This window comes from Mixta mediterraneensis (genome assembly GCF_030283135.1).
Taxonomy (GTDB): Bacteria; Pseudomonadota; Gammaproteobacteria; order Enterobacterales; family Enterobacteriaceae; genus Pantoea; species Pantoea mediterraneensis.
The window spans coordinates 230,686-346,028 of record NZ_JASUAZ010000001.1; the positions used below are offsets into that span (position 1 = coordinate 230,686).

General features: G+C 51.9%; 106 protein-coding genes and 8 pseudogenes (2 of these 114 only partly in view). 59 read left to right on the top strand and 55 right to left on the bottom strand.

What is annotated here, in order from left to right:
* The 8 genes from fabI to pspF form a co-directional block, all read right to left on the bottom strand.
* Positions 1-521, bottom strand: the 5' portion of a protein-coding gene (gene fabI, locus QRY16_RS01075; RefSeq protein ID WP_289775330.1) for an enoyl-ACP reductase FabI. It extends 268 nt beyond the left edge of the window; only the first 521 of its 789 coding nucleotides appear in the window; its start codon is at positions 519-521; the stop codon falls past the left edge of the window.
* Positions 522-669: 148 nt separating this feature from the next.
* Positions 670-1,467: a putrescine export ABC transporter ATP-binding protein SapF gene (gene sapF, locus QRY16_RS01080; protein WP_193404294.1), complete on the bottom strand. Its 798-nt coding sequence runs from the start codon at positions 1,465-1,467 to the stop codon at positions 670-672.
* A 1-nt stretch (position 1,468) separates the two neighbouring features.
* Positions 1,469-2,464 (bottom strand): putrescine export ABC transporter ATP-binding protein SapD, encoded by a 996-nt coding sequence (gene sapD / locus QRY16_RS01085; protein ID WP_289775331.1) that lies wholly within the window; start codon positions 2,462-2,464, stop codon positions 1,469-1,471.
* Positions 2,464-3,354: a putrescine export ABC transporter permease SapC gene (gene sapC, locus QRY16_RS01090; RefSeq protein ID WP_289775332.1), complete on the bottom strand. Its 891-nt coding sequence runs from the start codon at positions 3,352-3,354 to the stop codon at positions 2,464-2,466. The genes sapD and sapC overlap by 1 nt, the downstream gene beginning before the upstream one ends.
* Positions 3,341-4,306: a putrescine export ABC transporter permease SapB gene (gene sapB / locus QRY16_RS01095; protein WP_289775333.1), complete on the bottom strand. Its 966-nt coding sequence runs from the start codon at positions 4,304-4,306 to the stop codon at positions 3,341-3,343. Before sapB ends, sapC begins: the two co-directional genes overlap by 14 nt.
* The gene (sapA, locus tag QRY16_RS01100) at positions 4,307-5,929 is read right to left on the bottom strand and encodes an ABC transporter substrate-binding protein SapA (RefSeq protein ID WP_289775334.1); all 1,623 of its coding nucleotides are present in this window, start codon (positions 5,927-5,929) and stop codon (positions 4,307-4,309) included. It abuts the gene before it with no gap.
* A gap of 153 nt (positions 5,930-6,082) precedes the next feature.
* Entirely contained in the window at positions 6,083-6,286 is a 204-nt protein-coding gene (locus QRY16_RS01105) for a hypothetical protein (protein WP_289775335.1), read from the bottom strand.
* A 35-nt stretch (positions 6,287-6,321) separates the two neighbouring features.
* Positions 6,322-7,323 carry a phage shock protein operon transcriptional activator gene (pspF, locus tag QRY16_RS01110; RefSeq protein ID WP_193404235.1) on the bottom strand — a complete coding sequence of 334 codons (1,002 nt, stop codon included), beginning with the start codon at positions 7,321-7,323 and terminating at the stop codon, positions 6,322-6,324.
* A 166-nt stretch (positions 7,324-7,489) separates the two neighbouring features.
* Here pspF and pspA point away from each other — a divergent pair, with 166 nt between their 5' ends.
* From pspA to tyrR, 7 genes are all read left to right on the top strand, one after another.
* Positions 7,490-8,155, top strand: a complete 666-nt coding sequence (gene pspA / locus QRY16_RS01115; RefSeq protein WP_289775336.1) for a phage shock protein PspA — start codon at positions 7,490-7,492, stop codon at positions 8,153-8,155.
* A gap of 36 nt (positions 8,156-8,191) precedes the next feature.
* Positions 8,192-8,419, top strand: coding sequence for an envelope stress response membrane protein PspB (pspB, locus tag QRY16_RS01120; RefSeq protein WP_193404233.1), 228 nt, complete (start codon positions 8,192-8,194; stop codon positions 8,417-8,419).
* Complete coding sequence (gene pspC / locus QRY16_RS01125; RefSeq protein WP_193404232.1) at positions 8,416-8,766, top strand: envelope stress response membrane protein PspC; 351 nt, start codon at positions 8,416-8,418, stop codon at positions 8,764-8,766. Before pspB ends, pspC begins: the two co-directional genes overlap by 4 nt.
* Before the next feature lie 56 nt (positions 8,767-8,822).
* On the top strand, positions 8,823-9,068 hold the full coding sequence (pspD, locus tag QRY16_RS01130) for a phage shock protein PspD (protein WP_193404231.1): 246 nt from the start codon (positions 8,823-8,825) through the stop codon (positions 9,066-9,068).
* Positions 9,049-10,446 (top strand): YcjX family GTP-binding protein, encoded by a 1,398-nt coding sequence (locus tag QRY16_RS01135; protein ID WP_289775337.1) that lies wholly within the window; start codon positions 9,049-9,051, stop codon positions 10,444-10,446. The genes pspD and QRY16_RS01135 overlap by 20 nt, the downstream gene beginning before the upstream one ends.
* Positions 10,443-11,492, top strand: a complete 1,050-nt coding sequence (locus QRY16_RS01140; RefSeq protein ID WP_289775338.1) for a YcjF family protein — start codon at positions 10,443-10,445, stop codon at positions 11,490-11,492. Before QRY16_RS01135 ends, QRY16_RS01140 begins: the two co-directional genes overlap by 4 nt.
* Before the next feature lie 162 nt (positions 11,493-11,654).
* Positions 11,655-13,220, top strand: coding sequence for a transcriptional regulator TyrR (gene tyrR, locus QRY16_RS01145; RefSeq protein ID WP_289775339.1), 1,566 nt, complete (start codon positions 11,655-11,657; stop codon positions 13,218-13,220).
* A gap of 65 nt (positions 13,221-13,285) precedes the next feature.
* Here tyrR and tpx read toward each other — a convergent pair whose 3' ends face one another.
* Positions 13,286-13,789 (bottom strand): thiol peroxidase, encoded by a 504-nt coding sequence (gene tpx, locus QRY16_RS01150; RefSeq protein WP_289775340.1) that lies wholly within the window; start codon positions 13,787-13,789, stop codon positions 13,286-13,288.
* Between the two features lie 153 nt (positions 13,790-13,942).
* Here tpx and ycjG point away from each other — a divergent pair, with 153 nt between their 5' ends.
* Positions 13,943-14,926, top strand: a complete 984-nt coding sequence (gene ycjG, locus QRY16_RS01155; RefSeq protein ID WP_193404226.1) for an L-Ala-D/L-Glu epimerase — start codon at positions 13,943-13,945, stop codon at positions 14,924-14,926.
* Here the strand turns inward: ycjG and mpaA are convergent.
* The gene (gene mpaA / locus QRY16_RS01160) at positions 14,904-15,608 is read right to left on the bottom strand and encodes a murein tripeptide amidase MpaA (protein WP_193404225.1); all 705 of its coding nucleotides are present in this window, start codon (positions 15,606-15,608) and stop codon (positions 14,904-14,906) included. The two genes, ycjG and mpaA, sit on opposite strands and share 23 nt — an antisense overlap.
* Before the next feature lie 156 nt (positions 15,609-15,764).
* Between mpaA and QRY16_RS01165 the strand changes: the two genes are divergently transcribed.
* The 3 genes from QRY16_RS01165 to ynaL all read left to right on the top strand — a co-directional run bounded on the left by QRY16_RS01165 (position 15,765) and on the right by ynaL (position 18,924).
* Positions 15,765-17,384 (top strand): peptide ABC transporter substrate-binding protein, encoded by a 1,620-nt coding sequence (locus tag QRY16_RS01165; RefSeq protein WP_289775422.1) that lies wholly within the window; start codon positions 15,765-15,767, stop codon positions 17,382-17,384.
* Positions 17,385-17,499: 115 nt separating this feature from the next.
* Positions 17,500-18,483, top strand: coding sequence for a zinc transporter ZntB (gene zntB, locus QRY16_RS01170; protein ID WP_289775341.1), 984 nt, complete (start codon positions 17,500-17,502; stop codon positions 18,481-18,483).
* Between the two features lie 300 nt (positions 18,484-18,783).
* Complete coding sequence (ynaL, locus tag QRY16_RS01175; protein WP_289775342.1) at positions 18,784-18,924, top strand: proline-rich small protein YnaL; 141 nt, start codon at positions 18,784-18,786, stop codon at positions 18,922-18,924.
* A 49-nt stretch (positions 18,925-18,973) separates the two neighbouring features.
* On the opposite strand, the gene ttcA is transcribed toward ynaL, so the two are convergent.
* From ttcA to QRY16_RS01195, 4 genes are all read right to left on the bottom strand, one after another.
* Positions 18,974-19,909, bottom strand: a complete 936-nt coding sequence (ttcA, locus tag QRY16_RS01180) for a tRNA 2-thiocytidine(32) synthetase TtcA (RefSeq protein ID WP_289775343.1) — start codon at positions 19,907-19,909, stop codon at positions 18,974-18,976.
* 302 nt (positions 19,910-20,211) lie between these two features.
* Positions 20,212-20,352, bottom strand: coding sequence for a hypothetical protein (locus tag QRY16_RS01185; RefSeq protein WP_289775344.1), 141 nt, complete (start codon positions 20,350-20,352; stop codon positions 20,212-20,214).
* A gap of 21 nt (positions 20,353-20,373) precedes the next feature.
* Entirely contained in the window at positions 20,374-20,550 is a 177-nt protein-coding gene (locus tag QRY16_RS01190; protein ID WP_289775345.1) for a con-10 family general stress protein, read from the bottom strand.
* A gap of 221 nt (positions 20,551-20,771) precedes the next feature.
* Entirely contained in the window at positions 20,772-21,428 is a 657-nt protein-coding gene (locus tag QRY16_RS01195; protein WP_289775346.1) for an MgtC/SapB family protein, read from the bottom strand.
* A 183-nt stretch (positions 21,429-21,611) separates the two neighbouring features.
* Between QRY16_RS01195 and QRY16_RS01200 the strand changes: the two genes are divergently transcribed.
* Positions 21,612-21,887 carry a putative hemolysin gene (locus QRY16_RS01200; protein ID WP_289775347.1) on the top strand — a complete coding sequence of 92 codons (276 nt, stop codon included), beginning with the start codon at positions 21,612-21,614 and terminating at the stop codon, positions 21,885-21,887.
* 38 nt (positions 21,888-21,925) lie between these two features.
* On the opposite strand, the gene QRY16_RS01205 is transcribed toward QRY16_RS01200, so the two are convergent.
* Complete coding sequence (locus QRY16_RS01205; protein WP_289775348.1) at positions 21,926-22,918, bottom strand: 2-hydroxyacid dehydrogenase; 993 nt, start codon at positions 22,916-22,918, stop codon at positions 21,926-21,928.
* Between the two features lie 156 nt (positions 22,919-23,074).
* Between QRY16_RS01205 and QRY16_RS01210 the strand changes: the two genes are divergently transcribed.
* Genes QRY16_RS01210 through QRY16_RS01220 form a run of 3 tightly spaced genes read left to right on the top strand, consistent with a single transcriptional unit; the run spans position 23,075 to position 26,213 of the window.
* On the top strand, positions 23,075-25,696 hold the full coding sequence (locus QRY16_RS01210; RefSeq protein WP_289775349.1) for a YdbH family protein: 2,622 nt from the start codon (positions 23,075-23,077) through the stop codon (positions 25,694-25,696).
* The gene (locus QRY16_RS01215) at positions 25,693-25,881 is read left to right on the top strand and encodes a YnbE family lipoprotein (RefSeq protein ID WP_193404216.1); all 189 of its coding nucleotides are present in this window, start codon (positions 25,693-25,695) and stop codon (positions 25,879-25,881) included. Before QRY16_RS01210 ends, QRY16_RS01215 begins: the two co-directional genes overlap by 4 nt.
* 11 nt (positions 25,882-25,892) lie before the next feature.
* Positions 25,893-26,213, top strand: a complete 321-nt coding sequence (locus QRY16_RS01220) for a YdbL family probable chaperone protein (RefSeq protein WP_289775350.1) — start codon at positions 25,893-25,895, stop codon at positions 26,211-26,213.
* A gap of 103 nt (positions 26,214-26,316) precedes the next feature.
* Here the strand turns inward: QRY16_RS01220 and azoR are convergent, their stop codons facing one another.
* Complete coding sequence (gene azoR / locus QRY16_RS01225; RefSeq protein WP_289775351.1) at positions 26,317-26,916, bottom strand: FMN-dependent NADH-azoreductase; 600 nt, start codon at positions 26,914-26,916, stop codon at positions 26,317-26,319.
* Positions 26,917-27,171: 255 nt separating this feature from the next.
* Between azoR and hrpA the strand changes: the two genes are divergently transcribed.
* Positions 27,172-31,071 (top strand): ATP-dependent RNA helicase HrpA, encoded by a 3,900-nt coding sequence (hrpA, locus tag QRY16_RS01230; protein WP_289775352.1) that lies wholly within the window; start codon positions 27,172-27,174, stop codon positions 31,069-31,071.
* Positions 31,072-31,277: 206 nt separating this feature from the next.
* On the opposite strand, the gene QRY16_RS01235 is transcribed toward hrpA, so the two are convergent.
* From QRY16_RS01235 to rstA, 6 genes and pseudogenes are all read right to left on the bottom strand, one after another.
* On the bottom strand, positions 31,278-32,087 hold the full coding sequence (locus QRY16_RS01235; RefSeq protein WP_289775353.1) for a trypsin-like serine peptidase: 810 nt from the start codon (positions 32,085-32,087) through the stop codon (positions 31,278-31,280).
* Between the two features lie 107 nt (positions 32,088-32,194).
* Entirely contained in the window at positions 32,195-32,284 is a 90-nt protein-coding gene (ydgU, locus tag QRY16_RS22310; RefSeq protein WP_476738965.1) for a small membrane protein YdgU, read from the bottom strand.
* Positions 32,285-32,359: 75 nt separating this feature from the next.
* Positions 32,360-32,650, bottom strand: a pseudogene (gene asr / locus QRY16_RS01240) (acid resistance repetitive basic protein Asr); the annotation flags it as partial.
* A 157-nt stretch (positions 32,651-32,807) separates the two neighbouring features.
* Positions 32,808-34,295 carry a carboxypeptidase M32 gene (locus QRY16_RS01245; protein WP_289775354.1) on the bottom strand — a complete coding sequence of 496 codons (1,488 nt, stop codon included), beginning with the start codon at positions 34,293-34,295 and terminating at the stop codon, positions 32,808-32,810.
* Positions 34,296-34,316: 21 nt separating this feature from the next.
* Positions 34,317-35,618: a two-component system sensor histidine kinase RstB gene (gene rstB, locus QRY16_RS01250; RefSeq protein ID WP_289775355.1), complete on the bottom strand. Its 1,302-nt coding sequence runs from the start codon at positions 35,616-35,618 to the stop codon at positions 34,317-34,319.
* On the bottom strand, positions 35,615-36,340 hold the full coding sequence (gene rstA / locus QRY16_RS01255) for a two-component system response regulator RstA (protein WP_193404210.1): 726 nt from the start codon (positions 36,338-36,340) through the stop codon (positions 35,615-35,617). Before rstA ends, rstB begins: the two co-directional genes overlap by 4 nt.
* Positions 36,341-36,519: 179 nt before the next feature.
* On the opposite strand from rstA, the gene QRY16_RS01260 reads away from it, so the two are divergent.
* Positions 36,520-36,933: a hypothetical protein gene (locus tag QRY16_RS01260; RefSeq protein ID WP_289775356.1), complete on the top strand. Its 414-nt coding sequence runs from the start codon at positions 36,520-36,522 to the stop codon at positions 36,931-36,933.
* Here QRY16_RS01260 and QRY16_RS01265 read toward each other — a convergent pair.
* Together QRY16_RS01265 and ydgH are read right to left on the bottom strand one after the other, a co-directional pair.
* Entirely contained in the window at positions 36,930-38,321 is a 1,392-nt protein-coding gene (locus tag QRY16_RS01265) for an amino acid permease (protein WP_289775357.1), read from the bottom strand. The genes QRY16_RS01260 and QRY16_RS01265 overlap by 4 nt on opposite strands.
* A 204-nt stretch (positions 38,322-38,525) precedes the next feature.
* A complete protein-coding gene (ydgH, locus tag QRY16_RS01270; RefSeq protein WP_289775358.1) occupies positions 38,526-39,479 on the bottom strand; it encodes a DUF1471 family protein YdgH in 954 nt (317 codons plus the stop codon).
* A gap of 540 nt (positions 39,480-40,019) precedes the next feature.
* Between ydgH and pntA the strand changes: the two genes are divergently transcribed.
* Positions 40,020-41,549, top strand: a complete 1,530-nt coding sequence (pntA, locus tag QRY16_RS01275; RefSeq protein ID WP_289775359.1) for a Re/Si-specific NAD(P)(+) transhydrogenase subunit alpha — start codon at positions 40,020-40,022, stop codon at positions 41,547-41,549.
* A 3-nt stretch (positions 41,550-41,552) separates the two neighbouring features.
* A complete protein-coding gene (pntB, locus tag QRY16_RS01280) occupies positions 41,553-42,941 on the top strand; it encodes a Re/Si-specific NAD(P)(+) transhydrogenase subunit beta (RefSeq protein WP_193404205.1) in 1,389 nt (462 codons plus the stop codon).
* Positions 42,942-42,999: 58 nt separating this feature from the next.
* Here the strand turns inward: pntB and uspE are convergent, their stop codons facing one another.
* Together uspE and QRY16_RS01290 are read right to left on the bottom strand one after the other, a co-directional pair.
* Positions 43,000-43,956 (bottom strand): universal stress protein UspE, encoded by a 957-nt coding sequence (uspE, locus tag QRY16_RS01285; RefSeq protein WP_289775360.1) that lies wholly within the window; start codon positions 43,954-43,956, stop codon positions 43,000-43,002.
* Between the two features lie 119 nt (positions 43,957-44,075).
* A complete protein-coding gene (locus QRY16_RS01290; RefSeq protein WP_289775423.1) occupies positions 44,076-44,828 on the bottom strand; it encodes a fumarate/nitrate reduction transcriptional regulator Fnr in 753 nt (250 codons plus the stop codon).
* Between the two features lie 309 nt (positions 44,829-45,137).
* On the opposite strand from QRY16_RS01290, the gene smrA reads away from it, so the two are divergent.
* Positions 45,138-45,704: a DNA endonuclease SmrA gene (gene smrA / locus QRY16_RS01295; RefSeq protein ID WP_289775361.1), complete on the top strand. Its 567-nt coding sequence runs from the start codon at positions 45,138-45,140 to the stop codon at positions 45,702-45,704.
* On the opposite strand, the gene QRY16_RS01300 is transcribed toward smrA, so the two are convergent.
* Positions 45,701-46,621 carry a LysR substrate-binding domain-containing protein gene (locus QRY16_RS01300; RefSeq protein WP_289775362.1) on the bottom strand — a complete coding sequence of 307 codons (921 nt, stop codon included), beginning with the start codon at positions 46,619-46,621 and terminating at the stop codon, positions 45,701-45,703. The two genes, smrA and QRY16_RS01300, sit on opposite strands and share 4 nt — an antisense overlap.
* A gap of 327 nt (positions 46,622-46,948) precedes the next feature.
* Between QRY16_RS01300 and QRY16_RS01305 the strand changes: the two genes are divergently transcribed.
* The 4 genes from QRY16_RS01305 to QRY16_RS01320 all read left to right on the top strand — a co-directional run bounded on the left by QRY16_RS01305 (position 46,949) and on the right by QRY16_RS01320 (position 53,300).
* Positions 46,949-48,283: an MFS transporter gene (locus QRY16_RS01305; RefSeq protein WP_289775363.1), complete on the top strand. Its 1,335-nt coding sequence runs from the start codon at positions 46,949-46,951 to the stop codon at positions 48,281-48,283.
* 69 nt (positions 48,284-48,352) lie between these two features.
* Positions 48,353-49,693 carry a 2-oxoadipate dioxygenase/decarboxylase HglS gene (gene hglS, locus QRY16_RS01310; RefSeq protein WP_289775364.1) on the top strand — a complete coding sequence of 447 codons (1,341 nt, stop codon included), beginning with the start codon at positions 48,353-48,355 and terminating at the stop codon, positions 49,691-49,693.
* 224 nt (positions 49,694-49,917) lie between these two features.
* A complete protein-coding gene (locus tag QRY16_RS01315) occupies positions 49,918-51,438 on the top strand; it encodes a carboxylesterase/lipase family protein (RefSeq protein ID WP_289775365.1) in 1,521 nt (506 codons plus the stop codon).
* 194 nt (positions 51,439-51,632) lie between these two features.
* Complete coding sequence (locus QRY16_RS01320) at positions 51,633-53,300, top strand: methyl-accepting chemotaxis protein (RefSeq protein WP_289775366.1); 1,668 nt, start codon at positions 51,633-51,635, stop codon at positions 53,298-53,300.
* Here QRY16_RS01320 and QRY16_RS01325 read toward each other — a convergent pair.
* Positions 53,255-54,139 carry a LysR substrate-binding domain-containing protein gene (locus tag QRY16_RS01325; RefSeq protein WP_193404195.1) on the bottom strand — a complete coding sequence of 295 codons (885 nt, stop codon included), beginning with the start codon at positions 54,137-54,139 and terminating at the stop codon, positions 53,255-53,257. The genes QRY16_RS01320 and QRY16_RS01325 overlap by 46 nt on opposite strands.
* A gap of 126 nt (positions 54,140-54,265) precedes the next feature.
* On the opposite strand from QRY16_RS01325, the gene QRY16_RS01330 reads away from it, so the two are divergent.
* The gene (locus tag QRY16_RS01330; RefSeq protein WP_289775367.1) at positions 54,266-55,432 is read left to right on the top strand and encodes a methionine aminotransferase; all 1,167 of its coding nucleotides are present in this window, start codon (positions 54,266-54,268) and stop codon (positions 55,430-55,432) included.
* Between the two features lie 17 nt (positions 55,433-55,449).
* The gene (locus tag QRY16_RS01335; RefSeq protein WP_289775368.1) at positions 55,450-56,229 is read left to right on the top strand and encodes a transporter substrate-binding domain-containing protein; all 780 of its coding nucleotides are present in this window, start codon (positions 55,450-55,452) and stop codon (positions 56,227-56,229) included.
* 38 nt (positions 56,230-56,267) lie between these two features.
* Here QRY16_RS01335 and pepT read toward each other — a convergent pair whose 3' ends face one another.
* Positions 56,268-57,494: a peptidase T gene (gene pepT, locus QRY16_RS01340; protein ID WP_193404193.1), complete on the bottom strand. Its 1,227-nt coding sequence runs from the start codon at positions 57,492-57,494 to the stop codon at positions 56,268-56,270.
* Positions 57,495-57,612: 118 nt separating this feature from the next.
* On the opposite strand from pepT, the gene QRY16_RS01345 reads away from it, so the two are divergent.
* Both QRY16_RS01345 and QRY16_RS01350 read left to right on the top strand, forming a co-directional pair.
* Positions 57,613-59,205: an ABC transporter substrate-binding protein gene (locus QRY16_RS01345; RefSeq protein WP_289775369.1), complete on the top strand. Its 1,593-nt coding sequence runs from the start codon at positions 57,613-57,615 to the stop codon at positions 59,203-59,205.
* A 64-nt stretch (positions 59,206-59,269) separates the two neighbouring features.
* Positions 59,270-59,921 (top strand): annotated as a pseudogene (locus QRY16_RS01350) (MFS transporter); the annotation flags it as partial.
* Positions 59,922-59,955: 34 nt separating this feature from the next.
* On the opposite strand, the gene aldA reads toward QRY16_RS01350, so the two are convergent.
* Complete coding sequence (gene aldA, locus QRY16_RS01355; protein WP_289775370.1) at positions 59,956-61,392, bottom strand: aldehyde dehydrogenase; 1,437 nt, start codon at positions 61,390-61,392, stop codon at positions 59,956-59,958.
* A 198-nt stretch (positions 61,393-61,590) separates the two neighbouring features.
* Here aldA and QRY16_RS01360 point away from each other — a divergent pair, with 198 nt between their 5' ends.
* The gene (locus QRY16_RS01360; RefSeq protein WP_289775371.1) at positions 61,591-61,857 is read left to right on the top strand and encodes a DksA/TraR family C4-type zinc finger protein; all 267 of its coding nucleotides are present in this window, start codon (positions 61,591-61,593) and stop codon (positions 61,855-61,857) included.
* 8 nt (positions 61,858-61,865) lie between these two features.
* On the opposite strand, the gene QRY16_RS01365 is transcribed toward QRY16_RS01360, so the two are convergent.
* Both QRY16_RS01365 and QRY16_RS01370 read right to left on the bottom strand, forming a co-directional pair.
* Complete coding sequence (locus QRY16_RS01365) at positions 61,866-61,964, bottom strand: YoaK family small membrane protein (protein ID WP_289775372.1); 99 nt, start codon at positions 61,962-61,964, stop codon at positions 61,866-61,868.
* 43 nt (positions 61,965-62,007) lie between these two features.
* Entirely contained in the window at positions 62,008-62,331 is a 324-nt protein-coding gene (locus QRY16_RS01370) for a hypothetical protein (RefSeq protein ID WP_289775373.1), read from the bottom strand.
* Positions 62,332-62,687: 356 nt separating this feature from the next.
* Between QRY16_RS01370 and rhaT the strand changes: the two genes are divergently transcribed.
* A complete protein-coding gene (rhaT, locus tag QRY16_RS01375; RefSeq protein ID WP_289775374.1) occupies positions 62,688-63,722 on the top strand; it encodes an L-rhamnose/proton symporter RhaT in 1,035 nt (344 codons plus the stop codon).
* Positions 63,723-63,759: 37 nt separating this feature from the next.
* Here rhaT and rhaR read toward each other — a convergent pair.
* A pseudogene (gene rhaR, locus QRY16_RS01380) lies at positions 63,760-64,631 on the bottom strand (HTH-type transcriptional activator RhaR).
* Positions 64,632-64,642: 11 nt separating this feature from the next.
* Positions 64,643-65,464 (bottom strand): HTH-type transcriptional activator RhaS, encoded by an 822-nt coding sequence (rhaS, locus tag QRY16_RS01385; RefSeq protein ID WP_289775375.1) that lies wholly within the window; start codon positions 65,462-65,464, stop codon positions 64,643-64,645.
* Between the two features lie 293 nt (positions 65,465-65,757).
* Here rhaS and rhaB point away from each other — a divergent pair, with 293 nt between their 5' ends.
* From rhaB to rhaM, 4 genes and pseudogenes are all read left to right on the top strand, one after another.
* Positions 65,758-67,230, top strand: coding sequence for a rhamnulokinase (gene rhaB, locus QRY16_RS01390; RefSeq protein ID WP_289775376.1), 1,473 nt, complete (start codon positions 65,758-65,760; stop codon positions 67,228-67,230).
* Positions 67,223-68,479, top strand: a pseudogene (locus tag QRY16_RS01395) (L-rhamnose isomerase). The gene rhaB and the pseudogene QRY16_RS01395 overlap by 8 nt, the downstream one beginning before the upstream one ends.
* Positions 68,480-68,488: 9 nt before the next feature.
* Positions 68,489-69,331 (top strand): rhamnulose-1-phosphate aldolase, encoded by an 843-nt coding sequence (gene rhaD, locus QRY16_RS01400; RefSeq protein WP_289775377.1) that lies wholly within the window; start codon positions 68,489-68,491, stop codon positions 69,329-69,331.
* Positions 69,321-69,635, top strand: coding sequence for an L-rhamnose mutarotase (gene rhaM / locus QRY16_RS01405; RefSeq protein ID WP_193404181.1), 315 nt, complete (start codon positions 69,321-69,323; stop codon positions 69,633-69,635). Before rhaD ends, rhaM begins: the two co-directional genes overlap by 11 nt.
* A 120-nt stretch (positions 69,636-69,755) precedes the next feature.
* Here the strand turns inward: rhaM and QRY16_RS01410 are convergent.
* Both QRY16_RS01410 and QRY16_RS01415 read right to left on the bottom strand, forming a co-directional pair.
* Positions 69,756-70,010, bottom strand: a pseudogene (locus QRY16_RS01410) (transposase).
* A 173-nt stretch (positions 70,011-70,183) separates the two neighbouring features.
* On the bottom strand, positions 70,184-70,834 hold the full coding sequence (locus QRY16_RS01415) for a TetR/AcrR family transcriptional regulator (RefSeq protein ID WP_289775378.1): 651 nt from the start codon (positions 70,832-70,834) through the stop codon (positions 70,184-70,186).
* A gap of 294 nt (positions 70,835-71,128) precedes the next feature.
* Here QRY16_RS01415 and bhsA (QRY16_RS01420) point away from each other — a divergent pair, with 294 nt between their 5' ends.
* The gene (gene bhsA / locus QRY16_RS01420) at positions 71,129-71,386 is read left to right on the top strand and encodes a multiple stress resistance protein BhsA (protein WP_193404179.1); all 258 of its coding nucleotides are present in this window, start codon (positions 71,129-71,131) and stop codon (positions 71,384-71,386) included.
* A gap of 25 nt (positions 71,387-71,411) precedes the next feature.
* Positions 71,412-71,669: a multiple stress resistance protein BhsA gene (gene bhsA, locus QRY16_RS01425; RefSeq protein ID WP_289775379.1), complete on the top strand. Its 258-nt coding sequence runs from the start codon at positions 71,412-71,414 to the stop codon at positions 71,667-71,669.
* Between the two features lie 48 nt (positions 71,670-71,717).
* On the opposite strand, the gene QRY16_RS01430 is transcribed toward bhsA (QRY16_RS01425), so the two are convergent.
* The 4 genes from QRY16_RS01430 to QRY16_RS01445 form a co-directional block, all read right to left on the bottom strand.
* The gene (locus QRY16_RS01430) at positions 71,718-72,902 is read right to left on the bottom strand and encodes a sugar transporter (RefSeq protein ID WP_289775380.1); all 1,185 of its coding nucleotides are present in this window, start codon (positions 72,900-72,902) and stop codon (positions 71,718-71,720) included.
* Between the two features lie 174 nt (positions 72,903-73,076).
* Positions 73,077-73,619: a cytochrome b561 gene (gene cybB / locus QRY16_RS01435; protein ID WP_289775381.1), complete on the bottom strand. Its 543-nt coding sequence runs from the start codon at positions 73,617-73,619 to the stop codon at positions 73,077-73,079.
* A gap of 114 nt (positions 73,620-73,733) precedes the next feature.
* Positions 73,734-73,991 (bottom strand): hypothetical protein, encoded by a 258-nt coding sequence (locus QRY16_RS01440; RefSeq protein WP_289775382.1) that lies wholly within the window; start codon positions 73,989-73,991, stop codon positions 73,734-73,736.
* Between the two features lie 166 nt (positions 73,992-74,157).
* Entirely contained in the window at positions 74,158-75,411 is a 1,254-nt protein-coding gene (locus tag QRY16_RS01445; RefSeq protein ID WP_289775383.1) for a multidrug efflux MFS transporter YnfM/SxtP(Kp), read from the bottom strand.
* A gap of 94 nt (positions 75,412-75,505) precedes the next feature.
* Here QRY16_RS01445 and QRY16_RS01450 point away from each other — a divergent pair, with 94 nt between their 5' ends.
* From QRY16_RS01450 to QRY16_RS01465, 4 genes are all read left to right on the top strand, one after another.
* On the top strand, positions 75,506-76,402 hold the full coding sequence (locus tag QRY16_RS01450; RefSeq protein WP_289775384.1) for a LysR family transcriptional regulator: 897 nt from the start codon (positions 75,506-75,508) through the stop codon (positions 76,400-76,402).
* A gap of 126 nt (positions 76,403-76,528) precedes the next feature.
* The gene (mlc, locus tag QRY16_RS01455) at positions 76,529-77,746 is read left to right on the top strand and encodes a sugar metabolism global transcriptional regulator Mlc (RefSeq protein ID WP_289775385.1); all 1,218 of its coding nucleotides are present in this window, start codon (positions 76,529-76,531) and stop codon (positions 77,744-77,746) included.
* Between the two features lie 111 nt (positions 77,747-77,857).
* On the top strand, positions 77,858-78,562 hold the full coding sequence (gene bioD / locus QRY16_RS01460; RefSeq protein WP_289775386.1) for a dethiobiotin synthase: 705 nt from the start codon (positions 77,858-77,860) through the stop codon (positions 78,560-78,562).
* A gap of 176 nt (positions 78,563-78,738) precedes the next feature.
* Positions 78,739-80,112: a nucleobase:cation symporter-2 family protein gene (locus QRY16_RS01465; protein WP_289775387.1), complete on the top strand. Its 1,374-nt coding sequence runs from the start codon at positions 78,739-78,741 to the stop codon at positions 80,110-80,112.
* A 50-nt stretch (positions 80,113-80,162) separates the two neighbouring features.
* Here QRY16_RS01465 and osmV read toward each other — a convergent pair whose 3' ends face one another.
* The 4 genes from osmV to QRY16_RS01485 are packed head-to-tail and all read right to left on the bottom strand — an operon-like array spanning position 80,163 to position 83,600.
* The gene (gene osmV / locus QRY16_RS01470; protein ID WP_193404172.1) at positions 80,163-81,299 is read right to left on the bottom strand and encodes an osmoprotectant ABC transporter ATP-binding protein OsmV; all 1,137 of its coding nucleotides are present in this window, start codon (positions 81,297-81,299) and stop codon (positions 80,163-80,165) included.
* A complete protein-coding gene (osmW, locus tag QRY16_RS01475; protein WP_289775388.1) occupies positions 81,299-81,946 on the bottom strand; it encodes an osmoprotectant ABC transporter permease OsmW in 648 nt (215 codons plus the stop codon). Before osmW ends, osmV begins: the two co-directional genes overlap by 1 nt.
* Positions 81,947-81,955: 9 nt before the next feature.
* Positions 81,956-82,867, bottom strand: coding sequence for a glycine betaine ABC transporter substrate-binding protein (locus QRY16_RS01480; protein WP_419776099.1), 912 nt, complete (start codon positions 82,865-82,867; stop codon positions 81,956-81,958).
* Between the two features lie 16 nt (positions 82,868-82,883).
* On the bottom strand, positions 82,884-83,600 hold the full coding sequence (locus tag QRY16_RS01485) for an ABC transporter permease (RefSeq protein WP_193404169.1): 717 nt from the start codon (positions 83,598-83,600) through the stop codon (positions 82,884-82,886).
* A 390-nt stretch (positions 83,601-83,990) separates the two neighbouring features.
* Between QRY16_RS01485 and QRY16_RS01490 the strand changes: the two genes are divergently transcribed.
* Positions 83,991-85,457 (top strand): MDR family MFS transporter, encoded by a 1,467-nt coding sequence (locus QRY16_RS01490; RefSeq protein WP_289775389.1) that lies wholly within the window; start codon positions 83,991-83,993, stop codon positions 85,455-85,457.
* A 29-nt stretch (positions 85,458-85,486) separates the two neighbouring features.
* Here the strand turns inward: QRY16_RS01490 and QRY16_RS01495 are convergent, their stop codons facing one another.
* Together QRY16_RS01495 and QRY16_RS01500 are read right to left on the bottom strand one after the other, a co-directional pair.
* On the bottom strand, positions 85,487-85,783 hold the full coding sequence (locus QRY16_RS01495) for a DUF1161 domain-containing protein (RefSeq protein ID WP_193404167.1): 297 nt from the start codon (positions 85,781-85,783) through the stop codon (positions 85,487-85,489).
* Positions 85,784-85,834: 51 nt separating this feature from the next.
* On the bottom strand, positions 85,835-86,158 hold the full coding sequence (locus QRY16_RS01500) for a DUF1283 family protein (RefSeq protein WP_193404166.1): 324 nt from the start codon (positions 86,156-86,158) through the stop codon (positions 85,835-85,837).
* Between the two features lie 131 nt (positions 86,159-86,289).
* Between QRY16_RS01500 and QRY16_RS01505 the strand changes: the two genes are divergently transcribed.
* Complete coding sequence (locus tag QRY16_RS01505; RefSeq protein WP_289775425.1) at positions 86,290-86,616, top strand: YnfA family protein; 327 nt, start codon at positions 86,290-86,292, stop codon at positions 86,614-86,616.
* Between the two features lie 33 nt (positions 86,617-86,649).
* On the opposite strand, the gene ydfG is transcribed toward QRY16_RS01505, so the two are convergent.
* A complete protein-coding gene (ydfG, locus tag QRY16_RS01510) occupies positions 86,650-87,396 on the bottom strand; it encodes a bifunctional NADP-dependent 3-hydroxy acid dehydrogenase/3-hydroxypropionate dehydrogenase YdfG (protein WP_289775390.1) in 747 nt (248 codons plus the stop codon).
* A gap of 420 nt (positions 87,397-87,816) precedes the next feature.
* Between ydfG and guaD the strand changes: the two are divergent.
* From guaD to dcp, 5 genes and pseudogenes are all read left to right on the top strand, one after another.
* Positions 87,817-89,146: pseudogene (gene guaD, locus QRY16_RS01515) on the top strand (guanine deaminase).
* The gene (gene xdhA, locus QRY16_RS01520) at positions 89,143-90,585 is read left to right on the top strand and encodes a xanthine dehydrogenase small subunit (protein ID WP_289775391.1); all 1,443 of its coding nucleotides are present in this window, start codon (positions 89,143-89,145) and stop codon (positions 90,583-90,585) included. The pseudogene guaD and the gene xdhA overlap by 4 nt, the downstream one beginning before the upstream one ends.
* Positions 90,575-92,941 carry a xanthine dehydrogenase molybdopterin binding subunit gene (xdhB, locus tag QRY16_RS01525; RefSeq protein WP_289775392.1) on the top strand — a complete coding sequence of 789 codons (2,367 nt, stop codon included), beginning with the start codon at positions 90,575-90,577 and terminating at the stop codon, positions 92,939-92,941. The genes xdhA and xdhB overlap by 11 nt, the downstream gene beginning before the upstream one ends.
* Entirely contained in the window at positions 92,928-93,707 is a 780-nt protein-coding gene (xdhC, locus tag QRY16_RS01530) for a xanthine dehydrogenase accessory protein XdhC (protein ID WP_289775393.1), read from the top strand. Before xdhB ends, xdhC begins: the two co-directional genes overlap by 14 nt.
* 65 nt (positions 93,708-93,772) lie before the next feature.
* Complete coding sequence (gene dcp, locus QRY16_RS01535; RefSeq protein ID WP_289775394.1) at positions 93,773-95,815, top strand: peptidyl-dipeptidase Dcp; 2,043 nt, start codon at positions 93,773-93,775, stop codon at positions 95,813-95,815.
* A 57-nt stretch (positions 95,816-95,872) separates the two neighbouring features.
* On the opposite strand, the gene hpxO is transcribed toward dcp, so the two are convergent.
* Complete coding sequence (gene hpxO, locus QRY16_RS01540) at positions 95,873-97,030, bottom strand: FAD-dependent urate hydroxylase HpxO (protein WP_289775395.1); 1,158 nt, start codon at positions 97,028-97,030, stop codon at positions 95,873-95,875.
* 635 nt (positions 97,031-97,665) lie between these two features.
* On the opposite strand from hpxO, the gene QRY16_RS01545 reads away from it, so the two are divergent.
* From QRY16_RS01545 to ampC, 3 genes are all read left to right on the top strand, one after another.
* Positions 97,666-98,853, top strand: a complete 1,188-nt coding sequence (locus QRY16_RS01545) for a glycosyltransferase family 4 protein (RefSeq protein ID WP_309249236.1) — start codon at positions 97,666-97,668, stop codon at positions 98,851-98,853.
* A 67-nt stretch (positions 98,854-98,920) separates the two neighbouring features.
* A complete protein-coding gene (locus QRY16_RS01550; protein ID WP_289775397.1) occupies positions 98,921-99,172 on the top strand; it encodes a hypothetical protein in 252 nt (83 codons plus the stop codon).
* 28 nt (positions 99,173-99,200) lie between these two features.
* Positions 99,201-100,349, top strand: a complete 1,149-nt coding sequence (gene ampC, locus QRY16_RS01555; RefSeq protein WP_419776100.1) for a class C beta-lactamase — start codon at positions 99,201-99,203, stop codon at positions 100,347-100,349.
* Positions 100,350-100,363: 14 nt separating this feature from the next.
* On the opposite strand, the gene QRY16_RS01560 is transcribed toward ampC, so the two are convergent.
* The 4 genes from QRY16_RS01560 to QRY16_RS01575 all read right to left on the bottom strand — a co-directional run bounded on the left by QRY16_RS01560 (position 100,364) and on the right by QRY16_RS01575 (position 104,619).
* Entirely contained in the window at positions 100,364-102,175 is a 1,812-nt protein-coding gene (locus tag QRY16_RS01560; protein WP_289775399.1) for a glycoside hydrolase family 15 protein, read from the bottom strand.
* Positions 102,176-102,239: 64 nt separating this feature from the next.
* Complete coding sequence (locus tag QRY16_RS01565) at positions 102,240-103,133, bottom strand: SDR family oxidoreductase (protein ID WP_289775400.1); 894 nt, start codon at positions 103,131-103,133, stop codon at positions 102,240-102,242.
* Positions 103,134-103,356: 223 nt separating this feature from the next.
* On the bottom strand, positions 103,357-104,355 hold the full coding sequence (locus tag QRY16_RS01570) for a LacI family DNA-binding transcriptional regulator (RefSeq protein WP_289775401.1): 999 nt from the start codon (positions 104,353-104,355) through the stop codon (positions 103,357-103,359).
* 24 nt (positions 104,356-104,379) lie between these two features.
* Positions 104,380-104,619, bottom strand: a complete 240-nt coding sequence (locus tag QRY16_RS01575; protein ID WP_193404152.1) for a hypothetical protein — start codon at positions 104,617-104,619, stop codon at positions 104,380-104,382.
* Between QRY16_RS01575 and QRY16_RS22165 the strand changes: the two are divergent.
* From QRY16_RS22165 to QRY16_RS01620, 9 genes and pseudogenes are all read left to right on the top strand, one after another.
* Positions 104,607-104,963, top strand: a pseudogene (locus tag QRY16_RS22165) (iron ABC transporter substrate-binding protein); the annotation flags it as partial. The gene QRY16_RS01575 and the pseudogene QRY16_RS22165 overlap by 13 nt on opposite strands.
* A gap of 2 nt (positions 104,964-104,965) precedes the next feature.
* Positions 104,966-105,325, top strand: a pseudogene (locus tag QRY16_RS01585) (ABC transporter permease subunit); the annotation flags it as partial.
* Positions 105,322-106,377 (top strand): ABC transporter ATP-binding protein, encoded by a 1,056-nt coding sequence (locus QRY16_RS01590; protein ID WP_289775403.1) that lies wholly within the window; start codon positions 105,322-105,324, stop codon positions 106,375-106,377. The pseudogene QRY16_RS01585 and the gene QRY16_RS01590, both read left to right, overlap by 4 nt.
* 24 nt (positions 106,378-106,401) lie before the next feature.
* Positions 106,402-107,199, top strand: a complete 798-nt coding sequence (locus QRY16_RS01595; RefSeq protein WP_193404155.1) for an inositol monophosphatase family protein — start codon at positions 106,402-106,404, stop codon at positions 107,197-107,199.
* 379 nt (positions 107,200-107,578) lie between these two features.
* Positions 107,579-108,073 carry a (2Fe-2S)-binding protein gene (locus QRY16_RS01600; RefSeq protein WP_289775404.1) on the top strand — a complete coding sequence of 165 codons (495 nt, stop codon included), beginning with the start codon at positions 107,579-107,581 and terminating at the stop codon, positions 108,071-108,073.
* Complete coding sequence (locus QRY16_RS01605) at positions 108,066-109,058, top strand: FAD binding domain-containing protein (RefSeq protein ID WP_289775405.1); 993 nt, start codon at positions 108,066-108,068, stop codon at positions 109,056-109,058. The genes QRY16_RS01600 and QRY16_RS01605 overlap by 8 nt, the downstream gene beginning before the upstream one ends.
* The gene (locus tag QRY16_RS01610; protein WP_289775406.1) at positions 109,055-111,442 is read left to right on the top strand and encodes a xanthine dehydrogenase family protein molybdopterin-binding subunit; all 2,388 of its coding nucleotides are present in this window, start codon (positions 109,055-109,057) and stop codon (positions 111,440-111,442) included. The genes QRY16_RS01605 and QRY16_RS01610 overlap by 4 nt, the downstream gene beginning before the upstream one ends.
* Positions 111,443-111,510: 68 nt before the next feature.
* Positions 111,511-112,077 (top strand): nucleotidyltransferase family protein, encoded by a 567-nt coding sequence (locus QRY16_RS01615; RefSeq protein WP_193404159.1) that lies wholly within the window; start codon positions 111,511-111,513, stop codon positions 112,075-112,077.
* Complete coding sequence (locus QRY16_RS01620) at positions 112,074-113,042, top strand: XdhC family protein (protein WP_289775407.1); 969 nt, start codon at positions 112,074-112,076, stop codon at positions 113,040-113,042. Before QRY16_RS01615 ends, QRY16_RS01620 begins: the two co-directional genes overlap by 4 nt.
* Positions 113,043-113,121: 79 nt before the next feature.
* On the opposite strand, the gene QRY16_RS01625 is transcribed toward QRY16_RS01620, so the two are convergent.
* The 3 genes in view from QRY16_RS01625 to QRY16_RS01635 are tightly spaced (at most 25 nt apart) and all read right to left on the bottom strand, a layout consistent with a single transcriptional unit that may run on beyond the window.
* Entirely contained in the window at positions 113,122-114,057 is a 936-nt protein-coding gene (locus QRY16_RS01625; RefSeq protein ID WP_193404161.1) for an ABC transporter substrate-binding protein, read from the bottom strand.
* Between the two features lie 25 nt (positions 114,058-114,082).
* Positions 114,083-114,844, bottom strand: coding sequence for an ABC transporter permease (locus tag QRY16_RS01630; protein ID WP_289775408.1), 762 nt, complete (start codon positions 114,842-114,844; stop codon positions 114,083-114,085).
* Positions 114,841-115,343, bottom strand: the 3' portion of a protein-coding gene (locus QRY16_RS01635; protein ID WP_289775409.1) for an ABC transporter ATP-binding protein. The gene runs 238 nt beyond the window's last position; the window shows 503 of its 741 coding nt (coding positions 239-741); its start codon lies beyond the right edge, outside the window — the gene reads right to left on this strand; it ends in the stop codon at positions 114,841-114,843. The genes QRY16_RS01630 and QRY16_RS01635 overlap by 4 nt, the downstream gene beginning before the upstream one ends.

The window sequence follows — 115,343 nt, forward strand, 5'->3', positions numbered from 1 at the left end:
GCCATATAGCGCGCGTTCGCTTCCAGTGACGCTTTCGCCAGGCCCATTACGTTATAGTTAGGGATAGCACGCTCAGCACCCAGATAAGAGAGGGTCAGCAACGCAGCATTTGGGTTCAGCATCTCGCGACACTCTTTCGCCATCGCAACAAAGCTGTAGGCGCTGATATCGTGAGCGATTTTGAACCCTTCGCGGGTTACGGCATTCACATAGTCGCCATCCAGCTGATCGCCTGGTGCGAAGCCAATTGAGTGAACGAAACCGTCAAATTTCGGCCAGGTTTTTGCCAGTTCAGTGAACAGTGATTTGATGCTTTCGTCTTCTGCAACGTCACACGGCAGAACGATGTCGGAACCCAAATCTTTAGCAAACTCTTCCACACGACCTTTCAGTTTGTCGTTTTGGTAAGTGAAAGCCAGTTCTGCGCCCTGCTTGTGCATCGCCTGTGCAATACCGTAGGCGATGGAGAGTTTACTGGCAACGCCAGTAATCAGAATGCGCTTACCGGAAAGAAAACCCATAGCTGTAATCCTTATGGTCATTGTTGTTGGCGGTCGCATTGATTAAAAAGTGAGCGACCGACGTTAATCGACGTGCGGATTCTAGCACGTCTCATGGAGATCGGGTAAATCGACCCGTCAATTCCGCGATATGCGGTAAAAATCAGCGCTAGCGTCGCCAGGCTTCGGCGGTCAGCGCCTCGCCAAAATGGCTGCTGATTAACCGCTTTGTCAGTTCGTGCAGGGGCGAAGCCAGCACGTCAGCGGTACCGCCACGCTCCACCACTTCGCCCTGATGCATGACCAAAACCTGGTCGCTGATGTGCTTCATCATGCCGAGATGCTGGGTAACATAAATATAGGCGATGCCATGTTTTTCCTGCAATTCAAGCATCAGGTTTACCAGCTGCGAACGCATGGTCATATCCAGTGAGGCAAGGGCTTCATCGGCAACGATAATTTTTGGTTGCAGGATCAGTGCGCGGGCCAGGCCCAGGCGCTGCTTTTGCCCTGGCGCCAGCATGTGCGGATAATAACCGGCATGGTCGCGCAGCAAACCCACCTGACGCAGTGTGGCGATAATACGCTTCTCACGCGCCTCAGCATCAAGATCGGTATTGAGCCGCAGCGGAAAATCGAGAATTTGACTCACGCGCTGGCGTGGATTCAGGGAGTTTGATGGGTCCTGAAAGATCATGCGGATGCGCTGGCTACGATAGCCGTAATCACCATACTCAAGCGCATGATCGTCAATCAGAATTTCACCTTCGCCAGGGGGAATCATACCGCTTAACATCTTCGCTAATGTCGATTTCCCCGAACCATTTTCGCCGATAATCGCCAGCGTCTGCTTTTCGCGAAGCGTAAAACTCACCGATTTCACCGCTTCAACATGCTGGCGGCGAAACAGCCCGGTGCGATAGCGAAAGGTCTTGCTAAGGTTACGTACCTCAAGCAGCGTTTCCATGCTATTGCTCCTCCATATTCAACGGGAAATGGCAGGCATAAAGGTGCGATTTACTGCCGGTCAGACGCGGCGTTTCCACACATTTGCGTTGTGCATAGGGGCAGCGCGGTCCAAGCCGACAGCCAATCGGCAAACTTTCCAGTGACGGAATGGCACCGGAAAGGGTGTTTAGGCGGCTTTTATGCGGCAGCGAGCGGCCAAAATCGGGCATCGCACGTATTAGTGCCTGGGTATAAGGATGGTGCGGAATCGACATGAGATCTTCGCTTTGGGCTGTTTCTACCGTTTGCCCGCAATACATTACATTAATGCGATTCGCCCATTGGCTCATGGTGCGCAGGTCATGGCTGATCAACAAAATTGTGGTGTTATTGTTCTGATTGAGCCGACTCAACAGGCGAAAGATTTGCGCCTGAGTGGTGGGTTCCATCGCATTCGTTGGCTCATCGGCAATCAACAGACGTGGCTGATTCGCCAGGGCAATCGCTATCATTACCTTCTGGCATTCGCCCTCGGTCAGCTCATAGGGGAAACTGCGCATGATGTCTTTGTGATCTTTAATGCCAACGCGATGCAACAGCTCGATGGCACGCGCTTTACGCCAGAACCAACAACGTTGATACCAGCGTCCTTTAAAGGTCCAGCGAGGGATCGCCTGCATTAACTGTCGACCAATGCTTTCTGAGGGATCAAGACAAGACTGCGGCTCCTGGAAAATCATCGACACGTTGTGACCGATAATACGACGACGCTCGCGTGCCGACAGGCGTAGCAGATCGATGTCGTCGAAACGCATACGGTCGGCGGTAACGCGCCAGTTATCCTTAGTGACGCCGCAGATAGCTTTTGCCACCAGACTTTTTCCCGACCCGGATTCACCCACAAGACCACGAATTTCACCCGCATTCAGGGTCAGGTTGACGCGATCAACCGCTTTAACCGGACCATCGGCGGTCATAAATTCAATGGTCAGGTTGCGAATATCAAGTAACGGCATTATTCCACTCCCGCTTCGACGGCACGGCGAATACCGTCACCGAGCAGGTTAACAATCAATACGCTGATCATTAGCGCCGCGCCAGGAAGCATCACCGTCCACGGCGCGACGTAGATCAGTTCCAGTGAATCGCCGAGCATCGCGCCCCATTCGGGCGAAGGCAGTTGCGCGCCCAGATCAAGAAAGCCCAGCGCTGCAATATCCAGAATCGCCATGGACAGCGCACGGGTAATTTCGCTAATTAACATCGGCAACACGTTCGGCAAAATCGCATATCGCAAAATATTGCTGCTGGTGGCGCCATCCAGCCGGGCCGCCACGACATACTCTTTCTCCAGCTCATCATGTACCGCGCTATAGATAGCGCGCACCAGACGCGGCATCAGCGCCAGCCATACCGCCAGTAATGCGTGCTCAAGTCGCGGACCGAGAAACGCCACCACAATAATTGCCAGTAGTAATGAAGGGAGCGACAGCAGCGTATCCAGTATGTGATTCATTACTGCTGACCGCACGCCATGCGTCATACCCGCCAGCACGCCAAGCAGCAGTGCGCAGACGGTGGCAAACAGCGTGACGAGAATAGCGGCCCCCACCGTTGGTGCCGCTCCCTTCAGCAGTCGGCTTAATACATCGCGGCCTAAATCATCGGTGCCAAGGAAAAACGAGACATCGCCATAGCGTGACCAGGAGGGAGGCAGCAGCTGATACCCAAGAAACTGTTGATCGATGCCGTAAGGTGCCAACAGGCCGCCGAACAAACACAGGAGCAGCAAAGTAGCAAAGCCGTACAGACCAATCATGGCAGTGGTATCAGCATAAAAATGGTGCCAGCTTTGCCGAAAGGCGCTCGGTAGCCGTTTCTCTGCGTAGATATTATCGGAGGGCATACCACTCCTTATGTTTCAACGGGTTCATAGCCGCACCAATTACATCCGAAATGACGTTAATTAAAATGACCAGACTCCCCGTTACCATCACCCCTGCCGAAATGGCGGCGTAATCCTGCTGGCGAATCGCGTTGATTAGCCAGCGTCCCAAGCCTGGCCAGTTGAACACCATTTCAGTAATCATCGCCAGCGTCAGCATGGTTGAAAACTGTAGACCAAGACGCGGAATAACCGGTGGCAGGGCATTATGCAAAACATGGCGACGGATCACCGTGAAACGCGATAAACCCCGGGTGGCTGCTGCTTTAACATAGTTTTTATCCATAACGTCGCTGGTGCTGTCACGCAGTAGGCGAACCACTTCTGTGGTAGGAACAATCGCCAGCACAGTGACGGGTAAAATCATATGGGTTAACGCGCTAATTAGCATTTCATGCCGCCACGGCGAGGGACTTATCCAGGCGTCAATCAACGCAAAGCCGCTGATATTTTGTACCGGATAGAGCAGGTCGTAGCGGCCCGAAACCGGCAGCCAGCCGAGGGTCAACGAGAATAGCAGGGTAAACAGCAGCGCCAGCCAGAATACTGGCATAGAAAAGCCAATCAGCATAAGAGCACTAATGAGCTTATCCTGCCACTTGTTGCGCATAACCCCGGCACAAATGCCAAGAGGAATGCCAATCAGCAGGGCGCATAAAAACGCCAGGATGCACAGTTCCATAGTTGCGGGAAAGACTTCGCGCAACTGCACGCCAATTTCCTGTCCGTTAGTGCTGGAAACGCCAAAATCGAGCTGGAGCATACCTTTAAACCAAAACCACCATGCATCCAGCAGCGATGCGCCTTCCAGCGGCGCATTCGGCGTGAAATAGCTCAGGCTAAAACTGACCAGCGACAGCAAAAACAGCGTAATCACCAGCAGTAGCAGGCGGCGTAAGATATAAATGATCACTTACGGTTCCTCTCGCTCATCGCGATAAACGCCGGCAAACGAGGCGTTGCCAAACGGGCTTAGTACCAAACCTTTAATGTCGTGACGATAGGCTTGCAACCGCAGCGACGATGCTAACGGCAGCACCGGCAGATCCTGCGCCAGCATCCGTTGGGCGCGAGCATAGTTATCAATACGGCCTGCCAGTTGTTGGGTCAGCAGCGCATTTTGCAGTGTTTCGTCAAATGCGGGAGAGCACCAATGGGCGTAGTTGGTTTGCGAACGAATTGCCGCACAGCTCAGCAGCGGGCGGAAAAAACTGTCGGGATCGTTACTATCGGTGGCCCAACCGGTAAGCGTTAAATCATGATTCATCGACATCAGCTGTGCTTCCTGGAACCGGCCTTCTACCGGCACGATGGTGACCTGTACGCCCACCTGCGCCAAATCGGCCTGTAGCAATTCTGCAGTTTTTAGCGGGCTTGGATTCCATGCTTGTGACGTTGCAGGCACAACCAAACGCAGATGCAAATTTGTCAGGCCGAGCGCTTGCAGTTCATCACGCGATTTTTTCGGATCAAATTCAGTGATGCGTGCATCGTTGTTATAGGCCCATGACGCCCGTGGCAAAATTGACGCCGCGGTTTCTGCAGTGCCGTAATAAATGGATTCCATCAACCGTTCGTTGTTAATCGCTAACGCCAACGCATGGCGTACTTCAGGCCGATCAAGCGGTGGTTTGCGGGTATTAAATGCCAGATAGGCGATGTTCATGCCGGGGCGCAGCGTCATACGTAAACGCGGATCGTCACGCAAGATACTGAGCTGGCTGGCTGCGGGGTAGGCGAGTACATCACATTCACCGGTCAGCAATTTAGATAAGCGCCCGGTGCCGCCTGCGCCAAGATCAATTACCGCCTGTTGCAGGCGTGGGACGCCTTTCCAGTAATGAGGATTACGCACCAGGCGAATATACTGTCCTGCACGATATTCGCTGAGCTGGAACGGCCCCGTACCCACAGGTTGTTGATCTAACGCTTCCTGACGACCTTCGGCGCTGAGCTTATCAGCATACTCCTTCGATAAAATCGGTGCGTAATGGGTAGCCAGATGCCAGAGGAACGAGGCGTCCGGGTTGTTCAGGCGTATCTCAACCGTGTGGTTGTCGATTTTCTTAATACTTTGTACTGAATCGGCAAATTGCAGGCTATCGAAATAGGGATAACTGCCGCCATTGACGTTGTGCCAGGGGTGCTTGCGGTCAAACATACGGGCAAAACTGAACACGACGTCGTCGGCATTGAGCGGCCGTGAAGGTTTAAACCAGTTGGTTTGCTGAAACTGTACGGCGGACTGCAAATGAAAACGGTAGGTTGCGCCGTTATCACGCACTTCCCAGCTGGCCGCCAGATCGGGTTTTAGCCGATAAGTATAAGGGTCAACATCCAGCAAGCGGTCATACAGCTGGGCTGCTAACGTATCGACCGCCACACCACCGCTGGCCATTTGCGGATTAAAAGAATTCAATGTGCCATTAACACAATAGACAAAGCCGCTCTGGTGAATATCACCCGATGGCGCTGCCCACGCAGGCGCACTCAATACACTGAGGCTAAGCAACAGCGAAGGGATTAGTCTGGACATAGAACTCAACGATTTTGAGGCATTAGGCTGAGTGTATCGCAAAGCAGGCTTTGTCCCAAAATCTGTGGTGCGAGTCGAGAGGATTTTAAGCGAAAAGCGGCAAAAATAATCACATCGTTGGTGTGGAGATGAGAAAAATTCTCAACAAGGGCTTTACAGATGATAATAAGAATGATTATTATTACTTTGCGCTTCGACGGTGGCTCTACCGAAGAAGAGCACGACATTGCTCACATTGCTTCCAGTATTATTGCCCGCCTTGTGCGGGCTTTTTTTTGATCTGTTTTGAGCAAGGTGCGGCATTGTCTGTGTCCATTTATCCCGGTTATTACAAATAAGCAGCTGCCATTCGCGCATTTTCCCACCTCCTTAGACAGTGAAAAAGCCCTGCCTTAGCTTGCGTCATCGCGGGCCTGAATGCCGTGTTTTTTCATCATCGCTCTGAGCTGGTGATAGGTCACGCCAAGCAAACCTGCCGCGCGACGCTGATTGTATTTAGCCTGCAACAGGCTCGACTCCACCAGTTCCCGCTCCTGCTGGTTCTGCCACTGACGCAAATCGAACGGTAAGGCGGGCAGGAGGGCAATGTCAGCATTGACCGCTGCTTTTACAGGTTCGACACGCGGTGCGAACGGATTAATGATGATGTTATCCAGCGGCTCTTCGCTGCTGTGATGGCGGTAAACCGAACGCTCCACCACATTTTTTAGTTCACGCACGTTGCCGGGCCAGTCATGTGCCAGCAGCGTTTTCTGCGCCTCGCCGGTAAAGCCTGGGAATAATGGCAGCCCGAGCTCACGGCACATTTGAATCGCAAAATGCTCGGCCATGACCAGAATATCGCTGCGCCGCTCACGCATCGGCGGCAGCTGCACTACATCAAATGCCAGGCGATCAAGCAGGTCGGCGCGGAATTTTCCTTCTGCTGCCATGGCCGGAAGATCTTCATTAGTGGCGCAAACCAGACGCACGTTAACCTGTAATGCGTGATTACCTCCAACGCGTTCCAGCTGGCCATATTCAATCACACGCAACAGTTTTTCCTGGACCAGCATGGGCGCTGCGCCTAATTCATCAAGAAATAGCGTGCCACCATCTGCGCGCTCGAAGCGGCCTAAATGGCGTTTCTGCGCGCCGGTAAATGCACCGGCTTCGTGCCCGAAAAGTTCAGAGTCGAGCAGGTTTTCATTTAACGCCGCGCAGTTCAACGAGATGAACGGACCCTGCCAGCGATCAGAAAGGTAATGCAAACGGCTGGCAATCAACTCTTTACCGGTGCCGCGTTCGCCAATCACCAGGACAGGTTTTTCCAGCGGCGCCAGCTTTGAAACGTGTTCAAGGACTTCCAAAAATTTATTAGATTCGCCCAACAGAGTATCTTTATTGTCTGCCATGATGAATTTCGCCACCTGTTAATCAAATTGACCAGCCAAAAGGTTAGGTTAAGTGTAGTATTTTTTTAAAATACAGCAATATCAGTGGGATAAAAAACTGGCACGTATCTTGAATTAGATTAAACAGCGCAAGACGCAAACATAACTTTTTAAGAGGAACATTATTATGGGTATTTTTTCTCGTTTCGCCGACATCGTGAACGCCAACATCAACTCACTGCTGGAGCGCGCAGAAGATCCGCAGAAACTGGTACGCCTGATGATTCAGGAAATGGAAGATACCTTAGTTGAAGTCCGTTCAACCTCAGCGCGTACGCTGGCAGAAAAAAAACAGCTGAATCGCCGTATCGAGCAGGCCGAAATTCAACAGGCAGGATGGCAGGAAAAAGCCGAACTGGCGCTGCGTAAAGATAAGGAAGGCCTGGCACGCTCAGCGCTGATTGAAAAACAAAAGTTAACCGATCTTATCGCTACCCTGACCCAGGAAGTAAACCAGGTGGAAGAAACGCTGGAGCGAATGAAAGGCGAGATTAGCGAACTGGAGAAAAAACTCAGCGAAACGCGTGCTCGCCAGCAGGCTCTGACGCTGCGTCATCAGGCCGCGTCTTCTTCCCGCGATGTGCGTCGCCAGTTGGACAGCGGCAAAATTGATGAAGCCATGGCGCGTTTTGAATCGTTTGAGCGCCGCATCGATCATATGGAAGCTGAAGCTGAAAGCCACGGTTTTGGTAAGCCAAAAACGCTGGATCAGGAATTCACCGATCTTAAAGCCGATGATGAAATCAGCCAGCAACTGAACGCGCTAAAAGCCAAAATGAACCGCAGCGAATAATTAACGAACTTTGCGAATACTGATTAAGGAGAGTCAATGAGCGCACTTTTTCTTGCCATACCACTCACGATTTTCGTGCTTTTTGTCGCGCCGATCTGGTTATGGCTGCATTACAGCAATAAACGTAATGGTGGAGCCGAACTGTCGCAAAGCGAAATCCAGCGTTTACAGCTGATCACAAAAGACGCTCAGCGCATGCGCGAACGTATTGATGCGCTGGAAGCGATCCTGGATGCGGAGCACCCGGACTGGAGGCAACCATGATAAAGGGGCGTAAACTGTGGCGTAAACCCGACGAAGGGAAATTCATGGGGGTTTGCGCGGGTCTGGCTGAGTACCTCGACATTCCGGTGCGGTTATTGCGCGTGATCGTGGTGTTATCGCTGTTCTTTGGCCTGTTTGGCTTTACCATTATCGCCTATTTTGTGCTGGGTTTTGTGTTGGACATCAAGCCTGCCGGGGCTGAAAGTCATGCACGCCAGCCCAGTGCCAGCGAACTGCTGGACCAGTTAGAAACGGCATTACAGCGCGATGAGCGCAGCGTGCGGGATTTGGAGCGCTACGTTACGTCAGAAACTTTCAGCGTGCGCAGCCGCTTCCGTCAGCTCTAATTCTCCTTTTTCACGGGTCTGAATCAGGCCCGTTTTCTGTCTTTTCGGAGGTGTTGATGTCATTACGCTCAGCTACTTTTCGTCACCGCGCGGCTCCCGCGTTGAAGTCGGCGGCCAAATTCATCATTATCAATGCTGTTACTTATGGTCCCGCTGGGGTTACCGGCTGGGCCGTGAAATCGGTGGCGCGTCGACCTTTACGCCTTTTGCTGGCAGTAGCCCTTGAACCGCTGCTGAAACGCGTGTTGAGTCGGGCGGCATCACGCTTCATCAAGGAGAAAGATGAAAAGACTGCAAACTGAATTAACAGCGTTGATGAATCGCAGCGTTGATCGCCATCTTCGTTTAGCGGTAACCGGCTTAAGCCGCAGCGGAAAAACGGCATTCATTACTTCACTGGTTAATCAACTTCTCACTGTGCACAGCGGCGCCCGATTGCCGTTATTTTCTGTGGTGCGGGAGGAACGTCTGCTGGGCGTAAAGCGCGTTCCTCAGCGTGACATGGGAACCTCACGCTTCACTTATGATCAGGGGCTGGCGCAGCTTTATGGCGTGCCACCGGCCTGGCCAACGCCAACGCGTGGTATCAGTGAAATACAGCTGGCGCTGCGTTACCGCCCCAATGATTCACTGATACGTCATTTCAAAGATACCGCCACGCTTTACCTCGAAATTATTGATTATCCCGGCGAATGGCTGCTCGATTTACCGATGCTGGCGCAGGATTACGTTGCCTGGTCACGGCAGATGAACGGTTTGCTGCAAGGCGATCGCGCTGAATGGGCGACGCCGTGGCGCGAAATGTGCCAACAGCTCGATCCGTTTGCGCCGGCAGATGAAAACCGGCTGGCTGAGATTGCGGCGGCCTGGACCGACTATCTACATCGCTGCAAAAATGAAGGTTTGCACTTCATTCAGCCGGGACGTTTCGTTTTGCCCGGTGAAATGGCAGGTGCACCTGCGTTGCAGTTTTTCCCGTGGCCGACCCACGACGATGCACAGGTAAGCAAACTGACGCAGGCGGAGAAGGGCAGCAATTTTGCTATGTTGCAACAGCGCTTTAATTATTATTGCCAGCACGTGGTGAAGGATTTCTATAAAAATCATTTTTTGGGTTTCGATCGCCAAATCGTTCTTGTCGATTGTTTACAGCCGTTAAATAACGGCCCGCAGGCATTCAGTGATATGCGGCTGGCATTAACACAACTGATGCAGAGTTTTCATTACGGCCAGCGCACCCTGTTTCGTCGGCTATTTTCGCCGGTGATCGATAAATTATTATTTGCTGCGACTAAAGCCGATCACATTACCAGCGATCAGCATGGCAACATGGTGTCATTGCTGCAAAAGCTGGTGCAGGACGCATGGCAAAATGCGGCATTTGAAGGCATCCGTATGGACTGTATTGGCCTGGCGTCAGTGCAGGCAACGCAAAGTGGTCTGGTCGATCATCATGGCGAGACGATCCCGGCGCTGCGCGGCCATCGCTTGCGGGATGGTGAAGCACTGACCGTTTATCCCGGCGAAGTGCCGCCGCGCCTGCCGGGCAACGCCTTTTGGCAGCAGCAGGGGTTTCAGTTTGAACAGTTTCTTCCGCAGCAGTTGGATGTTGATCGCCCGTTACCTCATATTCGTATGGATGCAGCACTGGAATTTTTACTGGGAGATAAATTGCGATGAGCGATCCCTTAAAGCCACGCATTGATTTTGCGCGTCCCCTTGATGGCGAGCGTGAAATACCGCTGCGTCCGGCACAGACATTTGAAGATAATACCCAGACCGCCTTTTTAGCCGTAACAGACGACGATGCGATGCCCGAAGAAGGCGCGGGCGAGCGTGCCGTGGAAGCTGCCCTGAAACCAAAGCGCAGCCTGTGGCGTAAAATGGTCGGCGCAGGATTGGCCCTGTTTGGCGTAAGCGTCATTGCGCAAGGCGTACAATGGACGCATGACGCCTGGATGACGCATAACTGGTTTGCTCTCGGTAGCGGCGTTGCTGGCGGATTAATCGTGGTGGCGGGCGTGGGAGCATTAGCCAGTGAATGGCGTCGCCTGTATCAGTTACGCCAGCGTGCCGAAGAGCGAGATGTTGCACGAGAACTGCTGCATAGTCATGGCATCGGCCAGGGACGCGCTTTTTGTGAAAAGCTGGCACAACAGGCGGAGCTGGATCACGCACATCCGGCCTTGCAGCGCTGGCAGGCGTCGTTACATGAAACGCATAATGACAGTGAGGTTGTGCGTTTATATGCTCAACTGGTGCAGCCGGTTTTAGATCGTCAGGCGCGGCGTGAAATCAGTCGTCATGCCGCAGAATCGACGTTAATGATTGCCGTTAGCCCGCTGGCGCTGGTCGATATGGCTTTTATTGCCTGGCGTAACTTACGCCTGGTCAATCGCATCGCGGCAATTTACGGCATTGAACTGGGATATTTCAGTCGCATCCGGTTATTCCGTCTGGTGCTGCTGAATATGGCGTTTGCCGGAGCGTCAGAACTGGCGCGCGAAGTCGGTATGGACTGGATGTCGCAGGACATTGCTGCAAGGCTGTCGGCGCGTGCTGCACAAGGAATCGGTGCAGGGTTATTAACGGCGCGCCTGGGAATTAAGGCGATGGAGTTATGCCGCCCACTGCCCTGGCTGGAAGAAGATAAACCGCGTTTGGGCGATTTCCGACGCGAACTAATAGGGCAGTTAAAAGAGGTGCTACAAAAAAACGCGAAGTGATGAGTAACCGCGCGCTGTTCTGTCATAGCGCGCCATCTTAGCGATGCGCTCAATTCCTGACCACCTCCCTCTGAACTGTCAACTTTTCCTGACAGACCTCTTTCTGTCACGCGCTAAGTTAGCGTATTATTGCTTAATCTTAACCTGTTTAAGGCCATCGCAATGCGTTTGGAAGTGTTCTGTCAGGACCGTATCGGTTTGACCCGCGAGCTGCTTGACTTGCTGGTTGCGCGTAATATTGATCTTCGCGGTATCGAAATTGCGGCATTAGGCCGTATCTATCTCAATTTCTCGGCGCTGGAATTTGATCAGTTTAGTCATTTAATCGCCGAAATCCGTCGTACACCAGGCGTGACGGATGTGCGCACGGTGACATACATGCCATCTGAGCGTGAACATCGTGCGTTGAGCGCACTGCTGGTAGCGATGCCTGAACCGGTATTTTCGATCGACCTGAAAAGCAAAGTGGAACTGGCAAACCCAGCCGCGCAAAACCTGTTCAATCTTGACGAGCAGAAAATGCGTAATTTCAGCGCCGGGAACCTGATAAATGGGTTCAATTTTATGCGCTGGCTGGAAAGTGAACAGGTCGAAGCGCAGGCGCAGCATGTGGTGATTGAAGGACGTGATTTCCTGATGGAAGCGCGTCCTATTTATCTGACTGCAGAAGAAGGACAAAGCGATCAGCCGGTCGGCGCGATGATCATGCTGAAATCCACTGCGCGCATGGGCCGCCAGCTGCAAAATTTGATTGTTACCGATGAATCAGAATTTAATCACATCGTTGCTGTCGCCCCCAAAATGCGCCAGGTCGTTGATCAGGCACGCAAACTGGCAATGCATGATGCGCCATTGCTGATTATTGGCGATACCGGCACCGGTAAAGATATGCTGGCTCGTGCCTGCCATTTACGTAGCGCGCGCGGCAAAATGCCGTTCCTGGCGCTAAACTGCGCCTCGCTGCCGGATGATGTGGCAGAAAGTGAACTGTTTGGCCACGCGGCGGGGGCTTATCCGAATGCGCTGGAAGGTAAAAAAGGGTTTTTCGAGCAGGCAAACGGCGGCTCGGTGCTGCTGGATGAGATCGGTGAGATGTCGCCAAGTATGCAAACTAAATTGCTGCGTTTCCTTAACGACGGCACTTTCCGCCGCGTTGGGGAAGAGCATGAAGTTCATGTGAATATACGCGTCATTTGCGCGACGCAGAAAAACTTAATTGAACTGGTACAGCGTGGCGAATTCCGTGAAGACCTGTTTTATCGTCTGAATGTGTTAACGCTTAACCTGCCACCGCTGCGCGATCGTCCCCAGGATATTTTGCCGTTGACAGAAATGTTTGTCGCCCGGTTCGCTGATGAACAAGGTATTCCACGTCCGCGCTTATCGCCTCAGCTCAATGCCTTTCTGACGCGTTATAGCTGGCCGGGTAATGTCCGTCAGCTAAAAAATGCGCTCTATCGCGCGCTGGCGCAGCTGGAGGGTTACGAATTACGTCCCCAAGATATTATCCTGCCGGAGCAGGCTTTAGATGTGTCGCTGGATGAGGAAGCGATGGAAGGTACGCTGGATCAAATTACCAGCCGCTTTGAACGTTCAATTTTAACCCGTTTATACCTGTCTTATCCCAGCACACGTAAGCTGGCGAAACGGCTGGGCGTATCACATACCGCGATTGCCAATAAATTGCGCGAATATGGCCTGGGCCAGAAACGCCATGACAGCGAATAAATAGCAGTAAATAAAAAGCGGATACAGGTGATCCGCTTTTTGATCAGCTTAATTTCCAGAAAGGATTACTTCAGTGCTGCCAGCGCTGCGTCGTAATCGGGTTCGTGGGTAATCTCATCTACCAGCTGGCTGTAGATGACGTTGTCATGCTCATCCAGCACCACTACAGCGCGCGCCGTTAAACCCTGCAACGCACCGTCCGCAATTTCCACACCATAATCATGTTTAAACTCTGCGCCACGCAGGGTTGATAACGTAACGACATTGCTCAGGTTATCTGCACCGCAAAAACGCGACTGAGCAAACGGCAGGTCGGCAGAGATGCACAGCACCACCGTATTGCTCAGTTCGCTGGCCAGCTGGTTAAACTTGCGCACGGAAGAAGCGCATACGCCAGTATCGATGCTTGGAAAAATATTCAGAACTTTGCGTTTTCCTGCATACTCAGAGAGCGATACGTTTGCCAGCGTTTTCGCGACTAACGAAAACGGTTTAGCCTGATCCCCTGCTTGTGGAAACTGACCGGCAACCGGTACTGGGTTACCCTGAAAATGAACAGTTTGAGACATACTCGTTCCTTTTAATGGTGAAAAGATCTGACGGGAATTTTGCGTCAGATCATGTATAGCCGTTGTTTATGACATATTTTTTAAGGGTTTACGAGCGCATTTATTGCGGTAAACCACGCGTTAAGTCCTGATAGCGCCCACTAAGGAGAGGTAATGAGAACGGTAAAAACGTATCCCGAAGCCTGGCCATTGCATACGCCGTTTGTCATTGCACGCGGAAGCCGTACTGAGGCTAGGGTTGTCGTTGTCGAAGTGGAAGAGGCGGGTGTCAAAGGAACGGGGGAAGCGACCCCTTACGCACGTTATGGTGAAAGCGAAGCTTTGGTGCTGAAACAAATCGCAACGCTGTTACCGCAATTACAGCAGGGCTTGACGCGTGAAGCCTTGCAGCAGGCGCTGCCTCCCGGCGCGGCGCGTAATGCCATTGATTGCGCGCTATGGGATTTGGCGGTGAATCAACAGCAGCAAACCCTGTGGCAACTTAGCGGCACAGCGATGCCCTCGTCAGTCGTGACCGCGCAAACGGTCAGCATTGATACGCCTGAAGCGATGGCGAGCAGCGCGCTGGCCTTGTGGCAAAACGGCGCCACGCTGCTAAAAATCAAACTGGATAACAGCTATATCACCGAGCGTTTGATGGCGATACGTGCAGCGGTGCCGGAAGCCACCTTAATTGTCGATGCCAATGAATCATGGCAGGCAGAAGGGCTGGCGGCGCGTTGCCAGCTGCTCGCGGATTTACAGGTGACCATGCTGGAGCAGCCGTTAGCGGCTGGCGAAGATGCGGCGCTGGCTAACTTTATCCATCCGTTACCGATTTGCGCGGATGAAAGTTGCCATACGCGTGACAGCCTGCCGTCGCTACGTGGTCGGTATGAGATGGTTAACATTAAGCTGGATAAGGCGGGTGGGCTGACAGAAGCCCTGGCACTGGCTGAGGCTGCGGCAAAAATGGGTTTTGAGGTCATGTTAGGCTGTATGCTTTGCACCTCACGCGCCATTCGTGCGGCGTTGCCGCTGATTCCCCAGGCGCGCTATGCCGATTTAGACGGGCCAACCTGGCTTGCGGTAGATGTCGAACCCGCCATTGAGGTGCAAAGCGGTAAAGTGATTATTACTGCCAGCGCAGCAGATTAATCATCATTTCAAGGTAGGATTCCGTAGCTTCGTCCACGGAAATAGCTGGCATTTCGGCGGTCACGCAGGGCAAGCCAAGATCGTTACACCAGCTACCAAACGAGCCCGGCGTGTCGTAACCGACGCTACTGACACGCGGTAGTGCGGTGTGCTGCGCCAGCCACTCCCCAATTGCAATCTGATGAGGATCGTCAATACAGGCCAGCGGCTCATGCCATGTCACAATCCAGCCTGGTTTGAGCTGATGGATGAGTGCGCACAATGCCTGCGTTTCCGGTTCAGAAGCGGGATGGGTGCCCGTTGATAATTTCACATCGCGATCGTCGGCCAGACTGTTCCAGCGATACACCGTGTTGCCGGGTTGCCAGTTAGCGGCCGGAAAGTTGCGATTAAGGTCAACGCCATTCGCGTTAGCGCGCAACCCGAGCTGGCATCCATCGGGATTTACCGCTAACACCACGTGATGGCGCCGCAGATGATCGGGTAAGGTGCGCAGTGCGGCAGACAGCGTAGCAATTGCTGCGTTTTCGTCGCCGTGGGTGCCCGCCAGAATCAAACCGCTGTCAATATCAGCGAGCGGGGCCGGAAACCATAACAGCGGCGCGCCCAACGCTGAGGTGCCATAACGCTGATAAGGTATAGCCAGTTTTCCACGCAGCGGTCGCGGATGTAATGACAACATATTTATATTCTCTCGAAGGGTTTAGCCTAAAAGTAGCTGAAAAGCCGGGGTGGGAAAATAGCTATTTATCAATCAGCAATTTGCGCTAAAGTGCCCAGGGACAAGCTGCGTTGGCAATGCCCTGATGCAGCGCTTCTTAGGGGTAAAGAGGTGATGATGATAACGACGTTTCGCATGACGCTGGTGGCACTTAGCCTGAGTACCATTGTCTCGCCCGTGCTGGCAGCCAATGTTCCCGCTGGAGCACAACTCGCCGAAAAACAGGAAATTGTTCGCCATATAAAAGACGAACCTGCGTCGCTCGATCCGCTTAAAGCCGTGGGATTACCTGAGATCCAGGTTATTCGCGATCTGTTCGAAGGCCTGACCAATCAAGATGCACACGGTAAAATCGTGCCGGGTGTGGCGCAAAGCTGGAGCAGCAGCGACAACAAAACCTGGATTTTCACCCTGCGTAAGAACGCACGCTGGTCCAATGGTGAGCCGGTTACCGCGCAGGATTTTGTTTACAGCTGGCAACGGCTGGTCGATCCCAAAAACAGTTCTTCTTTTGCCTGGTTTGCTGGCCTGAGCGGCATTGAAAATGCGACAGCGATTACCAAAGGTGAAATGAGCCCCGATAAACTCGGGGTCAGCGCGCTGGATAAGCAGCAACTGAAGGTTACGCTGGATCGACCGGTACCGTGGTTTCCGGGTTTAGTGGCTAACGTAGCGCTGTTTCCGGTGCCGCAAAAAGTGATTGCTAAAGAGGGCGACAGCTGGACATCGCCAGGTAAACTGGTAGGTAACGGCGCCTATCAACTTAGCGATCGCGTAGTAAATGAAAAAATTGTGCTGACGCGCAATCCTGAATACTGGGATAACGCCCATTCTGTGCTGACCCGCGTCACCTTTCTTCCAATTAACGAAGAGTCGAGCGCCACCAAACGTTATCGTTCGAATGACATCGATATTACGGAATCTTTCCCCAAAAACATGTATGCATTGCTGAAAAAGACGTTGCCAGGTCAGGTTTATACGCCGGATCAACTTGGCACCTATTATTACGCCTTCAACACGCAAAAAGGACCCACTGCGGACGTGCGGGTGCGTAAAGCGCTATCGTGGAGTATTGATCGCAACATCATTGCAGAAAAAGTATTAGGAACCGGTGAGAAGCCAGCGTGGCACTTTACGCCCGATGTCACTGCGGGCTTTAAACCGCTGCCATCATTTTTACAGCAGCATAATCAAAAAGAGCTGAACGCGCAGGCCAAAGCGTTGCTGGCTGCTGCGGGTTACGGCCCGGATAAACCGTTGCATCTTAAGCTGCTGTATAACACGTCAGAAAGCCATCAGAAGATTGCCATTGCAGTTGCGTCCATGTGGAAAAAGAATCTGGGTGTTGACGTCACGCTGGAAAACCAGGAGTGGAAAACTTACATCGACAGCCGAAACAGCGGTAATTTCGATGTAATTCGTGCCTCCTGGGTGGGCGACTACAATGAACCGTCAACGTTTCTGAGCCTACTGACGACAGGGAATAGCAGTAATATTGCGCGTTTTAAAAACACCGATTATGACGCCGTGATGGCAAAAGCCAGTACTGAAACCAGCGATCAGGCGCGTAACGTTGATTATAATCGCGCTGAACAGATTCTTGCCGATCAGGCGCCCGTTGCACCCATTTATCAGTACACTAATGGCCGGTTAATCAAGCCTTGGGTGAAAGGGTATCCGATTACCAATCCAGAGGACGTGGCATACAGCCGCGAGTTGTGGATCGAAAAGCATTAATGCTGTCGGCCTGTCGCAGGCCGCAGTTTCACACCTTTCCTCACATTCAGAAGATTGCAACTGCTTACTGCCGCGCTAGACTGTATCGTATTGATTTTGATAATGAGACATCATCGTGGATGTGATTGAAGGTAAAGCGTTACAGATTTCAGATGCCATTATTGCCTGTCAGCTGGACGGCAAGGGCGGCCAGATTGCCATTGAAAATAAAGACGTCATCCATTGCGAAAAACCGTGCTGGCTGCACTTAAATTATACCCATCCTCAAAGTTTAGAATGGCTGCAATCGACACCGCTGTTGCCGGATTCGGTGCGCGATGCGCTGGCGGGGGATAGCATGCGCCCGCGCGTTAACCGCCTGGGTGATGGATTTATGATTGTGTTGCGCAGCGTGAATCACAACAGCGATTCGCGTCCAGACCAGCTGGTGGCGATGCGGCTGTTTATTAACGACAAGCTGATTGTTTCTACCCGCCGTCGTAAAGTCTATGCGGTGGATGAAGTGCTGACTGACTTGCAAAACGGTAATGGACCGGTGGATTGTGGAAGCTGGCTGGTGGAAATTTGCGATGCATTAACCGATCACACCAGCGAATTTATTGAAGAACTGCATGACAAAATTATCGAACTGGAGGATGCGTTACTCGATCAGCGCATTCCGGCACGAGGCGAACTTGGGCTGCTGCGTAAACAATTGATTGTGATGCGACGCTATATGGCGCCTCAGCGCGATGTATATGCACGCCTGGCCAGTGAAAAACTGCCGTGGATGGATGATAGCGAACGTCGCCGCATGCAGGAAATTTCGGATCGTTTAGGGCGCGGCCTGGACGATTTAGACGCGGGCGTGGCGCGTACTGCCGTGCTGGCAGATGAACTGGCGTCAGTGATGGCTGAATCCATGAACCGCCGCACCTATACCATGTCGCTGATGGCGATGATTTTCCTTCCAGCCACCTTTCTTACCGGTTTATTTGGCGTAAACCTGGGCGGCATTCCCGGTGGCACGTGGCGTTACGGTTTTAGCGTGTTTTGCTTGTTACTCGCCGTATTAGCGCTGGGCGTGGCGGGGTACCTGAAACGGCGACGCTGGTTATAGAACACTAAAATTAGCGTTATCAAAAAGTTAAATGTAGATAAAAATTCCAGAAGGGACATTAAAGATGATCAATATCAATAATTCCTGGCGGAACCTGACGCAGAATCACTCCCGCAGGTGAATGCAACGTCAAGCGATGGGCGTTGTGCTCCATATTGTCTTACTTTTCTTTAGAATTAATACGTAACACCTTTTAATTCGAATCAGCCGGCCTTATCCGCCGGCTTTTTTTTACCTGACTGGCTCTGTCGTGCATTCTTTTCTATGCTTAAAGAACCTATGCAAGAGAAGGAGAACGGTATGAATGCGATTACTGCCAGCGAACCGATTCCAACCGATCCAACCCCTATCCCTGAGCCGATTCCACAACCGCAGCCGCAACCCGATCCGCCACCAGACCCAGAATTTCCACCGGTTATGGACCCGCCGCCACACAGATAAAAGAAAAGGGCGCACAGCAAAAACTGTGCGCCCTTAATATTTTCAGACGTTATTTGATCTGCAGTATATCGAGCCGTGCGCTCAGGTCGGGCGCCTCTTCGTCTTCTGTCCGCCAGCCAACCGGGTTTACTGGCAACGTTTCACGGTCAAAAGCCAGATCGCCGCCATCTACCACGTCATCACCATGCTTAATACTTTTGAAATCGAACAAATTGACGTCAGCCATATGGGATGGCACCACGTTTTGCATGGCGCTAAACATGGTTTCGATCCGGCCTGGGTAACGCTTGTCCCAGTCGCGCAGCATATCTGCCACCACCTGACGTTGCAGGTTAGGCTGCGAACCACACAGGTTACAGGGAATAATAGGGAACTGGCGCGCTTCGGAGAAGCGAATGATGTCCTTTTCGCGGCAATAGGCCAGCGGACGGATCACGATGTGTTTGCCATCATCGCTCATCAGTTTCGGTGGCATACCTTTCATTTTGCCGCCATAGAACATATTCAGAAACAGCGTCTGCAAAATATCGTCACGATGGTGGCCCAGAGCAATTTTGCTGCAACCTAACTCGCTGGCGGTGCGATAGAGAATGCCTCGACGCAGGCGTGAGCAAAGCGAGCAGGTGGTTTTGCCTTCAGGGATTTTATCCTTAACGATGGAATAGGTATCTTCTTCGACAATTTTGTATTCAACACCCTGCGCTTCAAGATATTCCGGCAGGATATGGCCTGGAAAACCAGGTTGTTTCTGATCAAGGTTTACCGCCACCAGCGTGAAATTCACTGGTGCACTTTTCTGCAAACTGCGCAAAATTTCCAGCATGGTATAGCTGTCTTTGCCGCCCGACAGGCAAACCATAATGCGATCGCCTTCCTCAATCATATTGAAGTCAGCGATAGCTTCGCCCACATTGCGGCGCAGGCGCTTTTGCAGTTTGTTGAAATTATAGTGATCTTTTTTTGTATCTTTTTGACTTTGTTGCATTTAATTATTGCCTGACATTGGGGTGGACACCAGGAAAGCGCCGCCATTTTGCTTGCGTCCTGGTCACTGACCGTAGCGACTTCAAATAGGGTGAATATGGTACGGATTGCCACGATGAAAGCCAGCATGATTTTAAGTGTCGCTCTGCGAATGTGGAACGCTTCCTGGCGTTAATCTGCCCCTGCTAAAGCGCGCTAGCGTTACGTTGTAACGAAAAAGCGGATTCGCTCTCCTGATGTCTTTTCAGTAAAGGTGCAAAACACTGATGCGTCTGCACAGGGAGCTAAGTCCCGCGAGGCAAGTCAGGAAAAGGCGATAATAGCCAAATGCTCATGCCGCAATAAAATGCGAAAGCCGATTAAATCGGCTATTGCTTTTTCTCTACGATAAAAGAAAACGGTGGGTAAAAGCGTAATCGCCCATCCCTGGCGTGAAAAATCCATTAAGGCGCCTTTCCAGTAGTACTACTTTGCGGTGCGACGGCTTATTTTGCCTCCTTTCCTGCCTGCTTCCCTGGCACGTTCCGGATCATTCTTGAAATTTCCTCCGCTTACTTTGCCGCCGGCGCTGCCAGCTTCGCTGGCACGTTCTGGGTTTTCAGCGAAATTACCCGAACCGCCTCGGTGCTTCTGTTGTGTCATAGATAGGCCTCAACTAAGGGTGTTTTCTTTGAGAAGGACTAGCTAGTCACAGTAATAAGCGTAGCTGGTGGTTTCGATTATGCAAATCGGTGGTTCATTTAACTCAATGATTTAAAATGTATTTTACCCGAGCCGCCAGGTTTGCTGGCGGTGATTACTTCATAAAAGGCGGCACGCTTTTAGCCGTGAAAGGGAACCTCTGCCACCGTCAAACGCACTAATTAAATCATTTCCAGCGACTGCACGCCTTTGATTTCCATGACTTTTTCATAGAGATGAGAACCTTTGGCTTTATGTGACAATGTCACCTGAACGCTCAGTTCACATAAACCGCTTTCCTGATCGCGATTGACCACTGCGATATGCCCATAGCGGATGCCCTCACGTTGCAAAGCCAAAAGCACCAGCGGCACGCTTTTCGCTTTCAGTAACACCATAATGGTATGGTGTCGGCCAATGAGAAAATGGCTGATGCGGCGGAATACTTCTAACACCACCAGCGCGAGTACCGTCCCGTAAATACCGATTTCATACATACCGCTACCAATCACCAGACCAATAGCGGCCGTCACCCACAGTCCAGCCGCCGTGGTTAAGCCTTTAACGATTTGCTTTTGAATGATGATCGTTCCGGCACCCAGAAAGCCCATGCCGCTCACGACCTGAGCGGCAATACGGCTGGGATCAAGGGCAACATGGTGATTATCCAGCATGTCGGCAAAGCCATATTTAGAGACCAGCATGAACATCGTGCTCCCAATGGCCACCAAAATATGGGTGCGTAAGCCCGCCTCCTTGGCACGCATCTGGCGCTCCATCCCAATTAACCCACCTAACACGCCCGCAAGTGCAATACGGATTAGCATATCCGTTAACATGGCTTTTCTCCGAAAGTTATAAACCGTTGTGGGCCTGCTGCCACAAGCACAGGCGCTAAACAGGATAATTCTGCTTGCAAAGCAACAAAGAAAATTTTGTAAAAAGCTGTTTCGCCTCTCGACCCCTTACGCTGCCTGACATATGCTGGCTCTGCCTCTAACCTCAACCCCGGAGTCCGACTGATGAAAGCAGCCACCTTTCTGCTGGCCGGTGCCGCTTTGTTGCTATCCGCCTGTAGCAGCCACGGCGATGTCAATGAACCACCACAACAGGCTACCGCCGCCCATATCCAACCGCACGTTGTTATGTCTTCTTTAGCAGAAAGTAACTGCGCTAATGCTGGCGGTACGTTGGCATTTTCACATCAGTTAGATGGTTCGCGCATTGGCATGTGTCAGCTGGTTAATGGCCGTCGCTGTGATGAACAGGCGCTGATTGGCGGCCGCTGCGCGCGCTAAACCGTGCTGAAGGCCGGATTTTACCGGCCTGCGCGCCTTTACGCTGACACCTGGTTAGGGCAGGTCTCGCCCTTACCGAGCTGCCTGAGATTACTTAGCGTGGTGGCTGAAATAGCCGTTAACGCTTCTGCCGTCAAAAATGCCTGGTGTCCGGTAAACAGGACGTTATGACAGGCCGATAAACGACGGAAAACATCATCCTGAATGACGTCATTTGATTTGTCCTCAAAGAACAAATCGCGCTCGTTTTCATAAACATCCATGCCCAGCGAACCGATTTTTTGCTGTTTCAGTGCGTCAATCGCAGCCTGAGAATCAATTAATCCCCCACGGCTGGTATTCACGATCATCACGCCATCTTTCATCTGGCTGAATGCGCCGGCGTTAAGCAGGTGGTGATTCTCTGGCGTCAAGGGACAATGCAGCGTAATCACATCTGATTCGGCAAACAGAGTATGAAGATCGACATATTCTGCGCCCAGCGCTAAAGCCTGCGGGCTCGGGAAAGGATCAAACGCCAGTAAACGCATGCCAAACCCTTTCAAAATACGCATGGTAGCAACGCCGATTTTACCGGTGCCAATCACGCCAGCGGTTTTGTTATGCATATTAAAACCGGTTAAGCCATCCAGTGAAAAATTAGCATCACGCGTGCGCTGATAGGCACGATGAATACGGCGATTGAGCGTCATCATCAGGCCGATAGTGTGTTCTGCCACCGCTTCCGGCGAGTAGGCCGGTACGCGTACCACGTTGAGATTTAACGCCTTCGCTGCGGCTAAATCGACGTTATTAAACCCAGCACAGCGTAGCGCAATATGCTTCACACCCAGCGCCGCTAACTCTTCCAGAACCGGGCGACTACCGTCATCGTTAACGAAAATACAGACGGCATCGCATCCCACGGCATTTTTAGCGGTCGTTTCCGTCAGCAAAAAGTCGAAAAACACCAGCTCATAGCCATACGCCTGGTTCACCTGCTCAAGATATTTTTGGTCATAGTGTTTGGTGCTGTAAACCGCGATTTTCATCGTCTTGCTCCTGCATACGGGGATGTCCAAAGAATAACGTTTTCTGCCGCACTTTGCTGAATCACCTTCATTGTCTGTTCAGCAAACCTTCACCTTCCGCGCATAACATGCCATCATCTTTGTCAGATTCCTGTAAGGAAAAGGATTATTGTTGTCATGCCACGGATTTTCCGCCGACGACTTGCTGCGATTCTGGCGCTGATTCTGCTGGTGCTGGGCTTATTGCTGACCCTCACGCAATGGCTGCCGCGACTGGTCGGTATCTGGCTGCCACCCGATACGCGTGTTGAGCTGGAAGGCAGCCCCCGCTGGCGCAACGGCGGCCTGTGGTTTCCCCATATTCGTTATCTGGCGGACGATTGTGTCTTAGCTTCAGTGGATGCGGCGTCCCTGGGTTGGCATCCGTCGCGCTGGCAGCTTAACGTCGGTCAGGCTGCGCTGAACACTGACTGCCTGCAAAAGTTACCCGCGAGTGGAGATCAACCCACAGCACCGAAAAGTCTGGCCGAGTGGCAAGCGATGCTGCCTGGCGCCACTATTCATGTCGATAAATTCGTGGTTGCGCCATGGCAAACCTATGCCGGACGACTGGATTTGAAACTGGAAAGCAACCAGCAACAGCTCCATTTTCAGGGCGACATCCTGCAACTTGATGCGGTCTTACAAGGCCAGCAACTGCATATCAACAGCCTGACACTGAAAAATGCGGCGCTTACCGAACCCGTCACGCTAAAGGGGCAGCTTGAATTGCCTGAATTCGCTGACGGGCTACCGGTGAACGGTAAGGTCGAAGGTAAACTGGCGCTCGGCGCGCTGCCTGGGGCGCTTGATGTCACGCTGAACTGGCAGCAGCAGCAAGGTTTATTGAGCGTCGCGATGCAAGGCATCCCGCAGCCGTTGCTGAATTTGCCGTGGCAGGCCAGCGCAGATCAAATCCACATTGAAAAGGGCCAGTATTACTGGCCGCTGGATACCCAGCCGCTGTCAGGTTTTATCAATCTAACGCTGGATAACTGGCGATCCGGGCTGGAAGGGACGCGTATAACAGGCCGCTTCAATCTTCTGACCCAGGGGCGCGGCGGCAAAGGCAACGTAGTTTTGAACATCGGTCCGGGCAAGCTCAGCCTAACGCAAAGTCAGCTGCCGTTTCAGCTCACCGGTGAAAGCAAGCTGGCGGCGATACAGTTGTATGGCACTCTACCTGGAGAGCTCAACGGCCCGGTTCTCGATCCACTCCTCACGCTGAAACCTGGCGCACTGTTGCGTTCGCGTGGTCGTTTATTATCGACCCTGGAAGTGGATGAAGCGCGCTGGCCGCTGGCGGGCGTGCGTCTCTCTTCGCAGGGCATTGACGGGCGTCTGCAAGCGATTCTAAAGGCGCACGATCCCAGCTTTGGCCGCTTCACGCTGCACCTGGATGGTCGGGCGAATAATTTCTGGCCTGACAAAGGAGAATGGAACTGGCATTACTGGGGAACGGGTGAGATGGTGCCGCTTAACGCCCGGTGGGATGTCACGGGAACCGGCGGCTGGCAGGGAACGTTAATTCATCTTGATACCTTATCAACCGGCTTTAACCAGCTGAAATACGCGATGGTACAGGCCAGTAAACCCCGTTTAACGTTAACGGCGCCGGTTAACTGGCAGCGCGATCCGCAACACCCCTCCTTTAACGGCGGTTTTCAGATGAAGTCCGGCCAAACCCAATTCAGCTACGGTGGCTGGCTACCAGATTCTGAGCTGGAATTTGAAGCCAAAGGGCGCGACCCCAGTGATTTCGTCTGGCGTGGACAGCTAAAAGCGGAGGCTATTGGCCCATTGCGCGTCCATGGCCGTTGGGATGGCGAGCGCCTGCGCGGCGAAGCGTGGTGGCCCTCGCAATCACTGACTGTTTTTCAGCCGTTATTAAGCCAGGATCTGAAGATGAAAATTCAGTCCGGCGAACTGCGCGCACAGGTGGCTTTTTCCGCCGCGCCAGGACAAGGTTTTGAAGCAGGCGGTCACTGGACAGTAAAACAGGGCAGCGTCTGGACGCCAGACAGCCAAATCAACGGTGTCGATTTTTCGCTGCCCTTCCGCCTGAAGAACCAACGCTGGCAGCTTGGCGTACGCGGCCCGGTTTCTCTGCGTATTGCCGAGGTGAAAAACCAGTTTGCGCTGCAAAACATTCGGGCCGATTTACAGGGTGCCTGGCCGTGGTCTGAATCACATCCTTTAACCTTGCAGGATGTCAGTCTCGATGTGCTTGGCGGGCAAATCACGTTGCCGTCGTTGCGTATGCCACAACATGAAGCGGCACGCGTTTCGCTGCGTGATATTAGCTTAAGCAAGCTGATTACCGCCATTAAGCCCAGGCAGTTTGCGATGTCCGGCAAGATTAACGGTGAATTACCGCTGTGGCTGAATAATCAGCGCTGGCTGGTTGAAGATGGCTGGATAGCCAATAGCGGGCCGCTGACATTTCGCATGGACAAAGACATGTCCGATGCGATAACCCATAACAATGTGGCGACCGGCGCAGCGCTGGACTGGTTGCGCTACATGGAGATTTCACGTTCATGGGCCACCCTTAATCTGGATACCCTGGGCGCGCTCACCATGAAGGCACAGGTGCAAGGCGTCAGCCGCTTCAGCAATCGTAATCAAACCGTCAATCTCAACTATCGTCATCAGGAAAACCTGTTCCAGCTCTGGCGCAGTTTGCGCTTTGGCGATAATTTGCAATCCTGGGTGGAGCAGAACGCCACCTTGCCAGTGAAGAAGGATCACCATCCATGAGCCTGAGGGCATTACTGATTTTGGCAGCCGGTCTGCCGCTGATCGGCTGCGTACCACGCATAGAAGTCGCCGCGCCAAAAGAGCCAATCACTATCAATATGAATGTGAAAATTGAGCATGAAATTCACATCAAAGTGGATAAAGACGTGGAAGCGTTATTGAAAAACCAGAGCGATCTGTTTTGAGGAGAGACAGCATGAAACGCATGAGCGCGGCGCTGCTTCTGATGTGGATGATTGCCCAGCCCGCATGGGCGTTAACGCTGGATGAAGCGCGTCAGCAAGGTCGTGTGGGCGAGACGCTTTCGGGTTATGTCGCCGCCCGCCAGCAGGACAATGAAACCCAGGCTTTAGTGAAACATATTAACGAAGGACGCCGTACGCAGTATCAGCGGCTGGCGCAGCAGAACGCTCTCACGACTTCAGACGTTGCCAGCATCGCCGGTCAAAAACTGGTAAGCCGTGCAGCCGCAGGCGAATATGTGCGCGGTATTAACGGTCAGTGGCGACAAAAATAGCCGGCTGACTCACAACATTTCACGTTGAGGAAGGCGGTCAAAAATAGAAAGCATAAAAAAGCCGGGTATTAAACCCGGCAACATACAACGGCATCAAAAATGATTAAGCGGCAACGATTTGTTTGATGGCATTTTTAGCATCGTCAGTGGCTTTGGTCGCCACTTCTGGGCCGTAAGCGATGCCTTCAGCAAAGACGAAATTCACATCGCTGATACCAATGAAGCCCAGGAACAGCTTCACATAGGGGGTCAGCAGATCGGATGCGGTGTCTTTGTGAATGCCGCCACGGCTTGACAGGATCACGGCACGTTTACCTTTCACCAGACCTTCTGGACCCGCTTCGGTGTAACGGAAGGTCACGCCAGCGCGAGCAATCAGATCGAAGTAATTTTTCAGCTGCGTTGGAATGTTGAAGTTGTACATTGGCGCAGCAATCACGATCACATCATGCGCTTGCAGCTCAGCAATCAGCGCATCAGACAGTGCCAGCGCTTCTTGCTGACGTGGGCTTAATGGCGCGTCAGAAGGGCGCAGCGCACCCACCAGTTCGCCATCCAACACCGGAATTGGGTTTGCGGCCAGGTCACGAAGGGTCACTTCGTCTCCATTAGCTTTTGCCTGATCAACGTAGTAGTCAGCCAGTTGGCTTGATTGTGAGTAACCGGCAAGGATGCTGGATTTCAGAACTAAAACTTTGCTCATGGTATTTTCCTGTCTGTAACGCGGAAGGCTTCCCGCTCAATGATTTACACTCTACGGTTAACAGCCGTAGGGTGAAAGCGCAATATTTCGAGAGCGATGTTCGAATTTATTGAACAAGCCAAACGGCCGTGCGGTGCCGGCAGGCATTGAAATATGCTATTATGCGCACAATTATTTATTCAATCAGCGGGTTAACCCAGCCTCTGGGGCGCTGTATTTCACAGCGATACCGCCTGAGTAAGGTACGTCATTACTATGTCATCACCGGTTTCTTCTCCACTTGCACCGCTCTGGGCGCGGCTTGATACTTTGATGCTGCGCGATCGTCAGCGCTTGCAACGCTGCCTGCACGGTGCAAAAAAAATTAAAAATCCTGCGGCGCAGCAAGACATTGCAGCAGAGCTCGAACAGGATTTCGCCGCTGCCGAACAGCGAGTGGCGCAGCGTATCGCCGCTACGCCCAAAATCACTTTCCCGGCGAATTTACCGGTTAGTCAAAAGCAGCAGGAGATTGCCGACGCAATTCGCGACCATCAGGTGGTGATAGTGGCGGGCGAAACCGGTTCAGGTAAAACGACCCAGCTGCCGAAAATTTGCTTAACGCTGGGGCGCGGCGTGAAAGGGCTGATAGGCCATACTCAGCCGCGCCGCCTGGCGGCCCGCACGGTGGCGAATCGCATTGCCGATGAACTGGAAACCTCTCTCGGTGGATGCGTTGGTTACAAGGTGCGTTTTAACGATCAGGTCAGCGAAACGACGCAGGTGAAGCTGATGACTGATGGTATTTTGCTGGCAGAAATCCAGCAGGATCGCCTGTTGTTGCAATACGACACGCTTATCATCGATGAAGCGCACGAGCGCAGCCTGAACATTGATTTTCTGCTCGGCTATTTGCGAGAGTTGCTGCCGCGTCGTCCCGATCTGAAAATCATTATTACGTCGGCAACCATCGATCCGCAGCGTTTTTCACGCCATTTTAACAACGCGCCGGTCATTGAAGTTTCAGGTCGCACGTATCCGGTGGAAGTGCGTTATCGTCCGATCGTGGAAGAGGCCGATGACGGCGATCGCGACCAGCTACAAGCCATTTTTGATGCAGTCGATGAGCTTGGTCATGAAAGCCGGGGCGATATTCTGATTTTCATGAGCGGTGAGCGTGAAATTCGTGATACCGCCGACGCGCTGATGAAGCGCGACCTGCCGCATACTGAGATTTTGCCGTTATATGCACGCCTGTCGAATGCGGAACAAAACCGGGTATTTCAGCCACACAGCGGGCGCCGCATTGTGCTGGCAACTAACGTAGCGGAAACCTCGCTTACCGTACCGGGGATCAAATATGTCATCGATCCCGGCACCGCACGTATAAGCCGCTATAGCTTCCGCACCAAAGTGCAACGCTTGCCCATCGAACCGATTTCACAAGCCTCTGCTAATCAGCGAAAAGGGCGTTGTGGGCGCGTATCAGAAGGGATCTGCATTCGCCTCTATTCTGAGGATGATTTTCTCAGCCGCCCGGCGTTTACCGATCCTGAGATCCTGCGTACCAATCTGGCCTCGGTTATTTTGCAAATGACCGCGCTGGGATTGGGCGATATTGCTGCGTTTCCGTTTGTTGAAGCGCCGGACAAACGTAATATCCAGGATGGCGTGCGGCTGCTGGAAGAACTGGGCGCCCTGACGCTGAACGACGAAAACGGACACTACAAACTGACCGGCTCAGGTCGCCAGCTGGCGCAGCTCCCTGTTGATCCAAGGCTGGCTCGCATGGTGCTTGAAGCACAAAAATATGGCTGCGTGCGGGAAGTCATGATTATCACCGCCGGTTTGTCGATTCAGGATCCCCGTGAACGGCCAGCCGAGAAAAAGCAGGCGTCGGATGAGAAACATCGCCGCTTTGCGGATAAAGAGTCAGACTTTCTTGCTTTTGTTAATCTGTGGAATTACCTGAGCGAGCAACAAAAAGCGTTGTCAGGCAATCTGTTCCGTCGCCAGTGCAAGAGTGACTTCCTTAACTATCTGCGCGTGCGCGAGTGGCAGGATATTTATATCCAGCTGCGTCAGGTGGTACGTGAACTCGGCATTCCGGTTAACAGCGAACCCGCTGGATTTCGCGAAATCCATTGCGCTTTGCTCACTGGCTTGCTGTCGCATATCGGTCAAAAAGATGCTGAAAAGCAAGAATTCACTGGGGCACGCAATGCGCGCTTCGCCATTTTTCCGGGCTCAGGGTTATTCAAAAAGCCGCCTAAATGGACGATGGTCGCTGAACTGGTGGAAACCAGCCGGTTATGGGGACGCATCGCCGCCCGCATTGATCCTGAATGGATCGAGCCGCTGGCGCAGCATTTGATTAAGCGCAGCTACAGCGAGCCGCACTGGGAGAAATCGCAAGGTGCGGTGATGGCAAGTGAAAAAGTGACGCTTTATGGTTTGCCGATTGTGGCCGCGCGTAAGGTTAATTACGGCCGCATCGATCCGACATTGAGCCGTGAGCTGTTTATTCGTCATGCGCTGGTGGAAGGCGACTGGCAGACGCGCCACGCCTTTTTCCGCAACAATCAAAAGCTGCGTAGCGAAGTCGAAGATCTGGAACATAAATCACGCCGTCGTGACATCCTGGTTGATGATGAAACGCTATTTGCGTTTTACGATCAGCGTATCGGCAAAGATGTGGTGTCGGCGAAACATTTTGATAGCTGGTGGAAGCAGGCCAGCCGCGATAACGCTGAGTTGCTCAACTTTGATAAGCAGATGCTGATTAAAGAGGGCGCGAATAAAGTCAGCCAGCTTGACTATCCGAATTTCTGGCAGCAGGGCAACCTTAAACTGAAACTGAGTTATCAGTTTGAGCCTGGCGCGGATGCGGATGGCGTAACAGTACATATTCCGCTTCCGCTGTTGAATCAAGTCGAGGATCAGGGCTTTGAGTGGCAGATTCCCGGCGTGCGGCGTGAATTAATTATCGCTCTCATTAAATCGCTGCCGAAGCCATTGCGCCGTAATCTGGTGCCTGCCCCCAATTATGCCGAAGCCTTTTTAGGACGCGTAACTGCCATGGAACTGCCTCTGCTGGAAGCGTTAGCGCGTGAGTTTCGACGCATGACGGGCGTAACCCTGGAGCGCGAAAACTGGCAATGGGATCAGGTGCCCGATCATCTTAAAATGACGTTTCGCGTAGTGGATGAGCACAATCGTAAGTTACAGGAAGGCAAAGATTTGACCGCGCTGAAGGCGCTGCTGAAAGGTAAGGTGCAGGAAACATTGTCAAAAGTGGCTGACGACGGCCTTGAGCAGAGCGATCTACATATCTGGAGTTTTGGCGATCTACCGCGCAGCTATGAGCAGAAACGCGGCAGCTATCAGGTAAAAGCCTGGCCGGCACTGGTTGATGAAAAAGACAGCGTAGCGATTCGCCTGTTCGACAGTGAGCAGGAACAACAAAAGATGATGTGGCGCGGGCAGCGTCGCCTGCTGTTGCTCAATATTCCGTCGCCCGTGAAATATCTCCATGAGAAGCTGCCCAATAAAGCTAAGCTGGGCCTGTACTTCAATCCCTACGGTAAAGTACTGGAGCTGATTGATGACTGCATCGCCTGTGGCATCGACAAGCTGATGGCAGAAGCGGGCGGGCCTGCCTGGCAGCAGGATAATTTCGAGAAGCTGCATGAAAAAGTGCGTGGCGAGCTGAATGAAACGGTGGTCGCCATCGCCAGACAGGTCGAGCAGATCCTGACCGCCGTATTTAATATCAATAAGCGCCTGAAAGGACGCGTAGATATGACGCTGGCGTTGGCGTTATCGGATATTAAGATGCAGATGAACGGATTGGTTTATCGCGGTTTCGTGACCGGCAACGGCTGGAAACGGCTGGCCGATACGTTGCGTTATCTGCACGGTATTGAGCGTCGGCTGGAGAAACTGCCGGTCGATCCCCATAGCGATCGTGCGCGTATGTTGAAAGTCCAGGCGGTTGAGCAGGCTTATCAGGCGTGGCGCAATAAATTGCCACCGCTGCGTCAGGATGATGAAGAAGTCGTGAATATTCGCTGGATGATTGAGGAATTGCGGATCAGCTACTTCGCTCAGCAGCTTGGTACACCCTATCCGATTTCCGATAAACGAATTTTACAGGCGATGGAGCAGGTTGCTTAACGGAGTAAATACGGGAAGGTTCGCTCGCCAGAAAGCCCGCCTGCCTGTGGATCGCTAGCGCCATCAGTAACGCAGGCGCTTTGCGCTTCGGAAACGCCTCGCGGATGAGACGGGTAAACAGACGCCCTGGATGCCAGTGAGATTCAGGCCGTCTTTACGCAATAACTCAGCCTCTCTGACGGAATACTCCAGTCAGGCTTTACGTTTTACTGCGCCAGGGCTTCTAGCTTATCGCGAAACGATGTCACCGCAATTGCCCGGTTATCCGCCAGATAGCGATCCTTCGCCGCTGGCGCTGAACTTTGCACGGCAATTAACTGCCAGCCTTTATCACTGTTCAGCAGCAACGGGGAGCCGCTATCGCCCGGCAGCGTATCGCACTGATGCGACAATACCGCCCGTTGCGCCCAGCCGGTGATCACACAATCGCTGTGCGAATAGAGCGTATCCAGATGATCTTCAGGGTAGCCTGCCTGCGTCACCTTACGGCCTGCCTCTTTTAACGCCGTGGTCAGATCGCTACGCGAACCGGCAAAAAGGGGAATCGGTGTGATGGCGGAAGGGGGGTTACGTAAAATCACCAGGCCATAATCAAGGGGAGCCGCGCTGCTCGGCACGATCCAGCCTTCGCCGTCCGCTTTCAGATGGGTTGCAAGAGAAGGCTCAACGCGTGCATCAATATCGTGGATTTCATAACGCCAGCCTTTATCGCTGGCCATAAAACGCAGCGCCACGGGTTTATCAAAATTGCCCGGAGGCGTTAATAAGCAGTGTCCGGCGGTTAACGCCAGATGGGGCGAAATGAGCGTCGCGGTGCATAAGTTGCCGCTTTCGGTCTCAAGCTGACCGGTGGCATCCCAGGGGGAATCCATAATATCGCCGATCGCTTTGCGGTGATCTTTACCAAAAAACAGCGTCTTGATTTCGTCAGGATTGGGCGCGTCATCGTCATCATCGGCATGCACAACGGTGTTAAAACTGAATAATCCAATAAGTAACAAAATAGCCAGGCGCATAGTTCTCTCAGTGGCGAGAATAAGTAGGGGATGTTGTCATCACGCTTGAGCGATAACTATAGTCGGTGAGCGGTAAAAAAGGGAGTTTTATTGGGATTATCAGCACACTACAACGACCAGATAAAAAAGCAGGCTGCGACTATGCCGCACAGGATCATCACAATCAGAATAATTTCGAAGCGATAGCGATGCACCATTTCAGCTACTCCAGTAAAGAAACACCCGGCAGGACCGGGTGTTTTTAATCGTCGAATCTTCAGGGCTAAGGCTTATTTCTTAGCAGCTGGTTTTACTACTTTCTTGTGGTGAACTTTCTTAGCTGCCTGCGCTTTCTGTGGTGCTGCTTTTTTCACCGCTTTCTTGTGGTGAACTTTTTTAGCTGCCTGTGCTTTCTGAGCGGCCGCTTTTTTGTGTTTCTTGTGCGCGGTTTTGTGTGCGGTTTTTGCTGGCGCAGCGGTGGTCGTTGCAGCAGTAGGAGCAGGTGCAGCGGTAGTTTCAGCCGCGAAAGCAACAGAGGACAGACCCATAGCAGCGGCGATCACCAGCGCAAATAATTTTTTCATTGCAAATTCCTCGGACTATTTTTTCATGAGTAGCCCACTGCGGGGCCGGTGATAAGACTCTATGTAAAGCGAGGAAAGGTTTCCGTGGGTGTTTGGTATCGGCGTGTAACGGATTGTACGAAGCAGGAGAAATGGCGGCTCCTGAGCCGCCAAAAACTTAACTGTTTAAGTAACGCTGCTCAAGATGCTGACGGAAACAGGCGGGGTTCAATGCTTCGCCAGTGGCGTTCAGCAGTAATTGCCCGGTAGAGAAACGGCTGCCATGCTGCCAAATATTTTGTTGTAGCCAGTCAAATACGGGCTGCAATTCGCCATCCTTAATGCATTCGCTCATCTGTGGAATGGCTTTTTTCACCGCCTGGAATAGCTGCGCCGCATACATCGCGCCGAGTGTATACGTTGGAAAATAGCCAAATGCGCCGTCGGTCCAGTGAATATCCTGCATACAGCCGTCACGATAATTGCCGCGCGTATCAATGCCGAGCGACTGCTGCATTTTTTCACCCCACAAGGCTGGAATATCGTCAACTTCAATCTCGCCTTCAATTAGCGCCCGCTCGATCTCGTAACGCAGCACGATGTGCGCGGGATAGCTGAGCTCATCGGCATCGACACGGATATAACCTGGCTTTACCTGCTGAGTCAGACGAACAAAATTGTCAGCCTGCAAGGCGGGCTGATCGCCCATCAGAATTTTTATGTGCGGCAAAAGGTAGTGCAAAAATTCACGGCTGCGTCCTAACTGCATTTCCATAAACAGGCTTTGCGATTCATGAACAGCCGTTGAGCGTGCCAGCGCCACAGGCTGGCCGCGCCACTGCTGGGGTAAATTCTGCTCGTATCGCGCATGTCCGGTTTCATGAATCACGCCCATCATGGCACTAAGAAACTCATTTTCGTTATAACGCGTGGTGATACGCACATCTTCCGGCACGCCGCCGCAGAACGGATGGACGCTGACGTCAAGGCGACCGTGATTAAAGTCGAACCCCAACGCTTTCATAATGTGCAATCCAAGCTCGCGCTGAGTATGAATCGGGAAGGGGCCGCGCGGGTGGATAACCGTCTGTTGCGCCTGTTTTTCTACTACCTGCTGAAGCAGCTCCGGCAGCCAGGTTTTTAACTCACCGAAGGTGCTGTCGAGTTTGGCACTGGTCATGCCGGGTTCGAAAATATCCAGCAACGCGTCATAACGCGAGCTGCCATTCGCCTCCGCACGCAGTTGCGCTTCTTCACGACTTAAACGCACAACTTCTTTCAGATTGACGGAAAATCCTTGCCAGTCGTTAGCCGGACGTTGCTGACGCCAGGCGTGTTCGCAACGTGAACCGGCAATCGATTTGGCTTCAACTAAGGAGGCGGGTAGCAAGGTCGCTTGCTGATAAGCGCGACGCATTTCGTGCAGGTTAGCGCGCTCAACATCGTTCAGTGTTTGCTGTTCAGCCGCCTGAATCAGATCGCCAACACGTTTGTCGGTCAGGATCTCATGTTGCAGTACGCTCATTTCCGCCAGCGCTTCACCGCGTGCACGACTACCGCCCGGTGGCATGGTGGTTTGCATATCGCATCCGGCGATGGCGGTAAGATGGCCGAAACGGGAAAGGCGCTGAAAAGTAGCGCTAAGTTGTTGATACGCTGAGGACACGTCATGCTCCTTGTCAAAGTTTTAACGCAGCGGAATTTCCCGCAAGGGTAGATCAACCGGCCAGCAAAAGCGAACGCTGGCACCGCCGAGCGGGCTACTCTCAATAGTCACATTACCGTTAAGCGCCTGGGCAATGGAATACACAATGGCCAGACCCAGCCCACAGCCACCGGTAGCGCGATCGCGGCTTGGATCCAGGCGGACAAAAGGTTCGAACACCCGCTCACGCTCTTCAGGGGGAATACCCGGCCCGTCATCTTCAACCTGTAGAAAGCCTAATGAACCGTCAAACCATAAGCTGATGCGCAGGCGTTGCTGAGCATAGCGCAGGGCATTGTTTATCAGGTTGTCTAACACGCGCTCCATTAATCGGGTATCGGAAATGCCATGATTTTCACGCTGCGGCAGGTCGAGATCGATTTGGGTTTGTGGATTGATGGTGCGGAAATCGTCCAGACGCTCCCGCAGCCAGTTCGCCAAATCGAGGGATTTTAGGTTTAAATCGACGCGTGGGCGATCGAGTCGGGCATAGGTGAGCAGTTCTTCAATCAGGCTTTCGAGCTGCCCAATATCACGGTTCAACGCGGCTGATTCAGCCTCCGTCAGGTTATCACTCATCTCCAGCCGGTAGCGCAGCCGTACCAGCGGAGTGCGAAGTTCATGAGCGATGCCATCAATCAGCTGCTTTTTACTGGCGACCAGCGTATTGATATTGTCCGCCATCTGGTTAAACGCAATGCCCAAACGAAACAGGCTTGAGGCGCTGTCAAAATGGGTGCGGACATTCAACTCGCCGCGTCCGAAACGCTGGGCTGCCTTTTCTAATCGCTGCATCTCCTTCCAGTGCGGGCGCATCCAGATAAATACCGGCAGCGCCAGCGACATGCCGATAAAAACCAGCAGGGCAATGTCCAGCAGGCGCATCTGGTGCAGATAAAACAGATAAGGAATCGGCCCAACCGATAACACATAATGGCTACGCGAGATGTGTTGTAAGAACGTGTACTGATCGTCAAGCGCGACGATTTCACCGGCGCGCAGGCGCCGCATATCGTTTTCGTCCAGCTGATATTTATTCAGCGGTTCAATGTGCAGATCAAATGACAAGCCGAGATCAAGGCTTTTAATGGTTTTGTTCCAGTTGCGCGGGGGGATTTCACGTAGCTCGCTGCGGATCAAATACAGCGAGCTGGCCATCAAATCATTCATTGATTGTCGCCCGGCACGTTCAGCCGTGAATTTATAAACCAGACCCACCAGCAGCGTCATTACCAGAAAGCAGACAAACAGCAGCAAATAGAACTGAATAAAAAGTTTTCTCATACAGCGCGTGTATCCCACGCCTGTGGAGCAAAAAGATACCCTTTGTTACGAATCGTTTTGATGCGGAACGGTTCGGTCGCGCTGTCGTGCAGCTTTTTGCGCAGGCGCGAAATAGCCACGTCAATACTGCGATCTAACCCATCATAACTTACACCACGTAAGGTCTTGAGCAGCGCATCACGATTAAGGATCTGTCCGGCGTGGCTGGCCAGAAACCATAACAGCTCAAAATCTGCGGTAGAGAGGGCGATTTGCTCATCAAACAGGGTGACCTGACGATTGAGGGCATCAATCGTTAAAGAGCCAAAACGCAGCATTTTATGCGGCGTATTGCTGATGGGGGATTCACCCGTCTGGCCTTGTTGTGACTGGCGCAAATGAAGGCGTAACCGGGCCAGCAACACCGCAGGAGGAGTAGTTTTCAGAATATAATCTTGTGCGCCCATCTCAAGAGACAGAATATGGTTCATATCGCTGTCAAGCGACGTCAGTAACACAATCGGGCCTTGCCAGTTGGCGCGCAAATCACGGCAGATCGTCATGCCGTCTTTACCGGGCAACATAATATCCAGCATCACCAGATCGGGCTGTGCCTGAGCAATGGTTGCCTCAGCGCGATCGCCGCGCGTCTCAACAATCACATCTATATCATGACGCCCCAAATAAGCGGCAATCAGTGAGCCAACTTCAGGCTCATCTTCAACGTAAACGATTTTGTTCATAATGGGCAAAGGCATGTAAGTACGGGCCGCAGCATAACTTTTCCCGCTATTAAGTTCCGCGCTACCGCACGAAATATCCTTATGTTACTGGTATAGAGCCAGCATGATGTGGCATCATTAGCTCTGCGTTTTTTCGCGCAAGCTTCGGAACCGCAACGATAAACATGAGGAGCGTGAGTGTGTCTGATAAAGAGCTGGCTTCAGCCATACACTGTGACCGCATCTGCTTCAATTACACCGATTTCCTTTCCGCATCTTGTAAAAAACGCTGGAGTCTCGTTGATGCCATTTATGGCGTATTACCGATTTTTGGCATGGTAACACGCAAATCTGCGCACAGTTTACAGGCCAGCGATGAGCATCTAAAAGAATTAGCATTACAAATCATTTCAACGCAGGTGAGTGACGAGATTAACATTGCTCGCCTGATCACGCTGGCTGAACAGCAACATATCAGCCGCTTTGATATTCAGCTGCCTTATCCGCTCTCTGGCCAGCAACTGGATGCAATCCAGCAGGAATACCGTAAACCTCTGACGTTGTCACAGCAGGGTGACCTGCTGTGCGTCTCCATTCCCGGCCAGTCTCATTAGGCCATTAATCGCCACGTTGCAGGCAGTGTTGCTGCAATAATTAATCCCATTGCCACGCGTTCAAGTGACGTAAGCGCAATATTGCTACGGCCGCCACGGCGCGCAAATAAAAATAACAGCATACCTGGCGCATAGAGCACCACCGACATTAGCAGGTGCATTGGACCAGACGCATAAAGCAGCCAGATACCATATAGGCTGGCACCGATACCGATGGCTAACGCCAGCGGCTGTTGCTGACCGCGCACAACCTTGATGAGATATAAACCCACCAGTAAATAGGGCACCAGAATCATTTCGGACGCAATATTTAACAGCGTATTGTAATCGGCATGCGTCAGAGCGATAGCGATCAGGCAAATCTGAACGCTGCCATTCGTCAGCCAAAGTGAAGCAGCAGGCGCATTTCGCGGATTCTGACGAGCGATACTGCGGGGGAAAGCCCCTTGCTGTGCAGCAATAAAAGGGATTTCCGCTGCCATTATCGTCCAGCTCAGATAGGCGCCGCAGACGGAGACAATCAGTCCCAGCGCAATAACCGCATCCCCTCCGTAACCAATCAAATGCGTCATTAAACCCGCCATGGAAGGATTACGCATTTCTGCCAGCTCAGCGCGCGGTACGATACCTAACGACAATAATGTCACCAGCAGGTAAACCAGCAGTGCAGCTAACACAGCCAGTAAGGTGGCGCGCCCGACATCTTTTTTATTTCGCGCCCGTGCAGAAACCACTACTGCGCCTTCAACGCCAATAAAGACCCACAAAGTAATTAGCATGGTCTGCTTAATTTGCTCCCACAGCGGTTGTCCGAGCGTGACGCCCGAAAAGTCGAAGTGAAAGCGGTCATAACTGAACGCCATTACGGCCAGGATGATGAACAGCAAGAGTGGAACTAATTTACCCAGTGTTGCCAGCAGATTGATAGCTGCCGCGGTTTGCACCCCACGAAGCACTAAACTATGTACCAGCCACAGGAGCACTGACGCGCCCAGCATAGCCTGCCAGGTGTTACCGTCGCCAAAAACGATACGATCCGGCGTGTCAGTAAAAAAGCTCAGCGCGGAAAATACAATCACCAGATAAGAAACGTTGGCGATCACCGCACACAACCAATATCCCCATGCTGAGCAGAACCCCATCAGTTCGCCAAAACCGGCGCGTGCGTAGGTAAAGATGCCGCCATCTAATTCAGGTTTAAGACGCGTCAGCATCAGCATGGCCAGCGCAAGAAAAATAATGCCAACCCCGGTAATTAGCCAGCCAATGAGTAACGCGGCTGGGCCGGCTACGGCTGCCATATTCTGTGGCAGGCTGAAAACGCCTGCGCCCAGCATGGAACTGAGCACCAGCGCTGTCAGGGCGCCAAGACCTAATTTTTTCTCCAAAACATCCTTCCTGCTAGCATAAGTAACTGGGTAAAACGGCGAACCTTAAATTTATATCGTAGCTCAGATGGGAAAGACGATAAAATCCCCTGAAAAGCAGGCGGCAGATTTTACGGAGTACAGGAAGAGATGGCAACGCGTGTTTATGCAAAATTGGGCAGGAATTATGCAAACAGCAGGGCGGCTGGCACCGCCCGGCGATGATTACTTAAAGAGGTCCGCGGTGACGGTTAAATTACCGCCGCTCTGATTCTGCCATTGGCGTGTGACGTGGTAATATTTGGCACCTTTATCAGCTGCGCGCTTCGCCACTTCTTCAGACACTTCGGTTGGTGAACCGAAATGACCAGTGAAGGTTACGGTATCAAATGGCTGCATTTGCGCTGCGGTAATCGCATTCACTTCCTGAATGGATTTCCCATCTGGCGTCGTTACGGTGTAACGTTTTCCGGTAGAGCTTTGCGTTTCAAAGAAACGTCCCACGCTGCGGCTTGGTGTTTCAGACGATGCGACGCCCGGAATTTCTACTTTTTTCGCTGCTGCGCCACCCGCTGCCAGAGCAGTTTTACCTGACTGAGAATCAGCCGGAATCAGGTTCGGACTTTGTACCTTACGTTCTTTGGCATCCGCTTTATAAACATAGGCAGTGATGTATTGGTTGCCGCCGTTGTTGGCATCGATCTGACGAATAATAAAGAAAGAGGCTGCGCCTTTAGCTTTCGCGGCTCTGGAAATGGCGTCATTGACATCTGGCTGACTGGCGAAAAAACCACTGGCTGAGACGGTATCGAACGGCTCCAGTAAATAGGCTTCCGCCTTTGGCAGCTCTTTCACACCATTAAAGCTGCGATAGGTTTTTTTGTCTTTCTTTTCAGCTGCATTCGTTTTGTACAGATCGGCGGTGACGCGCCAGTTGCCGCTGTTGCCGTTGCTGTCATTGATACCCTGAATGTAGTAGTAGGCAGCGCCTGACTCATCTGCGCGCTTTGACACCGCGTCGGCAGCATCGCCAATCGCGTTGAAACGGCCGGTGATATTAATACGTTCGAATGGCTTCAACGCGGCCGCTTTTTCCGGCGTGAGTTCCTGTGCAGCAAATGCATTGGCTGCTAACAGCGATAACAAGGTGGACGCCAGAATAGTGTTCTTCAGCTTCATAAAAATGATCCTTCGCCTTACGCAAAAATGAGTACGAAAACGTGCTGGACTCTTGATGTATAACAGATTAGCCGCTGATTATTACATGTTATAAACAGGCTGTCGCAGCCATTTTTTGCGACATATCTCGTTAACCGCTATCGCTTTTTCATTCAATCGTCACGCCTTGCTGTTATGGCTGTGTTTCATTGGGATAACCACTATTAGTGGTAAGGCTTAATGTTATAACAGTTAATGTATTGTTAAATAAAGGTTTTTATCGAAGTGATGTGCGCCATGATACGATTTTTCATAGTCGATAATTTTATTTAACGGACGGATGCCAGTGATAAAAGGCGGAATTTATTCTGTGATACTGAATAATAATGTGAATGTCATAAGGATGTATTATCGCTATAGATCACTCGTCATATTTTCAGTAGGTTATAAACACTTCGAAACAAGTACATTTCATTCATAAGCGCCTGAAACAGTGTTTCAGGCGTTGTGTTGTTGTGTAGCTAACAGGCCATCATCCTTTAACCGATGAAAGGGAACATTATGTTAATTGGAATTCCCAAAGAACGGTTGTTAAACGAATCGCGCGTAGCTGCTACGCCAAAAACGGTTGAACAACTGATTAAGCTGGGTTTTAGCGTGACCATTGAGCATGACGCCGGTAAACGCGCAAGCTTTGAAGATGAAAGCTACGTTGCCGCAGGCGCGACACTTGCTGACCGCCAGCAGGTTTGGCAATCCGCTATCGTTTTGAAAGTGAACGCACCAGACGATGAGGAGATCTCGCTGATACGTGAAGGCAGCACTCTGGTGAGTTTTATCTGGCCAGCACAAAATCCTGCACTACTGGAAAAACTGGCTGCACGCAATGTTACCGTGATGGCAATGGATTCGGTGCCGCGTATCTCGCGCGCTCAGTCCCTTGATGCGCTGAGCTCAATGGCGAATATTGCGGGTTATCGCGCAATTGTAGAAGCTGCCCATGAATTTGGTCGTTTTTTTACCGGGCAAATTACGGCAGCGGGTAAAGTCCCCCCGGCTAAAGTTATGGTGATTGGCGCAGGTGTGGCAGGGCTGGCGGCAATTGGAGCAGCAGGTAGTCTGGGCGCAATTGTGCGAGCCTTTGACACCCGGCCAGAAGTAAAAGAGCAAGTGCAGAGCATGGGCGCCGAGTTCCTTGAGCTGGATTTTGAAGAGGAAGCAGGTAGCGGCGACGGCTACGCCAAAGTGATGTCGGAAGCCTTCATCAAAGCCGAAATGGCATTGTTCGCGAATCAGGCTAAAGAGGTTGACATTATTGTCACCACCGCTCTGATCCCAGGGAAAACCGCACCAAAGCTGATCACCGAAGAGATGGTGGCCAGCATGAAACCGGGCAGTGTTATCGTCGATCTGGCGGCCCAGACCGGGGGAAACTGTGCTTTAACTGTCGCCGACCAGGTCACCGTAACGCCGAATGGCGTAAAGATTATCGGTTATACCGATCTGCCAAGCCGTCTGCCAACACAATCTTCACAGCTATACGGTACTAATCTGGTCAATCTGATTAAATTACTGTGCAGAGAAAAGAACGGCGACATTGCTGTCGATTTCGACGACGTTGTGGTGCGCGGTGTGACTGTGATTCGTGATGGCGAAATCACCTGGCCAGCTCCGCCGATTCAGGTGTCTGCCACACCGAAAGCGGCAGCTACCGTTGAGCCGGTGCAAAAAACTGACGCTAAACCGACATCACCGCTGCGTAAATACCTGCTGATTGCCCTGGCGATTGTGCTGTTTGCTTGTCTGGCAAACGTAGCGCCGGGCGAATTCCTGTCGCACTTCACGGTTTTTGCGCTGTCCTGCGTGGTGGGGTATTACGTGGTATGGAACGTGAGCCATGCACTGCATACGCCGCTGATGTCGGTAACCAACGCCATCTCAGGCATCATCGTGATCGGCGCGGTACTGCAAATGGGCCACGGCGGATGGGTCACGTTTATTTCCTTTATTGCGGTGCTGATCGCCAGCATCAATATTTTTGGTGGCTTTACGGTCACCCAACGCATGCTGAAAATGTTTCGTAAGGGGTAACACATGTCTGGCGGATTAGTCACTGCAGCATACATTGTTGCCGCAATTCTGTTTATTTGTAGCCTGGCTGGCCTCTCAAAACACGAGACGTCTAAGCAGGGTAATACCTTTGGTATCAGCGGGATGGCGATCGCGCTGATCGCCACTATCTTTGGTCCAGACAGCGGTAATGTGGCCTGGATACTGTTAGCGATGGTGATAGGCGGCGCGATTGGTATACGTCTGGCAAAAAAGGTCGAAATGACCGAAATGCCCGAGCTGGTCGCCATTCTGCACAGCTTCGTTGGTTTAGCCGCAGTGTTAGTTGGCATCAACAGCTATATCGACCATGCGCCTGGCCTGCCGGATGTGATGGAAAACATCCACCTGAGCGAAGTTTTTATCGGGATCTTCATTGGTGCCGTAACGTTTACGGGTTCACTGGTGGCGTTTGGCAAGCTGTGTGGCAAGATTTCATCGCGCCCGCTGATGCTACCGCATCGCCACAAGCTGAACCTGCTAGCGCTGATCGTTTCGTTCCTGTTACTGCTGTGGTTTGTTAATACCGACAGCACCGGCGCGCAGGTATTTGCGCTGTTAGTGATGATAGTGATTGCACTGGCTTTCGGCTGGCATCTGGTGGCGTCAATTGGCGGCGCGGATATGCCTGTGGTGGTTTCCATGCTGAACTCCTATTCGGGGTGGGCGGCAGCGGCAGCGGGTTTTATGCTGAGCAATGACTTGCTGATCGTCACCGGCGCGTTAGTCGGTTCTTCGGGTGCCATTCTGTCCTACATTATGTGTAAGGCGATGAACCGCTCCTTTATTAGCGTTATCGCGGGTGGATTTGGTACGGATACCCGCATCGATAGCACAAGCGAAGAAGTCGGGGAGCATCGTGAAATCACCGCTGAAGAAACGGCTGAAGTGCTGAAAGCGTCCTCTTCGGTGATTATCACGCCAGGCTATGGAATGGCTGTGGCGCAAGCGCAGTATCCGGTTGCTGAAATCACCGATAAGTTGCGTGCTCGCGGTATTAACGTCCGTTTCGGCATCCATCCGGTAGCGGGGCGTTTGCCAGGACATATGAACGTACTGTTGGCTGAAGCCAAAGTGCCCTACGATGTCGTGCTGGAGATGGATGAAATCAATGACGACTTCAGCGATACCGATACTGTACTGGTGATTGGTGCTAACGACACGGTGAACCCAGCGGCGCTGGAAGATCCGCACAGTCCTATTGCCGGGATGCCCGTGCTGGAAGTGTGGAAAGCGCAGAACGTGATTGTATTTAAGCGTTCAATGAATACCGGTTACGCCGGCGTGCAGAATCCGCTGTTCTTTAAGGACAATACACAGATGTTATTTGGCGATGCCAAAGCCAGCGTCGAAGGTATTTTAAAAGCACTGTAGTAACCTGTAGTAAAAAGGGCGGCTAAATAAGCCGCCCTTTTTTCAATTCTAATGACGATTAATCGTCCTGATCCTCTTCGTCATCCAAATTAATCGGTGATTTAAAATCATCCGGCTTAATCGCCAGTAAATCACAGCGTAAATGATCGATAACCTGTTCAGCGGTATTACCAAGGAAAGCCGCCGATAAACCGGTACGTCCAATGGTGCCTAAAACCACGACACCTGCGTCTAAATGCCCGGCTAAATCGGGAATCACCTCTTCAGGCAATCCCCTCGCAACGTGTGTGAACTCTTCACTAATCGAGAACTTTTGACGCAAGGCTTTCATTGCTACTAAATGCTGGCCGCGAATGGCGTCGTTATATACGCTGGGATCAAAGTCAGGCAGTTCGATGGCGATATTGATCGGCGTGATGGGATAAGCACCGACCAGATGTACTTCGGTGTGGTTAACCATTTCGGCAAGCTTCACCGTTTCGCGAATCAGTTTCTGATTCAATCCATCATGATGCGGCTCTTCGCTGGCGAGGTTAACCGCAACAACGGCTTTGCCGCCTTCCGGCCAGGGCTGATCTTTCACCATCCACACCGGACAAGGACATTTGCGCAACAGATGCCAGTCGGTAGGCGTAAAAATCACCGCTTCGAGGCGATCATGTTGATGCGCCATTTTCAGGACTAAATCATGATTGTGGCTCAAGACTTCCTGAATAATGGCTTCATAAGGTCGGTTGTGCCAGATAACCTTAATCTCAATTTCAACGCCCGCCTCAAGATAAGCATGCGCCTGTTCACGAATCCATTCAGTTCGTTGGCTAATAACACCCTGACGCATTGAAGAGCGTTCATCAGGCGAAAGCAGGGTAGTCATCTCATACGAAAAATCATAAATAGGCAAAAAGGCTTTGATTTTGCCGCCGATGAGTTGATTAAGATAAACCGCCCGGCGTAATGCCGGTTGATCGTCTTGTTGTGCATCAATGGCGACCAGAATATTTTGGTAGCGGGACATAAGGGCACTCTCCATAAACCAAAGCGATTGGATCAAAGATAGCCTATGTTCATGCGGGGAAAAAGAGAAAAAGTTGTTGCCGGATCAATTAAATAACATTTAACGAACCGGCAAATTTATTAAGCTGCCTGATGACTCTGTCCTGCGAGTTCAGCCAGTAACGAATGGTTTTCAATAGTAATATATTTTCCTTTAACCGCCAGCATGCCGCTTTTTTGGAAGCGTCCTAATAAACGACTAATCGTTTCAACGGTCAGGCCGAGATAATTACCGATGTCTCCGCGTGTCATAGTGAGGCGGAATTCGCGCTGTGAAAAACCGCGTTGACCAAAGCGACGCGAGAGATTCCAGACAAACGCCGCTAAACGCTCTTCTGCATTCTTTTTCGATAGCAGCAGGATCATATCCTGATCGCCTTTAATTTCGCCGCTCATCAGACGCATCATCTGCTGACGTAGGGCGGGCATTTTACCGGAAAGATCGTCCAGCGTTTCGAAAGGAATTTCGCATACCATTGCCGTTTCTAATGCCTGCGCAAAGCTGGGATGATTACCGCCCATGATGGCATCAAATCCCACTAAATCACCCGCCAGATGAAAACCGGTGATCTGTTCGTCACCTTGTTCAGTGATGGTATAGCTTTTTAGGGTGCCGGAGCGGATGGCGTAAAGCGATTTCAAATCATCACCCGCTTTGAAGAGTGTTTGACCTTTTTGGATGGGTTTTTTACGCTCAATAATATTGTCGAGTTGATCCAGTTCATGCTCGTTAAGCGTAAAAGGGATACATAGCTGGCTGATACTGCAATCCTGGCAGTGAATAGCACAACCGCCTGACTGAATACGTCGAATGCTGCGTTTTTCAGGGATCATAATGATAGCTCTACGATAGTTGCCTGGGGGTAATTTTAACATTTTTCAGGCTGAAGGGAATGTATGCAGGCAGCTTTAAGCTTACAAAGTATAAGGTTGGTTTAATAAATCTAAAACAGAGGAACCACGGGCCGTAGAGCTCAGGCAATGGCGGTTTTGTCACGAAATGTTGCCATTTTTTGATCCAAAACATAAATTTTCTTTTGCTGGTTATCGCCAAAAATGCGTTTAGCGTAGCAACTGCCTATTTACTATGATTGCTGACTGAGCCAGTTTTGCATTTCCTCAATAAAACAGGTGTGAATAACCATGAATCTTGATGACGACAATATTTTTCGAGCTGCCATGGGTGAGGTCACGCCACTGAAAGATACGGCCAATACCTTATGGTTAAAATCACCGTCTACTAAGGCACCCCGGCAGAGACAACCCGAAGCGGAGCAGGAAAACTTCCTGACGCGAGGCTATCTGGATATTGTGCCGCTGGATACCTTGCTGGAATACAAAGCGGATGGCATTCAGCAAGGTGTACTGGACAAACTGCGCAAAGGTGAATATCCCCTGGATGCCAGCCTGAATCTGCTGCGCCAGCCGGTTGAAACCTGTCGTCAGGCAGTGTTTAGCTTTATCCAGCAAGCGCGCAAAGACAGCCTGCGTAATTTGCTGATTATCCATGGTAAAGGGCGTAGCAATGAATCCCACGCTAACATCGTGCGCAGTTATTTAGCTCGCTGGCTGAAACAGTTCGATGATGTACAGTCTTTTTGCGTGGCCCAGAGTCAACACGGCGGCAGCGGGGCGTTATATGTTGGTATGCGCAAAACCGATAAAGCGCGTCTGGATAACCGCGAACGGCATGCCAAACGCAGCCGTTAATTATGGAATTTGCGGATGGTCGCCATCAGAACTTCAGCGCTCAGACTCAACGTATTACCGGTCCGGGTGATAATCCCCACCGGTTCGCCGGGGCCAGAAGAGTTAATCGGCAGGGCGCAAACGGCATTGTGAGTCAGATCTTCTTTAATCGCGCCAGAAGGGACAAACCAGATATAGTCATAACGTAATGCAAGCTGACGCGCCAGAGACGTTGATGACGTCTCGACACAATTAGGCGGCAGCACGCAGCCTTGTTCATCCAGCATCTGCTGAGCGATGCGGCGTGGTGCTGTACCTTCAGGTGAAATCACGACTGGCCACTGCATCGCGCGCGAAAGCGTGACGTTGTCACTCAGAAGCGGATGTTCGGGTCGCACCACCAGCTTTAACGTTTCGAGAAACAGTAATTCGTAGGTTAAACCGGTCATCATTTCGCTATCGGCCATTCGGCCAATGCCAATATCAAATTCGCCCGCTTTTAGTCCAGCCAGTAACACATTATTATGCAGCGTCGCAACCTGTACCGTCGTGTTCGATTGCAACTGATGAAAGCGATCCAGGATTTGTGGCAGCATACCCATGGCAGCCGTTGTCAGCGCACCTAAACGAATAATAACAGGACGATCGCTGAGCGGTTCATTAAAACTCTGGCCGGCGTGATTCAGCGCATCCAGAACTTTTACGGCGTGAATAAGGAATTGCTCACCCATCGTCGTGAGTTGCGCGCCCAACCGACCCCGCTCAAAAAGCCGTACACCGGTAAGTTCTTCCAGCTCATTAAGTGTTTTTGATAGCGCAGGCTGACTCAGACTAAGGGTTTCTGCCGCCCGGCCCAGCGTTCCCTGCTGCGCAACGGCAACAAAGGTATGTAAGTGGCGCAAGCGAATGCGCTGATTAAAAATGATGTTTTTGTTCATTATTCAAACTTAATGATAATTTCAGCGTGCCAGCAAGCTTAAAAGCTGGAAATTGTTAACTTTGCTGCAAAATTACATTAACAAAATAGCGGCTCGCAGCGGAATCAGCAATAACCTACTGAAATTTGAAAAGAACATGCACCGAAGAGAGTGTCATCGCTGTTTTCAGAGCGGCAGGATAATCAATACCTTACTCATAAAAAGGTTGAATAATTCTCAATACGCTATAAAAATCGAACGCCTTATTATTAACGATCGGCTATTATTAGCGCCGTTTTTTTTACTAAAACTGATATTTAATCCCGATCGCGAAGTGAGGAGTTCTCAGTGACCAGCGTCGAGGCGGTGGATGTTCGCCAGTTAATCAACCAATGTGCGTTAAGCCGTTGGCAAAAAAGGCTGATCGCATTGTGTTTCATTGTGGTCGCCCTTGATGGTATGGACATCGCCATGATGGGATTTATCGCGCCAACGCTTAAAACGGCGTGGGACGTAACTAATCATCAGTTAGGTATGGTAATCAGTGCAGCCTTGTTTGGACTGGCGCCAGGCGCCATGATCGCAGGACCGCTGGCCGATCGTTATGGTCGCCGAATGATGATTATCCTCAGCGTCTTTTTCTTTGGTGTCTGGACGATCGCCACCGCATTTTCACAAAATATCGAACAGATGATGCAGTTCCGCTTCCTGACCGGGCTGGGATTAGGCGCCGCCATGCCGAATGTGGGGACGTTAGTCGCGGAATACGCTCCTGAACGTCGCCGCGCCTTTATTATTACCGTGGTATTTTGTGGCTTCACCTTTGGCGCCGCCAGCGGTGGTTTTGCGGCTTCGTGGTTGCTGCCGCGTTATGACTGGCATTCGGTACTGTTACTGGGCGGCGCTTTGCCCTTAATGGTGTTGCCTTTCTTACTGCGAGGCCTGCCTGAATCTGTGCGCTTTCTGATTAATCGGCGCGCATCCGCGGCACGTATTCATGCCGTTCTGGAACGTATGTTACCCGGCACCACACGGCCCGATACCGATTTTCATGCCATCGAACCTGTTTCTCAACAAAGCGGGGCCATCAGGACGGTTATTTCCCCGCGCTATTTGTTTGGCAGTATCATGCTGTGGGGCGGCTATTTTATGGGGCTGTTTCTGGTTTATCTGATTGGCAGCTGGCTGCCATCGCTGGTCAGTACATTAGGTATGTCGGTGACTGAAGCCGCGATCATCACTGCAATGTATCAGGCTGGCGGCACTATTGGTTCGCTGTTTGCCGGATGGTTGATGGATCGTTTCAATGCCTGTCTGGCTTTAGCGGCGATCTATTTCTGTGGCGGATTAGCAATTATCGCGCTGGGATTTTCACCTGCTCAGGTAGGCATAATGAGTGGCATTGCATTCTGTAGCGGCTTCTGTTTTAACGGCGCGAATACCGGAATGAACGCGCTTTCTGCCAGTTATTATCCAACCCATGCCCGCGCCACGGGCTCCAGCTGGATGCATGGCGTGGGACGCATTGGCGCCATTCTCAGCGCCTTTGTCGGTGCGGAAGTCCTGTCGCTTGGCTGGTCGTTTAGTTCTATTTTTTTATTGCTCGCCGTTCCCGCCGTGCTCACCAGCCTTATGCTGATACTGAAAAATCGCTATGGCTTTAAGCCGATCACAGAATCGTGATTTTTCCCGCTGGCACTATAAGCATTGCATTTAAAGTAGCAGCAATGCTCATAGTGCCAGGGGGACAAGATGGACAACTTTCAAAGTGCGGATGCCATCCGTACACGCTTCTCTCAGGCGATGTCAGCCATGTATCAACAGGAAGTGCCGCAATACGGTACGTTGATGCAGTTAGTGATGACGGTTAATGAACGCCGGTTAGAAGCCGATGCTGGCCTGAAAAATCGGCTGTCAGCAGCAGATGAACTCAGCCGCCTTAATATAGAACGTCATGGCGCGATTCGTGTTGGCCGCGCGGAAGAGCTCTCAATGCTGCGACAAATGTTTGCGGTGATGGGCATGTTTCCCGTAGGGTATTACGACCTCTCACAGGCCGGTGTGCCCGTGCATTCTACGGCTTTTCGCCCTGTTGATGATGCCGCCTTACGGCGTAATCCTTTCCGCATTTTCACTTCACTGTTGCGTCTTGAATTAATTGAAGATGAAGTGCTGCGTAAAAAAGCGGCAGAAATTCTGGCGGCTCGCGATATTTTCACGCCACGTTGCCGTCAGCTGATCCTGCAACATCAACAGCAAGGTGGCTTACACGCAGAAGACGCTGCAATGTTTGTCGATGAAGCACTGGAAACTTTCCGCTGGCATTCGCACAGCAGTGTGGACAGTGAGACTTACCACGCGCTAAATCAGCAGCACCGGCTAATTGCTGATGTGGTGTGCTTCCCCGGCTGCCACATTAATCACCTGACGCCGCGGACACTGGATATTGATCGGGTGCAGGAAATGATGCCGTCGCGCGGTATCGATCCCAAAGTCCTGATTGAAGGTCCGCCCCGTCGCCAGATCCCCATTTTGCTGCGCCAGACCAGTTTTAAAGCGCTTGAGGAACCTGTAATTTTTAACGACGGGCATCAGGGAACACACACCGCACGTTTTGGCGAAATCGAGCAGCGGGGTGTGGCGTTAACCCCTAAAGGCCGCGCGCTTTATGATCGCTTACTGACCGAAGCGGGGAGCGGCACAGATAATCAACAGCATCAACAACAGCTTGCCCGCATATTCCGTGATTTTCCTGATGATGAAGCGACTCTGCGGCAGCAAGCACTGGCATGGTTTGACTATCGTTTAAGCGAAAAAGGCCAGGCAACGCCACCACGAAACGGGGAAGACCTGGAGACATTAATTGCTGAAGGGCGCGTGATAGCCGATCCTGTTATTTATGAAGATTTTTTGCCTGTCAGCGCCGCAGGCATTTTCCAGTCAAACTTAGGTGATAAAACGCAAGCGCGCTCTGCCGGCCAGTCCAGCCGCGCGAGCTTTGAGCGCGCCTTAGGAAGTGAAGTAAAAGATGAGATGCAGCTGTATGCTGAGCGGCAACAGCGTTCGCTTCAGCGCTGTGGCTTAGTGAACTAAAAGAGAAGGCGATACGCTTCGCCTTTTTTAGATTTATCCATCAGGTGCCTCTGCCGGTCACAATAAAATGCGAAAGAAAGCCACGCCGCTGCCCGTTCTGTAGTTTTGATTAGCTTGCTCAACGCTTTTTTCCCTCTTCAGCATATTCTGCAAATGGGCCTCAGACATAGACAATGTCTTAAGCCCTGCAAATAATGGAAAGACGCTTGAACAGGGAACTGGTAATGAAAAATGAAACAGGTCTGAGGATTATGACTGCGGAAGGCGAGTTGCGAGGGAGCATGGACGATGATCTCTTTGTCTTCAAAGGTATACCCTATGCCGCTGCGCCAGAAGGCCCGCTTCGCTGGCGCGCCCCGCAACCCGTTAAGCCCTGGCAGACTGTGCGCGACGCCACACTTTTTGGTGCTGCCAGTTGGCAGAACCGTGAATATTGCCTGGCTGTAGGCGGTGGCGATCCCGGAAATTTTAGTGAGGATTGTCTGTATCTTAATGTCTGGACACCAGACATCGAACCGGTGAAGCCGTTACCGGTGATGGTCTGGCTGCACGGCGGCGGGTACACTATCGGCGCGGGCGGGTTAGCGCCTTATAACGGCAAACCACTGGCATCACGCGGCGCGGTTGTCGTTACGGTCAATTACCGTTTAGGGCACCTGGGATTCTTTGCCCATCCCGCGCTGGACAAGGAATGCCCAGCCAATGGGATGGTGAATAATTTTGGCCTGCTCGACCAAATTGCCGCGCTGCAATGGGTACAACGCAACATTCCTGCTTTTGGCGGCGATCGCCGCAATGTCACCCTGTTTGGCGAATCATCAGGCGCACGTAGCGTGCTGTCGCTGTGCTGTTCACCGCTGGCCGAAGGTCTGTTCCATAAAGGCATCGTTCAAAGCGCCTACAGTTTGCCAGACGTACCACGCAAAAAAGCGTTGCAGCAGGGAATTAACGTAGCAAAACATTTTGGTTTAGACGAGAACGTCAGCGCTGAGCAGTTGCGTGACTTGCCAACCGATGCGTTCTGGTCATTAGATCGGCCATTGATGATTGGTCCGGTCCCGATTGCGGGTGATGTCGTTTTACCTGAGCCGATGCTGGAGACATTTTTCGCTGCCCGGCAACATCGCGTGCCGCTTATAGCGGGCAGCAATAGCGATGAAGCCAGCGTACTGGAATATTTCGATGTCGATGCCACAGCGATTCTTCATCAGTTGCGTGATAAAAATCGTTTCAGCTATCGCCTGTTAAAATGGATGTATGACATCCATGATGATAAATGCCTGGGTCGGGCAGTCGCGCGCGACATGGCATTTAGCATCATCCCCTGGCTGGTTATGCGTGCGCAACATAATGTCGGCATGCCCGGCTGGCGCTACTGGTTTGATTACGTCTCGGAAAATGCCCGCGATCTTTATCCTCACGGCACCTGGCATGGCAATGAAGTCCCCTACGTAATGAATACTTTAGCCCATATGCCGAACGCGAATGATGATCGGGTCTATACCGCAAAGGATCGGGCCTTTTCTGATCGGGTAAGTCATTACTGGTTTACCTTTGCGCGCGATGCCAGCGAGTTTAAGCAGACGCTGGAAGGCGAAGTGCCCTGGCCTGCATGGCACCCAGGCGCAGACATCACGCTGTCACTGGGCGATCAACAACAGGATCGGCTGGTGCTAAAGCGCAACTTTATGAAGGCTCGCATGCGGCTGTTTCGCCTGATGATGACAAAGATGGTTAAGCTCTGAACGAACAATATTTTAACCTGTTAGCAAATTTATTTGCGTATAACACCACGATTATTAAGCTATTTACCAGCGGAAAACGGTAAGTTAGTTAACATAGCTAACAAACATGTTACATCTTCATTGTTCCCTGCCGATAACCCCTGTATGCCCGTTTTAAGCGGGCCAACACCGGTTATCACCGTAAAGGATTTGGTATGGGAATTTTCAAAAACTTCACAATTCGCACTGTCCTGCTCTCCGTTCTGGGGCTGTTTTGTTTACTCTGGAGCGGCGTCGGTCTGTTTAGTATTCATTCTCTTGGCACATTAAGCGAAGGCAATGAAGTTGACCGTCATCTTGTAGAACAAATGACAGTGCTGAGTCAGGGCAACGACCAATATTTTCGCGTTGTGACGAGGCTTTCACGTGTGATGGAAAGTAAAGCGTCTGGCGCAACACCCGCCGATAGCGCGTGGGAGCCGGTACAGCTTGCGCTCGGTAACATGACCCAAAAGCTGGCGCGCTTTAAGCAGCTGGCACCCGGCCCGATGGATGCCGAGGTGGTCAATAACGTTATCGATAGCTGGCAGAAGTTGCTGGATGAAGGCGTTTCGCCACAATTGCAACGTGCTCGCCAGGAAAGCGTTGATGCCTATCGCCAGCAGGCCAATAACGTTACGCCAGCATTAAGCCGCGCCTTTGGTGCCAGCGCCGAGAAGTTTAATCAGGCCGCGGCAGTTAAACTGGGCGAAACACGGATTGCTGTTGATCACCTGACCGCGATAACTAAAGTCATTATCATGATTGCGGTGATAGCAGGCTTACTGATTTTGCTGTTCACCGATCGTTACTTAGCGGCGATGCTGGTTAAGCCCTTAGGGCGGTTGCGTGCGCATTTCATCCTGATTGCCAATGGTGATCTGAGCCAGCCAGTACATGAATTTGGTCGCAACTGTGTGGGTAAACTGGTGCCGTTGCTGAGTGCGATGCAGGAGAGCCTGCGTGAAGCGGTTGGCGCTATTCGTAGCGGGGCTGAAAATATTTCACGCGGAGCCGCTGAGATTTCTGCCGGCAATAATGATCTGTCGTCACGCACGGAAGAACAAGCCGCGGCGCTGGAGCAAACCGCTGCCAGCATGGAACAGCTGACCGCCACGGTAAAATTCAATGCCGACAACGCGCGCCAGGCCAGTACGCTGGCTGAAACAGCCTCAACCACCGCGCAGCAAGGTGGCAATCTGGTCAGTGAAGTGATCAATACCATGAACGGCATTTCAGGTAGCTCGAAGAAAATTGCTGAAATTACCAGTGTGATTAACGGCATTGCGTTTCAGACCAACATCCTCGCCCTTAACGCGGCGGTTGAAGCGGCACGCGCCGGTGAACAAGGGCGTGGTTTTGCTGTGGTTGCCAGCGAAGTGCGTAACCTGGCGCAGCGCAGTGCCGGCGCAGCCAAAGAGATCGCGACGCTCATCGAAGACTCTGTACAGCGCGTGGAGAAGGGCGCTGAACTGGTTGGCACCACCGGTACAACCATGAATGACATTCTTAAATCGGTACAGAATGTGGATGCGATCATGAAGCAGATTGCGGCCGCCTCAGAAGAGCAAAGCAAAGGTATATCGCAGGTTGGCGTGGCAGTGACAGAAATGGATAGCGTTACACAGCAGAACGCCTCGCTGGTAGAGGAAGTTTCCGCCGCAGCCAGCGCGCTGGCGCTTCAAACCGAAGCACTACAAGCCTCGGTAGCGAAATTCCGCCTGTCAGAGAGCTGCCACGCTCTTCGGCCAGCGCCAACGGTCAGCCAGCCATTAAAATCACCCGCTTTGGTTCCGGCTCAGGCTAAACCGGTCGCCGACAACGGGGATTGGGTCACTTTCTGAGACTGACACAGCCAAGCCACCAAATCCTGCAGGAAAGGTGGCGCATCACCCGCCGGTCGCTGCAATAAACTGTACGCCGCCCCGGTCTTCACCTCGCCAGCGAAAGGCGCTATTAGCCTGCCGCTGGCAATATCATTCTCCACCAGATTACTGTCCGCCATAGTGACGCCAAATCCCTGAATGGCCGCACTGATAGCCAGATCCATGGTCGCGAAATGCTGATTACGCTTCATGGATACCTCTACCTGACAGGCATCCAGCCATAACTGCCAGTCGCGTGTATCATGGGTGGGATGCAAAAATGTCATACCCGCTAAATTAGCTGGCGTGGCGGGAGGCGGTGAGCCCGCCGCCATTACCGGCACCATCGATTCCTCAAATAACAGAATCGCTCCGGGTTGCGGCTTGCCATAGACAATCGCGGCATCAAAATTATCCAGTTGCGAAGCATGATCGAGCGTGGTGGTTAAGGCGACATGCAGCTCAGGGTGCTGTTGCTCAAGCAAAACCAGCCGTGGCACCAGCCAGCGCATGGCGCAGGTGGGCGCTTTAAGGCGAATGCTGGCATTACTGCGGCTGGCCTTTTCAGTTGCCTTCAGCATGATTCCAAAGCCCTGACGCAGTTCAGGCAACAGCGCCGCGCCCTGTGGCGTCAGGCGCAAGCCGCGCGCATGACGATCAAACAGGGCGAAACCCAGCCAGCTTTCCAGCGCTGCGATCTTACGGCTCACCGCGCCTTGTGTCAGGCACAGTTCGCTGGCCGCATGGGTGAGATTTTCATGGCGTGCCGTCACCAGAAACGCATGAATGGCATTGAGTGGAAGCGATGAGCGTGACACATGAACCTCAAGCTATGCATTTTTATCATGGCTATTATGACAACAATTCGCTTGTTGTCTCAAGCAGTAGTCCGTTGAATAGAAATTTACGCATTTTAGCTGTTTATGCATTTAACCGGAGTAACTATGTCTCTGAAATCGCCCGTACAGATCTCCTCAAAACTGCCCGACGTCGGCACCACCATTTTTAGCGTCATCGGACAGCTCTCGACCCAGCACAAGGCAATTAATCTGTCGCAAGGCGCACCGAACTTTCCCTGCGATCCCGCATTGGTAGAAGCGGTTAGCCGGGCAATGCGGGAAGGCCATAACCAATACGCTCCCATGACCGGCTTACCGGCACTGAGAGAAGCGTTAGCCAACAAAGTTCATGCGCTTTACGGCCAGCGCTACGATCCTGCCAGCGAAGTATTAATCACTGGCAGCGCCAGCCAGGGCATCTACATGGCGATTTCAGCGCTGGTGCATCCGGGGGATGAAGTCATTTTCTTCGAACCGGCGTTCGACAGCTATGCGCCAGTGGTACGTTTGCAGGGCGGCAAACCGATTGGCCTGAAATTGCAGATGCCAGAATTTGCCATTAACTGGGATGAATTGCAGGCAGCGCTGACGTCGCGCACCCGGATGATCATCATCAATACGCCGCACAACCCAAGCGCACAGGTGTTGACGCCAGCGGATCTTGACCGGCTGGCGGCCTTAACTCGTCACACCAATATTGTGGTGTTGTCTGACGAAGTATACGAACACATTCTGTTTGATGGCCGCAAACACTGTGGTATGGCAACACACCCGGATCTGGCCGAGCGCAGCGTCATCGTTTCGTCGTTCGGCAAAACTTTTCACGTTACCGGCTGGCGTGTGGGATATTGTCTGGCTCCGGCTGCGCTAATGACTGAACTGGTAAAAGTTCATCAGTTTATGATGTATGCCGCCGACACGCCGATGCAGGTGGGTTTCGCACACTATTTGCAAAATGCCGAAAATTATCTTTCGCTGTCGTCTTTTTATCAGCAGAAGCGCGATCGTCTGCAAACGTTGATGCAGAATTCCCCTTTCAGGCTGCTGCCGTGTGCGGGTTCGTTCTTTATGTTAGCGAGTTACGGTCATTTCAGTAACGAATCCGATAGCGAAATGGTTAAACGCCTTATTGTCGATCACGGTGTGGCCACCATTCCGTTATCGGCATTTTATATGGATGGCACAGACAATAAACTCATCCGTCTTTCGTTCGCAAAAGACGACGTAACGTTGCAGGCTGGCGCTGCGGCGCTGTGCAACGTCAAACAATAATCAGGGGTTAATGAAGAATGAAAAAACTGAATGCGCTGTTTCTCGCTCTGGGTATGATGACGTCAATACACGCATTTGCTCAGGAAAGCCTGCGTTATGGTCTCGAATCACAGTATCCGCCCTTTGAAAGCCGTAACGCGCAAGGTGAGCTGGAAGGATTCGACATTGATCTGGGGAATGCCATCTGTAAAGCAGGTAACTTTACCTGTAACTGGGTTGAAAGCAGTTTTGATGCGTTAATTCCGGCGCTGACCGCAAAAAAATTCGACGCAATTAACTCCGCAATGAATATCACTGAAGCGCGCGCTAAAAGCATCGATTTTACCAACCCGATTTACCGCATTCCAACCATGTTAATTGGTAAAGAAGGGCAGGTGACGGCCCCCACCGCAGACGCGCTGAAAGGCAAAAACATTGGCGTATTGCAGGGTTCGATTCAGGAAACCTATGCCAAAAAGCATTGGGAATCACAGGGCGTTACCGTAACGTCATATCAGGATCAAAACCAGGTTTATAACGATATGGTCGCAGGTCGTCTGGACGGCACGCTGGTCATGTCTGCGGCTGGACAGTCAGGTTTCCTCAGCAAGCCGCAAGGCAAGGGGTTTTCTTTTATCGGCAAGCCGGTAGAAGACGATACCATCCTGGGAACGGGCATTGGTTTTGGCTTGCGTAAAGGCGATGCCGGACTGAAGCAGTCACTGGATGCGGCAATTGTCAAAGTCCAGACTGATGGCACCGTGAAGAAGCTGGCTGAAAAATACTTTCCTGGCATTGATGTCAGCGTGAAGAAATAACTGGATACTGTCGGGCGCTATCACACCCGACAGTTTTCTCAGCGAGCCGCCAGATAACAGAGTTTTTCCGCAACCTGATAAGACTTCACAAACGAGGTAATGGGCAAAAATTCGAAACGCGAATGGAAATTATGCGCGCCGGTAAAGAAATTAGGCGTAAGCAAACCTTTTGCTGATAACGCGGCGCCGTCTGTACCGCCACGCATCGGTATCACCTTCGGCTCAATATCCAGTTCGGCCAGCGCCGTGAAAATCAAATCAATTGCCCGACGATCGTCACCCAGCGCATTACTGATGTTGCTGTAAATATCGGTTATAGCAATGTAGACGTGGCCGGTTGGGTAACGTGCGGCGATATCTTCGACTGCCTGTTGCAATTTCTCTTTGCGCGCCTGATAGCTATTCAGATCAAAATCACGAATCGAGGCTTTCAGCGTTGCCTGGCTGGCATTGGCCTGAATTTCATTGAACCAAATATAGCCTTCGCGGCCTTCGGTATGTTCGGGCGTCTCCTGACGATCAAACTGGCTGATAAAATCATGTGCCATCAGTAAAGGATTCACCAGCACGCCTTTACCTGACATAGGATGAGCAGGCACGCCAGTGAACTTTATTTCTGCCGACGCGCCGTTAAAGTTTTCATATACCACTTCGCCGAGTTCGCAGCAGTCGATTGTCCAGGCAAAATCGACGTTAAAGCGTGTTTCCAGGTCGAGAGCTTTTGCGCCTCGCAGGCCGATCTCTTCATCAGGCACAAACGCCACCACAATGTCGCCATGCTCGCCCTGAAGATTTTCCATTAGCGTCATGACTACCGTCACGGCCGCTTTGTTATCTGCGCCCAGCACGCTGGTGCCATCGCTGAAGATAATCTCTTCCCCCAGATAGGGCGCAATCTCTGGATGTTCATCACGGCGCAGCCAAATATCCTGCTGTACATTCAGGCACAGGTCTTCACCTTGCCAGGTTAAAATTTGTGGATGAATATCTGGCGACAAGCCCACATCAACGGTATCAATGTGAGTGATAAAACCGATGCGCGGCGCATCAGGACGATTTCCACGCTTAATGGCGGTCACGGTGGCGTGCTGGTCGATAATGATCTCATCCAGCCCCAGCGTTTGCAGTTCGTCAGCGAGCAATTTCGCCATGGCATGTTGACTCGGCGTACTCGGCAGCGTGGTGGATTTCGCATCGCTTTGGCTGCTTACTGCCAGATAACGGAAAAATCGCTGCGTTAATTGCGTCTCTAATTTTACGGTCATCACTATTCCTTATTGTTCCAGGGTTCGCCAGCAAGCCGAATCATGCTATCAATTAAGCATCTGAATGATTCATTTAGATATTCTGCTCATCGGAAGTCAATAAAAAGCGAGGATGATAATGAAATTGAAGATAGCCATGTTAACGCTGCTTGCCGCTGGGATGAGTATGACCGCAAGCGTCAACGCGAAAACGTTAGTCTATTGCTCGGAAGGTTCGCCAGAAAACTTCAACCCACAACTCTACACCTCCGGTACTAGCGTGGATGCCAGTGCGGTGCCGGTATTTAACCGTTTGGTCGATTTTAAAACCGGCACTACCGAACTGGTGCCGAGCCTGGCTGAACGCTGGGAAATCAGCCCGGACGGCACGGTTTACACCTTTCATCTGCGACATAACGTTAAATTCCAGAGCAACAAATTTTTCAAACCCAGTCGCGATTTCAACGCGGATGACGTCATCTTCTCTTTTATGCGCCAGAAGGACCCCAGCAACCCTTATCACGCTGTTTCTGGCGGCACCTACGCTAATTTTGACAGCCTGGAACTGGCTACGCTGATCAAAAGCATTGAGCGCGTTGATGACCATACCGTGCGCTTTACGCTATCTCATGCCGAAGCGCCATTCCTCGCCGATTTAGCCTGGTATTTTGCGTCAATTCATTCCGCTGAATATGCCGACAAGATGTTGAAAGCGGGTACGCCTGAAAAAGTCGATATGAATCCCATTGGCACCGGGCCATTCGAACTGGCGCAGTATCAGAAAGATTCGCGCATTTTGTACAAAGCTTTTCCTGATTACTGGCAGGGCAAAGCCAAACTGGATCGACTGATTTTTAGCATCACGCCAGACGCGTCAGTGCGCTATGCCAGGCTGGAAAAAAATGAGTGCCAGGTGATGCCGTTTCCCAACCCGGCTGATTTAGAAAAGATGCGCGACAACGCAGACATCACGCTGGCACAGAAAGCGGGACTTAATACCGGTTTTCTGGCCTTCAATACCACCAAAGCGCCGCTGGATAACGTTCAGGTACGCCAGGCGTTAGCGATGGCAATCAACAAGCCCGCAATCATTGACGCCATTTTTAAGGGCACAGGCTCTGTGGCTAAAAACATTTTGCCGCCAGGCGTCTGGAGCGCAGATAAGGCGCTAAAAGATTACGATTACGATCCTGAAAAAGCCAAAGCACTGTTACAGCAGGCGGGTATTAAGCCAGGCACTGAAATCTCGCTCTGGGCCATGCCGGTTCAGCGTCCCTACAATCCAAATGCGCGCCGTATGGCGGAGATGATTCAGGCCGACTGGGCAAAAGTGGGAATCAAAGCCAATATTGTCAGTTACGAATGGGGGGAATATCTCAAGCGTGTACGCAGCGGCGAACACCAGGCGGCATTGATGGGCTGGACTACCGCGACAGGCGATCCGGATAACTTCTTCGGCCCGCTTTACAGCTGCACTTCGGCTAAAGGCGGTTCCAACGCCTCTAAATGGTGCTATCAGCCATTTGAGAAACTGATCACCGAAGCGCGAGCCGAGCCGGATCAAGGCAAACGCACCGCACTCTATATGCAGGCGCAACAGATAATGCATGATCAAATGCCTGCGGTAATGATTGCCCATTCGACCATCTTCGAGCCGGTACGTAAATCGGTGAGCGGCTATGAAGCCGATCCGTTTGGTAAGCATATTTTTTATCAGGTGGATATTAAATAGTGACTGCGGGCTGCGGCCCGCATTTTTATGTGCTCTGACGCAGTTTGCTGTCCATCCCGGTGATGGGCCGCTGGGCGGGTACATTCGTCGTCATATCCATGAACCAGCCAGTTTTACCGAGCAGGAGAAGCATGCGGCACCCTTGAAGGCACTATTTGGTCGCCAGAAATCATTAATCCTGCTGGCGATTGGCCTGATGGTAATCTCAACAGCCGTCAACTACATCCCGACTTATGCGACTAAAACGCTGCATTTCGGGATGGGTAGCCTTTAGCGCAACGCTGGTGGCCGGGATCATTTTAACCGTGGTGACGCCGATCATGGGATTATGGGCTGAGCGTCTTGGTCGATTGCCGCTGATGTGGGGTTCGCTGCTGTTGCTGATCGTGACTATCTCTCCGGCGTTTAAAGCGATGGTCAATCACACCACGCCAACCACGCTAATTTTGCTGGTGGGATGGATGGCATTGCTGACGTTGCCCTCTTTCTCCACTGTGCCGTCAGTGATGGCCGATATCTTCCCGGTGACCACACGCACCCGCGGCATGGCGATCAGCTATAACGTGGCAGTGACGGTGTTCGGCGGATTCGCACCATTGATATGTAGCATGTTGATTAGCACCACCGGCAGCAACCTGGCATCAGGTTATTATTTAATGGCGGTGGCATTGTTAAGTGGTCTGGCCTTGTTGCGCAGCGGTAAACGCGTGACATAAAAACCGGGCCGCTGAATAAACGGCCCAGCTCTATTTAACTGAATTGCAGATAAGCAACGTGCGTTTGCAGAAACTCTTCCAGGCCATGTTTACCGTCAGCCCCGCCAACGCCAGATTTACGCCAGCCCGCATGAAAGCCTTGCATCGCTTCAAAGTTCTCACGATTGACATAGGTTTCACCAAACTTCAGCTTACGCAGCGCGTTCATCGTGGTATTGAGGTTTTGCGTATAGAGCGAAGAGGTCAGGCCATATTCACAATCGTTAGCTAATTCAATCGCCTCGTCCAGCGTTTTAAACGTCATTACCGGCAGTACCGGACCAAAGATCTCTTCCTGCATGATCTCCATATCCTGACGCACATGCGTGATGATAGTCGGCTCAAAGAAGAAGCCTTTATCACCGGCACGTTTTCCACCCAGCACCACGTTAGCGCCATCCGCAACGGCGTTCGCCACTTTTTGTTCCACGCGCTGTAACGCCACCGCCGTAATTAACGGCCCCATATCGATATCCGTTTGCTGCGCCGGATCGCCAAACTTAACCTCTTTAAACGCTGCGGTGAGGGCGGTGATAAAGCGATCGTAGATGCCTTCCTGCACATAGACGCGCTCAGCACAGTTACATACTTGTCCAGTATTGATCACGCGAGAACTGACAATGGCTTTGACGGCGATATCAAGATCCGCATCATCCATGACGATGGCAGGCGCTTTGCCTCCCAGCTCCAGGGAAACTTTCGTCACGTTTTTTGCCGCGGCAGCCATCGTCGCGACACCTGCGCCGACGCTGCCGGTCAGGCTGACTAATCCTACCTTTGGATTGGCCGCCAGCTCCTGGCCAACTTCCGGGCCGTAACCATAAACAAAGTTGATAACGCCTTTGGGTAAACCAATTTCTTGCAGGATTTCAGCAAAAATGCCGGCATTGTTGGGTGTAAGTTCACTTGGTTTGATCACGATGGTGTTGCCGGTAATCAGAGCAGGCGCTGCTTTACGGGCAATCAGAAAGAACGGGAAGTTCCAGGGCAGAATGCCAGTGGTCACGCCAATGGCTTTTTTAAACAGGAAAATGTTTTCGTTTGGACGATCGCTATTAATGATTTCACCTTCGTAACGGCGCGCCCATTCAGCCATGTATTCAAGGTAGTCAGCCGTAAACATCACTTCTTTTTTTGCCAGGCCTTGTGTTTTTCCACCTTCAGCAACAATCGTCGCAGTGAGTTCAGGCTCACGCTCGCGAACCGCTGCGGCGATTTTGCGTAACCAGACGCCGCGCTCAACGGCAGGTAACGCTTCCCAGCCAGGCTGCGCTGTTTCTGCGGCGGCAATCGCGCGGCTGGCGTCTTCAGCGTTGCCTTCAGGAATGCGCGACAGCAGCGCCTCGGTTGACGGGTTAATTACCTCAATCCACTTATCACTCTGATGGGAAACAAATTCGCCATTAATATAATGTTGAAGATGTATTGTCATTCGCAGGTTCTCCGCTATCGGTACGTTACAATTATGTAATCAATGCAGCGTGAAACAGTTCCGGGTGCAGCACCTTTTTCTGATTGCCAGCGCCTTACTTTGTATGGCAACCAACCGCAGGTTGGCATGACATTGACAGCAGATTTGTGAATTTGTTGTAAAATAAAGAGTGAGTTAAGTTAAATTGAGGGCGAAATCATGGCAAATGGTTGGGCGTCTGAAGGGGCAGTACAAGAGCAGATCGACAGTACAGTTAACGATGAAATTACGCGCGTGCGTCAGTCTCTGGGCCATGGCGAAAGCGCGACGGAATGTGAAGCCTGTGGCGAACCTATTCCCGAGGCACGGCGACGTGCGCTACAGGGCGTACGCTATTGTGTGGCCTGTCAGGAGAAAATGGATAAGCAACAGAAAGGGGCTGGGCTGTTTAACCGCCGCGGCAGTAAAGACAGCCAACTACGCTAATACGCGCTTCAGGAGCCAGGCATGGCCAGGCCACTGCCGATAAACCAGGCTAAAAAACCCACGCCCGCAATAATAATGGCGATGGGAATCAGAATGCCAATTCTCATTATTTACCTGTTAATGACTGTTGTAAACGGGGTGCTAATGTTATCACGCTATTTGCAACACTGCGCGATGGGTTTTCAACATCGTGAATAACTGAAATTGTGTAGCGTCATCGACATCACGCGACGCTTCACCCTTCTTGTAAGTCAGGCGGTGGATTTGTCCAGGCTGCCGCCAGACCACGATCGCTGAGGCAATCAGCGCGCAATCTTCCGCGTTTTGCAGACACTCCACCGTCGCGTACTGCGATTCATCCAGCCCATTAATAAAAATGCTCGCCGCGCCAGCAGATAAAATGGTGCGCAGATCATCCAGCATCACGCGGCTGACCGAGCGTGAGTGAAACAGCGCTAACCGCTTCGTTGTCATCACAATCCCTTATATTGATGAAAATTCGTTTAGACGGTTTCAACACGCCGATGAAAAGCATTCTTTCTCTCTTTGCCAGACTGCCCGCTATGGCGGCAATCAGTACGAAAATGTGCTGCGCCACACCGCAAAAAACAAAAAATATCTGAATAATAAGCAACTTAACAGGTTGAGCATCTGAATTTCCGACAAATGCGAATTTGTGATCTCCAACAGGAGTAACGGGCAAATATTGCCATCAGGCTGGCGTCTCCGGCAGCCATCCAAAGGCTGAAGAATTCCTGCAAACCGTAGACTGCCTGTTAGGCGGGAACCGCTGGGTTTCCTGTAGGCCTCAACCTTACCAAGGAATAACAATGAACAGTGCCATTATTGCAGGTATCTTCTGGCATTTTGTCGGAGCTGCCAGTGCCGCGTGCTTCTACGCGCCTTTTAAACAGGTGAAAAGATGGTCATGGGAAACCATGTGGTCAGTGGGCGGTGTGATGTCATGGCTGATTTTGCCATGGGCGGTCAGCGCTGTATTACTGCCAGACTTCTGGGCTTATTACAGCAGCTTTAGCTTCTCTCAGCTGCTTCCGGTGTTCATTTTTGGCGCTATGTGGGGCGTAGGGAACATCAACTATGGCCTCACTATGCGCTATCTCGGCATGTCGATGGGAATAGGTATTGCTATTGGCATTACGCTGGTGGTGGGTACACTGATGACGCCGCTGATTCAGGGACGCTTTGGCGAGCTGTTTGCCTCAACGGGTGGGCGGCTAACGCTGCTGGGCGTGTTCGTCGCGCTGATTGGGGTGGCGATCGTGTCGCGCGCCGGTCTGTTGAAAGAGCGTGCGCTGGGCATTAACGCCGAAGAGTTCAACCTGAAGAAAGGCTTAGTGCTGGCGGTCACGTGCGGCATTTTCTCGGCAGGCATGTCGTTTGCCATGGACGCAGCAAAACCCATGCATGAAGCCGCCGCGCAGGCCGGTATCGATCCGCTCTACGTCGCGTTGCCTGGCTATGTCGTCATTATGGGCGGCGGTGCGCTGGTTAACCTGGCATTCTGTTTCTTCCGCCTGGCAACCAAACCCGGGCTGTCGGTGCGTAAGGATTTCTCACTGGCGAAACCGCTGCTGCTGGCTAACATCGCTTTTGCCGTACTCGGCGGCACCATGTGGTATCTGCGATTCTTCTTTTATGCCTGGGGCCACGCCAAAATCCCACCGCAGTACGACTATGTGAGCTGGATGCTGCACATGAGCCTGTATGTGCTGTGTGGTGGTTTGGTTGGGCTATTGATGAAAGAGTGGAAATCAGTCGGGCGTCGTCCGATTGGTGTGCTATCAATTGGCTGCGTCGTTATCGTCATCGCCGCTAACATAGTGGGCCTTGGCCTGGCGGCTTAACCTCAAAGCAATGGCGAGCCTGCAATGCAGGCTCGCTTTACGGTTTTGCCATATCGGTGGTTTGACTGGCGGGACGAGGTGCAAAGAAACGCTGGCGCCAGGCACTGGGCGTCAGACCTGTATCCCGGGTAAACACCACCGAAAAATAGTTGCTGTCATCAAAGCCACAGCGGGCAGCGACTTCTCCAATCAGACAATCCTGAGTACGTAACAGATATTTCGCCTGGCAGAGTTGCAACTGACGCAGGTAATGACCAACGGTCATACCGGTTTGCTGGCGAAAAAGCTGTTTAAGCGCGCGTTCATTTAGTTGATTTTGCTGACAAAATAGCGCCAGATCGAAAGGACGAGCAATCGCGCCTTGTAAGGCTGACATCAGCAAGTCGAGCTGTTCGCCTTCAGGCAGTGCCCACGGGCGATCGGCTGCATAACCATGACGACGTAAAATCAACGCCAGTTGCAGGAATAATGCTTCAGATAACTGTATCGAAAGCGGATCGGTTTTGCGGCTTTCACGCTCAAGCTGGGTAATCACGCTGCGCGCTAACGCCATACCGCGCGTCGTTAAGCGCCAGCAGCGGGCTCATCATCGCCTTGCGGTGGTAGCAGTTGATTCCACTCCAGCCCGAGACCAAAGCGGTCGCGACAGTACAGGATATTATCCAGCACCAGGTCGTTGACGCTATCGTAACTGTGGCAGTCATTATCGCGAATATAAAAGACGTCGCCGCAGGTGATTAGCCAGGGGCGATCGTTGAGGATATGCAGGCCATTACCGCGCCAGACGATAACAATCTCGCTGAACTCATGTCGATGAGGCGGAAAAGAGGGTTGAGGCATACGTTCGGCCACCGCCACCGGTAAACTGGCGGCGGGAAAGTAATCCTCTCGACTGAGTATCAACGTCATGGTTGACTCCTTTACAATATTTGTTGGCGCTCCGCGCGTGGAGCGCAGCCAAATTCGCGCCTGAACAGGGTAGAAAAATGGTTGCTGTCACCGAAACCGCACTGAAAAGCGATATCGGTAATACGCATGTCACTGTGCCGCAAGAGATGACGCGCCTGCAGCAGGCGTAACCGGTTGAGATAGCGCTGCGGCGTACTGCCGGTTTGCTGCTTCATCTGTCGATGCAGCGTGCGTAGCGACAGCGAAAACTGATCTGCCAGCGCCTCCCAGACAATATCATCACTGTAATGCTCATTCAGCCAGTCAAGCAATCGGTGTAACCGCGCTTCCTGATCCTGAGCCTGCTCATTGCGACAGGTCTCACGTAATAAAACCAGTAATTGTAAAAACAGCTGTTCCTGACGCGCCTGTTTTTCCAGCGACCACGCATCATCCTGCCGCATCTGGCTAACCACATTCAGCGCCTGAGCCATCACTTTGTGATTGATGCGCCAGTGCGAGGCATGCTGGCCTTCATCATCCACAGGCAGCAGCGCCTGCAACCCTGACAGAAAGCGAAACGCATCAGGGCTGCGATAAAGCACATTGGTCAGACAAAGATTCGCTGTTTGTTCATAAAGATGGCGATCGTGATCGCGCACAAAGCAGACGCAACCGGCACAGAGCGTTTGCGGCTGGCCATTAAACACATGAATTCCCGACCCCTGTTCTACTAATACTATTTCATGAAAATCATGATGATGTTCAGGAAAGGCCTGCTGCGGTACGCGAGGCTCAATAGCAATCGCGTAATCGCCTTCCGGGAAAAAATCAGCACTGTGTAGAATGGTCATGATCGCCTCTTGTTACTGTTAACAAAACTGTAACCGAGTCTAAACAGGCCGCCCGCACCTTACCTTGAATTTTTATCTTAACTCAGCAGGAATCATGCTGTTTATTCAAGAAATTCCCAGCAGATAACAGAATTGCGGCGAAGGTCACATCTCGTTCCTTGCTGCCTCTGTGATCTCTCTCACGAACTTCTTTGCAAGTCTGCCAGCGACAATGGCTCACTGGCAGTATGGGGAAGGTGGCAAAACTGCAAGGTTCCTACTCTGTGATCGTCAAATCACAGGAATAACACGCCATGAGTAAGCGAAATATCGTTGCCGTAGATTTAGGCGCTTCCAGCGGACGGGTAATGCTCGCGCAATGGGATGCAGCAGTCCGCCATCTCAGCCTGCGGGAAGTGCGTCGCTTCGCCAATCAGCGTCAGCGCCGTGTCGGTTACGACTGCTGGGATGTTGAACAACTAGAGCAGGAGATTCGCGCAGGTCTGGCGCAGCTTGATGCTGAAGAAACAGTGGCAGACAGTATTGGGGTCGATACCTGGGGCGTAGATATGGTGTTGCTCGACGCTCAGGGCAAGCGCGTCGGCGAAGCCGTCAGTTATCGTGATGCACGGACCCACGGCGTAATGGAACAGGCGCTGCGGGATTTAGGCAAAAACGCCATTTATAGCCGCACCGGCATTCAGTTTCTTCCTTTTAATACCCTGTATCAAATGCGGGCGCTGCATCAAATGCAGCCCGACTGGCAGGCTCGCGTGGCGCATGCCTTGATGGTGCCGGATTACCTGCATTATTGCCTGACCGGCAACATGAACTGGGAATATACCAACGCCACCACGACGCAGATGCTCAATATTGAGAGCGGTGAGTGGGATGCTGATCTGCTGGCCTGGGCGGGTGTCGATGCCAAATGGTTTGGCAAGCCGCAGGCGCCAGGTAATACCGTGGGTCACTGGCAAAGCGCCACTGGCGTACAGGTTCCGGTGATAGCTGTCGCCACGCATGATACCGCCAGCGCGGTGTTAGCGACGCCGCTGATACAGGACGATGCCGCCTATCTAAGTTCAGGCACCTGGTCACTGATGGGATTCGAAAGTTTACAACCTTATGCCTCTGAAACCGCGCTGCGCGCCAATGTGACCAATGAGGGCGGTGCAGAGGGCTATCGCGTATTAAAAAACATCATGGGGCTGTGGCTGCTGCAACGTGTTTGTAGAGAGCTGAATATCGACGACCTGTGTGCCTTAATTGCTGATACAACGCATGAGCCTGCGTGTCGTTCGCTGATTAACCCCAACGATTCGCGATTTATCAATCCCGACAGCATGGTCGGTGAAATCCAAAATGCCTGCGCCGAGCAGGGCATGCCGGTGCCGCAATCAGCGGCTGCCTTAGCGCGCTGCATTTTTGACAGCCTGGCATTGCTTTACCGTGAGGTGATTAACGAACTTGCGGCGCTGCGCGGCAAACCCTTCAGCCAACTGCATGTGGTTGGCGGCGGCTGCCAAAACCATTTCCTTAACCAGCTGTGTGCCGATGCCTGCCAGATTCCGCTGCTGGCTGGGCCGGTAGAAGCCTCAACGCTAGGCAATATTGGTTGCCAGCTTATTGCGCTGGGTGAATTCACCGACGTGGCAGATTTCCGCCGCTGCGTGGCAGACAACTTCCCGTTAGAAAAATTTGAACCGCAAACTAACAGCGCCTTTGCTGCCTGTCAGGCACGCTTCACGGCGCTGAGTCAACCTGCTAAGGAACTTGCTTATGACTAAGCTGATTGAACAAGCCTTTGAACTGGCGAAACAACGTTACGCTGAAACAGGAGTCGATGTTGAACAAGCCATTCAGCGTCTGGACAGCGTGCCTGTGTCTATGCACTGCTGGCAGGGTGATGATGTACGTGGATTTGAAAACCCGCAAGGTACGTTGACGGGGGGAATCTAGGCAACCGGTAACTACCCAGGCCGCGCCCGTAATGCAGAAGAACTGCGCGCCGATCTCGATAAAGCCTTGTCATTAATCCCAGGCCCCAGGCGCCTCAATCTGCACGCCATCTATCTTGAAAGCGATCAACCTGTTGAGCGTGATGCGATTGAACCTAAGCATTTCGCCAACTGGGTAGAGTGGGCAAAGCAAAACGGTCTGGGACTCGACTTCAACCCAAGCTGTTTTTCGCATCCGCTGAGTGCCGACGGCTTCACGCTGTCGCATGCTGACAAAAACATTCGTCAGTTCTGGATCGATCACTGTAAAGCCAGCCGTCACGTCTCCGCTTATTTCGGCGAACAGCTTGGTACACCGTCGGTGATGAACATCTGGGTACCTGATGGCATGAAAGATATCACGGTTGATCGTATGGCACCGCGTCAGCGACTGCTGAGCGCACTGGATGAGGTTATCGCCGAGAAGTTAAACCCTGCGCATCACATTGATGCAGTGGAAAGTAAGCTGTTTGGCATTGGCGCTGAAAGTTACACCGTGGGTTCCAGTGAGTTTTTCCTGGGCTACGCCAGCAGTCGCCAGACTGCGCTGACGCTAGATGCCGGTCATTTCCATCCAACGGAAGTCATCTCTGACAAAATTTCCGCCGCCATGCTCTATGTGCCACGCCTGCTGCCGCACGTTAGTCGTCCAGTGCGTTGGGACAGCGATCACGTTGTGCTGCTTGATGATGAAACGCAGGCGATTGCCAGCGAAATCGTGCGCCATCAACTGTTCGATAAGGTTCACATTGGCCTCGACTTCTTTGATGCTTCCATCAACCGCATCGCGGCGTGGGTTATTGGTACACGCAATGCGAAAAAAGCCTTACTGCGCGCCTTGCTGGAGCCAACGGATCGCCTGCGTAAGATCGAAGCGGAAGGCGATTACACCGCGCGCCTGGCGCTGCTGGAGGAGCAAAAATCTCTGCCGTGGCAGGCCGTGTGGGAAGCCTGGTGTTTGCGCCACGATGTCCCGGCAGATGCCAGCTGGTTAAGTGATGTGCGCCATTACGAACAACAAATTCTGAGTCAACGTTAAGGATTCACTATGCAAAGCATTCTTTCTTCCTGGTTTGTTAAAGGAATGGTTAAAGCCACCAGTGATATGTGGTTGAAAGGCTGGGATGAGCGCAACGGTGGGAACGTCAGCTTGCGTTTGCTGGAAGAGGAGGTGAAGCCTTTTGCCGCAGATTTCTATGCCGAACCACGCTGCATTGAGCTGACGCAACCCGCACCAGCGCTGGCCAACTGCTGGTTTTTAGTCACCGGTTCCGGCAAGTTTTTCCGTAATGTACAACTCGATCCGGCTGATTCTCTGGTTCTGCTGCAGGTCGATGACAAAGGTCTTTCGTATAAAATTCACTGGGGCTTAATCAATGGCGGACTGCCTACGTCGGAACTGGCATCGCATTTTCAGTCGCATTACGTACGCAAAGCGGTCAGTAATGGTGCCGATCGCGTCATCATGCACTGCCACGCCACCAATTTCATGGCGCTGAGCTATGTGGTTGAGCTGGATTCTGCACGCTTTACCCGTTTGTTATGGGAAGGCAGCACTGAATGTTTAGTGGTATTCCCGGATGGCGTCGGCATTTTGCCGTGGATGGTGCCCGGCACAGATGGCATCGGGGCCGCGACCGCAGAACAAATGGCATCACATACGCTGGTAATGTGGCCTTTCCACGGCATTTTCGGTACTGGCCCGACGCTCGACGAAGCCTTTGGCCTGATCGACACCGCTGAAAAATCGTCAGAGGTGATTGTGAAAGTGTTGTCGATGGGCGGCATCCGTCAAAGCATTACCACTGAACAACTGATGGCGCTGGGTGAGCGTTTTGGCGTAACGCCATGGCAGGCAGCGTTAGACGTGGGGCCAGCTAATGCTGCGTAGAGCCTTTGTTATGCAGGTGCATGGGAATTGCCACGCTGAGTACGAGCGTCGTCATTCTCCCATCTGGCCAGCACTGGAACAGACGCTGAAAGCACACGGTGCGCACAATTACGCTATCTGGCTGGATGCCGATCGTAATTTGCTTTTTGCCAGCGTGGAAATTGAGTCGGAAGAACGCTGGAATGCGGTAGCGCAGACGGAAGTTTGTCAGCGCTGGTGGGCGTCAATGAAAGATCTGATGCCATCAAATCCAGACAATAGTCCGGTCAGTCAGGCGCTAAAGCCACTCTTTTTCCTTGAGTGATTCCTTTAGTCATAAATATCCTCCGGCATAGCCGGAGGTTTTTCAAATGCACCTGTAAGGCTCTGTTACCAGCCGCACCCTGACAGGCGCATTACGACCTGACATCTGCATCCGGATTCGTTATTTACGGCCCGTAAACGGACTGCCCGGATACGGAATCGATAGAGCTGCTCTCCCAGCTTGTCCTGTTCCAGCTGGTGCCTTATGTACTCCTGTATCTTCGAAGTGTTTTTCCCCACCGTATCTACCTAATACCCCGGCACCAGAACTCTCGATTCCTGTATTTGTACTTTAAATCCCCAAACTTTTCGGCGCAAAAACTACATGATATTTACAGTTCCATCGGGTGCGCGCTAAGCTCTTTTCGTCCCCCATTGGGACTCCCTTTTGGTTTCTTGTCTAACTTTTGCAGTTGCCAGGCCGCAAGGTAGTTTTAACAAATCAAAAGGGGTTTTTATAACTGACTTATCGCTGAAAACTTTACGAAACCCTCGGCCTGGCTGGGGGTTCCTGTGCACAAAAAACAGGGCGGTATATCCGCCCTGTTTTTAAACTTTCTGCTGACATAATCCAGTCAACGTTGGCCACATCGCCATAAGCGTATCGATAATGCTGTCTAAGTCTTCGCGCGATGCGCCTTCGCGGGCGCGCACCGACATGCCTTGCAGCATACAGGCGAGATAACGTGAAAGGGCGTCAATATTCACCGTAGGGGCTAATTCGTGGCGCTGCCTGCGAGCGGTTAAAAAACCTCTTAACGTCATTTCCTGTGACTGGTGCTGCTGTTGCAGCATCGTTGCGATCTCACTCGACGATGCAGACAGAGCTGTTGAGGTACAAATGAAAAAGCAACCTGAAGGTGAATTCCGATCGGTAAAGCAGGCGGCAGTAGCACGAAAATAGCCTTCAATCGCTTTATCAACCGGCAGTTTGTCATCGTTAAGTGCAGCTTCACGGTAAGCGCTGAATTTTTCTATATAGCGCTCCATCGCTGCTCTGAACAGGCCCTCTTTATTAACAAACTCAGCATAGAGCGTAGGTGCTTTTGCGCCCGTCGCGGCAACTAAATCCGCCAGCGATGTGCCTTCGTAGCCATGTGTCCAGAAAAGTGTCAGTGCTTTATCCAGTGCAGCTTCGCGGTCAAACACTTTTGGGCGGCCCCGACATTTCTTCACATCACCATCTGGTAGCTGGCTCATACATCCTCTCTGCTGTGAAAACACCTCATTAAATTACCGATCATTAAATAAATATGCAAGGCGGTCTGCCAGTGTGACGTAGGTGCATTGGCAATTTGTGCGTTACCACAAGCCATTCGCTCCTGTGGTTAAAGTAAAAAGGGCGATAAATCCAGCGCTTACACGATTTTTATTAAAATAACGTTCGTTAAAAAAATATTGACGATGCCTGGGGTTCAGCTCTATCATTTATTTAACGTTCGTTAATTAATTTTCGACGCCGATTCTAAAACCTGATTTATAAGTGAGTAAATTATGAAAAGTATCAAAATCACGCTGGCCGCCGTTGCGCTTTCTTCCCTGACATTTGGCGCTTTTGCCGCAGAACAAGTCTCCAGCGATCCGCTGAATCAACAAAAAATTGGCACCATTTCAGCTCAGGGGGGCAGCAGCCTGGATTCAATCGAAGCACAGCTGAATGCGAAAGCGGAGGCTGCAGGTGCGAAATCATTCCGCATCACCTCAACAACCGGTCAGAACAAATTACACGGCACCGCCGTGATTTATCAGTAATTGAAAAGTTAAGAAGGGGTTCGTTATGAAAAGTTTGAACATTGCTGTGCTGGCGTTCGCGCTAAGCAGCGTTTCATTTGCATCACTGGCTGCGCAAGAAGTTCGTGAAGCACCGATGGATCAACAAAAAATCGGCGTGATTAGCGCCACCGGCAGTACCAATTTGACCTCACTGGAACAGCAATTGTCAGATAAGGCCAGCGATGCAGGCGCAAAGTCTTTCCGCATCACTTCGACCTCTGGCAGCAACAACCTACATGGCACCGCAGTTATTTATAAGTAGTTGATTAAGCAGGCTTCAGATAAGGCGACTTATCTGAAGCCTTTTTTCTTAGCCGTTAGAGCGTAACTGAGGATAACGACGGAAGATATAAACACACCACAGCAATGCAACCAGGCCAATGATTCCGCCTACATTACCCACATCAGCCATTTTCATATGCACGCTGACCTGGTTCCCCAGTAACGCGCCCGCGCCAATGCCAATATTATAAATTCCTGACATCAATGACATCGCAACGTCTGTTGCGTCCGGCGCCAGCGATAACACCCGCACCTGCATAGCCAGACCAATCATCATCATTGACATGCCCCAAATGACGCAAAGCGTTGAGATGGTGGCAGGACGAACCGCAGCGAAAATCAATAATCCCATGCACAGAGTGATTAAGGCGATAGCCGCGATTAACAGCGCAGAGGGAAATTTGTTACCCAGCGAACTAAACAGGAGACTGCCTAATATCCCCGCCGAGCCAAACAGCAATAGCAGCAGCGTAGTGAAGTTTTCACCGGAATTCGCCACTACCTGCATAAAAGGTTCGATATAGCTGTATGCAGTGTAATGCGCCGTGACAACCAGCGTCACCAGCAAATACATGCTAACCAGCGCGGGGCGCCGGAACAGCATCGGGACGCTGCTGAGCGAGCCGGTATGTTCACTCGGTAAACGCGGCAGAATGCGCGCCAGCATAATCATCAGGACTAAGGCAGAGAGTCCGATCATGCCAAAGGTGGTACGCCAGTCAAGATATTGCCCAACCACGCGGCCAATTGGCACGCCTAAAACCATGGCTAAAGCGGTGCCGGTCGCCAGCATACTCAGTGCCTGTGTTTTTTTCCCTGCCGGCGCGACACGTATCGCCAGTGAAGCAGTAATCGACCAAAACACCGCATGCGACAAAGCAATGCCGATACGTGAGACGATCAGCGAGTTAAAGTCCCAGGCAAAGGTTGAAAGTATATGGCTGCCGATGAAGATCAGGAACAGGATCGCCAGCAACAAACGCCGTTCGACGTTCCGCGTCAGTAGCATCAGCGGTAGTGAGAGCAGCGCGACAACCCATGCGTAAATCGTCAGCATAATGCCGACATCAGCGGTTTTCATCGAAAAGTCAGCGGCAATATCGGATAACAGGCCAACAGGCACAAATTCAGTGGTGTTAAATACAAACGCGGCAATTGCCAGCAGCACCACGCGCAGCCAGGCCGTTTTACGGGAAACAGTAGTTGATTGCATGAAGAGTCAATTAGTCAGAACAGCGAAATTGGATGACATCGGGCATCCAGCGAAAGTGACGTGCATCACAAATATGTGACTATTGTGGATGAAGAAAGCCGATTGCGAAACCTCAAAGCACGGTTTTATTGCTGAATAATTGTTATCGCCCTCATCAAGGGCGATAGCCTGGGGTTATTGATCGCGACGGGGGCGAGGCATCATACGCAGCAGCGTGTTGTCTTTCAGAAAATAGTGATGAAACAGCGCCGCGACGGCATGCAGTCCCACCAGCCAGTAACCCAGCGGCGCCAGCGTTTCATGCCAGTCGGTCAGGGTATCAGACAGATCGAAACGGGGCTCGCTGGCTACCGGCATGGAAACGCCGAATAACCACCAGTCACGGCCACGCAGATAGCGTGAAGTCAGCCCTAAAACGGGCAGGGTAATAAACAATGCATACATCAGCGTATGGATCAGATGTGCCAGACCCGTTTGCCAGCGCGGCGCAGAGGACAGAATTTCAGGCGTGCGATGGCGTATGCGTAAAAGCAGCCGGGCCAGCATCAGGACCAGCACCGTTGCCCCGGCGCTGAAATGTGTGATGATCAGTGCGTAGCCCTGCCAGGATCCGCGCTGAGCAAAACCACGTAACTCAATGGCGGAATACGCAACCACTATCAACAAGAACGTGAGCCAGTGTAGCGCAATCTGTGAAGCCGCAAATTTTCCCCGCATATTAATCTCAGATAAAACGTATCAAAGTGGCTAACATAACGGAAAATACGAAAACTACTTAACAAATTGACGCAGCGGCCGCGCTTTTTGTCTGCCGCGGCGGGCAGGCGATTATCAGAGGCTGACCATATGCTTTAGGCCCACGCTATACTGGACGTTCAGGTTTTTTTTTACCGTGACCGGGCAACAGTTATCGCAGCCCAACGCGCCGGGATAATATTTTCGTGCTTGCTGAATCGCTGCTGTCGGGGTATAGAAACTCCCTAAAAACAACCTGTCTTGCAGGGATGGCTGGTATTTACATCCGTAAGCATGAACGACGTGATTATCGTTATAACCCGCCTGTTTATTTACGTAATAGTAAGTAGCCATAGACACCTCATTGCTGTGAAAAATAAAAATTACATTTATCGTTGGAATGGAAACGATTATAGCGGGAAATGAGGGTTTTGTTTTGCATGGTCCTGATAAACAGGTGACTTATTGGCTGGGCATAAAAAAGGGCGCGGATGCGCCCTCGGAAAAATGATTAATTTAGCTACAGTTTGCGGCACTGCAAACGCCAGGCCACCAGCAATGCGAGCAGCAGCAGCGCAGCGATAAATAGCGTAATGCCTGCCCAGCCGTAGCTGTGCCAGAACACGCCGCCCAGGGTTCCGGCCACGCTGGAACCGACATAGTAGCTAAAAAGATAGAGCGATGAAGCCTGGCCTTTTGCCCGCCGGGCGCGAGGCCCAATCCAGCCGCTGGCGACTGAGTGAGCGCCAAAAAAACCGGCCGTGAATAGCATCATTCCAACAAAAATCAGCCATATCGAATTAAAAGAGGTAATAAGCAGGCCGGTCAGCATGATTGCGGTTGCGCCCAACATGACCGGACCACGACCCAACTTACTGGTAAGCGCACCGGCTTTCGGTGAGCTCCACGATCCCGTCAGATAAACGAGCGACAACAAGCCGACCACCGCCTGGCTGAGGTGCCAGGGCGCGCCTAACAGTCGATAGCCAATATAATTGAATAAAGTGACGAACGCCCCCATAAGCAAAAAGCCTTCGGCAAACAGCAGCGGTAAACCCTGATCGCGCCAGTGCAGGCGAAAATTGATAAACAGGCTGCGTGGCCGAAGCGAAGCAGGACGAAAATGGCGCGATGCCGGTAGAATTTTCCAGAACATTAAGGCCGATGCCAACGCGAAGCAGCCGATCACCGCAATCGCAATGCGCCAGTTAAAGAAGTCCGTGATTACGCCGCTAAGCAAGCGGCCGCTCATCCCGCCAATTGAATTCCCGCTGATGTACAGGCCCATTGAAAAAGCGATCATACCAGGATGGATTTCTTCGCTCAGGTAGGTCATCCCGACTGCGGCTACACCGCTCAGAGACAGACCAATCAGCGCACGCATTAATAAAATCCCGTGCCAGCTGGTCATACACGCCGAAATCAGCGTACAAATCGCCGCGAGCATCAGGGCTGTAACCATTACCGATTTTCGACCAATGGCATCGGAAAGCGGGCCGGTTATCAGTAAACCCAACGCCATCAGCCCGGTAGAAATAGAGAGCGAAATGCTGCTTGCCGCCGGTGATACACCGAACTGTTGTGATAAGACAGGCAGAATAGGCTGAACACAATAAAGCAGCGCAAAGGTGGCAAGACCGGCAGAAAACAGCGCCAGGGTGACGCGCATAAATTGCGGCGTTCCCCGTTCAATCCAGCCTGACGACGACGTGGGATCAGGCGAAGGGGATAGCTCGTCATCATTGAGTATCACAGCCTGGGAAGAGCGACTCACGGAATTTCCTCATTTTTAGTAATAGATGCTCACTCTAGAAAAGCTGGATTAGGTTGTCTAATATATTAATAATCTCAAATAAGACGTATTAAATATGAATATTGAGCTTCGTCATCTTCGTTACTTTGTTGCGGTGGCAGAAGAGTTGCATTTTGGACGTGCCGCTCAGCGCTTAAATATTTCGCAGCCGCCGCTTAGTCAGCAAATCATACAGCTGGAGGCCGAAACGGGGGCGCAGCTGTTCAATCGCACCAATCGCAGCGTGCAGCTAACCGCCGCCGGGCAGCAGCTATTGCAAGACGCGCGCGTCATTTTGTTGCAGGTGGAGCAGGCAGCAGCGCGCGCAGCGCGATTGCATCGTGGTGAAGAAGGGGAATTACGCATCGGTTTTACCTCATCCGCCCCGTTTACGGGAGTGCTTTCTGACGCGTTGTATCAGTTTCGCCAGCGCTGGCCGAGCGTGCATATTCAAATGCAGGAAATTAACACGCGTCAGCAACTGGCGCCGCTGCACGATGGCCGCCTCGACCTGGGGATCATGCGTAATACCCCGCTACCAGCCGATTTGCGCCATCAGCTGTTACTCAGTGAGCCGCTTTATGCGGTAGTGCACTGGGCTCATCCCTTAGCTGATGCGGAAAAAATTTCGGTTCGCGATCTGGCGGCTGAGCCTTTTGTTTTTTTCGATCCGCTGGGCGGCACCGCGCTTTACAGTGAAATTTTGGCACTGCTGCATCGCTACCAGATCAAGCCCTACATTACTCAGGAAGTGGGCGAAGCAATGACGATTTTGGGTTTAGTAGCAACCGGATTGGGCGTGTCGATATTGCCCGCCTCCTTTCGCCGGGCACGACTGGCCGATGTTATCTGGTTGCCGCTGGAAGAAAGTGATGCGTTATCAGAGCTGTGGTTAGTCTGGTCGGGAGAGCGGGAAATAAATGCACAGATGGATAGAATGATGCAGCTTCTGGGGCGGGGTTCAGCAAATTAATTCTGCGTTCCCAAAGGTTTATGTGCGATAAATCACATTTCCAGTCAAATATTTGACGCTTCTGCGTAATCTGCCTCACCATATCTCATGTTTATTTAGAAGCTCGAAAATAACCGGGGGCAGGGTGTGAATCTGGACAGTCAACCTGGCCATATTGACCAAATTAAGCAGACCAATGCGGGCGTCGTTTACCGACTGATTGACCTTTATGGTCCCATCTCGCGTATCGAACTCTCCAAACGAGCGCAGCTTGCGCCAGCCAGCATCACAAAAATTGTGCGTGAAATGCTGGAAGCGCATTTGGTACAGGAAACAGAGTTTCAGGAGCCAGGCAGTCGTGGGCGACCCGCGATTGGTTTAATACTGGATACCGAAGCCTGGCACTATTTAGCTATACGCCTGCATCGCGGCGAGATGACAATCACACTACGCGATCTTAGCAGCCGTTCACTGGTTGAAGATTGTCGGCCGTTACCCGCTGCACAAGAGCAGCCATTACTGGCTTACCTGATAAAAGAAGTCGATGCTTTTTTTATCCGCCACCAGCAAAAGCTGGAACGTTTGACAGCAATTGCTATCACCTTACCCGGCTTAATTAATGCGGCCTCGGGCGTGGTACATCGCTTGCCGGGCTATGACGTGCAGGATATGCCACTGGGCGACACCCTGGCAGCGCGTACCGGATTACCGGTTTTCGTTCAGCATGATATTTCTGCCTGGACGCTAGCCGAATCGCTGTTTGGCGCCTCGCGCGGCGCGCAGGATGTGATCCAGATTGTCATTGATGAAACGGTCGGGGCAGGCGTGATTAGCGGTGGCAAATTGCTACATAAAAGCGGTCGCGCATTGGTTGAAATTGGCCATACCCAAATCGATCCTGATGGCAAACAATGTTACTGCGGGAATCATGGTTGTCTTGAAACGGTCGCCAGCACTGGCAGCTTATTGACGCTGGTCGCGCAACGACTGGCATCACAACCGGAGAATGCGTTGCATCAGCAGGCGTTAACACTTGAATCACTTTGCACTGCGGCACAAGCCGGCGATCGGCTGTCACATGATGCCATCGTCAGCGTTGGCCAACATATTGGCCGCATGCTGGCAATGATGGTTAATATCTTTAATCCACAACAAATTCTTATCGGTTCTCCGCTTAATCAGGCCGCCGACGTCCTGTTTCCGGCCGTTAGCCGGACCATTTATCAACAGGCACTGCCAGCATACAGCGCCCGTATACAACTTACGTCAACTGAGTTTCGGGAGCCAGGCACCCTGGGTGCCGCGGCGTTGGTTAAAGATGCGCTTTATAGCGGGCATCTGCTGGTAAAGCTATTACAAGGTTAAGCCTGACTGAACTTTGCGCTAACGCAAATTGCTTACCTATCCCTTTACTTAAAATGCGCCTTCGCACCAAAGGTTTATTGTCGAATGAAACCAAGTCCGAAGGAGAATGAGGTGGAAACACTATTTATCACGGGCACCGATACGGCTGTAGGAAAAACCGTCGTATCGCGTGCATTGCTGCAATGTTTTACCCAGGCGAACCTGAGCGCGGTGGGTTACAAGCCCGTTGCACGCTGCGCTGCTACTACACAAAATGGTCTGAGAAATAAAGATGCACTGATTCTGCAAAACGCATCTTCACTCCAGCTTCCTTATGAAGCCATTAACCCGCTGGTTTTCGCAGAAGAAGAAATTTGCCTCCATCCCTATAACGTCATTGATTATGAGCAGCTAACCCAGGGCTTAAACCGCCTGCGTCAGAAAGCCGGGCGTGTGGTCGTGGAAGGAACCGGCGGCTGGCGCAGCCTGATGAACGATGCACGTCCGCTTTCAGCGTGGGTAATTGAGCAACAGTTACCGGTGATTATGGTGGTGGGCATTCAGTCAGGTTGCATAAGCCACGCGCTGTTAACGGCAGAAAGCATTGTTCACGACGGGTTGCCGCTTCTGGGCTGGGTAGCGAATCGAATTAATCCCGGACTGGCGCACTATGCCGATATTATTGATGTGTTGCGTACGAAAATAGCCGCGCCTTTATTGGGTGAACTGCCTTATTTGCCTCGCCCTGAGCAACGCGATCTCACCTCTTACCTACAGGTATCTTCATTACTCAGCACAGAGGTGCACTCTGAGCGTGCAAAAACCGCCCAAAGATGAAACAAAAAGGACCATTGTGCTAAATGGTGAACCTAAAGTTTCAGGATCACTATTGCTTCCGTAAAATTAAATCCTGTTAAATAACAATTGTGTGGAAGGGATTCGACAGTTTCATCCTATGGGTGGCACAGAAAATGCGTTGGTTGAATGAATAAATATTTTGCCGGAGCACCATCATGTCGCAATCCCATGAAAAAGGTTTGTTGTACGGGCTTGATGCCCGTATCGGTCCAGTCGCTGCATTTTTTGCTGCGCTACAGCATGCTCTTGCCAGCGTGGTAGGGATCATCACGCCGCCGTTGATCATTGGATCTGTTCTGGGGTTGCAGGCTTACACGCCTTATCTGATTAGCATGTCCTTACTGGTTTCCGGTCTGGGCACTTTTCTCCAGGCGCGTCGTTTTGCCGGAGTGGGTGCCGGTATGATTTGCCTGCAAGGCACCAGCTTTGCTTTTCTTGGCGTAATGTTATCTGGCGGCCTGATGGTTAAGGCGCGAGGTGGCTCGCCGGAAGAGATTATGGCGATGTTGTTCGGCTGCAACCTGGTCGCGGCCCTGATCCCCATGCTGTTAAGTCGCTGTGTGGGTCAGTTGCGTAAAGTATTAACGCCTGTGGTGACCGGCACGGTGATTACCCTGATTGGCATCAGCCTGATAAAAGTCAGCATCACCGACTGGGCTGGAGGACATAATGCCCAGGATTTTGGCGCGCCGGGTAATCTGGCATTAGGAGCATTAACGCTGCTGGTGATTATTGCCTTAAACCGTGCGCGTAACCGCTGGGCGCGCCTGGTTGCTGTTGTGGCCGGTATCGGGGTGGGTTGTCTGGCCGCAGCATTGACTGGACATTTGCAGCTCAAACCTACCGCCGGAACCGCCTGGCTGGTGATGCCTTCTTTCTTCAGGTTCGGCTTTGATTTTAACTGGTCCATCTTTGTCCCGATCGCGCTGGTTTCGGTGATCGCTGTGATTGAAGCCGTAGGGGATCTCACCGCTAACTGTATGTTGTCGCAACAGCCCATCGTCGGACCGCAATTTCAGCAGCGTTTACAAGGCGGAATTATGGCGGATGGCATCAGCTGCCTGTTAGCGGCCACGTTTTCTGCGTTTCCAAATACTACTTTTGCGCAGAATAACGGTGTAATCCAGATGACCGGGGTTGCCAGTCGTTATGTGGGTATGGTGCTGGGCCTGATGCTGGCGCTGTTAGGCATTTTTCCGGCTATCGGTTCGCTGTTGCAGCAGATTCCATCGCCGGTTTTAGGCGGGGCAACAGTGGTGATGTTTGGTAGTGTGGTTGCGGCAGGCATTCGGGTGATGACGCAATCGCCGCTGGGGCGTCGAGAAATGCTGATTGTTGCGATCTCTTTTGGAATTGGTTTAGGCGTAGAGGCGGTCCCCGATGTGCTTAAACAGTTTCCATTATTGATTAATAACCTGTTTGGTCATGCGGTAACTACAGGCGGTATGCTGGCGATTATCCTGAATATAATATTGCCAAACGAGCAGGGCACGCAGACGGTGCCACAAAGCAAAACGGTAAACGAGTAATCACGGTAAACGAGTAATAAAGGGAAAAGGGCCATTTAAGGCCCTTTTTACTATGGATTCAGACGACGGCGTGTTCGGCCTGAGCTCAGATAATCCGCAATATAATCCTGCGAAATCTCCCCGCTATAGCGCCCCTCTTCGTCAACAATGGGCATCCATACCGTGTTGTGCTCGTACAGTTTCGATAACACCACCCGCAGGTTTTCCTCTGCTTTACCGGTCACTTTAAAGGTATGTAGCTTCTCTTCGCAGTTGCCGCTGGCGTTACGCGCCTCGCGACGTTTTACAAAGCCCAGCGGTTTACCGTCATTATCCACCACGGTAATGGAACGCATGTCATTATCATCCATCGTGCCAAATGCTTCAGCCAGCGGCGTCGAACGCTTAACCGTAATGGTGGGTTGTTGATCGGTGACATCTCCCGCCTGTACCAGCAGCAGACGTTTCAGCGTTCGGTCCTGTCCGACAAACGAACCAACAAACTCATTTGCCGGGGTTGCCAAAAGCTCATCCGGGCTGGCGCACTGCACGATTTTACCCTGACCAAATACGGCAATGCGATCGCCAAGTTTCAGGGCTTCATCAATATCATGGCTCACCAGCATGACAGTTTTCTTTAGCTGGCGCTGCATATCGAGAAATTCGTTCTGGATCACTTCACGGTTGATCGGATCGACGGCACCAAAAGGTTCATCCATCAGCAATACCGGCGGATCCGCAGCCAGTGCACGAATAACGCCGATACGCTGCTGTTGACCACCCGACATCTCTCGCGGATAACGATGCAAAAATTTAGTGGGATCGAGCGCTACCATGCTCATCAGTTCTGTTGCCCGCTCGTGGCAGCGTTTCTTGTCCCAGCCCAGCATACGAGGCACAGCGGTAATGTTCTCTTCAATTGTCATATTCGGGAACAGGCCGATTTGCTGAATAACATATCCAATGTTGCGACGCAGCGTAGTCGTGTCCTGAGTACTGGTATCTTCACCATTAATCAGGATCTTACCGCTGGTCGACGGGATCAGTCGGTTGATCATTTTTAATGTGGTGGTTTTGCCGCAGCCTGACGGACCGAGCAGCACGCACATTTCCCCGGCCGGTACTTCCAGGCTGACATTGTCCACGGCTTTCACCACGGAGCCGTGCTTTTGCGTAAAGGTTTTCGTCAGGTTTTCCAGCTTTATCATTATCGAATCCCCTTAGGAGTCAGCGCCAGCTGCAAACGGTGCAGCAGCCAGTCAAGAATAATGGCCAGCAGGCAAATTATCAGCGCCCCGGCAATTAACATACGAATATCACTGCCGCTGATGCCATCCAGCAGTAACAGGCCAAGCCCGCCAGCACCAATGACAGCAGCAATCGCCATTACGCCCACATTCATTACCACAGCGGTACGAATTCCACCGAAGATGACCGGTAATGCCATTGGAATTTCCACCCAACGCAGACGCTGCCAGAACGTCATACCGATGCCGCGTCCCGCTTCACGCAGGCCCGGCGGTAAGTTTTCCAGCGCGGTATGGGTGTTACGCACAATTGGCAACAGCGAATAAAGAAATACGGCGGTAATGGCGGGCAAGGCGCCAATGCCCTGACCGATCATTGAAAACAGCGGAATCATCAGGCCAAACAGGGCAATTGTCGGAATGGTCAGCACCACCGTTGCAATGCTCAGCACAGGCGTCGCCAGCCACTTAAACCGCACAATTAAAACCCCAAGCGGAACGCCGATGACGATGGCACATCCTACTGCCACCAGCACCAGCCAGGTATGCTGCCAGGTCAGGTTTAACAGGTTGTGCCAGTTATTCATGATGTAGTGAAGGGTATCCATAATGCCTCCTTACAGCATGTGTTTTGAGTTAAGGAAGTCGCGAGCCACCTGTTGAGGAGACTGATGATCAATGTCCACGCGTTTATTCATTTCAGTGATCGCGTCATCGGTAATCAGTGGCGTTAGCTGATTTAACGCCTCTGCCAGTCCCGGATGGCTATCCAGCACATCTTTACGGACCACTGGCGTGACGTTGTAACTTGGAAAGAAGTGCTTATCATCTTCAAGCACTTTGAGGTCAAAGCCCTTAACGCGGCCATCGGTGGTATAAATCAGACCCGCATCAACAAAACCATCACGCACGGCGTTATAGACCAGACCGGGATCCATCTGCCGAATCTGCGGGCGGTCCAGCGGCATGTCGTAGGTTTTTTGTAACGGTTTCAGGCCATCTGAGCGTCCGGCAAATTCCAAATCCAGTCCCAGACGCCAGTTGTGATCAGGATCGGTTTTGCGTACCTGCTCCAGCTTAGCCACTAACTGCGACATGGTGGAAATTCCCTCTTTCTCGGCACGTGAGCGCTGCATGGCAAAGGCGTAAGTGTTATTCATCGGAGCCGGGTCCAGCCAGACTAAACCCAGTCTGGCGTCCAGTTTCTTTACCGTTTCATAGGCTTCTTTTGACGACATCGTTTTGTTGATGTGGTTAAAGATAATCAGCGAGGTGCCGGTATATTCCCATGTCATATCGCTCTGCTTATTCAGCATCGCATTACGGCCAATAGTGGTGGCGATATTGCGTTTCGGGATGATCTGAAAACCTTTCTTTTGCAGCCACATCACCGTCATTGCCGAAAGAATGTGCTGTTCGGTGAAACTTTTGGTCGCCATGACGATCGGAGCCGCAGCCTGTGCCGCCTGGCTCATCGCCAGCGTGGCGGTTAAGGCCAGGGCTGTGTTTTTTATCCAACGCTTTAGCATCGCAAAACTCCTTATGTTATGCCGCCGCATGCGGGCTGAGGAAACGGCCTAATGCGGCCAGCAACATATCCAGTATCAGTGCGACTAAAGCTGTTGCCACAGCACCGAGGATGAGGGTTGGGAAGTCATTCAGGTAGATGCCAGGAAAGATCAGTTCGCCAAAACTGCTGGCACCAATCAAAAATGCCAGCGGCGCGGTACCGACATTAATCGCCGTGGCAATACGCACACCTGCTAATATCACCGGTAGCGCATTGGGCAACTCCACCTGTCGCAGACGCTGAAGCTTAGTCATACCAATACCGTCTGCGGCTTCAATAAGCGAGGGAGGCACTGCATTCAAGCCGGCATAGGTGTTACGCACAATCGGCAGCAGTGAAGCGAGGAATAGCGCAATTAACGCCGGACGATCGCCAATACCAAGGAGCACCATCGCTAAGGCTAATACGGCAAGAGGAGGCAAGGTATTACCGACGTTGAAGATTTGCATCGCATATTCTGCCCATCGGCGGGCAAAAGGGCGGCTCAGGATGATCCCGCCAGGCACGCCGACTAACAACGCAAACAGCATTGACCAGAATACTAAGAAAAGATGTTGTTGCCCGAGATAGAGTAAATCGACTTTACGCGCAACCAGCGTATCCCAGCCAATCCCCCCGATGAGTACTGCCAGCACGACAATGATGGCAAGCAGAGCAAGGCCGGCGCGTTTAGCCAGCGAAGCATTTTGCATAATGTGAGTCTCCCTGTTTAATCAGTCGGTCTCATTTGTTATGACGAACAGTGACGGCACAACAGAAGCAACAAAACAAGTGGTCACTTCCAATACTGTGTCTGTCGTAAATTGCAGATAAAAGGGCCATTTATCTGCGCTTTTTCAGCGAATACTGAGAAAGTTGTCTCAAACCTATAGCAGTGCAAAGCGAAGCACGCTAGTTTTTATGCGCAAAATCAGGCAGATAGAATACGGCCAAAAGCGTGGTAAACCCGCGTGGTTATTGGCGCGAGTTGACAATAAAAAAATTTCATCGACTTTAAGTGACGCCGTCACAACAACAGCGCACAACGAGGAAATTGCGGTGGTGATTTTTAGGCTAGCCTTGCAGCTTCAAAAGGGAGTGTTATGACTGAGAGCGCGCAACTTCAAACTGGCCAGCGGCATTGGGTATTGATCGCCTGCATGCTGGCGATGTTCATGGCGGCAATTGAGGTAACGATTGTCGCTACGGCCATGCCAACCATTATTGCTGAACTTGGCGGTTTTTCGCAGTTTGGCTGGGTTTTTTCTGTCTACCTGCTTACACAGGCCGTTAGTGTGCCTTTATATGGACGGCTTGCCGACATATGGGGACGTAAACGCATGCTGTTCCTTGGCACCTCTATTTTTCTGGCTGGCTCGATATTGTGCGGTTTCGCTCACAGTATGACGTGGCTGATTGTATTCCGCGCCTTTCAGGGGCTGGGGGCGGGGGCGATTATGCCGCTGAGTTCAACCATCGTTGCTGACATCTATTCACCCCGTGAGCGCGCCAGCGTTCAAGGGTGGTTGTCCAGCGTCTGGGGCGTAGCAGCGATAGTGGGCCCGCTTAGCGGCGCGTGGTTGGTGCAGCACTTTACCTGGTCGGTAATTTTCTGGGTGAACTTACCGATAGGTATTGTGAGCATGCTTATGCTGGCGCGCTGGTTGCCCGCACATCAACTGGCCGAAAAACCTCAGCCGCTTAACCTGGCAGGCAGCGCATGGTTAATGCTGTGCATTAGCGCGTTGTTAACCGCTTTACTACAGGCTGAGCGCTTAGGTTACTGGCTGCTTTTGGTTGTTGCAGTGTCACTTTTTGCTGGCTGGCAGCTCAAACGCCATGAACAGCGGGCGGACGCGCCGCTGTTTCCTGCGATCATCTGGCGTAGCCGGGTAATCATTGCGGGCAATGCCGGTAATCTTATTATTGGCGCCGCGATGATGGGGATAAGCGCTTTTCTGCCTACCTGGATTCAGGGCATCACGGGCGGTTCGCCGTTACAGGCGGGAAGCGCGCTGGCAATGATGTCGATTGGCTGGCCGCTCGCCAGCACGTTTAGCGGGCGCCTGATGCTGGCTACCTCCTATCGCTTCACCGCTCAGCTTGGAGCTTTGTTATTGATCGCCGGCAGCGCCTTGTTGCTGTTGTTGCACCCTGAAAGCACGATTTATCAGGCCGGGCTTACCGCTTTTGTCATTGGCACCGGCATGGGGATGACCAGCACCACATTTTTAGTCTCGGTGCAGAATCATGCAGATTACGATATACGCGGCATTTGCACCGCATCGATCATGTTCAGCCGTATGATTGGCTCAGCCATTGGCACGGCATTAATGGGCGCGGTCCTCAATATGAACCTGGTATGGCGACTGCCACATGCACAGGACCCGGTACAGCAAATTATGTCGGAAGAGACGCGCAACGCATTGAATCACGACACGCTACAGCATCTGGTGGCAGGAATAGCGGCATCGTTGCATTGGGTATTTATCGTCGCGCTGCTGATTGCTGTTTTAGCGCTATGGGTAGCGTGGCTGATGCCGCGTCAACGGCTGGAACATGAGGGGTAAAGAAAAGGGCGACAAGGTCGCCCTGAACGTTACTGAGCTGGCGCGTCCTGAGAACTGCCAGCACTGGCCGGGACGCTGGATTCATCGTCCCGGCTAATTTTCTTATAAACAATTTTCTGTGAGTCATTTTCGCAGTGACCCACGACCTGGCCACCCGCTTGATCAACCTGATCATTAGCAACAATATCCAGCGTAAAGCCAGATTCAGGAACACCATTTTGTATGATCTTCTGGCTAATATCGGCTTTAACCGATTCGCAAGAAGCCTGCGCCAGTATCGGCATAGCGAATAACGTTGCAACTAACCATCCAGTCTGTTTCTTCATTACCTTCTCCTTATGTAACAGGTCCGTCATTACTATAGCAGCCGGTTAACATCAGGGGGTAACCGGGCGACCAGAGCGGCGATCAAGGCAGCGTAAGGTATTGGGCTCCCAGTAGGCGTTGATGTTCATACTTTGCTCGCACTTATCGCGGGTATCAAACGCCCGGTCGGTTTTGTCGAACTCTTTCTCCACGCGTGTATTGACCTTATTACGCAACATACGCGTGTCGTTCCATTGTTCTTTGCTCTGACGTGCCGCTTCATTGCTGGCGGCGCTGCTGCCATCTTCAATAATCACCCGATTAGTGGTGGCGCTGGCAGTAAATGCTGATGCAGAAAGCAGGGCCACAATCAGGGCCGGAATCATTTTTTTCATCGTAATTTCCTTCGGTTAACGTAGACATCGCCAACGGGAACGGCTGTTACCACGGATAGGCTTAGTATATCATTGCCGTTTCTGTGCTCACCAGCGATGAGCCTTTCGTTTAAGTTTGTGAGAGAGAGATGCTGGTTAAAACCGTTTTACTGTTTTTCCTTACTGCGCTGGCAGAAATTATTGGCTGTTTTTTACCGTGGCTGTGGCTAAAGAAGGGCGCTTCGGTTTGGTGGCTGATTCCCGCAGCAGCAAGTCTGGCTCTGTTTGTGTGGTTGTTGACATTACATCCCGTTGCCAGTGGACGCGTGTATGCAGCGTATGGCGGCGTGTATGTTTTAACCGCGTTGCTATGGTTGCGTCTGGTGGAAGGGGTAAAGTTAAGCGTCTGGGACTGGAGCGGGGCTTCCATCGCCTTCATCGGCATGTTGATCATGGTGATGGGTTGGGGACGAGCCTGAAAACAGCCAGCCGCGGTGGGCTGGCTGTTTATATCATGGCTTATGCACTTTCAGCCCTGCCAGCGTCTGGCTGACTGGCATCATCTCCAGGCTGTTTATATTGACATGTTTCGGCAATGTCGCTACCCAATAGACCGCTTCAGTCACATCCTGCGGCGTTAATGCTGTCGCCCCTTCGTAAACCTGTCCCGCTTCATCGTCGTCACCCTTAAAGCGCACATTAGAAAATTCAGTGCCGCCAACCAGGCCTGGCTCAATATCTGTCACACGTAGCGCGGTGCCGTGTAAATCCGTGCGCAGATTAAGGCTGAACTGACGCACAAAAGCTTTGGTCGCGCCATAGACGTTACCGCCCGCATACGGCCAGCTTCCGGCAATCGAACCAATATTGATGATGTGGCCGATATTGCGCTCAACCATCTGTGGCAGCAGGGCGCGGGTCATATACACCAGTCCTTTCGTATTGGTGTCGATCATGTTTTCCCAGTCTTCAACATTGGCTTTATGCGCCGGTTCAATCCCCAGCGCCAGCCCGGCGTTATTCACCAGAACATCAATGTCGCGCCATTCAGCCGGTAATGCGGCGATGGCTTCTTCAATAGCAGCGCGATTACGCACGTCCAGTTGCACCGTATAGACGTTATCTCCCAGCTCCGCTTTCAGCGCCTGTAAACGTTCGGCGCGGCGTCCGCTGGCAATAACCTTGTGACCTGTCTCAATGAATCGGCGGGTGATACTTTGACCAAAACCGGCTGTCGCACCGGTAACAAAAATAATCATCTCACTGTTCCTTATGCAATTTCAGGTTCGACCGTTTCACCATAACATTTAGATTTCCCTTCTGCCTGCCGAATTCCATAGCCTGCTGTAAATGAATTTTTCAACCAGCTGCAATGCGCTGTTTTGGCGCACCGCGCACGGTAAAAGTGCATAAATTTTTCGATCTGAACTTCTCTTTCGTAATGAAAAATATATTTTCAGGGAAGCTTTTCGCGAAGCAAACGGTTGCTACTATAAGCAACCGTTTGCGTTGAATTAACATATTCAATGTTATCAGTAATAACCCTCAATCATCATAACTTACTGATAATTAACAATAAAATAAATAATAGTTTTGGCATAGCTTTTGCAAATTAGCTTTAAAGCAATCATCTGCATAATTAATGAGAAAGCTCGGTATTTTCTCAAAAAGGAAATCTCATGCCTTTAATGACAGACACGGCGATTCGCGCCAGTTTTTTTGACTTTACAGCTTTAGCCGACCAGCCAGACGACATTCTGGCTCAGGCGCGCTTTATAGAAGATGGTGTACTGCTGCTGCGTGAAGGACGCGTGGTCGGTTTGCATGAGTGGCAAAACATTAGCGAGCAGTTAAACGGCATGGATATTGTCGATCTGCGCGGCAAGCTTATCCTGCCGGGGTTTATCGACAGCCATATTCATTATCCGCAGACCGAAATGATAGGTGCATTTGGCGAACAGCTTCTTGAATGGCTGAATCAATATACTTTTCCGGTCGAAGCGCAGTATCACTGCCCGCAGCATGCGGCACAGATGTCAGCGTTTTTCCTGCGTCAATTGCTCGCCAACGGCACCACCCAGCGCGCTGGTGTTTGGTACGGTGCATCCTCAATCGATTGAGGCACTGTTCAGTGCCGCCGAAGCGCTGAACATGCGCCTTATTGCAGGCAAAGTGATGATGGATCGCAACGCGCCCGATTATTTGCTCGAAACGCCGGAAGAAAGCTACCAGCAAACGCGTGCGCTGATTGAGCGCTGGCATCAGCGCGGTCGTCTGAGCTATGCATTGACGCCACGTTTTGCGCCGACGTCTTCACATGCCTTGCTGGAAAAAGTGTGTCAGCTGCGAAAAGAGTTTCCGGATACCTGGATACATACCCATCTCAGTGAAAGTGCGCAGGAAACCGCCTGGGTGAAAGAGCTGTTCCCGGAACGGGACGGTTACCTGGATGTTTATCATCATTATCAGCTTACCGGCCGCCGCAGCGTATTCGCGCACTGTATTCACCTTGAAGATGATGAATGGCAATGCCTGCACGATACCGATTCATCCATTGCGTTTTGCCCCACATCCAATCTGTTTCTTGGCAGTGGTCTGTTTAATATCAAACGTAGCTGGCAGCAGAGCGTTAAGGTCGGTATCGGTACGGACGTCGGAGCGGGAACCACCTTTAATCTGTTGCAGACGCTGGGCGAAGCCTACAAGGTCGGTCAGCTACAGGGTTACAAACTCAACGCCGCCGAAGCCTTCTATCATGCGACGCTGGGCGGCGCCCATGCGCTGGATCTTGACCCGGTGATTGGTAATTTTGCCGCCGGTAAAGAAGCTGATTTTGTGGTAATCGATCCCGCAGTCTCGGAACTACAAAAGTTGCGCATCGGCAACAGCAAAGACATCTGGGAAAAACTATTTGTCTTAATGACGCTGGGAGACGATCGCAATATTGTTCAAACCTGGCTACATGGACGCCCCGTCTGGCAACGCAACGCCGGGGAGAGTGCCGTATGATTCAGTTTCTTCTCAATAATACGCTGATTACCGAAAACGACATCGATCCGAATCTGACCGTATTGAATTATCTGCGTACCCGTCTGCGCCGCACCGGCACCAAAGAAGGTTGTGCGTCAGGGGATTGTGGCGCCTGTAGTGTGACGTTGGGGAAAGCAGTAGAGGGGAAAATGCAGTACGAAACTGTTAACAGTTGCCTGACGCTGGTTAGCACATTGCAGGGCAAGCAACTGATTACGGTTGAAGATTTAAAGCAAGGTAACCAGCTGCATCCCGCTCAGCAGGCGATGGTAGCATGCCACGGTTCTCAGTGCGGTTTCTGTACGCCGGGTTTTGTCATGTCGCTGTTTAGCCTGCAGAAAAACAGAAAAGACTGGGACCGTCATCAGGCAGAAATCGCGCTGGCGGGAAACCTGTGCCGCTGCACCGGTTATCGCGCCATCATGGATGCGGCCAGGCAGGTCTGTTCTCAGCCATGTCACGACAAATTCGACCAAACGGCCGCGAATGTCGTGCAACGCCTTGAAGCGCTCATCCAGCCTGAGATGCAAGCGCTGAGCGGCAACGGCCATCGCTGTTTTCTGCCTAAAACACCAGAGCAGCTGGCTCAAATCTATCTTGAGCACCCCAATGCCAGGCTGGTGGCCGGCGGCACCGACCTCAGTTTGCATATTACGCAGCAGTACAAACCGCTGCCGATCCTCATTACGCTCGAACACATTGAGGCGCTGAAGGTGTGCAGCGAAGCTGACGAGCATTACATACTGGGTGCGGGGGCTTCCCTTAACCAGGTCAGTGAGTTTTTGGCTGCACGCATTCCGGGCGTGAGTGAAATGCTGCAACGTTTCGCTTCGCTGCAAATTCGCCATCAGGGAACGCTCGGCGGCAATATTGCCAATGCATCGCCAATTGGTGATGCGTCTCCCATGCTTTTAGCGCTCAATGCTTCGCTGCAATTGCAGCGGGGCGATCGGCAGCGGAACGTCGCGCTTGATGAATTTTTTACCGGTTATCGCCAAACGGTCTTGCAGGAAGGCGAGTTTATCCGTGCCATTAAGGTGCCAAAAGTGACAGTGTCACCAGATTTTGTGGCCTGGAAAGTTTCCAAACGGCTGGATGATGACATATCTGCTGTTTTTGCAGCCTTTAATATTGCGTGTCATCACGGCGTGGTCAGTGATGCGCGTATCGCATTCGGCGGCATGGCAGCCACGCCAAAGCGGGCCAGTGCCTGTGAACAGACATTAATGGGTCAACCCCTGAATGCGGTGACGGTTGCACAAGCCTGCGCTGCGCTGGCGCTGGATTTTCAGCCGCTAAGCGATTTCCGGGCCAGTGCCGATTACCGCCTGCAGGTTGCGCGTAATTTGCTACGCCGCTATTACCATCGTTCCAGCGGCGATTTGACTATTACAGAGGTAAGCCGCTATGTCTCATAATCGTCCTGAACTTTCGGCAGCGGTGATCAAAGCGCAGTTTGCAGCGGAACTGCAAAGCGGCGTGGGCCGCAGCAATAAGCATGAAAGCGCAGAAAAACACGTTTCCGGCGAAGCAATTTACATTGATGATAAGTCTGAGTTACCGGGGCTGCTACATCTGTGTCCACGTTTGAGCGAACATGCCCATGCGCATATTACGCGTTTAGATATTCAGCCTTGTTACGCCATTCCCGGCGTAGTCAGCGTATTAACCTGGCAAGATGTACCGGGCGTCAACGATGTTGGCCCACTTGAACCGGGCGATCCGCTGCTGGCACACGAAAAAGTTGATTACGCTGGACAAATCATCATTGCCGTCGCCGCCGAAACAGCCGACGCTGCTCGCCTGGGCGCTGAAGCCGCTATCATCGAATATGAAGTGCTGGAGCCGTTGTTAGATGTCGAACAGGCCCTGGCACAAGGCAGTTTTGTCCAGGAGCCGCATGTTCATCAGCGAGGAGACGCTGATGCGGCGTTAGCGCGTGCGCCACATCGCATTAAAGGGCAATTTCATATCGGGGGACAGGAGCATTTCTATCTGGAAACGCAGACGGCGCTTGTCATCCCTGGCGAGGACAGCACGCTGCAGGTTTTTTCCTCCACGCAAAACCCAACCGAAGTACAAAAGCTGGTGGCTGAAGTCATGGGTATTACCATGAATAAAGTCACCATTGATATGCGCCGTATGGGCGGGGGATTTGGAGGCAAAGAAACCCAGGCCGCTGGTGTCGCATGCTTATGCGCCGTGGCGGCACGGCAAACCGGGCGCGCCGTGAAAATGCGTCTGGCACGACGTGACGACATGCGCATTACCGGTAAGCGTCATCCATTCTTTGTCCGCTACGAGGTGGGCGTCGATGATGAAGGACGACTTTGCGGCGTAAAAATTGATCTGGCCGGAAACTGCGGTTATTCACTCGATCTTAGTGGATCGATCGTTGATCGCGCTATGTTCCACGCTGATAACGCGTATTACTTAGGTGATGCGCTGATTACCGGGTATCGCTGCCGCACCAATACGGCCTCGAACACCGCTTATCGCGGCTTTGGCGGCCCACAAGGCATGGTTGCGATTGAACAGATCATGGATCATATCGCCCGCGAACGCGGCCTGGATCCTCTGACGCTGCGCAAGCGCAACTACTACGGTAAAACCGAACGTAACATCACCCATTATCATCAGCAGGTTGAGGATAATCTGCTGGATGAGATGACCGAACAGCTGGAGCGCAGCAGCGCATATCAGGAACGCCGCGCTGAGATAACCCATTTCAACGCCAACAGCCCGTTTCTGAAACGTGGGCTGGCGCTGACACCCGTTAAAGTTGGTATCTCATTCACCTCAAGTTTTCTCAATCAGGCTGGCGCGTTGATCTTGATTTACACCGACGGCACGGTTCAGCTTAATCACGGCGGCACCGAGATGGGCCAGGGCCTGAACACCAAAGTGGCGCAGATCGTAGCCGAAGTATTGCAAATTGACGTCGATAAGATCCAAATCACCGCCACTGATACCGGCAAAGTCCCTAATACCTCACCAACTGCGGCTTCAAGCGGCACCGATCTGAACGGTAAAGCGGCACAGAACGCGGCTGAGATTCTGCGAGATCGGTTAACGAAAATGCTCTGCAAAATCCACAATTGCAGCGCCAGCGCAATAGGTTTCCGCAACGGCATCATTCACGCGGGTGAAAAATATTACACCTTTGCCGAAGTGGCACAGCTGGCATGGTTTAATCAGGTGCCGCTGTCAGCAAACGGCTATTATCGCGTGCCGGGTATTCATTATGACCGTCTGGCCGGCCGGGGTAAGCCGTTCTACTACTTTGCTTACGGGGCCGCCTGCTGCGAGGTGGTGATTGATACGCTGACCGGTGAATATCGCCTGTTGCGAGCCGATATTCTGCATGACGTTGGCGCATCCCTTAATCCAGCGATTGATACCGGTCAGGTGGAGGGCGGTTTCGTGCAGGGGCTGGGATGGCTGACCTGCGAAGAGCTGGTGTGGAATGACAAAGGGCGGCTGCTCACTGACGGCCCGGCCAGCTATAAAATTCCGGCGATCAGCGATGTGCCGCCCGATATGCGCGTCACGCTGGTAGAAAATCGTCAGAATCCGCAGGACACCGTGTTCCATTCCAAAGCGGTCGGCGAACCGCCATTTATGCTCGGTATTGCCGCCTGGTGCGCATTACAGGATGCCATTGCCAGCGTTGATGGCTATCGCCAGCATCCGATGCTGGATGCGCCCGCCACGCCTGAACGGGTATTTTGGGGCGCACAGCGGCTGGCAGGAGCGTGTGATGATTTATCATGACTGGATTACCGTGCTGCACGTGCTGCGTGAAAAGCGTCAAAGCTGCGTATTAATTACCGTTCTAAGCGAGCGCGGTTCGGTGCCGCGCGATAGCGGCAGCAAAATGGTAGTGACGCCCCATGAAACTTTTCTGACCATCGGCGGCGGCCATCTTGAATATCAATGCATCGCCCAGGCGCGCGACATGTTGCAGAGCGGCCAGCAAACGCCGCACAGCGAAAATTTTTCTCTTGGCGCACGCCTCGGGCAATGCTGCGGCGGTATGACAACCCTGCTGTTTGAACCGCTATTGCAGGCGCAGCCGATGATCCAGGTTTATGGCGCAGGGCACGTTGGTCTGGCGCTGGTCAATCTGCTGTCAACGTTACCCTGTCACATCAGCTGGATCGACAGTCGTGCCGGGCAGTTTACCCATGTCCCGCCAGGGGTGGTGGTAATTCAACCAGAAGATCCGCTGGATTGCGTGGCACAAGCGGCACCCGGTAGCTATTTTGTGGTGATGACCCATCATCATCCGCTTGATCTGGCGCTGAGCGAAGCGATTTTAAAGCGCGGTGATTTCCGTTATGCCGGTGTGATTGGCTCACAAACCAAAGCACAGCGGTTTCGCTATCGGCTGGAAGGCAAAGGCATTCCGGCCGATAGCCTGGCGCGCCTGCGTTGCCCGATTGGTTTACCCGATGTAAAAGGCAAGCTTCCCGCCGAGATTGCCGTCGCGATTGCTGGCGAAATTATCAGTATTTATCAGCAGCAGGTGCTCGTCTGAGTTGTTCAACAGCAGGCAACCTGCCAGGATGAGTTTTTTGCGTTGGTCGTCCAGGAGTCATCATCATGAATACCCGACAGAACCCTTTCTTCAGTGTCAGCCCCTTGCCGTATCAGGCTCCGCCCTTTGATCAGATTCAGGAGCAGGATTTTTTGCCCGCTTTACTGGCCGGTATTGAAGAGAAGCGCCAGGACGTGCTGGCGATTGCCAGTAATAAAGATGAGCCGACTTTCCTTAATACCTATGAAGCGCTGGAACGCAGCGGTCAATTATTAAATCGCGTTAATTTAGTGTTTAGTGCGATGACGTCTGCGCATACCAGCGATTATCTGCAACAGATTGATGAAGAGATTAGCCCGCAGCTTACGGCGCTGGATGATGAAATTACGCTCAATCGCTCGCTGTTCGACCGCCTGGATGCGGTGTACCAACAGCGAGCAAAACTGGACGCTGAATCCAAACGTTTAGTTGAAGTCACCTGGCAACATTTTCAACTGGCAGGCGCTAATCTGCCAGACGCGCAAAAGCAGGCGCTAAAAGCGCTGAACCAGGAAGCGGCCCAGCTGAGCACGAAATTCACTAATAAACTGCTGGCGGCAACCAAAGCTGGCGGTTTAGTCATAGCAGAGGCACAACAGCTTGCTGGCTTGAGCGCGGCGGATCTTGCGGTAGCACAGGCGGCAGCGCAGGCGCGTGGTCTGGAAAAGAGCTGGCTGCTGGTATTGCAAAACACGACTCAGCAACCTGCCTTACAAAGTTTGATCAATCGCGATACCCGCCAGACCCTGTTCCACGCGGCCTGGACACGCTGCGAAAAGGGCGATGATAACGATACGCGTGCGTTAGTGCTGCGTCTGGCGCAAGTGCGCGCCGAACAGGCAAAACTATTGGGTTTCGCCAGTTTTGCGGCCTGGCAATTACAGGATCAAATGGCGAAAACGCCGGATGCCGCTTTTGCTTTTATGCGTAACATTGTTCCCGCCGCCCGCGCCCGCGCCGAACGTGAAGCCTCAGTGATTCAGCAAACCATTGATCAGCAACACGGTGGTTTTACCCTGAGCGCGTGGGACTGGCGCTTTTACGCCGAGCAGGTACGCCATGCGCAATATGATCTGGATGAAAGCCAAATCAAACCCTACTTTGAGCTGAACACGGTACTGAAAAACGGTGTTTTTTGGGCAGCGACTCAGCTATTCGGTGTTACCTTCACTGAGCGCCATGATTTGCCGGTTTATCATCCTGATGTGCAGGTATATGAGATTTTCGATGCGGATAACACGCCAATGGCGCTGTTCTATACCGATTTTTTCAAGCGTGACAGCAAGGGCGGCGGCGCGTGGATGAGCAATTTTGTCAATCAGTCCACGCTGCTGAATAGCAAACCGGTGATTTACAACGTGTGCAACTACACAAAACCACCAGCCGGTGAACCGGCATTATTAAGCTGGGATGATGTCATCACACTGTTCCACGAATTTGGGCATACTCTGCATGGGCTGTTTGCCAGCCAGCGGTATCCCAGTTTATCTGGCACCGCCACGCCACGTGATTTTGTCGAATTTCCATCGCAGCTCAACGAGCACTGGGCCAGCGAAAAGCAGGTATTTCGCCATTTTGCACGTCATTATCAAACGGGCGAAGCGATGCCCGCCGGACTGCATGAGAAAATCATTCGCGCCGAAAAATTCAATAAAGGCTATGACATGAGCGAATTGCTGGCAGCCGCGCTGCTGGATTTGCACTGGCACAGCCTGAACAGCAGCACGGCTGTATCCTCAGTGGACAGCTTTGAACAGCAGGCGCTGCAAAGCGATAATCTGGCATTAGCGGCCGTTCCGCCACGCTATCGTTCCAGCTATTTTCAGCATATCTGGGGCGGCGGCTATGCGGCGGGTTATTATGCCTATATCTGGACGCAGATGCTGGCTGATGACGGCTATCAGTGGTTTGTCGAAAACGGCGGATTAACGCGCGAAAATGGCCAGATTTTCCGTGAAAAAATCCTGTCGCGCGGCAACAGCAGTGATTTGAAAAAGCTGTATGCAAGCTGGCGGGGGGCAGAACCGCAAACTGGACCGATGCTGAAGAATCGCGGTTTAGCTGAATAAGCGGTTAATAGCAGGGCGGTGGGCTGGTTTGCCACCGCCTGTTGCCTTCTTCCTGAATTAACCGAGCGGACCACCTTCAATGGTTTCACACATTCCCGCCAGTACATGCTCACCGGTTTCCGTTTTAAGCGATCGATACCATTCAGCGGTAATCGCTGGATTTTTAGCGTGTGTGACATCGCTTCGCTTACGCGCCTTCAGTACTAAATCTTTTACGCGTTCAACGCGACGCGCCTGGTAACGCAGTAGCGCATCTTCAATACCTAACGAATGCGCCGCCAGCGTTGATGCCAGCACAATCGCATCTTCCATTGCTGCGCATCCACCCTGGCCAATATCGGGCGTGGTACTGTGGGCGGCGTCGCCAAGCAATGCGATTCGGCCTTTGACAAAACGACTGAAGGGCTCAATATCATGGATCTCGACCCGATTTGTCGTGTCTGGATTGATAGCCGCGATCAGCTTCTGCACCGGTTCAGCCCAGCCGCTAAAATAGCCACGCAGATCATTTTTTACCGTGCTGCGATCTTCCGCCAGACCTTTCGGCAAAGGCACATCAAAAAAGAAGTAAAAACGATTACCACTAACAGGCATTAACGAGACGCGCTTACCTTCACCTACAAATGTGGTCCATTGATTAGCGGGAGCGATGCTTTCATCCGTCTCAACCAGGCCGTTCCAGTTCACGTAACCGGCATAGCGGCGTTCGAGGGTTTCGCCTAATACATATTGCCGAATCACTGAATGTGTGCCGTCGGCTGCAATCAAAAAATCACCGCTGGCCTGGCTGTTATCGTCGAACGTGGCGATTACGCCGTTTTCGTTTTGCTCTACCTGAATAACGCGTTTGCCAACGTTAACGCGCGAACGGCCATAGGTATCAATCAACATGGCTTGCAATTCTGCCCTGGCAACCGGGTACGGATATTCTCCAACCTGTTGCACCAGCGGGGCCATGCTAAAACGCGTTAAGGTTGTACCGGTCGCGAAATCGTTATATGCCATATACGTCATATTGCCGCCTAATGCGCGCAGGGAAGCTTTCATCCCTAATGCGTTTAAGCATTTAACGCCATTTGGCCAGATGGATATTGCGGCACCCACCGGTTTAATTTCTTTAACTGCTTCAAAAACAGCTGTTTCATAACCCATCTTTTCCAGCGCAATCGCCGTACTCATGCCGCCAATACCACCGCCGATCACAATTGCTTTCATAGTGTCTCCTTCAGTTTGGTGTTATCTTTGCAACTTTCGCACCAACTGAAAAAGAGTGTGCAATACGCATTTTATCACTTAAGAATCAGCAAATAACATCTTCATGTCGATGGTTACGGCAGAAGGGGATTTTTGATTTGCACTGTTAGATGGTGCAATTGCGCCCCATAATGGTGCGTATGGATTGGCTGAAAAGCAGCCTGTATCTTTTGTTTCAGGTGGGTGATAGCAGGGGGCATAACTCCATTTTAGTTAAGCATTGCCAGTGTAAATTTTCCTTTTTTTTACAGTTTTGCTAATCAGTTTAAAAGTTATCAACTGATTTTAGATAGTGCGCGTCTGGTGTTTCACCATGACGCCTGATAATACCGATGGCGTCTTCACAGTCAGTGATTTTTTCCGGTAAAATAGCATGGCAAATCACGAAGTTATACGAACAGACTCAGATAAGCTCAGGTTCACTTTATTAAAAATCACGTTAAAAAATACCCAGACGATAAAGATGGCTGAGGTTTCATCCATTAATATTTATCAACTGTAGAGATTATTATATCTTTTAAGATATTCCTCAGTCCCACGCCTGCGAACCTCATGTTATAGATCACCCGAATAACATTTCACATCGAAAGTAAATTATGAAAATAGGCATAACAAATAACCAGTACCCGGAGCAACGTAATATCTTAGTTAACCCGGAAAACACCTATATCAATCTAAAGAAACGCAATATCTATTATTTTATGAACCCTTTTCGCACGCGGGTACTTAAAAAAAATAAAGTATTTGTATTTCTTCCGATTCCTTTTTTAGCAACAAAAAAACCAGATATTTTACATTTGTTTAACGAAGTGGCGATCACGCGACATAAATGGTTAGCCACTTTCGAGACTGAATTGCCGCGCGTATTGCCTGTCGCGGGTGTGGCTAAGCATGAGAATACTGAGCTGCACCGCCTGATCCCACATGTATTAAAAGATAACTGCTTCGGTTTAATTGCGATTTCAGAGGCAACATTAAACATTCAGATGAAGTTGTTTAAACATACGCCTGATATTGCCAAACGTATGCGGGAAAAAACGGTGGTACTTCATCCTCCACAACCGCTTTTTTGCCAGCAAAAACTGCCGCGCCCGTCAGGAAAACTACGGCTGGTATTTGCCGGTAATGAGTTTTACCGCAAAGGGGGAGCCGAAGTGGTGCTGGCCATTTCGCAGCTGCTGGAGGAAAAAAAGATTGATGAATCGCAACTGGACGTTCAGTTAATTGGCGAACTCAGCAAGCGTCATAATATTGCTCATCGTCAATATCAGGACAATGAAGCGTTCTATCGCGATATTGAAAACCGCATTCAGCGTTATTCCTGTTTCAAACATCAGTCGCGAATGGATAATGCCGCGCTGATGGAACTGTTCCGCAACAGTGACCTTGGTTTGCTGCCAACCTGGCAGGAGACATATGGATTCTCGGTATTAGAAATGCAGTCCAACGGTTGCCCGGTGATAACCAGCAACGTACGCGCATTGCCTGAAATCAATCCGCCCGAGGCGGGCTGGTGCATCGGCGGCACATTGAACGATGACCGGGAGTACAGCATAGGCAGCGTAGCGGAGAGGGATCAGCTGCGACAGGCGCTGGTTAATGCGCTTAAACTCGTGTTGCTGGAAATCATAGAAAACCCCGGTATCGTGCAGCAAAAAGGCGAGGCCGCCATTACGCGTATCAAAGAGCAACACTGTCCGTCGCGCTACATTCAGCAGCTCAACGATATTTATCAGCGTGGCGTAACGGCATTCAGGTTACATCCGCCGCAGACCGCAAATTAAAAAGATTTTTCAGACGTGACGTACCGCATTGGCCATACTGATTACAGCGTCCCTCTGGAGATCGATCATGAAACTTATCCTCAGCCTCAGCGTGCTGTTGTCCAGTCTTTTGGTCGGCAGCACCTTCGCTCAAACGACCCGCTATTTTCCTTCTCGTGCGCCCATTGCGCAGTTAACGCCCATTGCCGCCAAATGTGATGTTTCTGCTTGCCAGACGAATTGTTATGTTGAACGTTCGCAATGTAAAAACAGGGATAATGGTTCCTGTAGTTCACAGGCGCAGATATGCGTGCAATCATGTGCCTCTCAATGTAAATAATCTGGTTCCGTGAAGAAACAACGCGTCGATAATGCAAAAGCTGCTCCCTCTGATCTTATTTTTTTCTCTTGCGCCCAGTTGGGTGGCCGCATCACCGATGCTAACCTCACAGCAGGTTACTGCTGTGGTTAAACAGACCCTCGAACCGCTGCTTGCACAACAGGCGATTCCCGGCATGTCGGTCGCGGTTTTGTATAAAGGCCGCACGCAGTTCGTTAATTTTGGCGTGGCCAGCCTGGAATCGCGTCGTGTGGTTACTGAAAACACCATTTTTGAATTAGGATCGGTCAGCAAAACCTTCACTGGCGTGCTGGCGGGTGTTTTGGTAAGGCAGGGAGAATTACGGCTAAACGATCCGGTGAAAAAATACTGGCCAGCGCTTTCAGGGCCGCAGTGGCAAACGATCAGCATGCTGCATCTTGCCACCTACACGGCGGGGAATCTGCTCTTGCAACTGCCCGATACGGTGACCGATGAGGATTCACTGCGCAACTATTACCAGCAATGGCAGCCGCAAGCAGCGCCTGGCACCACGCGTCAGTATTCTAATGCCAGCATAGGTTTGTTTGGTCATCTAATGGTGAAGGGCAGTTTTGAAGAGGCGATGCAAAAGCATGTCTTTCAGCCTTTGCGCCTGACGCGCACCTTTATCACCGTGCCAAAATCGATGATGTTCGATTATGCCTGGGGATACAAAGATAAACAGCCGATCCGCGTTTCGCCGGGTATGCTGGATGCCGAAGCGTATGGCGTAAAAACCACCGCACGCGACATGCTAACTTTCATGCAGGCGAACGCGAATCCCAATGGCTTATCTTCCGGCAATACTGTGCTCAGAAATGCCATACTCACATCGCAGTCACGCTATTTTAAAACCGGTTCGATGTATCAGGGGCTGGGGTGGGAAATGTATGACTGGCCGGTAAAAGCGCAAACCGTGGCCGATGCCAGTGATAACAGCGTGGCGCTGAAGGCTCAACCCACAGAAAGGTTACTCCCCGTGCGCCCGCCGGTTCGTGCAGCCTGGATACATAAAACCGGTGCGACCAGAGGATTCGGCGCTTATATTGCTTTTATCCCCGATCAGAACACCGGTATTGTTATGCTGGCTAATAAAAATTATCCCAATCCAGAACGCGTCAAAGCGGCATTTAAGATTTTAGCAGCCTTACAATAGGAAAAATGCCCGCTCTATTTTTCCTGCTTTATCTCTTGTGCGGCACAAATTAGCGCCAGATGGCTCAAACCCTGCGGCATATTGCCGCGCCAGCTATTGCTTCGCACATCAAACATTTCATTAAAAATATCGACGTTGCCATGCTGGTTAAACGTTTCCAGAATCTCGTTCATTGATTGCTGCGCTAAATCGTTTTCGTCTAAGGCTGCCCAGGCTTCAACCAGCCAGAATGAACAAGCGAGAAACGTGCTTTCTTCTTTTTCAGCGCCGCTATAGCGATAAAGCATGGCGCTGTCATTGCCCAGCTCTTTTCTGATCGCCTGATAAGTGGCGAGCATGCGGTCAGGATTCACCGTCTTGCCATAGTGATGAGTCAGTGCCAGCGAGGCATCAAGCTGTTCACTGCCGACGTAAAACACATATGCCTGTTTTTGCTCCGACCAGCAATGCGTTTCAATCCAGTCACGAATGCGATCGCGTTCGCGCTTCCAGCGTCCAACCCAGGTCGGCTCAATATGCTGACTTTCGGCCATTGCCACTGCACGATCGAGCGCCAGCCAGCAGGCCATCTTCGAGTGCGTGTAATGGTATTGTTCGGGCAGTTCCCAGATGCCTGAATCCATCTGCCGCCAGTTATCGGCACAGCTGTTGGCCAGTTCACCCAACATGCGGGAGGTAGTGAGATCCAATACGTGTCCCGCGCTGATAAATAGCTGAGCCGTTGCCAACATATCGCCAAACATGCTGAGCTGCACCTGATCGCGCGCATTATTGCCGACGCGTACTGGCTGCGAGCCCATATATCCGGCTAAAGCAGGATAGCGTTCTTCAGGCACTGCATCGCCCTTAAGCGTGTAGCAGGCACGCAGGTTGACGCCGTGGCGAATGATCGTTTGCGACAGCCAGGAGAAAGCCGCCTTACTGTCTTCAAGCGCGCCCAGATAGACGAATGCTTTAATGATCAGGCAGGCATCCCGCACCCAGGCGTAACGATAATCATAATTTTTTTCGCCACCTATGCCTTCCGGCAACGAGGTGGTTGCTGCCGCAGCCAGCGCACCGGTTGGTGAATACCACAAAAATTTGAGCGATAAGGCAGAACGCTTAACCAGCTCGGGAAAACTGCCCTGGTAGCTCAGGCTGTTTACCCAATCGCGCCATGCGGTATCGCTGGTTTCGATACGTTTGTCGATTGATGCAAGTTCCGGCACGGCCAGGGGTTCATTTTCACTGATTAACAGGGCACATAACGAGCGCGAACCGGGCGAGGTGAGTAACCGCCCCGTGACTTTTTCATCATCTAAGTAATCGATTTCAACATCTTCGCTGGTGCGCACCATCGCCATCACCTTCGCGATATGAAAAACTTTTCCCTGATGGCTGTCGGCAACCCACGGTGAACGCGTTTCTGCCGCCGTGCCGAAACGCAGGTGAAAGGTTAACTTAACCTGACCTTCGATCCCTTCAATACGGCGGACGAGTTCGCTCCACGGTAGTCGACCCGCCAGCGTACTATTGATGGATTCAGTAATACGTACGCAGCCAGACTCTGTTTCAAACTGCGTTTCCAGTACGTTGCTGTTCTCACGATATTGACGTGTTACGCGATAAGGCGCGTCAGGAACAATTTGGAAATAGCCGCCGACCTGCGGATCAAGCAGACGATCAAACAGCGGTTTAGAGTCCAGATTAGGCGCACACCACCAGTCAATCGAACCGTCGGGCGCAATTAACGCTACTGAACGTCCTTCACCTATCGCGGCGTAACTCCCCAGTTCGGCAAAACCGTTCTCACGTTCCGGCGTAGAAAATGTCTGGTTTTCCATGACTGTCCCTGTAAGAAAAGATCAAAAAAGTAGCCGCATTAAGCGGCCACAGAAGGGGAAAAGATTACAGCGTGCCGGTGCCCCCATCGGTGCACCATACCTGGCCGGAGGTATAACTGGTTTCGGTTGAGGCCAGGGTGACATAAAGCGGCGCAATTTCAACCGGCTGGCCTGGACGACCGAGCGGTGCTGAAGCGCCAAACTGCTTAACTTTCTCCTGGGGCTGGCCGCCGCTGGATTGTAATGCGCTCCAGAACGGTCCTGGCGCGACGGAGTTGACGCGAATGCCTTCTTCACCTAACTGCTTCGCAAGCGCTTTAGTGAAGGCGACAATTGCCGCTTTGGTCTGCGCATAATCCAGCAGAATTTCACTGGGCTTAAACGCCTGAACGGAAGAAGTATTAATAATACTTGCGCCACGCGGTAAATAATCGACAGCGGCTTTGGTGATCCAAAACATGGCATAGACGTTAGTTTTAAACGTCGCGTCGAAATCTTCGGTACTCAAGGTACGAATGGACTCATTAAATTGTTGGCGTCCAGCGTTATTCACCAGAATATCCAGACCCCCTAATTGCTCGACAGCTTCTTTAACCAGTTGCTGGCAAAACGCTTCTGTCCGAATATCACCTGGCAGCGCAATCGCTTTACGTCCTTCAGCCTGAATCAGCTTAATAACTTCTTTTGCATCCGATTCTTCTTCAGGCAGATAATTAATTGCCACGTCTGCGCCTTCACGTGCGTAGGCAATGGCAACCGCACGGCCAATACCTGAGTCTCCCCCGGTGATCAGCGCCTTGCGGCCGGTAAGACGGCCACTGCCGCGATAACTGGTTTCACCATGGTCAGGAACCGGTACCATTTTTCCTGCTAAGCCTGGCGGATTTTGCGGTTGTTCTTCAAAAGGTGGTTTAGGAAATTCATTCAAATCGAGGATCTTGTTCGTTGGCGTTGTCATCTGTAGCTCCTTGAACATTGTTATCGGAAAATATAAGTCTGGCATAAAGGTGATATTTGTCACATCTAAACGCTGACTATTTAACCAGGGAGCGAAAACTATTCAGATAATAACGAAAGCAAAGCAAGCATAATGGCGGGGGAAAACGGAAAGCTATTTAATTTGCGGGAAAAGTTTCTCCCGCAAATTAAAATGCCGGATAACACAATTTTTAAAAGGCGATTTATCCGCCACGTACTGAACTGCGCCATTTCACCTCTGCCTGATAAATGCGACATGTTTGCTCTTGCTCAGTATGGAGCTGTAAGGTGTGATCCTGGCGTTCAGTACCAATCAGCCATTGCACGGCATCGCGCGCGAACTGCTCAACCGGCTGGGCAAAGGTGGTGAGATTGTAAGACGACCAGCCTGCCTGCGGGATGTTGTCGTAACCTACGATGCATAAATCTTCCGGTATACGCAGCGAAAAGCGATGCCGGGCTTCATCCATAAAACCACAGGCAATAAGATCGGTGACACAAAATACCGCATCAGGACGATCGTCACGCGTCAGCAAGCGATGCGCGAGGATTTGCCCGCTTTCATATGAGGTGGAACCAAAGCGTTCTACCGTTACCGCCAGTCCTGCTTTATCTGCGGCGGCAAGAAAATCTTTTTCACGCTTTATCAGGCTGGGCGTGCCGGCTAAAGAATTAGCAAAAGCAAGATGACGACAACCTGCGCGTAAAAAAGCTTTCAGCGCCATGTCGGCAGCAGCGCGGGAATCAAGATTAATGCTTAACGAGCCCGGCAAGGCTTCATCACGGTTGATCAGGACCAGATGTTGACCATGCTTCGAACAAAGCCGTGTAATGGCGCTGTCTGGCATACCAGAAAGGATAATTGACGCATCGGCACGAAAGTTAATGGCCTGCTGTAAGGCAGCAGAAACGCTGTGATCGGAGCGATCGGTGTTAATCAGCATGGCGATTTTGCCCGCTTCCTGCAGGCACTGCGTTAGCCAGCGCACCAGATTAGCACGGTAGGGCGTATTCACTTCCGAGGCGATAAGGCAAATGATACCGCTACGATTACGTACCAAACCGCGCGCTAAATGGTTAACGTGATACCCCAGTTCTTCCGCTGCTTTTAATACGCGCGCACGCGTTGCCGCTGAAACACTCGCTCCTGGTGTATAGGTCCGGGAAACGGCAGAGCGGGAAACGCCTGCTCTGTTCGCCACATCTTGCGCGCTTACCCCCCTTTATCATTGTTCATTTGCCTTTTCCATACCACCCACGGAATGGAGTGAGTCTGCCTGAGATTGCAAAGCTGTGCAAAAAATATTTAGCACGTAATGTTTCAAATTTGTGACGCCGCCTAACAATTGCACAACAAGCAGATTGACAGGGTGTTTGCGCTTCCTTACTAATTTGCACACACGTGCAAAAACAGGCGCCAGTGAAGCGCCACCCGAAAAATCAGGAGAATAAAATGCGTTACTCATCGCTCGCCGCCGTAATCGTTCTGAGCTGTACGACATTGCCCTTTGCCGTTCATGCCGCAGGTAATCTCAACATGATTTGTTCCGCAGACGTGGTGGTTTGTGAGCACATGACGCGCATTTTTAGTCAGTCGCATTCCGACATTAAAGTCAATATGGTGCGACTGTCAGCGGGTGAGGCCTAGGCACGCATTCGCAGCGAGGCACGCAATCCCAGAACGGATATTTGGTGGGCCGGAACGGGCGATCCGCATATGCAGGCCGCGGAAGAAGGGCTGACGCAGCCGTATAAATCGCCTCTGCTTGACCAGCAGCTGGACTGGGCGAAAAAGCAGTCTGAGATTTCAAAATAACCCTGGGTGCCAACAGTTTTCGCACCTTGCGCAAAGTTGTGCTTCCGCTGCTAAAACCCGCCATCAGCGCTGCTCTGGTCTATGCCTTCGTGCGCGCCATCACCTCGATTAGCGCCGTCATTTTTCTGGTCAGCGCCCAGTACAATATGGCGACCTCGTATATCGTCGGCCTGGTCGAAAACGGTGAATATGGCGTTGCGATTGCGTACTCCTCGGTGTTGATCGTGGTCATGCTGATCATCATCGGCGCGTTTCAGCTACTGGTCGGTGAGCGTCGATTGCGCCGTGCCAGCCGCACGATTGATATTCCCACCCCCCCTAATTCCACCGCCTTAACCCAGGAGAGAGCCGTATGATTTCGCCAGGTTCAGTTGTGTTTGAACATGTCGCTAAGCGTTTTGCGGATTTTACTGCGCTGCCCGATCTCTCTTTAACTATCGAGGCGGGTACGCTGGTCACGCTGCTGGGGCCTTCCGGGTGTGGCAAAACCACCACTTTGCGGCTATTAGCCGGGCTGGAGCATCCGACATCGGGCCGGATTTTAATTGGGGGTCGGGATGTTACCCAGCTACCCGCCAATGAAAGAGACGTGGCGATGGTTTTTCAGTCTTACGCGCTATTTCCCCATATGAACGCCCTGGACAATGTGATGTACGGGCTACTTTCATCCGGCATCACCAAACGGGAAGCGCGGGATCGCGCCCGTGAAGGATTAAAGCTAGTGGGACTGGAACATCAAGGGCTGCGGCTGCCGTCAGAATTGTCAGGCGGACAACAGCAGCGTATTGCGGTTGCCCGTGCTTTGGTGCTGGAGCCGCAGGTACTGCTGCTGGATGAGCCGCTATCTAATTTGGACGAGCGCCTGAGAAGGCGAGTACGCACCGATATTCGTGATTTACAGCAACGGCTGGGCTTTACCGCTGTGTATGTGGCTCACGATCAGGAAGAGGCGCTGGCAGTATCCGATAAAATCATTGTCATGAAAGAGGGCGATATTGCTCAGCAAGGCGCGCCGGAGGAGCTTTACCACTCGCCCAGCTCAGTATTTATCGCGGATTTTATGGGGGAAGCCAATATCGTGCCGTGTGAAGTTGAACGTCTGGATGGCAGCGATGCTCTGGTAAAAGTCGGCAGCCAGCAATACCGCATACGCGGTTCGGTGGCACAGGCCGGTGCAGCCCAGCTTGCAGTGCGGCCGCAGTTTATCACGCTGCGTGGTGAAGGGCCGGGCGCATTGAAGGGAGAGATCACCCACAGCACCTGGCTTGGCGATCATATCGAATATGAAGTTCAAACCGAGCTGGGATCACTATTTATTATCGACTCGATGATGGAGCAAAGGCTGCCGCTATCGACAACCGTTGCGGTGGATTTCAAACCGCAGGGGCTTGCCCTGATCGCCCGTTAATTCGGTTTATTACAAGGACAACTTATGGAACAACAGCAAACAGATTTACTCAGCCGTCTGACGTTAGCCGAAGAAGTCGCACGGAGCGGAGGTGCGATGGCGTTGAACTATTTTAATCAACGCGAAACGCTGGTAGTGGAAACCAAATATGATTTGCAGGATGTCGTCTCAATTGCCGATCGGGACGTTGAGCAACTCATTGCTGCTCGTATTCGAGAAGCGTTTCCAGAAGACGGTTTCCTGGGCGAAGAGTATGGTTTTCAGCCAGGAAGCACCGCCTACACCTGGGTGGTTGATCCCATTGATGGCACCAGCCCGTTTTTAAATGGCATGCCAAACTGGTGCGTATCTGTGGCAGTGCTGCACGAAGGCGTGCCGGTTATTGGCGTGATTTTTGCGCCTTATTATCAGGAATGTTACGTTGCGGCGCAGGGCAAAGGGGCGACTTTAAATGGCCGAAAACTGCAGGTCGATGCCACCCGGACGTTACAAAATCACGTCACCGGTTTTGGGGCTAACAGCTACGTCAGCCCGGAAAAAGTTGGCGAGATTCTGGCGTCATTACTGGCAGAGGGCGGCAATTTTATTCGTATTGGTTCTGGTGCGCTTATGCTGGCCTGGGTAGCAGCAGGGCGCGTTGTCGGTTATTACGAACCTTATATGCATGCCTGGGATTGCCTGGCAGGTTATTGCCTGGTGAAAGAAGCGGGCGGTTGGTGTCACCCGTTTAATACTGAAGGCGAACGCCTCAACAAAGGCGCTCAGGTTCTGGCGGTAGCACCTGGGGCAGAAGCCGATTTACGGCGTATTGCCGGGCTGTAATGAGACGCAACGCAGACATCTGAAATCGCCTGCGTTGCCGGTTATCATTCCGCTTGATCTCTCTGTCCAGGCTTCATCCTTTTCACTCTTTGTGCGATCACGCCTTTTCTCATCCATTTATTAGTGAGCTAAACAGGCTCATGAATCAATTGGCATAATGGTTTTAGAAATTTCTGTTAGGATTTTTATAACACACCGTAAATAGTGTGGTTTTTATTCTGCCCGCAAAAGGCTGGAATCGCATCCTTCGCTGGCGGCGTTTAAGGCGCAAGCCTGGATGTTTCTGAGTTTTGCTTGCTGGTGTCGTCGTTTTACATTGCGGCAATGATAAAGACATCAACTGGCTTGATCTTTCCCTTCACTGGAACAGGTAAAAGCAATGTCTGAGAAAATAACTATCCAACTGGTTATCAATGATGAAACGCAGCGCCTGACGATTGATCCAAGGGTCACGCTGCTGGATGCGCTTCGTGAGCATCTTCAGTTAACCGGCACCAAAAAAGGCTGCGATCAGGGCCAGTGTGGGGCCTGTACCGTGCACCTTAACGGCCAACGGGTGCTGAGCTGCCTGATGCTGGCGGTACAGGCTCAGGGCGGCGAGGTGACCACAATCGAAGGATTAGCCGATAGGCAAGGCAATCTCCATCCGGCGCAGGCCTGTTTTATGGCTAACGATGCTTTTCAGTGTGGTTACTGCACACCGGGCCAGATTATGTCTGCTGTCTCCTGTATCAAGGAAGGGCACGCGGGCAGCGAGGCGGAGATCCGTGAATACATGAGCGGCAATATCTGCCGCTGCGGCGCTTATCCCCATATCGTCGAAGCCGTTAAACAGGCCGCCACAGAAATGTCAGGGGATGCGCATCATGAATGAATTTACCTTCAAAACGCCGGACTCTGCCAACGAAGCCGTCAGGCTGAACGTTGCTGGCCCCTCCCGATTTCTGGCGGGCGGTACAACGCTACTTGACCTGATGAAATGCAATGTCGAAACGCCACAGCAGCTAGTGGATATTTCGCGTTTAACCACACTGCGCGAAATTAACATTAACAGCGGAACCCTGCGCGTCGGCGCATTAGTGCGCATGAGTGAATTAGCGGCGCATCCTGATTGCCAGCGCCAGGCTCCGGCCATTTACGAAAGCCTCTGGCAGGCGGCTTCACCGCAGATTCGTAATATGGCGACCATTGGCGGTAATTTGCGCCAGCGCACGCGTTGCGCCTATTTTCGCGATCCTGAAACCTTTCCTGCCTGCAATAAGCGTCATCCGGGTTCAGGCTGTTCAGCCATTGACGGCATCAATAATGGCCATGCCATTTTAGGCGCCAGCGAAGCCTGTGTAGCGGTATACCCTGGCGACCTGGCTGTTGCGTTAACGGCTTTTCAGGCGCAGGTGATTTTACGCAATGCCCAACAGCAGGAACGCCGCGTACCGGTTGAAAAATTTTACCTGCTGCCGCGAGATACCCCCGATCAGGAACATGATATTGCGGACGATGAAATGATTGTGGCGGTGGAAGTGCCATTAACACCAGCCCTGGTTCAGTCTCATTATTTGAAGGTGCGCGATCGCGCCTCGTATGAATTTGCCGCGGCCAGCGCCGCTGTTGGGCTTGAGATGCAAGGGGAAACCATCAAAGACGTGCATATTGCTTTAGGTGGCGTCGCGACTATCCCCTGGCGCGCTTATGAAGTTGAAGAGGCGCTACGCGGTAAAACACTCAATGAAACCCTGATTCGCCAGGCTGCGGAACGGGCGGTAACCAATGCCCGTGCGTTGTCGCATAACCACGCCAGAATTATTCTTGTACCGCGCGTCATTAGTCGGGCCTTGTTAAGCGTGGGGAAACTGACATGAAAAACTTTACCGACAAAACGCGACGAAATCTGCTTAAAGCCACTGCTGCAGTTTCTGTTGCCGCCGCTGGAGGTCTACAAGTGAAAAACACACACGCTGCTCAGCAAAAACAAGCGCCTGACTGCGCTCAAAATCATTCTCAACACGGTCTGGGCGCTGTGCCGCAGCGGAAAGATGGCACGCTCAAAGTTAGCGGCCATGCGAAATACGCAGCAGAATATCAGGTTGATAATCTGCTGTATGGCGTGGTTGTACAATCGACAATCTCCAGCGGTCGCATGACTGGAATGGATACGCAAGCCGCTCGCAATGCCGAAGGCGTGGTCGCCGTCTATTCCCATCTCAATAGCCTGAAGATCAATAAGCCAAAGGCAATAGCCGAAGGCGGGGCGGCGCAGTCAACGTATACGCCGATCCAGAACGATCGCATCATCCACAACGGGCAAAATATTGCTTTGGTCGTGGCGCACACGTTTGAGCAGGCTACGTATGCGGCCTCTTTGATCAGGGTGGAATACGCTGAAACGCCTGCACTGATTTTTCCTGAAGACAACGGGGCAACGCCGCAGGATCAGTCGTCGCTGACTATCACGCTTGGCGACGCAAAACAGGCGATGGAAACCGCAGAAGTCAGGATCAGTCAGAAGTACGCTACGCCGCGTGAATATAATCAGCCGATGGAGCCGCACGCCTGCATTGCTCACTGGCAAGACGACAGGCTGACGGTATGGGAACCCAGTCAGTGGGTGTCTGGCGCACGTAAGGAAATTGCTGACTGGATGGGCATTGAAAGTCAAAACGTTGAAATCATCTCACCGTATGTCGGCGGAGGATTTGGCTCAAAAGCATCACCGGCCACCCATGTTGCCTTAGCCTGTGCCGCATCACGCGAGCTGAAACGTCCCGTGAAGGTTTGTTTAACGCGTCCGCAAACTTTTACGGGCTTTGGAGGCAGGGCATCCACGCATCAATCTCTGGAGATGGGCGCCACGCGTGAGGGCAAAATCCTTGCCATTATTCATGACGGATATAACGAGACTTCGCTTGATGATGTGTTTGCCGAGGGCACAAATCACGTCACTGCCCGGATGTACAGTATTGAAAACATTACGTCGCATCACCGCGTGGTGCCCATCAATACGGTAACCCCTGGCTGGATGCGTGCGCCGGGGGAAAATCCCAGCGCGTTCAGCCTCGAAGTCGCCATGGATGAAATGGCTTACGAGCTCAATATGGATCCACTGACGTTGCGCCTGAAAAACTGGGCAGCTCATGATTATCAGATGAAAAAACCGTGGAGTTCTCGTCAACTGAAAGAGGCATATCAAAAGGGCGCTGAAGCTTTCGGCTGGAGCAAACGGAGCATGGCGCCACGTTCAATGCGCCAGGGCCGTGAACTGATCGGCTGGGGAATGGCATCAGGGACCTATCCGGTCAGCCGACAACCCGCTGAAGCGGAACTGGTTTTACAATCGAACGGACAATTGACTGTAAAAAGTGCTGGTGCGGATATTGGCACCGGCACTTACACCATTCTGGCGCAGACGGCTGCCGATGTACTGAAGATTCCGCAAGATCGCATTAGCGTAGCATTGGGCGACACCCGGCTTCCGCTGGCAGGGGTGGCAGGGGGGTCGCAGCTAGCGGGCAACCTGACGGCGGCGGTATTTAAGACCGCCGTGGCATTACGTGAGCGGCTGTTCACGCTGGCAACGGAGACGCAAGGTTCGCCGTTGCACGGCACACCACGCGACAAACTGGTGATAACGGATAACGCAGTCATTATGTCGATGCGTCCCAACCGTAAAGTCACGCTCGAACAGCTGTTGCAGCTGGTGGGTTTACCCGCGTTGAATATAACCGCCAACACCTTTGAAAAAGATGTTTCTGCCGAAGAGCGTAAGAAGTTAATCAGTACATTAAGTACCATCACTCAACCTGAAGACGTTTCAGCGCATAGCTGGAGCGCGCTGTTTGTCGAAGTTGCCGTAGATGAAGATTTCGGCACGGTTCGGGTTAAACGTCTGGTTGGCGCATTTGACAGCGGGCGACTTTACAACCCCACCCTGGCGCGCAGTCAGTGGATCGGCGGAATGGTCATGGGGATGAGTCAGGCGTTACTGGAGGAGGGGCAGATCGACCCGCGCAACGGTCGGGTGATTAATAACAACCTTGCCGATTACCGGATTGCCGTAAACGCGGATGTGCCAGAAATTACGACCATTGACGTCGGGCAACCCGATTACAAAGCCACCGTCATGGGCGGCAAAGCGGTTGGTGAACTGGGCATTGTCGGCATGGCAGCCGCTATCAGCAATGCTGTTTTTCATGCAACCGGTAAGCGGATACGCGATTTACCCATCACGATGGATAAACTGATTTAAACCCAGAATCGGCGTGCAGGGCTGTATCGTCTGCGCGCTTTTCTTATGGCAAAGCCGGTGCGTAATTAATGAAATGTGCAATCCTGGTAATGGCAGCCGGTTTTGGTCGGCGTTTTCGCGAGCAGGGCGGCGGGCAAAAATTACTGGCGAAAATTCGGGGGTTACCGATATTGAGCCATAGCTTAAATCAGGCGCTGGCAACGGGCGCAGATGTTTTCGTGGTTACCCAACCCGAAGATCGGGCGATTCACTCCCTGCTAAGCGGCTGCCAGCCGGTTTATTGTCAAAGTCGCGGCTTAGGTGAATCGATTGCTGCGGGTGTACACGCAGCGGCGACTTATGACGGCTGGATCGTTGCGCTTGGTGATATGCCGTGGCTGAAAACGTCCAGTTACCTGGCGGTGATGGATGCATTACGGTCCGAACAGGTTGTTCGCCCCTGGGTGAATAACCAGCCGGGACATCCGGTAGGTTTCAGCAAATTTTTTTACTCACAGCTGGTGGCGTTGGAACACGATGAAGGCGCCCGCTCGCTGCTGACAACGCATCCCGCAACGTTACTTCCTTTAGACGATCCGGGTTGCCTGAGCGATGTCGATTACCCCGCCAGTTTAGCGTCAGGGAGAAATGCATGATTACGCTTGACCAACGCGTGATAGACAGCGCTTTACGCTGGCTTCAGTCATCGCAACCTGTTTGGCTTTGCACGGTTTTGCATACTTATGGCTCATCGCCGCGGGCGCCCGGCACGATGATGGCCATCAACAATCAGGGAGACTCTTGCGGTTCGCTGTCTGGCGGCTGTATTGAAGAGGATTTCCTCCAGCAGCTGGCCAGCGGGGCTTATCGGAACAGCAGTCAAATCGTACGTTATGGCGAAGGCGGATTGCGTCCCAACGTCGAACTACCGTGCGGCGGCAGCGTGGATGTACTCATCGAATATCTGCCTGTTGATACTGCCAGTGCAGAACTCCTGAGCGCTATGCACGCCGCGTTATTCGGTAAACACTATCTGGTAAAAAAATTGCAACCCGGCCAGCGCGCGCAGTGGGAATGCTTTCCTGCGGATACGGTATTACCTGTGCTTTCCCATTCCCAGGAAGAAGTGGTGATCCCGGTTGGCGCGATCCCACAATTACTGATTGCGGGTTATTCAGTGGTGGCTTTTGAATGCATTCGTTTAGCGCTAATTCTCGGTTTTAAGGTGACGGTATGTGAACATCGAGCCAGTCAGCTTGCAGAAATTGAACAGCAATTTGGTACGGATCTTAACGTCTGTATCGTGCCGCAACATCCGGCAAAATGGCTGGAACAGCATAAAATTAGCAGCAAAATGGCCATTCTTTCACTGACCCACGATCCGCGTATTGATGAGCTAACTATGATGGAGGCCGTAAACACGCCCGCTTTTTATCTTGGCGTGATGGGTTCGGCCCGCAACAGCGCCAAACGACGCCAGCGATTAGGTGATATTGGCGGCCTGAGTGACGCAGAACTGAGGCGAATACAGGCCCCGGTCGGTATGAAGATTGGCAGCAAAACCCCTGCTGAAATTGCTTTATCGGTGATGGCAGATGTGGTGAGGGCGAAAAACCTTTAAGGCCTGCGGTGTGGCTGAATTTGATTGATAGCAAGCCCGCGTTAAGAGGCGGGCTGAACATTAAGCCGGATCCTTTCGATTAATGAATTTCCGTTGCGTAATTTTTTACGGGCGTTATTTTTCTGATGAGTTTGTTATCAAATAAAAACTGCTCATACGCCTGATAACGCGCTGTATCCAGTTTTGCCGGATGAGTGGCAAATAAGGGCAGCGATTTTATCCATGCCTGATGATTTAATTCAGTGTTTAATTCAGGATGCCGGCTGGCAAAAACTTTCCAGCTCTCTTCAGGATGCGCCTGGAGATACTCGGCTCCTTTTTCCAGTGCGATAAGGAATTTTTTAATCTTTGGCTCGGCGACCGCATCACGATTAGCCACAATGATTAATTCATCATAAGCGGGCACGCCGTAATCTTCGACATTCAGCACCATCGGATCTTTGCCCTGCAGCTTTATTTCCAGCGCTTCAATATTTCGATAACCGCCGATGACCGCATCCACTTTACCGGTCAATAACGCGCTGGTGAGCTGAAAGTTAACGTTAATCAGCTTTACCGCATCAGCATTAAGATTGTCATGCTTCAGCATAGTTGCCAGCGTGGCCTGCTCAATACCGCTAACGGAATAACCTACCGTTTTACCTTTGAGGTCGGCTGGCGATTTTACATTTTTATCCAGCGTGATAACTGTATTCAGCGGCGTGTTGATCAACGTACCAACCCGCACCAGGGGTAAGCCTTGATCGGCGAAAAAGTGGATCTGTGGTTCGTAAGTAATGGCCAAATCGGCCTGTTTTGCCGCAACCAGGCGAGGCGGCAAAGCAGGATCGGATGGCGGGACGATTTTTACATCCAGCCCTTGTGCTTTAAACGCACCAATCTGTTCGGCCACCATAATCGGGGCGTGATCGGGATTAATGTACCAGTCGAGCATCAGCGTCAGTTTTTCATTGGCGCTGGCCTGAGTGACGAAGGCCGCGCTGAATAACACGCCCTTTACTAGCGGTCTGAACATGTTTTTACTCTTATTGTTGAGGTTATTAATCATTTTCCGGCATCCAGTTGATCAGCCGGCGCAGCAGGGCATCGATTACCGCCCAGAGGAAAAGGGTCATCAGCACCAAAATAAATAACGCGGCAAAACAAATATCACTTTGCATGCGAGCATTCGCATTGAGCATGACGTAGCCCAGTCCTTCAGCCGAGCCGACCCATTCGCCAATAATCGCGCCGATTGGCGCGACGGCCGCCGCCATGCGTAAACCTGAGCCAAAGGCCGGTAAGGCGGCCATGATCCGCACGTGGCGTAACAGGGCAAGCGGAGAGGCGCGCATGGTGCGCGCTAAATCGAGGTAATCGTTGTTAACACGGCGCATACCGTCGAAAAAAGTGGACGTCACCGGGAAGAAAATGACCAGCACCGCCATCACGACTTTGGCGCTCATACCAAAACCAAACCACAATACCAGCAGCGGCGCCAGGGCAAAGACGGGAATGGCCTGGCTAGTCAGCACCAGCGGCATCAGCCAGCGTTGCAAGCGCGGCGAAAAAATCATGCCCAGTGCCAGGCCGCATCCCAGCAGTACACCAATCGCTAATCCGCTGGCAATTTCTGACAGCGTAATCAGGCTGTGATAAGCCAAAAACAGACGGTTGTTCCACATCGCCTGGATCACCGACGAAGGCGAGGGCAACAGGAATGCGGGAATGCTGTCGCTAAGGGTTGCCAGCCACCATAATGCCGTCAAACCGATAAACACCGTTAATCCGCGGCCGAAACGCGTGCCGGTACTCTGCTTCATCCTGCCGCCTCGAGTAGCTGTTGTAACAGTTCGCCCTGGCTTCGCATCAGTTCAGGATCGTCAGGGGCGCGAGGTGGCAACCCTGCGATGTTATGTGAATCATCAATGCCTGCCGGATACGGTGAGAGCACCAGCAGCTGGTGACTCAGGCGGCAGGCTTCCGCCGGGTCGTGGGTGATCAGCAGAACCGTATGTTCTGCCAGAAGCTCCGCCGCTAACGTCTGAATTTGTGTTCGGGTAATGGCATCCAGCGCCGAGAAGGGTTCATCCATCAGCACAATCGGCTGGCGCTCGTACAGCGTGCGTGCCAGCGCCGCCCGTTGCCGCATACCGCCGGACAGCGTCGCGGGCAGCGCATTTTCGTAACGATGCAACCCTACGCGTTCAAGTAAGTGCCTGGCCCAGTCCCGATCGGGCCTTTCACCACGCAGGCGAGCGCCGAGTGCGACATTCTCAATCACTGTCAGCCACGGATACAGCAGATCTTTTTGTCCCATCC

What these genes read in the sequence shown, in the direction of transcription:
- QRY16_RS01630 (WP_289775408.1), bottom strand. Translation starts at nt 114,844, where the DNA reads ATGAAGCAGAGTACCGGCACGCGTTTCGGCCGCGGATTAACGGTGTTT.
- QRY16_RS01220 (WP_289775350.1), top strand. Translation starts at nt 25,893, where the DNA reads ATGAAACGCATGAGCGCGGCGCTGCTTCTGATGTGGATGATTGCCCAG.
- QRY16_RS01590 (WP_289775403.1), top strand. Translation starts at nt 105,322, where the DNA reads ATGATTTCGCCAGGTTCAGTTGTGTTTGAACATGTCGCTAAGCGTTTT.
- ycjG (WP_193404226.1), top strand. Translation starts at nt 13,943, where the DNA reads ATGAGAACGGTAAAAACGTATCCCGAAGCCTGGCCATTGCATACGCCG.
- QRY16_RS01605 (WP_289775405.1), top strand. Translation starts at nt 108,066, where the DNA reads ATGAATGAATTTACCTTCAAAACGCCGGACTCTGCCAACGAAGCCGTC.
- QRY16_RS01490 (WP_289775389.1), top strand. Translation starts at nt 83,991, where the DNA reads ATGACTGAGAGCGCGCAACTTCAAACTGGCCAGCGGCATTGGGTATTG.
- uspE (WP_289775360.1), bottom strand. Translation starts at nt 43,956, where the DNA reads ATGTCCCGCTACCAAAATATTCTGGTCGCCATTGATGCACAACAAGAC.
- pspB (WP_193404233.1), top strand. Translation starts at nt 8,192, where the DNA reads ATGAGCGCACTTTTTCTTGCCATACCACTCACGATTTTCGTGCTTTTT.
- osmW (WP_289775388.1), bottom strand. Translation starts at nt 81,946, where the DNA reads ATGGATACCCTTCACTACATCATGAATAACTGGCACAACCTGTTAAAC.
- QRY16_RS01140 (WP_289775338.1), top strand. Translation starts at nt 10,443, where the DNA reads ATGAGCGATCCCTTAAAGCCACGCATTGATTTTGCGCGTCCCCTTGAT.
- ydgU (WP_476738965.1), bottom strand. Translation starts at nt 32,284, where the DNA reads ATGGTGCATCGCTATCGCTTCGAAATTATTCTGATTGTGATGATCCTG.
- QRY16_RS01560 (WP_289775399.1), bottom strand. Translation starts at nt 102,175, where the DNA reads ATGGAAAACCAGACATTTTCTACGCCGGAACGTGAGAACGGTTTTGCC.
- cybB (WP_289775381.1), bottom strand. Translation starts at nt 73,619, where the DNA reads ATGCGGGGAAAATTTGCGGCTTCACAGATTGCGCTACACTGGCTCACG.
- QRY16_RS01345 (WP_289775369.1), top strand. Translation starts at nt 57,613, where the DNA reads ATGAAATTGAAGATAGCCATGTTAACGCTGCTTGCCGCTGGGATGAGT.
- QRY16_RS01210 (WP_289775349.1), top strand. Translation starts at nt 23,075, where the DNA reads ATGCCACGGATTTTCCGCCGACGACTTGCTGCGATTCTGGCGCTGATT.
- QRY16_RS01550 (WP_289775397.1), top strand. Translation starts at nt 98,921, where the DNA reads ATGAAACTTATCCTCAGCCTCAGCGTGCTGTTGTCCAGTCTTTTGGTC.
- QRY16_RS01185 (WP_289775344.1), bottom strand. Translation starts at nt 20,352, where the DNA reads ATGGATTTTTCACGCCAGGGATGGGCGATTACGCTTTTACCCACCGTT.
- ynaL (WP_289775342.1), top strand. Translation starts at nt 18,784, where the DNA reads ATGAATGCGATTACTGCCAGCGAACCGATTCCAACCGATCCAACCCCT.
- pspA (WP_289775336.1), top strand. Translation starts at nt 7,490, where the DNA reads ATGGGTATTTTTTCTCGTTTCGCCGACATCGTGAACGCCAACATCAAC.
- QRY16_RS01415 (WP_289775378.1), bottom strand. Translation starts at nt 70,834, where the DNA reads ATGAGCCAGCTACCAGATGGTGATGTGAAGAAATGTCGGGGCCGCCCA.
- rhaD (WP_289775377.1), top strand. Translation starts at nt 68,489, where the DNA reads ATGCAAAGCATTCTTTCTTCCTGGTTTGTTAAAGGAATGGTTAAAGCC.
- QRY16_RS01335 (WP_289775368.1), top strand. Translation starts at nt 55,450, where the DNA reads ATGAAAAAACTGAATGCGCTGTTTCTCGCTCTGGGTATGATGACGTCA.
- osmV (WP_193404172.1), bottom strand. Translation starts at nt 81,299, where the DNA reads ATGATAAAGCTGGAAAACCTGACGAAAACCTTTACGCAAAAGCACGGC.
- QRY16_RS01615 (WP_193404159.1), top strand. Translation starts at nt 111,511, where the DNA reads ATGAAATGTGCAATCCTGGTAATGGCAGCCGGTTTTGGTCGGCGTTTT.
- QRY16_RS01565 (WP_289775400.1), bottom strand. Translation starts at nt 103,133, where the DNA reads ATGACAACGCCAACGAACAAGATCCTCGATTTGAATGAATTTCCTAAA.
- sapC (WP_289775332.1), bottom strand. Translation starts at nt 3,354, where the DNA reads ATGCCCTCCGATAATATCTACGCAGAGAAACGGCTACCGAGCGCCTTT.
- QRY16_RS01480 (WP_419776099.1), bottom strand. Translation starts at nt 82,867, where the DNA reads ATGCTAAAGCGTTGGATAAAAAACACAGCCCTGGCCTTAACCGCCACG.
- pepT (WP_193404193.1), bottom strand. Translation starts at nt 57,494, where the DNA reads ATGACCGTAAAATTAGAGACGCAATTAACGCAGCGATTTTTCCGTTAT.
- ydgH (WP_289775358.1), bottom strand. Translation starts at nt 39,479, where the DNA reads ATGAAGCTGAAGAACACTATTCTGGCGTCCACCTTGTTATCGCTGTTA.
- tpx (WP_289775340.1), bottom strand. Translation starts at nt 13,789, where the DNA reads ATGTCTCAAACTGTTCATTTTCAGGGTAACCCAGTACCGGTTGCCGGT.
- QRY16_RS01430 (WP_289775380.1), bottom strand. Translation starts at nt 72,902, where the DNA reads ATGCAATCAACTACTGTTTCCCGTAAAACGGCCTGGCTGCGCGTGGTG.
- QRY16_RS01320 (WP_289775366.1), top strand. Translation starts at nt 51,633, where the DNA reads ATGGGAATTTTCAAAAACTTCACAATTCGCACTGTCCTGCTCTCCGTT.
- hrpA (WP_289775352.1), top strand. Translation starts at nt 27,172, where the DNA reads ATGTCATCACCGGTTTCTTCTCCACTTGCACCGCTCTGGGCGCGGCTT.
- hpxO (WP_289775395.1), bottom strand. Translation starts at nt 97,030, where the DNA reads ATGAAAGCAATTGTGATCGGCGGTGGTATTGGCGGCATGAGTACGGCG.
- bhsA (WP_289775379.1), top strand. Translation starts at nt 71,412, where the DNA reads ATGAAAAGTTTGAACATTGCTGTGCTGGCGTTCGCGCTAAGCAGCGTT.
- pspF (WP_193404235.1), bottom strand. Translation starts at nt 7,323, where the DNA reads ATGGCAGACAATAAAGATACTCTGTTGGGCGAATCTAATAAATTTTTG.
- azoR (WP_289775351.1), bottom strand. Translation starts at nt 26,916, where the DNA reads ATGAGCAAAGTTTTAGTTCTGAAATCCAGCATCCTTGCCGGTTACTCA.
- rstA (WP_193404210.1), bottom strand. Translation starts at nt 36,340, where the DNA reads ATGAACAAAATCGTTTACGTTGAAGATGAGCCTGAAGTTGGCTCACTG.
- QRY16_RS01330 (WP_289775367.1), top strand. Translation starts at nt 54,266, where the DNA reads ATGTCTCTGAAATCGCCCGTACAGATCTCCTCAAAACTGCCCGACGTC.
- hglS (WP_289775364.1), top strand. Translation starts at nt 48,353, where the DNA reads ATGGACAACTTTCAAAGTGCGGATGCCATCCGTACACGCTTCTCTCAG.
- QRY16_RS01495 (WP_193404167.1), bottom strand. Translation starts at nt 85,783, where the DNA reads ATGAAGAAACAGACTGGATGGTTAGTTGCAACGTTATTCGCTATGCCG.
- tyrR (WP_289775339.1), top strand. Translation starts at nt 11,655, where the DNA reads ATGCGTTTGGAAGTGTTCTGTCAGGACCGTATCGGTTTGACCCGCGAG.
- QRY16_RS01595 (WP_193404155.1), top strand. Translation starts at nt 106,402, where the DNA reads ATGGAACAACAGCAAACAGATTTACTCAGCCGTCTGACGTTAGCCGAA.
- rhaS (WP_289775375.1), bottom strand. Translation starts at nt 65,464, where the DNA reads ATGACCATTCTACACAGTGCTGATTTTTTCCCGGAAGGCGATTACGCG.
- pntA (WP_289775359.1), top strand. Translation starts at nt 40,020, where the DNA reads ATGTTAATTGGAATTCCCAAAGAACGGTTGTTAAACGAATCGCGCGTA.
- pspC (WP_193404232.1), top strand. Translation starts at nt 8,416, where the DNA reads ATGATAAAGGGGCGTAAACTGTGGCGTAAACCCGACGAAGGGAAATTC.
- pspD (WP_193404231.1), top strand. Translation starts at nt 8,823, where the DNA reads ATGTCATTACGCTCAGCTACTTTTCGTCACCGCGCGGCTCCCGCGTTG.
- QRY16_RS01545 (WP_309249236.1), top strand. Translation starts at nt 97,666, where the DNA reads ATGAAAATAGGCATAACAAATAACCAGTACCCGGAGCAACGTAATATC.
- ttcA (WP_289775343.1), bottom strand. Translation starts at nt 19,909, where the DNA reads ATGCAACAAAGTCAAAAAGATACAAAAAAAGATCACTATAATTTCAAC.
- QRY16_RS01440 (WP_289775382.1), bottom strand. Translation starts at nt 73,991, where the DNA reads ATGGCTACTTACTATTACGTAAATAAACAGGCGGGTTATAACGATAAT.
- QRY16_RS01625 (WP_193404161.1), bottom strand. Translation starts at nt 114,057, where the DNA reads ATGTTCAGACCGCTAGTAAAGGGCGTGTTATTCAGCGCGGCCTTCGTC.
- sapD (WP_289775331.1), bottom strand. Translation starts at nt 2,464, where the DNA reads ATGCCGTTACTTGATATTCGCAACCTGACCATTGAATTTATGACCGCC.
- mpaA (WP_193404225.1), bottom strand. Translation starts at nt 15,608, where the DNA reads ATGTTGTCATTACATCCGCGACCGCTGCGTGGAAAACTGGCTATACCT.
- QRY16_RS01370 (WP_289775373.1), bottom strand. Translation starts at nt 62,331, where the DNA reads ATGACAACGAAGCGGTTAGCGCTGTTTCACTCACGCTCGGTCAGCCGC.
- QRY16_RS01165 (WP_289775422.1), top strand. Translation starts at nt 15,765, where the DNA reads ATGATAACGACGTTTCGCATGACGCTGGTGGCACTTAGCCTGAGTACC.
- QRY16_RS01365 (WP_289775372.1), bottom strand. Translation starts at nt 61,964, where the DNA reads ATGAGAATTGGCATTCTGATTCCCATCGCCATTATTATTGCGGGCGTG.
- QRY16_RS01600 (WP_289775404.1), top strand. Translation starts at nt 107,579, where the DNA reads ATGTCTGAGAAAATAACTATCCAACTGGTTATCAATGATGAAACGCAG.
- QRY16_RS01135 (WP_289775337.1), top strand. Translation starts at nt 9,049, where the DNA reads ATGAAAAGACTGCAAACTGAATTAACAGCGTTGATGAATCGCAGCGTT.
- QRY16_RS01200 (WP_289775347.1), top strand. Translation starts at nt 21,612, where the DNA reads ATGAAAGCAGCCACCTTTCTGCTGGCCGGTGCCGCTTTGTTGCTATCC.
- QRY16_RS01190 (WP_289775345.1), bottom strand. Translation starts at nt 20,550, where the DNA reads ATGACACAACAGAAGCACCGAGGCGGTTCGGGTAATTTCGCTGAAAAC.
- QRY16_RS01300 (WP_289775362.1), bottom strand. Translation starts at nt 46,621, where the DNA reads ATGAACAAAAACATCATTTTTAATCAGCGCATTCGCTTGCGCCACTTA.
- bhsA (WP_193404179.1), top strand. Translation starts at nt 71,129, where the DNA reads ATGAAAAGTATCAAAATCACGCTGGCCGCCGTTGCGCTTTCTTCCCTG.
- QRY16_RS01610 (WP_289775406.1), top strand. Translation starts at nt 109,055, where the DNA reads ATGAAAAACTTTACCGACAAAACGCGACGAAATCTGCTTAAAGCCACT.
- QRY16_RS01105 (WP_289775335.1), bottom strand. Translation starts at nt 6,286, where the DNA reads ATGCGCGAATGGCAGCTGCTTATTTGTAATAACCGGGATAAATGGACA.
- QRY16_RS01315 (WP_289775365.1), top strand. Translation starts at nt 49,918, where the DNA reads ATGAAAAATGAAACAGGTCTGAGGATTATGACTGCGGAAGGCGAGTTG.
- xdhC (WP_289775393.1), top strand. Translation starts at nt 92,928, where the DNA reads ATGATTTATCATGACTGGATTACCGTGCTGCACGTGCTGCGTGAAAAG.
- QRY16_RS01215 (WP_193404216.1), top strand. Translation starts at nt 25,693, where the DNA reads ATGAGCCTGAGGGCATTACTGATTTTGGCAGCCGGTCTGCCGCTGATC.
- ydfG (WP_289775390.1), bottom strand. Translation starts at nt 87,396, where the DNA reads ATGATTATTTTTGTTACCGGTGCGACAGCCGGTTTTGGTCAAAGTATC.
- QRY16_RS01195 (WP_289775346.1), bottom strand. Translation starts at nt 21,428, where the DNA reads ATGTTAACGGATATGCTAATCCGTATTGCACTTGCGGGCGTGTTAGGT.
- rstB (WP_289775355.1), bottom strand. Translation starts at nt 35,618, where the DNA reads ATGAGAAAACTTTTTATTCAGTTCTATTTGCTGCTGTTTGTCTGCTTT.
- xdhB (WP_289775392.1), top strand. Translation starts at nt 90,575, where the DNA reads ATGTCTCATAATCGTCCTGAACTTTCGGCAGCGGTGATCAAAGCGCAG.
- sapF (WP_193404294.1), bottom strand. Translation starts at nt 1,467, where the DNA reads ATGGAAACGCTGCTTGAGGTACGTAACCTTAGCAAGACCTTTCGCTAT.
- sapA (WP_289775334.1), bottom strand. Translation starts at nt 5,929, where the DNA reads ATGTCCAGACTAATCCCTTCGCTGTTGCTTAGCCTCAGTGTATTGAGT.
- aldA (WP_289775370.1), bottom strand. Translation starts at nt 61,392, where the DNA reads ATGACAATACATCTTCAACATTATATTAATGGCGAATTTGTTTCCCAT.
- QRY16_RS01290 (WP_289775423.1), bottom strand. Translation starts at nt 44,828, where the DNA reads ATGATCCCTGAAAAACGCAGCATTCGACGTATTCAGTCAGGCGGTTGT.
- QRY16_RS01500 (WP_193404166.1), bottom strand. Translation starts at nt 86,158, where the DNA reads ATGAAAAAAATGATTCCGGCCCTGATTGTGGCCCTGCTTTCTGCATCA.
- dcp (WP_289775394.1), top strand. Translation starts at nt 93,773, where the DNA reads ATGAATACCCGACAGAACCCTTTCTTCAGTGTCAGCCCCTTGCCGTAT.
- QRY16_RS01485 (WP_193404169.1), bottom strand. Translation starts at nt 83,600, where the DNA reads ATGCAAAATGCTTCGCTGGCTAAACGCGCCGGCCTTGCTCTGCTTGCC.
- rhaB (WP_289775376.1), top strand. Translation starts at nt 65,758, where the DNA reads ATGAGTAAGCGAAATATCGTTGCCGTAGATTTAGGCGCTTCCAGCGGA.
- QRY16_RS01235 (WP_289775353.1), bottom strand. Translation starts at nt 32,087, where the DNA reads ATGCGCCTGGCTATTTTGTTACTTATTGGATTATTCAGTTTTAACACC.
- rhaT (WP_289775374.1), top strand. Translation starts at nt 62,688, where the DNA reads ATGAACAGTGCCATTATTGCAGGTATCTTCTGGCATTTTGTCGGAGCT.
- QRY16_RS01450 (WP_289775384.1), top strand. Translation starts at nt 75,506, where the DNA reads ATGAATATTGAGCTTCGTCATCTTCGTTACTTTGTTGCGGTGGCAGAA.
- QRY16_RS01360 (WP_289775371.1), top strand. Translation starts at nt 61,591, where the DNA reads ATGGCAAATGGTTGGGCGTCTGAAGGGGCAGTACAAGAGCAGATCGAC.
- pntB (WP_193404205.1), top strand. Translation starts at nt 41,553, where the DNA reads ATGTCTGGCGGATTAGTCACTGCAGCATACATTGTTGCCGCAATTCTG.
- QRY16_RS01575 (WP_193404152.1), bottom strand. Translation starts at nt 104,619, where the DNA reads ATGAGTAACGCATTTTATTCTCCTGATTTTTCGGGTGGCGCTTCACTG.
- QRY16_RS01205 (WP_289775348.1), bottom strand. Translation starts at nt 22,918, where the DNA reads ATGAAAATCGCGGTTTACAGCACCAAACACTATGACCAAAAATATCTT.
- rhaM (WP_193404181.1), top strand. Translation starts at nt 69,321, where the DNA reads ATGCTGCGTAGAGCCTTTGTTATGCAGGTGCATGGGAATTGCCACGCT.
- QRY16_RS01465 (WP_289775387.1), top strand. Translation starts at nt 78,739, where the DNA reads ATGTCGCAATCCCATGAAAAAGGTTTGTTGTACGGGCTTGATGCCCGT.
- smrA (WP_289775361.1), top strand. Translation starts at nt 45,138, where the DNA reads ATGAATCTTGATGACGACAATATTTTTCGAGCTGCCATGGGTGAGGTC.
- QRY16_RS01620 (WP_289775407.1), top strand. Translation starts at nt 112,074, where the DNA reads ATGATTACGCTTGACCAACGCGTGATAGACAGCGCTTTACGCTGGCTT.
- xdhA (WP_289775391.1), top strand. Translation starts at nt 89,143, where the DNA reads ATGATTCAGTTTCTTCTCAATAATACGCTGATTACCGAAAACGACATC.